The organism is Myroides profundi (genome assembly GCF_000833025.1).
Lineage (GTDB): Bacteria > Bacteroidota > Bacteroidia > Flavobacteriales > Flavobacteriaceae > Flavobacterium > Flavobacterium profundi_A.
The window spans coordinates 2,364,528-2,479,870 of sequence record NZ_CP010817.1 but is presented as its reverse complement, the minus strand read 5'-3'; the positions used below and the strand labels follow the sequence as shown (position 1 = coordinate 2,479,870).

Here is a 115,343-nt window from a genome sequence, read left to right as displayed (position 1 = left end):
AACTGAAAATTGAGAATGCAACTAAAGAACAAGTTGTATGGCTCAGTGAAAACCCAAGTGTTGTTCGCTTAAATGGAAGCATAGGTAAAGCGCTTTCAGAATGAGAAACCAAAATTACAGCCAAAGTAAAGAATACTAACGTTCAGGCGAGTATGAAGATTCGTGTACAAGAACAGATCTTACAATTTAAACAAAAAGAATTATCTTTAGTTACGAATAAGACTTTCAATCTAAGTGATCTACTAGAAATTAAAAATATTGAGTTAGATCAACTAAAATGGACTGTAGAAAATCCCAATATTTTAACTATAAATAAAGGACAGATTACTACTTCTAGCGAAGGGCGATCTAAAGTGACTGTAGAGTTTGGAAAGGCTAAAGCCGTTATCACAGTTATCGTTGAAAAGAATGAACTCCAAGACATTATTTTTGATGGGGATATTATTGAGATTACAGGGATGCAACAGAATAAAATCCCTTACCGCACCCTACCAGAAGGAGCCAGTACAGCTGGAGTCAGATGGGAGATTTCTCCAGGGGCCATTAGTTTATTTGATAACGAAACACTCTACTCTGATAGATTGGCTAGTAGTACACTAACCGTTATATTGCCTAATGGCAAAAGAAAATCAATAGAAGTAAGAGTGGCCTCTAAAGGGATTCTTGAAATTAAAGCACCTTATGGTACCAGTATAAAAATTGTCGAAGAACAAGAAGAACAATTTTATCTAGTTCTACTCCCTTTAGGTGAAACTTTTGAGGATTTTGAAGTGACTATGGATAATCCAATTATCAAAGTAGATCTTGAAGGATATATCAAAACATTTTTTGGACAAACAGGCGTAACAAATGTAACGCTTAGAAGTAGACAGAATCCACATGTATCGATCACGATGAGAGTAGAAGTGGTCAGTTTTATAAATGATGTTTTGGTCAGCTCACACATCTTTGACGAGATTATAACTGATGGAACCCATACAGGCGAATTACAGTATCAGCTGTTTAGCCCTAGGAGAGAAGGTATTTCTATACAAGACTTTGTTCTTTATGACGGATATAATCGAGTGATCTTTAGAGACTCTAAGACCTATGCACTAGAACAGATTTATACTATTAAGTTAAACAAAGTCTATAAACCATACGCCGAGTTTACCTTAATGTATAAAGGCTTAGCTATCAGATGTAGAAAAGAAGTCAACGTAGTAACTGGAATACCAATACCAAAGGCTTTTTAATTAGTTCTTTTTAATAAGCTCTTGATATAAAATACGACGACAATATGGTTAGGCTGTATTGTAGTTTTTTTATTCTATTGTTCCTTACTTTGGTATACATATCAAGGATTTTAGGTTTCATTCCGTGTAATATATAATGCATTTACACAACAGAAGGGCAATCGTATATGGCTACACAATACATTGCGTCTATCACATCAACGGTGTGAAATTTTAACATTTTGTAAGTTTAAACTACAACAGTGAGTTTAATTATTGTTATAAGTTTATAAATGAAATTTAGATCTATTTATTTTATGATATAAAACTTATAATAAGTGATTTAGATTTCTATCTATTGTAATTATTATAATTAGATTAGCCACTCAGATAAGATAAATAAAAATCTATTTAGAGTGAAAATGTTTAATATCCTAAAGGAATAATTATTCTTAATTAATAACCAGGACTAATTATGAGGGGGGTCTTATAGTTAGTTATTAAAATCGATACAGTATGAAAAAAATCTATTTTATGATGGGGCTAATAACTCTTTCAACAATGGTAGTATCTTGTTCAAATGATGATAATTTACAACAAGATATAGAAGTAAAGCAAAGAGAGAAACAAGCAGAGGCACAAGGAGTACTTACAATAAAAAATGAAACAGAAATTGAAACGAAAAGCTTCTCTACCGAAGAGATGAATGATCGTGGTGATTTTGATTTAGATAAAGATAAAACAAAGAGAGAAGAAAAAGAAAAAGGAAAAGGAAAATAATAAGTGTGTACCTTTTTTAAGGTTATAGATTTTGCAGTGTAATAAAGCGATTCAAAATGAATCGCTTTATTGTTTTGATTATAAAGCAATCGTTATGCGTTTTAGTTTATTATTATTTTTATTTTGTTTTTTATCTTGTAATGGGGTAACAGAGAAAAAAACGAAAGAAACAAACTATTTTGAAGGTTATGCTGAGGCTATTGATAAAGAAGTTTATCTAGATAGTATTGCTACTTTGATAATAAAAAGCCCTAATGACTCTTTAACTCGAGAAGCACTTTTAAGATTAGCTAATCGCTATGAGTGGATAAAGCGGGATAAAAAGGTTAAAAAAAATCTAGAAAAACTGTACTCTTACTCAAAACAACAGGGAGATACAGCACATATAGCCAAGACCTATTGGTATTTAGGAGACTATTACGATAGAAGACAGATTTTAGATAGTGCTTATTTTTACTATCTTAAAGCTGAGAAACTTTATGCCTTGCAAAAGGATAGTATTAATTGGGCTAAAATGCTTTCTTATAAAGCTGGTGTTTTACACGATACAGGGGTTTATACAGAGAGTGAGACTACGATAGCCCAAGTTCTACAAGTGTTATCCAAACAAAAAAATACTAGACTTATCTATGAGGCCAACTTCCAAATGGCGTCAGTACTGAAAGAGCTGAAAGAGTATAGAGGTGCTTTAGAGTATTATGTAAAAATACCAGAATTGCTAAATAGATTAGAAGAAGAAGGATATGACAAATTTAATTTACAACGCTCTTGGCTATCCTATTATAATAATATAGGAGGGTATTATCAAGAAGTAGGTAATTTAGAAGAAGCCAAAACTTACTTTCAGACTGCACTTAGAAATCAGTATGTAGATAGTTTTCCCAGATTAAAGGCAATGGTTTTAAATAACTACGGTTATAATCAGATGCTTCTTTGTGATGATCCTCGAGTGATACAATCCACACTTGAATCTGCTTTAGATATTCGGACGCAGATTAACCATAAACAAGGTATTGTCGCTAGTAAAATACGAATAGCAGAATTAAATCTTTTAAAGAAAGATACCTTAACGGCTTTAGTTTTAATGAAGGAAGCTTATACTATGGCTGCAGAAGATAAGAATCTTTATGAATTGACAGAAAGTCTAAAATTTTTATCCGAATATAATGTTCAGGATAAAGAACTCTATACCACTCTTTATCTCAGAACCCAAGATAGCATAAGAACTCTTGAGCGTCAAACCAGAAATAAATTTGCTCGTATCGAATATGAAACAGGAGAAATAGAAAAGAGAAATGATCTTCTAAAGCAAAGAAATGCATATTTAGGAGGAGTTATTTTACTTGTAGTTATACTGTCTATTGTGTTTTTTATTGTGCTTAGTTTGCGAATGAAAAATAAAAAACTTTTGTATCAGCAAAAAGATCAACAAGCTATACACCAGATTCAAGCTTTGCTTTTGCAGCAACAAAGCATAACCTATAAGGCAAAAAATAAACAAAGAAAACAAATAGCCAAAGACCTACATGATTCTATTATTAATAGGGTATTTACTGTGCGTATTAACCTTGGGCAACTGTCAACTGATCAAACGGAAGAGAAAGAAAAGTTAATAGATCAATTAACGCAAATTGAAGCACAGACCAGAGCATTATCTCATGATATGCACAAGACCTTATTTAACCAAGAACAAGATTTTAGTTTAGTACTTGAGAATTTAATATTAAGCCAGAAGAATCAATTCGAAACTGTTTTTGAGTGTTCTATTGATAGACTTATTAATTGGGAAGTGTATACATTGTACCAAAAAGCACAGTTATACCTTATTGTACAAGTATTGCTTCAAAATGTAAATAAACATGCCCAAGCTACTAAGTGTTTAGTGATTATTCTTTTAAGTGAGCACCATATTATTGTTAAAATCCACGATAATGGTATTGGTATCGATACTAAGAAAATAGATAAAGGATTGGGTTTTAAAAATATAAAACATCGATTAGAAGCTCTACAAGGAAAAATGACAATATCTACTATTAGTCAGATGACAACGATTAGTTTAGAAATACCCTACTTTCAAAAGAATATATAAGGATGATTTTGTTGTGTTTTTTATAAATATAATATTGTGTAATTCTTTTTTAATAGTAAATTGCATTGTGTTTTTTATAAAAATAAATATATGACTATATTACTTGCCGATGATCATTTCATGACTTTAGAAGGATATATTTCTATTTTAAACGATGAATCTAATACTTACATTAAAGCCCAAAACTGTGAAGAACTTTATAGTCAGATACTTTGTTTAGATCAGCTTGACGTAGCTATTATAGATTATGATATGCCTATATATAAGGAGCGAAATATATCGTCAGGTTTAGATTGTACCTCCATGATTAAAGAGCGTTTTCCTTATTGTAATATTATTTTAATAACTGCACATGAGGAAGCCTTTATTCTTTATGGTATTTACCGTAATAAAACGATAGATGCACTGATTGTAAAATCAGATTTTTCTGCCAAGACTTTACAGGATTTGATTCTTAACAATAAGGGATCAGAACCTTTCTATAGCCCTATTGCTAAGGAGTCTATAAAAAAAGTAATTGCTAAGAATACACTTCTAGATCCTAAGAACAGAGAGATTTTAATGTATTTATCTCATGGGTATAAAATTACTCAACTAGAGAGTTTTGTCTTTTTAAGTGTAAGCGCTATACAAAAGCGGATAAGTAAAATGCTACATGAGTTTAATGTAACAGATTATCAGGAATTAATTCAAATCATAAAACAGAACCAGTTGCTCTAGTATATTGAAATAAGATCATTTAGTATGTATTACTTGTTATTATGGTTAAATAGTAAGGTTAATTTGTTATTATAGTTATTGTTTTGTTTTAAAAAGTATATTTGTGTATATAGCTGTTGAAAATACTTGTTTTTTTAACACTTGGTGTAGTTTGGCTTCCTATATAGTTAATTATCTTGTTGTCAGTTTTTTATATTGAATTAGTGTTGTTAAATTTATGTTATTATAAACCAAAATAATATTGATAATATGAAATTACACCACAAGATCCTTTTAGGATCATTCATCTCAGTAGCTTTGGTATCATGTAACACAAATGACAATGATACACCAGCAAATGATAGTAGTAAGGGGTTAAAAGAATTAAGAGCAGTGCCTAAAGCAGATATTGTTTCAGGATTTGAAGGTGCGAAAGTCTGTAAGGATGTTTATCCAAAAGGAACTGATCCAAGAGGGGCTGTTGTCAGAAGTACAAAGTGGCCTAATGGAAGTGTTATTACTGTAGGGTTATATGGAGGAACTCCTTATGTTCGCAGTAAGGTTAAGCAATACGCTCAAGAATGGTCTAACTATGCCAATATCACTTTTAATTTTGTAGAAAGCGGCACTCCTCAGATTAGAGTTACTTTTACTCAAGGAGCTGGATCATATTCTTATTTAGGAACACAAGCCCTTAGTATTCCTTCTAATGAAGAAACGATGAACTTTGGTTGGTTTGATGATTCAACTAGCGATGCAGAGTTCAGCAGAACAGTTATCCATGAGTTTGGTCATGCGCTAGGAATGATACACGAGCACCAACATCCTTTAACGAATATTCCATGGGATAAAAATAAAGTGTATGCTTATTACGCTGGTTATCCGAACTATTGGAGTAAAAAAGATGTGGATAACAATCTTTTTGCAACTTATTCAACTACGCAAACTCAGTATAGCGCTTATGATACACAGTCAATTATGCATTATAGCATAAGCAGTGCTCTTACAACAAATGGATTTAGCGTAGGAAATAACTCTGTTTTATCAGCAACAGATAAACAGTTTATTGCAACAGTTTATCCAAGAAACTAAATTATATACATTAGGTTAGTTTTAATAACAGTCTACCTTGCCCTAGTGTGAGGTAGACTTTATCTATAGATGGCTATGCGTAAAAATTATCTTCTATTGTGTCTTATTCTTTTGTCAACCTATTTGTCTGGTCAAGTCAAAAGCCCTCCTTCTTATATTATTCCCTATCTGCACTGGAATCAAGAAAAACTAAATTGGAATATAGCAGGCAATGAGTTTGGACAGTATCCTAATGTACTCTCAGAACTAGAGTGGGAGAATTTATATGGGCCAGAGATTGGGGTAGAAGCAGCCCTAACGTTATGGTCTAAGTTTCAAGTAAAGTTAGACTTAAGTTATAAAACCACCTTAAGTGGAAGAGTTACTGATACAGATTACGCAGGCGACAATAGGCTGATAACAACCTCAGAACTTAATCTTCAAAGTGATAAAGGTCATCATATCAAAACAAGATTAGAATTCTCCTATCTTGCTTGGTCTAATGATCTCTGGTCTATAAGCCCTCATATAGGCTATTGGGCAAGCTATCAGAAGCTGTATATGTTAGATGGAGATACTCCACTTATCCCTCAAAAGAAGCTTAACAGTAAATACAGCCCTCAATTACAGGGGATAACATTAGGTGTAGAGACGTACTTTAGACATCATAAATGGGAAACTTCTTTAGACCTTACAGGGATCTATCTACCTTATTACACTGCTAAAGCAACTTGGAACCTTAGAGAGGAACTAAGACAACCTCTTAGTTTTAAACATAAATCTAAGGGAGTAGGATATAATAGTACACTGCGAATCGGATATCAACTCGCAAGACATATCCAACCTTTTGTATCGGCTAGTTATACGCACATAAAAATAAAGAAAGGAACAGACGAACTTTTTAAAGCCAATGGAACAACTCATACTGCCCAATTAAATGAAGTTCATTCAAGCGGTTTAAGTTTAGGGATAGGAGTGAAGATATTTTTAGGGTCCTTATAAAAAATAATTATTTTCTTAAAATCAAGAACATCAGGTATTTGATAAAAATATAAGACAACAATTTTATTTAGAGTTTTATTACATAAATAATTTAAAGGCTATTAAATATACCACAAAAGAGGATTATATCCTCTTTTTCTATTTTTATCAATCCATAGTAAAACTTTTAAAAGGCTATTTAAAGTCAATTGAAGACTGAGCATACCAAGTTTTATTAATACATAGTTTTCCTGGGACATTTGAGCTAAGATATTAAGCAAACAGCTTAATAAATAACTTATAAATGTCAAATTTTATGAAAACAAAAACATTTCAAAAATTAGTAGTGTTAGGTCTAACACTACTTTTATCAAGCAATCTTTTTGCCCAAGGAAATGGAATAGCAGGTATCACAGAAGCTACCCAGATGGTCACCTCTTATTTTGATCCAGCCACTAAACTTATCTACGCTATTGGAGCTGTGGTTGGTCTTATTGGAGGGGTAAAGGTGTATAACAAATTCTCAAGTGGTGATCCCGATACAAGCAAAACAGCTGCAAGCTGGTTTGGGGCTTGTATCTTCTTAATTGTAGCGGCTACAATTCTAAGATCATTTTTCCTTTAAACAATGCGCTTATGAAAAAGTATAATATTAATAAAGGCATTGGAGCTAGCGTAGAATTTAAGGGACTCAAGGCTCAGTACCTGTTTTATTTTGCAGGTGGACTATTAGGAAATCTAATTTTTATTATGGTTTTGTATATGGCAGGGGTAAACAATCTTATTTGTTTAGCCCTTGGTCTTGGACTATCTGGCTATCTTGTTTACAAAGTATTTTCACTGAATAAGAAATACGGTCAGTACGGTCTTATGAAGCTTCAAGCCAGAAAATACTTTCCAAGATATATCATCTCAAGAAAAGATTTTAGAGGGTATTTAAGTAGTAACTTAAAACTAATACACTATGAGAAATACAGCTAAAACAAATACCTTAGAAAGGATGTTTCCGATTTTGGCGGTTGAGAATAACTGCATTGTCTCAAAGCAAGGGGATATCACGGTTTGCTATAAAGTCATCTTACCTGAGATATTCACCATCTCAGATAAGGAGTATGAGACTATTCACAGCCTGTGGCATAAGGCTATAAAAACATTGCCTGAGTTTATTGTGATTCACAAGCAAGATTGGTTTATAAAAGAAAGCTATAAGGCGGATTTTAAAGATCTAGAACAAAGCTATCTAAGTCGAAGCTTTGAAAGGCACTTTAACATGCGTCCCTATCTGAATCATAGTTGTTATTTGTTTATTACTAAGACTACTAAGGAGCGAATCAAAAGCCAAAGCAATTTCTGTTCACTTACAAGAGGAGAGCTTATTCCTAAAGAAATAAGAGATAAAGACACGGTTCAAAGCTTTTTAGAGGCTACTGCTCAACTTGAGAAAATAGTTAATGATAGTGGACTCATTCAGTTAATTAAACTAACAGAAGAAGATATCATAGGTTCGGACGATAAAAGCGGGCTTTTAAAGCAGTACCTGACTCTAAGTTCTAGTAAAAGAGGAAGCCTTCAGGATATTGCCATAAGTAGCGATAAGGTTAGAGTAGGAGATAACAGCCTTTCTTTACATACCCTTTCAAGTACAGAGGATCTTCCTACTGAGGTATCTTATTTATCACGTTATGAAAAGCTATCAACCGATAAAAGCAGCATGGCTTTATCGTTTGCAGCGCCTGTTGGACTTTTGCTTAATTGTAATCACATCTATAACCAGTATTTGTTTATTGAAGATAGTGACTCTAATTTAAAGCAGTTTGAGAAGTCGGCTAAGAATATGCACTCACTTGCTAGATACAGCAGAGCCAATCAAATTAACAAGCAATGGATAGAGGAATATCTAAATGAAGCTCATAGCAAAGGTCTTACCTCTATTAAAGCTCACTTTAATGTAATGGCTTGGTCTGATAATTTAAGTGAGCTTAAACAGCTTAAAAATGACTGTGGGAGCGCAATTGCTTCTATGGAGTGTGTACCAAGACACAATACGGTTGATGCTGCGACACTTTACTGGGCAGGTATACCAGGGAATAGCGGGGACTTTCCAAGTGAAGAGAGCTTTTATACCTTCATAGAACCTGCCTTATGCTTTTTCTCTGGGGAGACGAATTATCAAAACTCGTTATCTCCCTTTGGAATTAAAATGGCAGATCGGCTTACTGGTAAACTAATTCATTTAGATATTTCAGATCTACCCATGAAAAAGGGAATTATCACTAACCGCAACAAGTTTATCTTGGGACCTTCGGGAAGTGGTAAGAGCTTTTTTACCAATCATATGGTAAGGCAGTATTATGAGCAAGGCGCGCATGTGCTCTTAGTTGATACAGGAAACTCCTACCAAGGCTTATGTGAGCTTATTAAAGCAAAGACAAAGGGGAAAGATGGGCTGTATTTTACATACACCGAAGAAAACCCAATTGCTTTTAATCCGTTTTATACTGATGATGGCGTATTTGATATCGAAAAAAGAGAGAGTATTAAAACGCTCATCTTGACGCTTTGGAAGCGTGATGACCAGCCGCCCTCACGATCGGAGGAAGTAGCGCTTTCAAACGCAGTTAGTGGCTATATTGAGTGTCTCCAAACAAGTAATTTAAAACCAAGTTTCAACAGTTTTTATGAGTATATCAAAACTGATTACAAAGCTGAGTTAGAAGACAAACAAGTTAGAGAAAAGGACTTTGATCTCTATAACTTTTTAAATGTACTAGAGCCTTACTATAAAGGAGGTGAGTATGACTATCTATTAAACTCAGAAAGCGAGCTTGATTTACTTAATAAACGCTTTATTGTCTTTGAAATTGATAGCATAAAAGAGCACAAAATTCTTTTTCCCATTGTGACTATTATCATCATGGAAGTGTTTATAAATAAGATGCGACGCCTTAAAGGACAACGCAAGCTAATCTTAATAGAGGAGGCTTGGAAGGCCATAGCTAAAGAGGGGATGGCAGATTATCTACGCTACCTTTTTAAAACCGTTAGAAAGTTCTTTGGAGAGGCAATCGTAGTAACCCAAGAGGTAGATGATATTATTCAATCCCCGATTGTAAAGGAGAGTATTATCAATAATTCTGATTGTAAAATACTGCTTGATCAGCGTAAATACATGAATAAGTTTGATGATATACAAGCGATGCTTGGACTTACTGACAAAGAGAAAGCTCAGATACTTTCAATAAACCTAAACAACAATCCAAACCGCCTTTACAAAGAAGTATGGATTGGTCTAGGTGGTACTCACTCGGGAGTATATGCAACAGAGGTGAGCTATAGTGAGTATCTGGCTTATACCACAGAAGAAACTGAAAAATTAGAGGTAATGAACCTAGCTAAAGAGCTTGACGATGATGTAGAGATGGCTATAAAGCGGCTTGTACAAGAAAAACAGCATGAATAACAAAATACTCTAACCCAACTTTTCTAAGGATAAAAAATAGTACTTAGTCGAGTCACCAATCAATTAAAACATAAAATATGAAAAAACTATTTCAGGTAGTTGTGGTAGCGATGCTACTAGTTCTACCAATAAAGAATTATGCCCAGTGGACAGTATATGATCCTGGAAACTTAGCCCAAGGTATTATAAATAGCGCTAATGAAATAAGGCAAACTTCTGCTACAGTTAGCAATGTGCTTAAAAACTTCAAGGAAGTAGAAAAGGTCTATAACCAGAGCAAGGAGTATTACGATAAACTTCAATCGGTTAATAACCTAGTTAAAGATGCAAGGAAGGTTCAGCAGACAGTGCTTTTAGTAGGTGACGTTTCGGAGCTATATGTCAAAAACTTTCGCAAGATGCTTAATGATCCAAACTTCTCCGCTCAGGAACTTGTAGCTATAGCTAATGGATATTCCGTGCTTCTTCAAGAAAGTACAGAGCTTGTGAAGGAGCTTAAGCAGATTGTAAGTAGTTCAACTTTATCATTAAATGATAAAGAGCGTATGGATATTATAGATAGGGTTTACAAAGAAGTAAAAGACTATCACAACCTTGTGAGCTATTATACTAGAAAAAATATTGGTATTAGCGTTTTAAGGGCTAAAAAGAAAAACAATACCCAAAGGGTACTTGATTTATACGGTACTTCTAATCAAAAATACTGGTGAGTTATGGGTGAGAGTAATCTTCATGAGGTTTTACAAAACCTCTACTATGATATGATGCCACTTGTAAGTCAGATGGTATCTGTGGCTAAGAGTTTAGCAGGTCTTGGAGCGCTTTTTTATATCGGCATTAAAGTATGGCAAGCCTTAGCAAGAGCAGAGCCTATTGATGTGTATCCAATGCTTAGGCCATTTGCTTTGGGAATTTGTATTATGTTTTTTCCAACCCTTGTTCTAGGAACTTTAAACACGGTTTTAAGTCCTGTTGTAAAGGGAACGCATCAGATATTAGAAACCCAGGTTATAGATCTAACATCTTTACAAAAACAGAAAGACATTTTAGAAAAGGAGGCTATGCTTAGAAATCCTGAGGCTGCTTATTTAATTTCTGATGAGGCCTTTGATAAAAAACTTGATGAGCTTGGCTGGTCACCCTCGGATCTAGCCACTATGACAGGAATGTATTTAGAGAAATGGCAATATGATTTCCAAAAAAATCTAAGAGATGCCTTTAGAGAGATACTCGAGATAATTTTCCAGGCTTCAGCTTTAATTATAGACACGATTCGGACCTTCTTTTTAATTGTGCTGTCCATATTAGGGCCTATTGCGTTTGCCATTTCTATTTGGAGTGGTTTTGAATCTACGCTCTTACAGTGGCTCACGAGGTATATAAGCGTGTATCTCTGGCTTCCTGTAGCGGATTTATTTAGCGCAATGTTAGCTAGAATTCAATCCTTAATTCTTGAAAGGGATATGCTATTGCTTTCAGATCCAAACTTTATCCCTGATACCTCAAATACAATATATGTGATTTTTATGATCATTGGCATTGTGGGATACTTTACAATTCCTACCGTTACAAGTTGGATTATTCAAGCCAGTGGAGGCTCAGGTTTTCTTCGTAATGTAAATCAATCTGCGCTTAAAACAGGTAATATTAGTTCAGCTGCAGTTGGGGCTACCTCAGGAAATATAACTGGTAGACTAATTAAATAATTTAAACACTTTAAATATGGAATTTAAATCACTTCGAAATATAGAAAACAGCTTTAAACAAATTAGACTCTACGCTATTGTATTTGCTGTAGTTTGTCTTATAGTAGTAGGATTCTCTATCTATAAAAGCTATGATTTTGCCAAAGAGCAACGAGAGAAAATCTATGTGCTTGATAAAGGCAAGTCACTCATGCTTGCTCTTTCTCAAGACGCAAGTATAAATAGGCCAGTAGAGGCAAAAGAGCACGTAAGACGCTTTCACGAGCTTTTCTTTACCCTCTCACCTGAAAAATCAGCCATTGAAGGAAATATGCAAAGAGCGTTTAATTTATCTGATAAAACCGCTTTTAATTACTATAAAGACTTACTTGAAAAAGGATATTACAGCAGAGTCATTTCAGGGAATATCCAGCAAAGGATTGAGGTGGATAGTATTAAGATAGATTTTAATAAATATCCCTATAAGACAATGACCTATGCAACGCAGTATATCATACGATCTAGTAATCTAACTAAAAGAAATTTGATTACAAGTAGCCAGCTTGTTTCGGCTGTACGCTCTGATAACAACCCTCAAGGATTTATTATCGAAAAGTTTACAGTTTTAGAGAATAAAGACTTAGAAGTTGTTAAACGCTAAAAAACAAATCCTATGAATAAGTTACAACTTCTAAGACACGGTTATTTAAGTAGACTTAAGGTCTACTTAAATAACCTCTCTATAAAAAGACAACGAGTTTTATTACTTACTGTATTTACCCTTTATGGTCTTGTTTGTCTTTTTATTGTAAAGACAAGCTTTACCTCTAAAATAAAGCAGGCATCAAGTAAAGAGAAGCAAAGTAATATAAAACCTGTTAAGTATTTGCTTAAAAGGCAAAAGATAGAATCACATCCAACTATTAAAACCAAAATATTATGAATCAAGATCAGTTGTCAAATAAAACCCATCAGATAGAGAAAGTACCCAAAGAGAATAAGGCAATTCAAAACCTTATAAAAAAACACAAAAAGCACATTGTCTTTGCTTTAATGGGCATTGTGTTTTTAGGAGTTATATATCTTTTGTTTAAACCTGAAGAGAAGGAGCTTATCACTCATAATGATTCCGTTCCTGAGGCGACAACCCAAGGTATGCCAACAGATAAAGTAAAAGCTTATGAAAAAGAACTATGGGAACAAAAAAAGCAGGAAAATGAAAATCAAATTCACTCCATAGCAGACTATTGGAATGAGCCTCAAGATGAGTCTAATATTACTTCTAATCATAAGGATTATATTGTAGAACCTACTTACACGCCCTACGAGCGGTCTTATCAAAGCTACAAGCAAACCCAAGATGTGCTTGGTAGTTTTTACAGCAGTACTGAAAATTCTGAAACTGACCGCCTTAAAAAGCAAGTAGAAGAGCTAGAGAAACAATTAGAAGAGAAAGATACTCCAACTGCTATTACTATGGATAATCAATTAGAACTTATGGAAAAGTCTTTTCAGATGGCAGCTAAGTATTTACCTAGTGGTCAAACTTCAAATACATCGGTATCTGTAAATCAAACTAACAGTGTCAAAACAATTCCAAGTAAGAAGCAGTTTATAACAGTGATAGATAAAACTAGTAAAGAGATTGTTTCTTCACTTGTAAAACCAATGAGTTTTCAGGATTTAGTATTACCAATTAATTTTGAAAACAATCAAACCTTTTATACAGCAGAAGGAGAGGGTAAAGCGCAAATCCACAAAAACAGTATAAGAGTAAGTATAAAAGAAGATCAGGTTATTATAAACGAAGGTTACATCAAACTAAGACTTTTAGAGAGCATTGTAATAAATGGAGCTTTATTACCTAGTGAAAGCACGCTCATTGCTAAAGTAAAAGTAAACAGTGGCAGGCTAGAGCTTATTGTAAATTCTATTAAGTTAGAAGAGACTATCATAGAAACAGAGCTTATTGGTTATGACAACTATGGGCAAAAAGGCTTAGAGGTATTAAATCTTCAAGAAATAAGCGCTTCAAAAGAAATAATAGCCAATATGGGACAGACAGCAGGCACAAGTATCTCAATGAGTAGATCTGCTTCAGATCAAATAGTAGGAGATTTAACCAAAGGACTAATTCAAGGCGTATCAGGCTACTTTTCAAAGAAAGTAAAAGCCCAAAGAGTAACCCTAAAACAAGGACAAGAGCTGTTTCTTGTACCTAAGGAATAACAATCAGTAATCAAATAAACCCAGTCATTATGAAAACAATTATTAAATATATATTACTGTGCTTACTAGCAGTAAACACAGTAATGGCTCAAGAAAGTAGTCAATCTATTAATCTATCAACTGCTGAGGTAATTCCTTATAAGGTAGAACTTACTCAAAACAAAACAACTCATATTTTATTTCCAAGCAGCATTGAATATGTTGATTTAGGAAGTAGTGAAATTATAGCGAGTAAAGTAGAGGCTACTTCCAACGTTCTTCGCTTAAAAACCATAAAAGAAGATATCTCACCGACAAACTTTACGGTTATTACAAACGATGGTAAATACTACAGTTTTAATGCTAGTTACAATGAAGAACCACTACAACTAAGTTATGATTTAACCAAGTTTGAGAATCAAAATAGTAAACAGCAAAGTGAAGTGTTATTCAAAAACTTAGTTACAACTAGGCCAAGTCTGGCTGATCTTTTTATGGAAGCAATCATCAAAAAGAATAAAAAAGAACTAAACATTAAAAGCAAAAGCTACGGGGTAGAAGCAAGGTTAAAGAGTATTTACACTCAAGATGGTATATTGTATTTTCATGTCTCTATTAATAACAAAAGTAACCTACCCTATGAGGTTGACTATGTAAGCTTTAAAATCAAAGACAGAAGAACCTCAAAGCGAACCACAATTCAAGAAACGAGTTTAAAGCCGATTAGAAGTTATAGAGATGCTCAAATTATCAATAGTCATAATAAACAAGACAATGTATTTATGTTAGATAAGTTTACTCTATCAGATAAACAAATGCTTTTAATTGAAATTAATGAGAAGAATGGCATTCAAAATCAGATTTTTAAAGTAAGAAGCTCAGATATTTTAAAATCAAAAAGAATAGATTATTTAAAACTTTAAACAATAAAGCCCATTGATGGGCTTTATTGTTTTATTCTAATATTTAGTATGTTAAAATTCCTTTTGTTTAAATTAATTATTCTTAACACCTATAGAAAGCCAATAGATTTACTAACTTTTATGAGTAAAAAAACAAAGGAAATTATATATTCATTTGTTTTGAAAAGTAAAACAAAATAATTGGTACAGTTTAACCAAAATCATCAGGCAAGGGAATAGTTCTATAGTGAAACATTCAAAAGAGGTACTGATAAAATAATAGTTGTTCCGTTTTTTTGATCAGATTGTATTTTTAAAGTTGCCTTAATATTATCAGCCCTTTCTTTGATGCTTAGCAGTCCTAATCCAGCATTTTTCTTTGATTGGAAGCCTTGACCATTATCTTGGATGGTAAAAGTTATTATTTCGGAATCTGAGGTAATACTAACAACACACTCATTTGCATAAGAATGTTTGTTAACATTTTGTAATACTTCTTGTACAATAAGATAGCTATCCATTTTTTGCATAGCAGATAGATCATTAAAAGGTATGTCTTTTTGTAATTTTATAGAAAATTTGGTATTAAAAGAATTGACCTGTTTGTGAACTAGTAATTCCAATAAATTCTCAAAACTGTTATTTTTAAAAAGACTACTTTCTGCTAAGGAGTGAGAGATAGTACGAACTGTATTGGCTAAATTATCTAATTCATCTATTAACAATTCTTGCATCTTATTCTCAGGGGTTTTAATTAATTGTAGATTAAACTTAACAACAAAAATGCTATTTATAATTCCATCATGTAAATCTTTGGCTATACGTCTGCGTTCCCTTACAATTGTGTTATGCTCAATTGTATTGTTAGTGTACAGAAGTTTTAATATCTCTTCATTATTTGATTTTTGAATCGCAAAATTATATAAATCTTTGCTTTTGCTTCTTAATCTTAGATAGAACATTATATAGATCAAAGATAATGTTATTATGATTGATAATGTTATAACTGAATGAATTTTCTGTTTTAAAGAGTAGTTCTCTTTACTTAATACTGTACTATCATATTCAATTTTTGTAAATAATTGATGTATTCTATTTTGTTCTACCTCTATGTTATTTGTAAGGGTAATTAGCTCATCAATTAACTTAGGATCTCTATAATGACTATGAGATAAAATAAATTCAACAATTTCTTTTTGTTGTCTAAAAAAATGATCTTTTTTAGCTTCTTTATAAGCCAAATGCGCCCAAGATAATGCTTGCTTCACATTGTTTTGTTCTAGATAAATAGATGAAATCATCATAGCTATATCTATCTTAAAGTAAGTATGATCTAGTTTTTCCAATATGTTATAAGAAACCAGTAAACCAGATACAACATCTTGATTTTTATTTAAACGGTATTTAGATATTTGATACCCAGTATTAATAAAAGAAAAAACAAGGTCATTGTGATTTTTTTCTAGATAGTTAATGCTTTTCAAGGAATAGTATTCAGCCTTATTATAGTTTTCAAGTATAATATATAAACCAGCTATATTAGCATATAAAATAGCTATGGCTGGATAATATTTTTCTTTAGGTAGAATTAGAAACTTACCTTCATCTTTAATTAACCTATCTAAGGTTTGTTTAAAATTAGTTAATGCTTTATCGTAATTTTCGTTATTCACATCATGTAAAGCCCTTAATTGATTTGCCTCGATAAGTACAGGATTATTAGGATAATATTCTTGAAGATACTTTATAGAGCTTGTAAGCTTTATTTCTGATTCGATATATAAACCTAGTTCAAAAAGTAATCTTGATTGATAAAATTTATTTTCAGCAACAGCTAAACTATTTCCCTCTTTTTCATAAATATTTTCAGCCTTTGTATAGTAGTAATAAACACTATCTAGTTGATTAATATCGTGATAGTAAATTGCGATGTTTTGATAGGTATTAGCCAAACGTAGGTTGTTACCTTGTTTTTTTGCATCCTTTATAGCTTTTTTTGATAGTTTAAAAAAAACTTCTTTTTCATTAGTCCAACGCAGTTTGTTTAAAACACTATCAATTAAGCCTGTATTGTTTATTGTAGATTTTAATTCTAAGGCTTTCTTTATTTTTGGGTATATAGCTCTAACAATAGAGTCCTTAGTTATAGAATCTTTTTTAAAAGCATAAAGATTATCTAAATCAGTATTGTAAATAGTTTTATCATTAGTACAGCTAATAGTTAAAAATAGGAATAAAATTGTGATGTAATAAAAGGCGTTTTTAAACATTACAAGAGGTAATAGAATTAATTACAAAAGTAGTATATATTAATTGATTAAGAATTTATTAGCTCTTAAATACATATTTGATTTTATTTTGTATCAAGGTGGTGATTTTTTAATTATTACATGTTAAAGGTGTTATTTGTTTGTTTTTAAAGTAATTATATAAAAAAAACTTAAAAGATATTCCTAGTGAATATCAAATTTTACCTCTAAATTCTTTTATTGATGACTCTATATCTAGATACAAGAAATTAAATGAAAAAAAAAACAGGATCTCTATATTTTTGGGGAATTCATATTGAAACTATGGTTTACAAAAAATTATACTTAAAAATAAATGATACGCAAGAACACTATTATAAAGTATCAATAAAATACAAGCATCAAATCTGGAATTAAAATAACAAAAGCCCCAATTAAAGGGCTTTTGTTTATCTGATTATTTTTTTCTACTAAACTTTGGAAAAGACTAGTTATAGTGATAGATGACATTCTACTTGTATATTCTAAAGTTATCGCTATAGTCTCTAATCCTGTTGGACTTAAATCATCAGTACTTACAACCAATCCATTTTCTAAAATTTGATTTCCTTTTATCTGAATTACTGGTTTTAATGCTTCAAAATCAGTTAACTGAGGATAATCAGTCTTAAGTCTTTTTGTTATAGTATTATAACTATCAATTTTAGTTTTCATAATAATATCTAAACATTTGTAGCATTAAAAAAGTATCTCCCTAAATAAAAGAGCTACTTCACCAACTTCTCATACTCCATTAAAGTTTCTTTATTGATAGCACTATTCTTTTTAAGCAGTGCTACCACTAATCATTCCTTCTCTTCCATTTTAGAAGGATTAAGTAAAGCATCCTGAAACTTATCAGCAAGTAACACTATTGGCTCTTTAGTTGTATTTGCATACTTAACCTCAAAAACGAAACTAGGTGTATTCTTATTTCTTAGTTGGTTCTTTAATCTATTTGCAATACGTTTAGCTTCCAATGGCTCAGTCTTAGCAAATGTATTAATCTCATCAGTCCATTGCTTATCAGTTATCTTTCCTTCTTTCAGATCAGATACTAGTGTATTAAAATTAAGCTTCAACTTTATTCGATTAGTCTGTACCTTCTCAACCGCATCCTTTATCTTTTCCTTATTTCCTATACGGCGATTATACTCACTTCTTTCTTTTACTACACGATTAATAGAAGACTTAGCCATATCCTTAGCAAACTTCTGCATGATAACATCAGTATCTTTATCAGAGAACATCGCATCCATTGCTTCATATATCATACCCATATAAGATGAAGTATTTGGTGTAGTGATAATACTTTCTACAGTTGTCTTCATCCTGGCAGGTGATCATCTAGAAGTTTTCCTATCTTTTTATAGAAATCCTCTACAGCAACTGCTGTCTTTCCTTTATCTGGAGATATATCTTGCTCCCTAACGAATTCATAACCTGTACGTATAGATAGAGCTGCTTTTAATAATGGGGTACGAGCTAAATTATCAGTTACAGCGAACTCTACAGAAGATTTATTATTTTGTGATATCTAGTTAAAATCTTCTATCATTGTTCCGCTTTCTTTATCTCCTACACTTTCTCTTATTACCTTTTGAAGTGTTCCTTCTACTAGAGTAAAAAAAGGAGTTAACTGTTGTGCTTTTGCTATTCTGTAATATTCAAACTCTCCATCCTTATTTCTATTACCTGTACTTTTATACGTCTAAACCTTTTTGTCAAAATAGATCTACAAAATAGTTAGACAATCCGCTAAATGACATAGACAAACTTTCTCTAAAATTGAAGCATGAGGTTCTATTTTAAACTTTATTGAAATATCATCTATAACCTACTAAAGTGGGAGGGATACTTTATGCTATAAATTTATTTAGAACGATATTGTGAGAGAATAAAGTAATCTTTTTTTGTGGTATGGTTTTTGTTTTTACTGTAGTAGTTACTGATAAAGGTAATTTTATTAGAAAGAAACATTTGTAAAAAAGTTTATGGATAACAGTGTTTTCTTGTGCTTTAAATAAACAGTGACAGCAATATTTTGTTGGGTATTTATTCTTATGATTATAAGAGGTCTACTTAATAAGTAATTATAAAAATGATCTTTTTGATAAATTTAAAAAATAGTGCTAAAAAGATGTTTTAAAACAATTATTTAAGTGTTTTTTAGATATACCTTTTTAAGTGGTGTTTGTTTTTTGTTGTTTTTGAATTTCAGTTTTTTATGTGGAAAAATATTGGTTTTAAATCCATTTTTTTTATGTTAAAAATTAATTAATTTTATATGGTGCTATAAATAAAAAAAATATGAAAAAAAGAGTAATTACTATTGGAGTTTTAATGATCAGCGGGTTAGCTTTTTCTCAAGTTGGGATAGGGGTAAGATCACCACATAAATCGGCATTATTAGAATTACATGCAGATGAAAAAGATTATAGAGGTTTATTAATACCTCGTATTCCTTTAAATAGCTTAAAGGATAAATCTAATATAAACAATGGAGATGTTGCTGTAAGCTTATTAATATATAATACAAATACAGGAAAAGACATAACTCCTGGTTTTTACTATTGGAATGGTAATGAATGGGGGAGATTAATTAATACTCAAGATATTATTGATAATTCAGATCAATTTCCTAGAAATAAGGTTATGACTGTGGATGGAGAAGAATTAGTATTAGAAGATACTAAAGGTCATATAGTACGTACTAATAGAAAAGAGTTAAATATAATTACTACTATTACAGCTAAAGAAGGGGGAAAGTATGTTTATACAAACGAGGATGGAGTAGAAACTGTAATTGATGTAACAGGAAGTGTTATTAATAATATTGAACAGATATTAGGAGATAAGCATGTAAAACAAGAGATATACAATCTAGTAGAAGGTAAAGCAAAAGCAATAACTCCTTCAGATCAATCTATTGCTTTAGCTGGAGGTAGTAATAAAGCTGTTTTAAATGAAATGCAAATTGCTGTTGCTCCTAAAGGGATTACAACAGATAAGATTAAACCAGGAGGTAATAAACAGATTTTAATTACCAATGCAGAAGGTAAAGTAGTATGGGTAGATGCAAGTGATCAGGTAATCAAAGAAGCAGTAAAGAATAATGAAACAATTACTTTATTAGTTGATGGAGAAGATGGAACATTTACCTACTACAATGAAAAAGCAATAGATCAGAATGGTAAAGAGATAAAAGGTAAAGGAACTTCTTTTGATGCCAATACATTAAAAATCGTTGAGAAAGCAGATGAAAAAGGTGTCTATGTATTCTATGATGGAAAGACTTCTTTAGCCAATCCATTAATGACCATCAGTACTCGTGCTAAGTCAATTCAAATAGACAATAGCTCAACAATTATAGAAGGAGATAATGTACAACAGGTAATCGAGAACATTATCGAGAAGATAGAGACAGCTCATGGATCAACAGCTTCATTAAAAGGTAATGGAATCTTAATTAATGGAAAACAGGAGTTAGCAGAGTCAGTGTTAAAAGAAATGCTTTTAACTATAGCTGATGGTGCAGTAACACCAGAGAAAATCCAATCAGGAGGTAATAAACAGATTTTAATTACCAATGCAGAAGGTAAAGTAGTATGGGTAGATGCAAGTGATCAGGTAATCAAAGAAGCAGTAAAGAATAATGAAACAGTTACTTTATTAGAAGACAAAGCAGATGGAACTTTTTGGTATTACAATGAAAAAGCAATAGATTCTAATGGAAAATTACTTGCAGATAAAGCAGTAAAGTTTGATGCCAATACTCTGAGAATAGAAGAAAAAAAAGGACAAGAAGGAAAAGGTATCTATGTGTTCTATGATGGCTTAACTTCTTTAGAAAGCCCTTTAATGGAAATAAGTACACGTGCTAACTCAATTCACTTTGATAATAGTGATAATTCTGTAGTACAAGGTGATAATGTACAACAAGTTATCGAAAATATCATTAAGAAGATAGAGATTGCTCAAGGTAAACCTGCAGATATCAAAGGTAATGGAATCTTAATCAATGGAGAGGTTAAGTTAGCTGATGCAGTATTAAAAGAGTTAGAGTTAACAATAGCGGATGGGGCAATTACTGAAAAGAAAATAGCAGACCAAGAAGTTACTACCTATAAACTAAGAGATAAATCGGTAACTCCAGTTAAGATTCAACCAGGGGTAAATAAGTACATCCTTGTTACTAAGGATAATGTGGCTACTTGGGTTCCTGCTTCTGATCAAGTAATTGTAGATGTTGTAAAACAAAACGAGACAGTTACTGTATTAGACACAAGTGCTAACGATGGTACATTTACTTACTATAACGAGAAAGGTATTGATAAGGATGGAAATGTAGTCTCTGGTAAAGGAGTTCATTTTGACGCAAATACATTGATTATCAAAGATGATGGTAAAGGTAAATATGTATTTCGTGATGGAAAGACTAAAACAGGAGCCGCTTTAGCAGAGATTGATATTTTAGGCACAGTAATTAATAATATTAATGAAATCTTAGAAAATCAAAATGTAAAGGAACAAATCTTTGAAGTAGTTGCTAATCAAGGAAAAAAGTTAGAGAAAGGTGATAATTCTATTTTTGTTGATGCAGGTGGAGAGAAGGCAGTATTAGAAAATACAAAAATATCTGTAGCTCCTAAAGGAATTACGGAAGATAAGATAGCACCAGGAAAAGATAAATACATCTTAGTAACTAAAGGTAATCAGGTAAAATGGGTTCAGGCAAATGATCAAGTAATTAAAGAAGCTGTTAAAGCTAATGAGACAGTAACTGTTTTAGATACAAGTGCTAATAACGGAACATTTATTTACTACAATGAAAAAGCTATCGATGAAAATGGAAATATAATTGTAGGAGAAGGAGTTCCTTTTAATGCAAATACCTTAGTAATTACACAGAAAGATTCAGCAAAAGGAATTTATACTTTCTATGATGGAATGACCTCTATAGATGCTCCTTTGATGACTATAGATATTGTGGCAGATGTAATCAATAATATTGGTGCAATTCTAGAGAGTGAAACTGTTATCAATGCTATTTATGATAAAGTTGCAGCAAAAGGTAAGGCTGCAACACCAGCGGACAGCTCTATTGTTATTACTAAAGGTGAGAAAGCAGTTTTAAACGAAATGCAAGTTGCTGTAGCTCCAAAAGGAATTACTACTGATAAAATAGCTCCAGGAGAAAAGAAAGGACAACTTTTAGTAACCAATGGAAATGGAGAAGTTCAGTGGATAGATGCTACAGATGATATCATCAAAGAGATTTTAAATAGTAAACAAACTATTACTTATATAGAAGACTCAGGTAAAGGTACTTTTACTTATTTTAACGAAGCTTGTTTTGATGTAGATGGCAATCGAATTCCTGATGCAAAAGGAGTTACTTTTGATGCAAATACTTTAAGAATAATACAGAAAGATCCAGGAAAAGGAGTTTATACTTTTTATGATGGAAAGACCTCTATAGACACTCCTTTAATGACTATTGATGTTTTGGCAGATGTAATCAATAATATTGATGAGATATTAAATGATGCACATGTACAAAATAGTATTTATACTACAGTAGCTAATAAAGGAAAAGAAATTAAGAGTACTGATACTTCTTTATTTATTGATGGAGGAAGTAAAGCTGTATTAGAAGGGGTTACAATTAATATTGCTAATAAAGGAGTTAAGCAAGACCATATTGCAGCACTTGCAGTAACAACTGATAAAATTGGCTCAGGTGATACAGAGAAAGGAGCAATACTAACATCAGATGGTTTAAAAGGCGCTTCATTTAAAACATCAACAGAGGCTATATCACCAGCAATGCAAGGTGACTTAAAAGGAGAGTCTGGAGTGATTAAGATTGTTGACAAAGATGGAAATGAAGCAGGAGGAAATGTTTTATTTGGCAACAAAGAAGTATTAGTTGCTATTAATGAAGGAGGAGTAAAAGGAAAACATATTGGCTATAAAACAATTGATGGTGAAAATGTAAAAGATCAAACCATTAATGCTGTTAAATTAAGTGCTGATGCTGCAAAATTAGGTACTGTGGCGACCTCAAATGGAGATGGTACAGTTAGTTATTTGCCAATTACAGCTGGTAGTATTAGTGACAAAGGAAATATTTCAACAGACAATATTGTTTCTGTAGATAATGGAACCGCAAAAGTATTAGCTGATGTAAAACTTGGAATTAATGATAAATCAGTTACTGCAGCTAAATTAAGTGCAGAAGGAGCAACTCCGGGAACTGTAGCAACTGCAAATGCAGATGGTACTGTAACTTATCACAATGTAAATACTTCAAATATTGCAGATAAAGCAGCTTTAACGACTGACGGAATAGTTACTGTTGATGGTGGAGTTAATTTAGACGGAGTACTATTAAAAGAAGCTAAATTAGGTATTGCAGCAGCAGGAATAGGAACTACTCAGTTGGCAAATAAGGCTGTAACGGCAGCTAAGATTTCTTCCGAAGGAATAGGAAAAGATTGGGTATTAGTTAGTGGACAAAATAATGAAGCTATTTGGAAAGAACTTGGAGATTTTGAAGAGATTTCATCAGGAGATATTACCACAGATAAAATCATACAGATAAATACAGATGGTAAGAAAACAGTTCTTAAGAATATAGAATTTAGCATTGCTGATAGTAGTATTACTAAAGGTAAATTAAGCTCAGAGAACGAAGGAGAGAATAAAGTATTAGTAACTGATGGATCAGGAGGTTTTACTTATGTAGGAAAAGATGATTTAAGTTATCAAGCACAAGACTTAACATTGGCCAGTGAGTTAGAGTTCTTAGATGGAACAACTGGTAAATCAGCAGTAATATCTGACACAAAAATAGGTGTTAAGGATAAAGCAATAACAACATTTAAAATATCATCTACTGTAATGGGTACTAACGCTGATGTGAATGCAGTACTAACAGCAGATGGTAATGGTAGTGTAGAGTACAAAAAGATAAACGATGCTGCTTTTGAAGGAGCAGCAGAAGATCTTAAATCAGATGGATCATTAAATGTACCTACAGATAATAAAGCAGTTTTAAATGAATTAGAAATTGGTATTGCAGATTTAGGTGTGCAAACTAAACATATTAATACAGGGGCAGTAATCGCAGCTAAAATTGGTTCTGAAACAAATGCAAAGGGTACGGTATTAGCAGCTGATGGACAAGGAAAAGCTGTATTTCAAAGTTTAGAAACAATTGCTACTACACAAGGAAAAGCTATTACTACAGATGGATCTCTTGATATTCCTGCAAATAAATCTGCTTTACAAGATTTAAAATTAGGTGTTGCAAATAAAGGAATTAATAGCAAACATATCAATGATCAAGCAGTAACAGCTGATAAGATTGGATCAAAAGATGTAGGAGCTGGTTTAGTATTAACTTCTAATGCAAAAGGAGGAGCAGACTTTAAATCATTAGGTGATGTGTTAGGTGAAGGTGGTAAAACAATTTCAGGAGCAGCTGCTATTTCTATAGATGGTGGAGATAATGCAGCTTTAAGAGATGTTACAATTGATATTACAGATGGTGGAGTAACTAATGAGAAATTAGGAATTGGAACTGTATCAACTACTAAAATAGCAGATAAGGCTGTATCTACTGGAAAAATAGATCCAGGAAAAAATAATACAATTTTAGCTACAGATAAAGAAGGAATTGTTAAATGGATAGATAGTACTGATGAGACCATCAAAGTTATTTTCAATACTAATGAAAAAGTTACTCTTTTAAAAGACAATAGTAATGGAACATTTACTTACTACAACGAAAAAGAGGTGGATATTAAAGGAAAACCTTTAACAGATGCTAAAGGGATAACATTTGATGCCAATACACTTACTATAACAAGTCCCACTAAAGGAGTTTATGAATTCAACGATAAATCAGAAAGTTCATTGTTAGCTACTATTGATACTCGTGCAAGTAAGATTATTTTTGAAGGCGATACTAATAATGAATATAATAGTGTTGAAGAAGCTATTATTGATTTGATTGCCAAGATAGAAAAAATAGAAAACATTGATATACAGAAATCTGCCTTATCAGGAGAAGGTATTTTAGTTAATGGCAATGCAAGTGTAACAGACGGAGTGCTTAAACCAATGACATTGAGTATTGCTGACGAGGCTGTAACTCCACAAAAAATAAAAGGAGGAGCGGCTAAACAGCTATTGATTACTAATCAAGGAGGCAAAGCGCAGTGGATAGATGGCTCAAGTGATATCATTAAAGAAATTGTACAAGGAAATGAAAAAATAACACTTTTAGAACCTAAAGACAATGGTACATTTATCTATTACAACGAAAGTGATATTGATAAAGATGGGAATAAAATAGGTAATGGAGTATTGTTTAATGCTAATACGTTAACTATTGAGAATCCTGTTGATGGAAAATATATATTCAAGGATAAGATTAATACAGATCCTTTAGCGATTATTGATATAAAAGAAACAGTGATTACCAATATTAAAGAGTTACTGGAAGAGGTTTCTGTTCAAGAGCAAATCTTTAATATTGTAGCAAATCAAGGTAAAAAGGTATCAGGAGATTCTGCAATTGAAGTAATAGGAGGTGAAAAAGCTGCTTTAGAGAAAATGTCTATTTCTTTAAAGAATGAAGGAGTTACATCAAGTAAAGTTGCTCCTGGAGCGATTACAGAAGATAAACTATTTGCGGGTGCTGATAAAGCAGATTATATACCAATTGTACAAGCAGATGGTTCTGTTAAGTACCAACCAATGAATACGGTAGTAACCGGGCAAATGCTTACTGTAGATAATTCATTAGAAGTAACAGGGAAAGGAGATGCTTCAAAAGCTTTGTTACAAGAGCTAGGATTGCAAGTTAAAACAGATGGAATAGGTACATCTCATATCCAAAATCTTGCAATTACAACAGATAAGATTAGTTCTGATGGGGCTAATAAAGGGGCTGTATTAATGGCTGATGGTTCAGGTAATGCTAAGTTCACTGATACAAGTAAAGCTATTAGTTCTGCTATGCAAGGGGATATAGCAAGTGATGATTCACTTATTGTTGATGGAGGAGAGAATGTTCTATTTGGAGATAAAGATAAAAAGGTACTAGTTAAGATTAATGATGGTGGAGTTAAGGGAACACATATTGCAGCAGAAACTATTAAGAATGGCAATATAGCTAATAACACTATTGAAGCAGGGAAATTAACTGCAGGAACAGGGGTGGCTAATCGTGTAGCTTTGGCTGATAATAAAGGAGTTGTAACTTATACAGGACTATCTACACAGTTGTTGGCAAATAAAGGAACAATCTACGTAACTGATGGTATTTCTGTAGACAATGGAGTAGATAAAGTATTAGCTGATGTGACTTTAGGAATAGATAATTTATCTATTACAGCTGCTAAATTACAAGGAGGAAATGCACCAGAAGGAGCAGTTGCTACTGTTGCAGCGAATGGACAAACCGTAACTTATCAACTACCTACTTTTGATCACTTTGCAAATAAAGGAAGCATTGATACAGATGGCGTTGTAACTGTAATTGGAGGTAATGAATCTGTGTTGTCTAATGTTACATTAGGAATCAAGGATAATGGAGTAGATACAAAACATTTAGCTGATAATGCAGTGAAGAATGCGCAGATAGATAAGTTAGCAGTTACAGTTGATAAAATCTCATCTAAAGATGTAGGGGAAAAAAGAGTAATGATTAGCCAAAGAGATGGTACTGTAAAATGGGGTGAGCTTGGTGATATTGTTACAAATACTGTGGGTAATTTAACAACTGATAATATTATAGAGTTAGTACAAGGTACTGGAGAAAATACTTTATTAGCTGATGCACAAATTGGTATTAAAGACAATAGCATCACTAAAGATAAGTTAAGTTCTAAGGATGGAGGTGTAAATGTATTTAGAGATTATGTTTTAGTAACTGATGGAAATGGAGGGTTTGACTATGTGAAAAAAGAAGCTGTACAAGCAGGAGGAGAAGACCTAAGTTTGGGAACATCGCTAACTTTCGCAGAAGGAACAGGATTAAATGCTGTTTTAGTTAAGACTAAAATAGATGTAGCAGATAGTGGTATTAATGCATCTAAGTTAGCAGATGGAGCAGTTAGTAAGATTAAAATTTCAGCAGAAGGAGAAAGTGCCAATACTGTGTTAACTGCTGATGGTAAAGGAAAGGTAGAGTATAAGAAAGTAAATGAAGCGGTATTTGAAGGAAAAGCATCTAATTTATCTGGTGATAACTCTATTAAGGTAGTTTCTGGAGGAGATGGAGCTGTGCTAAAAGCTACAAGTCTTACAATTGCTGATTCTGGTGTAGATAATAAACACATCAAAGCAAATGCGGTTACTAATGATAAGATAAGTTCAAAGGTAGAAGGTAAAGATGCAAGTAATGGAACTTTCCTAACAGCTGATGGCAAAGGAAATACTGCCTTTAAAGGATTATCTGATATTGCTAAAGCTCAAGGAAAAGAAGTGAAATCGGATGGTTCTTTAACTATGACTTCTGGAAATAAGGCAGCATTAGAAGACTTAACTATTTCTGTAAAAGAATTGGGAATTAAAAATAAACATATTGCCGCTAGAGAAGTAACTGCAGATAAAATAGGTACTCCAAATACAGCTGATGGTTTAGTTTTAACTGCTAATGGACAAGGTGGCGCTGAGTTTAAAAGTGTTATTGATGCCTTATCAGGTTCAGGAAAAGACATAGCAGAAGGAGCAGGTATTGCAATTGAAGGAGGAGATAGTGCAGCTTTAAAGGATGTAACTATTAGTGTAGCGGATAAGGGAATTGATAATATAAAAATAGCGGATAAAGCTGTTAATACAAGAACTATTGCAGACAAAGCCGTAGGTACAGGTGAATTAGCAGATAATGCAGTAACGAAAGATAAAATAGGAGCTAATGCTGTAGTTGACGGAAAAATAGCAAATGATGCAGTAGGATATAACCAAATTAAAAATAGTGCTATCCATACTAATGTTATTAAAGCAAAAGCTATTACAAGAGATAAAATTGCAGATGATGCAGTAGGATATAATCAGTTAGATGGAAGTGCTGTTTATGGAGATGTTATTAAAAATAAAGGAGTAGATAGTAGTAAGATAGACTCTAAAGGTGTGAGTACTGGCTATGTATTAACTGCTGATGGAGATGGAGGAGCATCATTCCAACCAGCCAAGGGAGGAGATATTACAAAAGGAAATATTAAAGAAAGTGGTACAATTGAGTCAACAGGAGGCACAGGAGCAGTATTAAAAGATGTAACTCTTGAGGTTAAAGGAGGAAGTATTAAAACAAGACATATTGATGATAAAGCTGTTGGTACAGCAGAATTAGCAGATAATGCAGTAACAAGAGATAAAATAGCGAGTAAAGCAGTTGATACTTCAGAGTTAGCAAGTAAAGCGGTTACTCAGTCTAAAATTGATGATGACGCAGTTGGCTATGATCAATTGCAAAGCGGAGCTGTTTATGGAAGTGTTATTGAAGATCAAGGAGTAAGTGCAAAAAAAATAGATTCAGATGGAGCAAGAGAAGGATATGTCCTAACGGCTGATGGAGATGGAGGAGCAAGTTTTAAAGCTATGTCAGGAGGAACTACTGGAGATATAGATGAAAGTAGTACAATAAAAGCTATAAATGGAAAAGATGCTGTTCTTAAAGATGTTGAATTAGAAATTATAGAAGAATCTATAAAAACAAAACATCTTGCAGATAACTCAGTAGGTTATGATCAGTTAAAATCTAAATCTGTGTACGGAAGTGTAATAGATGATAAAGCAATCACAACATCTAAAATTGATGATGAGGCGATTACAACATCTAAGGTAGATGATGAGGCTATTACAACTTCAAAAATAAAAGATGAGGCAGTAACTGAAGATAAAATTGGTTCTGGGAGAGTTGATAAAGGGTATGTTTTAACAGCTGATGGAAGCGGAGGAGCTTCTTGGGAAAAAGTAGAAGGAGGAGGTAGTAAAGTTGCAATGCCACAAGTATTCTATTTACCAGCAATTTATGTAGAAATAGTATCTGGAGACGATACATCTATAGAGTTGCACGACTTTTACAAAGAGCAGTATGGAAGTCCAATGGCTGTAAATAGTAAGGCAACATCTGAAGGATATTCATTACATGTTTATGATCGTTATGAGTTAAATTATTATGTAACATATTATGATAAAAATGTGTTTTATGATGTAAGTGTAGATAACGATGGAGAGTTACATTATAAAGTTAAAAAAGGAGTGAAACCAACCGCGAGAACTTTCTTTAATGTTGTGTTACAAGTAAGATAATATTGATTAATCACAGAAGGTTGTTAAATGACCTTCTGTGATTTAATAATTAGAGTATGAAGAAATATTATTATTTATTGATAGCTTGTTTTGGTCTGTTGACTATGCAAGCACAAAATACTAAGGGCAATACCTATAATCTTCCTTTGACAGGAACATCAAAACCTCAAGGGATTGTTGAAGAATGGGATAGAGGAGGAAGTGCTCCTACAGGTAGTGAACGTTATACAGAAGAAGGAATTGTATTAAGTCATGATAGGGTAGGATATAGTGGTTTTGCTATTGATGATTTGGAGATTGATCTAAGAGAAGGAGTTGCAGTAGAGTTTGAGTATGCGATGAGTACTATTTCTGGAACAGGATATGGTGCAGGAGGTGGAATGACTTTTTTCTTGTTTGATGCAGATAAAAAGTTTAAGTTAGGATATGGTAGAAGTGCTTTAGGATACGCTTATAATGAATCAAGCTCTACAGCAAGATTAGCAGGGTTAGCAGGAGGATACTTAGGTATTGGTTTTGACCTTAGTGGTGGGTTTAAAGGAACTGGTGCAATGAGAGCATATGAGATGCGCACTGGTATTTCAGATGCAAGATATGCAGCAGCAGGCGTTACTCCAAGTGTTTTTGGAAACTATTATAGTAGTCATATTACTTTAAGAGGTGCTATACAAGGAATGCAAGGGTTTAATGGTAATCCAGTACTTTATTCTCAATATCAAGGATATTATAATCCTTCTAATGATATAGCAACAGCAACGTTAAATTACAATACAGGTGAGTATGATTTTGAACGCAGACGCAATGGAGCTGGTTTTGATATAGCAAATGGAGGATCATCAAAAGCTCCTGTTTTTCAAAAGATTATTGTTGAGTTAATTCCTGATAATGAAGAAGGGATGTACGTAACTGTAAAGGCAAAAGATGGAGGAAATGAAATATTGTTAATTGATGATTTCTATTATAAGCACTCGTTTAATACATATAGAGTAGATGGATATAATGCAGATAGTAGTTTAAAAGAGACATTGTATAACTTTAAAACAACAATACCCAAAAAGGTTAAAATAGGTTTTGTAGGATTGTCTATTGATTTTGCGCAACAAAAAACAATTATTAGAAATGTTAAGGTATATCCTCTTGGACAAGATCAGCCAGAATTGGATGACGTAGTAGCTGATATGTGTGTGAGTGATACAGGAAAGAGTAAAGCAGGAGTGATTGATGTGAAGGTATTACAAAATACGGGGTATGGTATTACATGGGGAAGTTTTATGTTTGTGGATCAGGATGGAAATAAATTAAGTGGTGGAGATAGAGAATATGAAAACTCAACGGGTAAGTGGGAGTTTTCAAGTGCTTATGAAGAGATAACATTTACCGTAAAAGATGGAGGGTTTGAACCAGGTAATCAAGCTGATATTTATTATTCTATTGAGTTGGATGGGGTAAGGTCAAAACCAGCCTTATTTAGAATAAATGGAATAGCCTGTGGAGCTGTAGTAAATCCGCATATTAGATCAAGAGTTGAAGAAAAATAAACAAGAAGAGCAATAAACTCACATGTTTTGTGTCTAAAATTTAAGTTTTAAGTTATCTATAAAAGTGGATTTGATATGTTTTTTTAGCTTATACTGTGACAAGTTTTATTAACTTAAAATTATAAGTTAAGTAAGATTGACCATAAGTGATTTTAAGTAAAAAGAAAAAGATAAATTGTTTGTCTAAGTATACGACAAACAACCAAAGCAATTGATATTAAAAGAGATATGGAGTAAGGCGTCAATAACTCTTTTAATATGCTTGAAAACCGATAGCGCAGGCTATCGGTTTTTTTACGTCTATACTCTTTTGTTTTAGTAACTCAACGCTAACATTTTTTCCAAATGTAAATTTCAAGTATACTACATTATTTATAATCCTATATCACTTCTGGGCAATAGCTTCGAAATTCAAAAAGTCTAAACGGATTGTCGTAACCTGACTAAAAACAACAACGGTATTGGTACATAACTATTTGCCAGATGATGTGAGAGAGGTCGAGGGAGGAAATTTTTTTTAGTCTTCTATTTGATCACTAAAAACAAATAATATAAGTTTATTGAAGTTAGAACTCTTATTTAAACATGTTTTGACTCAGACTATGTTTAATTATTATCAAGAGTTTCGAATTAAAGAGGTAGTTTGTCTACTACAAAAGGAGAGAATTTTTGTGTGAAAAGTTAGGTGTTTTTTAGCTTTTTTCGATCTGAGTCATTTTCAAAAACTTTTGAAAAAAAATGGCTTGAATCTAAATAAATATAGATGATGCAACCTAATAAAATATTATAAGATATTTTATTAGGTTACATCATTTTTTGATTAAAAATTATTATATTAGAATTATATTAATTAAATAGTAAAGAATATGTTGTATCCTTTTATTTCAGTAGGTCTAATAGTTGTTTTTATCATTTATCTTTTATATGTATTATTTGTTAAAAAGGATTTTGAAGGACAAAAGAACAATATTTTACTAGGTTTATTCTTTTTACTAGTATGGGGAGTTATTTACTATTTCTTGATAGTTTAGTTCTTAAAAACATTGTTGTTTACTGTTAAAATAAAGAGATTACCATTATATTTAAATAATTAAAAATGTCGACTTTTTTAAAAATAGGACTGAAGTTAATTCCGAAATATTTAAAAAGGTATAGGTGAATAAGTTATTTGTCCATTATTAGAACAGTATTTACTTGATAATTAATTCTTCATAGATAAAACTGAAGTCAACAAGCTTATTTGTCTTCCGCAACGTGTTGTTTCTAGGAACCAACATCTCATATAACTCTGAATATCTACTAAATGATATTGTTTCTTGATATTGATTTATCAGGTAAATCTAAAAAATAAAGGGTTAAAATAAGAATCTTTAGAATCCTTATTTTAACCCTCATTATATATTAGGACTTTTTCAGTGGTCTGGCATTTTGCCAGGCTTTTTTATTTATTTTAATATCCTAAGATTTACTGCAATAACTGATGTGTCTTAACAAAATTGTGATGTTGTCTTGTACTGAAATAGTTTTACACTTCAATTATATAAGTTATCATTTTATTGAAAAAACACTATCTTTTTTAGTGATTTAACTGTCCGATTTTACTGAATATTTGCAATTTTTTTAGTAAAAAATGATTATATACAAGAGACTTACTGCAAGTTAATTGAGCTCTTATAATTAGAATCAAGTTATAAAAACTCAAAAAAATTGATAGATAAGAGCTTTTAGATAATCAAGATATAATCAGTCTTTTTTAAATAAATCCACGTTAATTACAATGTTAATAATAACATGGAAATATATTTTATTATGCTTTTTGTTGAAATTTATATTTTAAATTATGATTAATTAATTTTAATTTTGTTTAGTTTTATCATAAAATTTATTAATTTTGATTTTTAATGTATGCTTTTAGTCTAAAAGTATACACATGAAAAAAAAGAAGATCTTAAAAACAAGTAGTTTGAAATTCTTTGGATTGTAGTTTATATAAAATAAGAATTAAAGCTTATAAGGTAGATTTTATCATTATAAAGTTATATTATATTAAAAATAAGTGTTATTAATAAAATAAAATTCAATTATGTTAAGAAATGAGATATGTGCAATTTTGCTATTTTTTTTATCTTTTTGTATCTATGCCCAAACAGGTATAGGTGTATATGATGTAAATCCTAATGCGGCTCTTCATATAGAGGCCCCCTTAGGAGATAAAGGGATAATAATTCCGCGGTTAACTACTCAGGATCGAGATAAAATTAAAGTTGATAATACCGATGAGAATGGGTTAACAATCTATAACACTGATGAGGGGTGTTTTAATTATTGGAGTATTATTGAAAAAAAATGGAAGAGTGTTTGTGGCCAATTAGGTAAAGCTAAATTTGAAATACTTGATTGTCAAAGTGATGTTAAAGTATACGGACTTTATAAGAGTAAGGAGTCTGTAAATTTGAATCACTATGTTACAGTGAAAGTAAATGTTACTAAAAAAGGAACATATCATATAGTGGGTATTACTGATGATGGAAAGGATAATGGTTATTATTTTAGTGGTTCAGGTGAATTTTTAAGTTTAGGCACCTATACTTTAAAGATTCCTGCGATGGGACAACCCAGAGTAGCTCAAAAAGATAAATTGACATTATTATTAAATGGAGAGAAAACAAATGGAAATGGACCTGCATGTAGTTTTGAAATTACAGTAGAGGATTCTGATAAGAAACCTGCATTTAGAATGGACTGTAGTAATACTAAGGTTTACGGTGTATATCTTTTAAATCAACAATTAACACAAAGTAACTTTATTTCGGTAAAAATAAAGTATGGTGCTGAAGCTATTGGCTCAACTTATATCATCGAGACAGATGAATTAGATGGTATTAAGTTTAAAGGACAAGGAAAAGTAACAAGTCCTAACCTTGAGCAAGATATTATCTTATATGGTGAGGGGGCTCCATATACAACAGATTTAAAGAGAGTTATTATTCGATCTAATAGTAGTGTAACAACAGGAGTATGTTATGCAAATGTTAGAATAGCTATTCCTAAGAAGAAAATATTAAGTATAGGCAATAGTAAAAATGGTTATGGATACAACTTCTCTGGTACAGCTGCATCAAATAAACTCATTAGAGAGCCTTTAAATTATGGAACAGATCAAAATAGTGTAATTTCTTTTGAGGGATGGAGCGAGATTAAAGATGGAACAAGCAATCCTTCTACATCTGATTTAAGAACATGGCTTTTAGGCAATGCTCCATATGATATTGTTATACTTGGTTATAGTTGGGGACCTAATGTAGAACAAGCAGATATTATGATGGAGTATTTAATAAGAGGCGGAGTTATATTGGCTTTTTCTGAGAATAAAATTGGAATGACAAATCTTCTTCGTTTAGTTACATCTAATAATTCACTAAATATTAAAAATGGTTTTAGTGCAGGGTCATTGTATGTATACTCTGCTGTAGATGATATGGTATTAAACGGACCTTTTGGAGATGTAAGAGGTCAAATGTGGGGCGAGGATGCCTCTGCTACATCAGTTGCTCTAAATATGGATACTAGCGCAGTATATGTTTATAGTGATAGTTTTGATAAAGCAACTGATAAGAGTCCTAGTGTTGGTCATGGTATAACTGCATTTAAACATCGTGTGTATAATCTGATTTGGGTCGGAGATGGAGGGTTTAACTCTAATCATACAGGGACAAGTAATACTATTTGTCCATTTAAATTAAATTCTAATAATTTTCCAATAGAAAAACAGGGATATGGCAATACAACAACCGCAAAAAGAAAAGCTGTTTATAATTCAATATTTACAGCAAATGCAATTGGGTGGGCGTTAAATCAAGCAGAACAAAGTGGTATTAATTCTAATAAAAAATAAAGAAATGAAATATATATATTCTTTACTAGTTTTCTTTTTATTTAGCATATTTTCTTTCGGACAAACAGCTATTAATCGCACTTTACCTAGTGTAAATAGCGCTTTGCATGTGGAGGCTTCTGATAAAGGAAAAGGTATGCTTATACCTCGACTTACTCAAGCTCAGAGAAATGCGATTGTTACCACTCAAGCAGAAGATGGATTAACTATTTATAATATAGATGAAGATTGTTTAAACTATTGGAGTAAAATAGATAATCAATGGAAAAGTGTTTGTGGAAAAACAGGTAAATCAGAGTTTACAATCACGGATTGTAATAAGATAAAAGTATATGGTATTTACAAAGATAAAACTCCATTGTCCAATGAGCATTTTATTACAATGGAGGTAGATGTGAAAAAAATAGGAACATATTCTATAATGGCATCTTCTACTCCTTATAATGGATATTACTATGCTATCTCAGGAGAGTTTTTAAGCACAGGTAAATACACTATAAATGTACCAGCTGCGGGGGAGCCAATGAATTTTGGTACAGACACCTTTAAAGTGTATCTGAATGATCAAGATGCTAATGGATTAGAACCTGCCTGTACGTTTAAAGTAAAAGTAGAAGATATTCGTATTAAGCCTGATTTTAGAATGCGCTGTGGAGATACTAAGGTTTTCGGAGTTTATAAATTAGACCAAACCTTAGACCAATCACACTACATAGAAGTAATAATAGATGCCGAGGCATCTGCTATGGGAGCTACTTTAGTTGTTCAGACAAATGAAGTTGATGGTATTTACTTTAAAGGAAGTGAAGAAATAACTAAAACAAGACAAACAATACGCCTTCAAGGATATGGTGTCTCAAATACAACAAGTGTGAAGAACTTTACAATTAAGACAAATAGTACATTAACTAACGCTGTTTGTTATGTGAATGTTCGGGTCTTAATTCCTAGAAAAAAGATTGTTAGTATTGGAACAAGCCCAAATGGATATGGGTATAATTTTTCAGGTAGAGCCGCATCTAATAAATTAGTTACAGAGATACGTAATTATGGTAATCTACCAACAAGTGTAATAGGTTACGAAGGTAATATGGTTATAGAAGATGGAAGTAATTCACCAAGTATTAATTCTCTTAAAGGCTGGATGGAAGGATCTAATCCTATTGATATTTTAATTATTGGTTATAGTTGGACCATGAATGAGGCCGCGGCAGAAGTAATAGGTAATTATTTATTAAAAGGTGGAGTGGTACTTGCCTATTGTGAGTCAAATGCAGGAATGCAGACTTTGATGGCAAAATTAACAGGTGGAAATACTGTAAAAGCACAAAATGGAGGTACAGCCGGGACTCTATATAGGTTTTCTAATATAGATGATCCTATTTTAAATGGCCCATTTGGAGATATAAGAGGAAAGCTATGGGGAGAGGATGCCTCTACCACAACTACATTAGTGAATGTAGATACAAGTTCTATTATGGTCTATTCAGATGCGTATAATTGGTCCACGGGAACTATGACAAGTAAAGGCGGATTAACTGCTTTTAGGCATAAGGACTTTAATTTGATTTGGACTGGAGATGGTGGTTTTAATTCTAATCATGCAGGAGCAAGTAATACAATTTGTCCTTTTAAACTAGATGATAATAATTATCCTATTCCAAAATCTAGTTTTGGAAATGGTACAAATAAATCACCGGTGTATAATGCCATATTTACAGCAAATGCTTTTGCTTGGGCTTTAATGCAATCAGAAAAAAATGGTATTAATTCCAATAAGTAGATAAAAATTAAAAGTTATAATATGATGAGAAATTTTTATATCGCAATATGTTTATTAATTACTTATATAGTTTTAGGACAAACAGGAATTAATACACACCAAATAAATCCAAATGCAGCTTTGCATATAGAGGCGCCACTAAAAGATAAAGGTATTATTATTCCACGTCTAACTACACTGGAAAGAGATGCATTAAATTTGACAGATCTAGACAATGGACTAGGTATTTATAATATAGATGAGAACTGTCTTAACTACTGGAATAAGCTTGAGAACAAATGGAGTAGTGTGTGTGGTAATCTGGGAAATTCTGAATTTAAACTAGAGAATTGTACAGATATTAAAGTATACGGACAGTATCTATCGGGCATGGCCTTAAATGGTAATACTCATTATCTGATGGTTCCTGTTGTGGTAAGTAAACCTGGAGTTTATTCTATTACGGCTTTGCCTGAGCAGGATAATGGATATTATTATTTTACAAAAGCAGAGTATATAGGAGTCGGAAAAGTGTTAGTTAAAGTACCTGCAATGGGTGTGCCTAATAAATTTCAGACAGACAAATTTACTGTTAAATTAAATGGTTTAGATAATGCCAATGGTTGTACTTTTAATGTAGAAGTGGAAAACTCTAGTGTAAAACCCAATTATAAGATGGTATGTGGAAGTATTATCACAAGCGGTATTTATAAGATGGATAAGGCATTAACAGCAGAGCATAAACTTAGTATTACATTAGATGTTAAACCCGAAGCAATAGGGGCGAGCTATATTATTGAGTCTGAAGAGGTAGATGGGATCAGTTTTTATGGCACAGGAAAGCTAACGGCAACTACACAAACAGTTGAGTTAATAGGTAGGGGAATGCCAAATACAACAGATGTAAAGAAATTGCGTATTCGTTCTAATTCGATTGATACTAGTGTGAGTATTTGCCATGCTGAAGTAAGAGTTACTCTTCCAAAGAAAAAGTTGTTAATAGTAGGAGATACTAAACTTGCTAATGCTTATGATTTTGCTAATGTAAGTGCAGCGGTTAATCAGTTGATAACCAAAGATACTAACTTTGGTTTATTAGCCACAAGTACAGTTTTTTTCGAAGGTTGGCAGAGTATTAAAAAAGTTGGTAATAACGCTGATTTAGCTACAGACCTATTAGGAGCTTCTCCCTTTGATATTGTAGTGGTACAAGAAGAGGCCCTATTAAGTGATACACAAGTAGAACAACTATATACTTATCTAACAAAAAAAGGTGTTGTTTTAATGTTTACAGGCAAGCTTTCTATGGTTAAGATTTTTGAAAAGCTTACCTCGAGTAGTAATTTAGTACCTAGTTTGATTAATAAGGCGGGTTCTAGTTATAAACTTTCAACAGTTAATAATAAAATATTAAACGGACCTTTTGGAGATATAAGAGGGAAATATTGGGGGGCTAATGGACCTGCATTTAGAATAGAAGAGTTAGTCACAAGTGATTTTTTAGTCTATAGTGATGCAACGGATCAGTCTGTACCTGTGGTATCACCATCTGATCCAGAAAATCCTGGAGGAGAAGAACCTACTACAGATCCTAATGAGACTACTAACCAAGGTACACCTGGATATACTGGGTTACATCAAAATGGATATTATTTTGTTTGGGCAGGAGAAGGAGGATTTAATGATAGTTCAACTTTAACAAGTAATTTATCTTCTCCGTTTTTATTAGATGCTAATAAAAAACCAATAGCAAGAGATAATTTTGGGCACAATATAAAAAGGAGTGTTAGTAACTCTATTTTTACAGCAAATGCTATAGCCTGGGCTATATATCAATCTGATGTAGATGGTATTAATTCTAATAAGCAGGCTAAATAGAATAGTTTTTTAAGTTATAAAATAAGGAAAGAGTGTTTATTTTGGAACACTCTTTTTTTGTATAGACAATATTAAAAATATTAATTATTCTATGGAGTTGATTGTTTATTAAGATGTAAATATTTTGTTTTAAAATGAAAAAGACCACTGTAGGCTAAGGCTATATGTAAGTGGTCTTTTTTGGCTTTATTTTTAATTCCTATACTAGTAGTCCTTATCCATATAATCCCCAATCTTATAGCACCACACAAAAGCGATCATCACTAACATGAGTAGTTTTTCAATTCTATCTATTTTTTTCAAGTGTGTATCTTCGATATTAAAGCCACTAGATTTTGAATGCTTTAAATAGTGTTTCAATCTGCCATCTTATTCTGTAAGTCTCTAAAGCTTTCTCTGGTTTATTAAACCCAATGACAATACAATAATCTATCTTATTACCTGTGATCACTTTAGTTCCAGAGATATAACATAGCTGATTATGAATTCTAACAATCTTGTGATACTGTCTTGTTTGACCAGGTTTTAAGTTAATAATTGTGGTATTTATCTCAGCGCTTAGTTTGTTATGCTGTTAAAAGAGCAGTTATAAGAAATAATAGTACTTGTAAATTGTAAAATATATAAAAATATTGATGCGTACAATTTTTATATTAAGTTAATGTTAACTACTTTTGGTTAAAATTAAAGAAAACTATTACTTAGAGTAGAATAACTTTTAAGATATGATTACATATTATTTAGTACCCTTACTTATTGTAACAATTATTGTTTTATGGTGGATTAAAACTCTTAATTCTTTTGTTCACAAAAACAATAGAATTAAACAAGCAGATAGTAGTATATCTGTTATGTTAAAACAAAGAAGTAGTTTGATTCCTAATATAGTGGCTTCGATAGAGAAGTATGTTGATCATGAAAGCAATATTCTATTAGAGGTTACAAAACTCAGAAGTAATGCACTAGATACCAAAGAAACTTCTTCTATAGATCTGCCTTCTATTAAATTACTCTCTGAAGAGTATCCAGACCTTAAAGCGGATAGTCAATTTACTAAGTTAATAGATTCTTTAGAAGAAATGGAGTTGCAAATACAAGCAGCGCGTAGATCTTTTAATGCTGCTGCTGTTGATTATAATAATTATGTTCAAATGTTTCCATCTTCTATTATTGCTTCAACCAAGAATTATAAAGTAGTGGAGCTAATTGCATTTAGCGAAGAAGAAGCTAAAGATATAGATGTAAGATCTTTATTTACTAAATAATGGAAAAAGAAGAAATAGACAAACTAGAATTAGAATTACAAAGTACATTGTTAAAAGTAAAAAAGCATACGCGTATACTGAACCTGTTTAAGGTTTTATCATACGGAGGAAGTATTGTTTACTTCTTAGGAATTTTTATTTCATTTAATATTCTAATTTATACTCATAGTCAATGGTTTGATCAAATAGATAACACTACAATACTTTATATAATCATACCTCTATTTGTTTTAATTATCATAGGAACACTCGGTACGAGTTATTATTACTCTAAATATATTCAAACCGAGCAACAGGCAATCCAAAAAATTATTAAGACAATCCTGCCCAGTGGTCAATATAGTTTTGAAAAAGGAGCTTTTTCCATATCTAAACTAATGCTTAGCGGATTTTTTGGCAATATACAACGAGACAAAATTTCTGCCTATTCATTAGGTGAACTCAAGCTTTCTGAGCAAGGTAGCACAATAACAATTAATGATATAGGACTTAAAAAGAGTACATTGATGTATTGGCTTTCTAAGTCTTCAGTAGGAACATTTATCACAGTTGTTATCTATATGTTTAGAGGGATATTCTCAAAGAGAATGGAAGATATAACCCTAGATTTTAGAGGAATGTTTAGCACAGTGTCTTTAAAGAAAAATATAGGAGGTATTGTAATTATAGTCCCTGATAAATTAGAGAAACATATGGATTACCTAGCAGATAATATTCAAAAACTTAAAAATAGAGATGGAATTGAGTTAATTAAAATGGAAGATGTAGAGTTTGAGCATGCCTTTACTGTTTATAGTAGTGATGATACTTTAGCCCGTTATATATTAACGCCTAGTAGAATGAGAAAAATGGTAGAACTTAAAAAGAGATATGATAAAGACATAATGATTTCATATGCTTTTAATCACTTCTATGCAGCAATTAATATTCCCGAAGGATTATTAGGGCTTGACAATACTAAAATAGCAAAAGGTAACAGCGTGAATAACTTCTATAATAATGTGTGTTTATCGCGTAGTATGATGAATTTAAGTGAAATATAAATAATAAAATTATGAAACAGAAGTATCCAGATCAATTGTTTGAGTTTTTTAAATCTCAACCAGAACATTTTGAAGAAAGAACAAACGTAACAAAGAAAGTAATAGGAGGTATCTTTACCTTAGGTTTTCTTGTTTTAATTATTTTTCCAGGTATTATTATGGAGGGATGGTTAGTACGTGGTGCAGCCATCGTAGGTGTATTATTTGCTGCAGGTTATACCTACTTAGGAGGAACTGAAATTTATAGTAAAAAAAGTGGTGGAAAACTTACCTCTATGGGTGGCATGGTTAAGTTTGCTCATCCTGAGCGTGGAACAGAGCCATTTGGACCTGATGATATGCATATTATAAATATGTTTAATAACAATGATTGGGTAAGTTTAACTGATCAAGAGACTGCAGATGATAGACCAATGCAGTTAGAGATAAATGTAGATCAAGAGGCAAAAGAGATTTATCTATTATTGTGTCGTTATATTACATCAGCTAGATTAGAAGGTGTAGCAGAAGTAAAAGTGATTAAAGAGCCAGAATATTCTCAAGTATATGGATTGTTTAAGAGCATGAAAAAGTACTAGATATTCTTGGATTAAACTTATAAAAGGTCTGTTTTTGTTTTGAAAACAGACCTTTTATCATTTGTAATCAGGCGCTCTGTGTTCTTGTAGTTATTTCGGTTCAAACCGTGTCACTTTGGAAAGTTTAATATCATTATTTTGTTGTTTTCAAAACGATAAGATATAATATATCTATTGATACGTATAGTTTTTGATTAAGATTCAAAGATTTTCTTTTAAATAAAAAAGACCACTGTAGGTTAAGGTTATATGTAAGTGGTCTTTTTTAGTTTTATTTTTAATTCCTATGCTAGTAGTCCTTATCCATATAGTCCTCAAGGGATTTTTTTAATTTATCTAAAAACATTGTCCTTGAGTAATTTCTTGTTTTCATCCGGTGAAAGGTATGATGAATATTATCTGAGATATTAATTTGGAAAACTTGTCCTAAAGCTTTTGATAGTTTTTTTATTTTAACCTTACCATGGTTTACAGATTTTGTTACATACAAGGCATATATTAGTTCTATTAATGCGCTATTTGATTCAGACCAGGTTATAGCGTTTTGCGTGGCTGTACCTATAAGAGAATTGTAAGAGGTTGTTTTATTGTTTAAATACGCACTTAGAAGTTCATAGGTTATAATACGTGCTATTTTATAATCATAAAAGGTCGAGAATTTAGGGTTTATTTCAAAACTAAAACTATTTACCAGATGTGTTTTATTTATGTGCCCTGTTGTAAAGTATTCTATATCTCTATGTGAAGCCTTTGTTTTATAATATTTATAGATCTCACTATATAGGTGATATTTTTTATATTCACTGTGCAGTTGTTTTAGTTTTTCTTGGAAGTATATCTTAGCAGATAATATATCACTTGGAGACTCGCACTTAAAACCGTATAATTTATTGTAAAAGATAAGCTTTCCAAGAATTAAAGGTTTAATGTTTTTAAAAAAATCAATTTCTTGCTCTTGACTGGTAAAACCATAAAGGAGAACTTGTTTTTTGATTTGTTTTAAAACAGCTTTTAAAAACTCGATCATTTCTAATGTACTTGAGATAGAAACAGATTCTAATGCCCCTAGTTCAGCTTCTTTTTTGATAATCTGACTAAGGGCATTTTTTGTTGTTGTTGTTTGATTCATGAGTTGTAATTTTTATTAAGGTTGGTTTTGTTTTTAGATTTATCATAAATGTTGTTTTTTGGATAACTGTGCTAAATAAGTAAAAATATTAATCTTAATCAATACGTATTTATACGTATAATTACGTAAAAATACGTATTGACTTTGTAGTTTAAAGTATTAAACTTTATGGATTAATTATAAATCAGTATTTTTATGAAAATTTCAAATCAAAGTGGTCAAGTGGTCACAAAACAAAAAGCTATTGAGTATATCACTGAGTTTAAAGCTCAGTATCCAGATGCGATAAATAGCTATTATGTAGGGGTAGATAAACTACAAGCGCTTTTGAGTCAAACCAGTTGTATAGGTATGCGTATTTATCCAGGACTCAATAAACAAACCGCTTTAACCAATATGGTTTTAGTAGGAGTAGATCAAAAAGGGCAGGATATTAGCGATGGAATTATCCTAGAGGAATTAATCACTTGTCCTCCTGCTTGTTCGTATGATAATACTTTGGGATAAAAGCAAGCTTTATGTATCAATGGGGGTAATAGTATTAACTTTATTGTTTGGAATTATACCCTTTTGTCTTTACTTGTATAAAAGGCAAAAGGGTATTAATTGTGATAAAGCTTATTTGGGAATTGTTTTATTGTTTTTTATTGCTTCTTTGTACGAGACAATAGCAAGTCTTATTTTAAAGATTAATGTTCTTGCATGGTTCCAAGTTTATTCCCTTTTAGAGTTTATAGCTCTGTTTTACCTTTTTATAAACTTATTAAATAGAAAACCAAAGGCTTACTTTTACCTGTCTTTAGGTCTTTTTGTAATAGTTTATCTGTTTTCATTCCGCTTTTTAACAAACCATCATTTTCTGGTATCAAAAACTATAAATAAGGTTTTTGTAATGATTTTTGTGATTGTTTCTAGTTTTATTGTCATTAATCAGAATTTTATTCAAAAAACAAGCCTAAGACTCTTTAAAAGGGCTGATTTTTATATGGTAATAGGCCTTTTCGTTTATTATAGTGTGACTATACCTTTGTTTGTGTTGTGTAGTTATAGAGTGGATAATAAATTGTATTTTTTAGATTATTGGTTAATTAATATTCTAGGGAGCTTAACCCTTAGAATTGTAATATCTATTGGAATATGGAAAATAAAATAACGATTATCTTTTGGTTGGCCACAATCTCAGCCACTGCTTTGTGTGGCGTGGTTATCGCTATTGTGATATTGTATCAAAAAAATCTTAAAGAGTATCAAATCAAACTTTTAAACAACCGACTTAGTATTATTTTAGAAGCTGAGCACAAGGAAAGAGCTCGCATTTCAAGAGAGCTTCACGATGGGGTGTGTAACGAGTTGGCATGTGTGTTAAGTTTTCTACAGATAATAAAACTCTATCAAGATAAAAAGACAAAAAAAGATGCCTTAAAACAGATAAAGAAAATAACTTTAAACACTTATAGTCAGCTTCAAGAGCTGAGTTATCATTTATCTCCACCTTATATTGAGGATAATCCTTTAGAGAGTATTTTATCTGATTATATAGGCCGAATTAACAAGGCAAGTAGTATTGAGTTTAGTTATCACTATGAGCCAGTTAGTTTTGAGTTAGATCAAAATGTAAAACTAATTTTTTATAGAGTAGTTCAAGAGCTGATACAAAATATCATAAAGCACAGCGGGGCTAGTAAGGTAAGTTTAAGACTTCTTTGGGATAAGGGTAAATTTATCTTATTAATTAGTGATAATGGAATAGGGTATGATTCTGATATAAAAAGTGATAACGCCAAAAAGGGTATAGGTCTTAGTAATATACATGCTAGATTAAAACAAATTAATGCTGATTTTAGGCATATAAGAGAAGAGAATTCAAATGCAATAGGTATTTATTATGCAAAGCAAAATAATAAAAGTAGCAATAGTGGATGATCACACAGTCTTTCGAGATGGTTTTGAATTGATCATATCTAGGATTAGCTCTGTAGAGGTGGTCTTAAAAAGTTCTAATGGGCTAAAATTATTACAAGGCTTAAAGACAGTAGAGGTTGATATTGTATTTTTAGATATTCAGATGCCTAAAATGGATGGCTATCAAACAGTGGCAGAGTTAAATAAAATCTATCCTTCTTTAAAGGTAATTATACTTTCTAGCTTTTATGATCATCATAGTATCGCTAGAATGCTTAAGTTTAATATCTCAGGATACTTAAGTAAAAAAGCAAAATCAAAGGATATTGAAAAAGCTATTTTAACAGTTAACAAATCATTAGAGTATTTTGGTAAAAGGGTTAGAAAGGTTCTAATAAAACTTAGTTTTGATATAGAAAACACCACATGTGTTTTCTCCCAAAGAGAATTAGAAATTATAACTCTTAGCGCTAGACAGCTTAGCTCCTCTGAAATAGCTGATATCTTACATATTAGTTGTAGGACAGTTGAAAAACACAAAGAAGGTTTACTTGAAAAAACAGGATCTTATAATTTTACAGGCGTTGTTTTATATGCAATTTCAATGCATTATATTAAAAAACAGGATTTTATAAACAGTTATAAAACCTCTAAAAAAAATAAACCATAAAAAAAACTAACTAGTCTACGTAAAAAAAGCTGTAATTGATTGCTTTTAAATCACATTATAATAAAAAAACAAACTTGAGGCTGTTGATAATAAAAGAGATGTTCTTTTCTAGTTCTCTTATTTTAAGATCTAAGGGGGGTATAGGTTTTAAAACTATCATATCTTCTTAAAAAAGTTAACTGTTTTTTAAAACTTAGCCTAAGGTAGGTGAGTTTGTTTAAATAGCGTAAAATCTCAATATTTAGTAGTTTTTTGTTTGTTTTAAATATATAAAAAACACAGTTTTATACTTTTTTATATAAGGTTTTGAAATAAACTATTTTGTTTTTAATTGCTTTGTTTTTGATGTTATTTTATTTTTTTATAGATTATAAATATGATGTGTGTATTAAAATGTGTTTTGTTTTTTGTTTTGAAAATAAATATACTTTTGATTAGTTATAATTTTTACAATATTTATTATTAAATTTAAAAATAAATATTTTTTAAATTTAATTGTATTATGAAACAACAAAACACCTTATTTTCAGAATTGAACTTATTAAGAGGGAATGATCAGTATCCTTCACAAGAAATCAAAGAAAGACTAGTGGATTTGTATCTTCCAGGATCTGTATCAGATTTAGCCATTAATTTATCTAATATTACCTCACAGTTCTATGCCTTGCAATTGCAATTAATCGGGCAAAGACATGGGGTAGATCAAATAAGGGTACATTCTGAGGCATTGTTCTATGATCTAGGAAGAGTAAAAGCACAACAAGCCCTAGACAAGGACCCTAATATGATTCGTGATTGTAGATCATTAATCTTAGTGGCTATTTCTGCCATTTATACCTCTAGCCCAGAGTTTAAGTTTCAAGTTAAAGATTATACCCCGGATTATGCAGTTATAGAGCTAAAGGGAGCAGATCGTTATCACAGGGCGGCTAAACTCTATAAAATCGATCAGTATCTAAGCTTCCCTACTTTAATTGCTTTTATGGAAGGAATTAAAGATTATCTTGGATTAAATCATATTGAAATTCACGTACCTCAGTGCTCTTATGATCAGCATTCAAATATAACATGTACCTATATATTTAAACAAAATAGTTTATAGTATGGAGCATATATATGAATCTATAGGAGAGGGGTATCCGTATCTGTTTGAATTAGATAAATTAATTATAAACCAATCTAGTGTAGAATATACTACAACTAGCTCTGAAAATCAGTTTAAGGAGTTTAAAAAGATAGGACAAACTGCCGCAACATTAGCCAGTATATCATTGCTACAGGATATGAGGGTCTGTGAGAAAACCTTTTTTTTAGCTGAAAAAATTCGAATAAGAAAGATTAGTAATACAACAATGGATCAAGAGTTAAGATACTGCGCTAGAACTGTTTGTTTTTCAGAGCGAAAAGGCAAAGTATTATTAGATATTTTTGATAATCAGTCACAATTGGTTTATACCTCTGAGCTGGAATATGTAATTTTTAATCAGAATGCTTTTCAGCAAGTTTTTAGTGGTTTTTATACCCAGAGGATCCCTGTTAAAAATGACCTAGTATATCAAGAAGTGGAAATTGATTTAGGTAAGCCAGCGCATTTTAGTATTGATATTCCAGCATTTACCATAGAGCATTGTAAAGGTCACTTTGATAATTACCCTATAGTACCTGGGATTTTTATAGTAGGTAGATTGTTAGAAGGCATTGAAAAGTTCTTCAAACTTCATGATAAAGAGTTTCAAAATAAAACCTTAGTGGTAGATAACCTGGAAACATTTTTAAAAACAGCTACCCCTATTAATATACCCTTGCAATCTTTGGTTACTTATTATCAAGTATCAAGAGATAGTTACTTGTTTATTTGTCCTGTTGGTGATAAAAACACAGAGTATGGTTATTATATCATTACTCTTAGTACACGACAAAAGTATTAATTAGTTGATTTTAAGAGAAATAAAGGGAGGAGTGATTTGCAAAAAAGGCTGATATTCAGTATATTAAAGTTTTCCTCCTACAGAATGTCTTTAAAAACGAACAACAGCCTAGAGTACAAAAATACAGAACTTCTAACAACTATAAAAGCCAATTTTAAAGGTAAATTAGGGTTAGCTAGGATCCGACTTATTTGTTTGTTTATCGTCTCTCTATGCAAAGTAAAGTCTGTGAATTTTTCTAAAGTATCAACTGGATTTGACAACTGTGCTGAAACTAGTAGTAACTATAGACGTATTCAGCGCTTTATATCCTCAGTTGATTTAAAATTGGAATGGATTTCAAGACTTATCTTTGGGCTTATTCCTACCCAGGAATCCTATGTTCTTGTAATGGATCGCACCAATTGGAAGTTTGGTAAACAAGACATAAACATCTTAATGCTAGGTATTAGTTATAAGAATATGTGTTTTCCAATACTGTTTAAAATGTTAGATAAACGAGGTAATTCAAATACAAATGAGCGAAAAGAACTCATTAATACTTTTATTGATTGGTTTGGTAAAGATTGTATTAATTGTGTATTAGCAGATAGAGAATTTGTTGGAGAGGATTGGATTAGCTATCTAAATGATAAGCAAATTAAATATTACATTCGTATTAGAAATAACTTCAAGGTTTACTTGTATAGTAAACAGAAAGAAATAACAGCTTCTCATCTATTTAATAACTTAAAACCTGGTCAAACAAGACAGTATCACAAGATTGTTAGAATTCATAATCAGCTATGTTATATCTCTGGAACTAAAGTGATAACAGATGGTAAAATAGACTTCTGTATAATCATAGGTTTTAATAAACCAGAGAAAGCTTTAGATACTTACAAAATAAGATGGCAGATAGAAACACTATTTAAAGCCTTCAAGTCTAGTGGCTTTAATATAGAAGATACACACTTGAAAAAAATAGATAGAATTGAAAAACTACTCATGTTAGTGATGATCGCTTTTGTGTGGTGCTATAAGATTGGGGACTATATTGACACTATAAAACCTATCAAAATCAAGAATCATGGCAATAGGCTTATTAGTGTATTTAAACTTGGACTTGACTACTTATCAAGATTATTACTTTCTAAAAATGAATACAACCCTTTAAATATCAATTGCTTTAGTTTTTTGTCGTGTACTTAGATCATTACTATAAAGCTTTATTAAGTAAGCTACAATGTAGCCTTTAAAAAAGAAGATTATTTTAAGGTAAACTCAATGTTGATATTCTAAGGTATTTACCTTTTTAGATTGGATAGGTGGTTTTAGGTATTAATTTTTATTATTATAAGATTGTTATAATTGGTTTTGGAAAAAGTGTTTTTCTAAAACCAATTATTTTTTAAAAACAAAAAACACATCAATTATTACTAATGATGTGTTTAAAAACACTAATATTTGCAAATTTAAAGCGAACTTAGATGTAAAAATTACTTCTAATACTATGCTCTTTTTACATTTACGGCATTGAAACCTTTTTGTCCTTTTTCTACGTTATATGTTACATTATCACCTTGTCTAATGTCATCTTCTAAACCTGTAGCGTGAACAAAAATATCTTCATTTCCATTTGTTATAAATCCGAATCCTTTTGTTTCATTGAAAAATTTTACTGTACCTTCTTGCATAATCTTAATTATTAATTTAATATTTTAATTGTCCCCTAATAAAGTATTTACTAGGGGTTTTATCTTAGATAATTTATTTTATAGCCCTCTTAATTTATAAACTAGAAGGCTTTTTTTTAAATAGTTGAAGGTATAGTTGTAATATCCATCCATTCATACTTTTTGATATAATCATTTCTTCTAAGGTAAGATCATCTCTATGATCTTGGTGTTGTATTTCTATTCTATTCATATATATTGTTATTGGCTTGAAATTCTTTGTGAAATTCATAACCTATTTGTTTTTATAATAAGATAATTTGGCTATTTTGTATAGCTAAATGAATTTTTTTGTGTAAATATTTATTGTATTAGTTGAATTTGTATTACTTACTTTAGTTAGATATAATCTTTTTAAGTGCGTTGTGCAATCTAAACTCAATATTATAAATAAAGTATTAGCTATCTAACTTTTAATATGATTGTTACAAATAATATTAATGGTTAGATTTAAGTATTTTATAAGTTGTAAGACATAAAAACACCTAATAAAAGGTTGTTTTTTATTCCTATTATATAGAAGGAGTATTTTTTAGATACCTTAAAAGATGTTGATTAAATTGAAAAAGAACAACTTATTTAAATCATCAATTACTTTTATTAAATGAGAATTACTATTTAAAATCATACAATGCCTATTTTTTTATTTACTTTAATACAGTAGAGGTATTGTATAAAAGATAACCATGCTTTGAGTACATGAAATTTTACTTTAAAAAATAAAAAAATGATTTTTTTAAAAGTGCTATTAAATAATAGAATTTATTTTATACTGAAGTTTAAAGAGTAATAAATTCTTAATATAGTGTAGAACTACTAAAGTAAATAATCAGCTGTTATTTTGATGAAAATTTCGCCTATTCATATTTACATCTGCAAATGTAAGTATATTATTTTTAATAAAAAAATAAATTTAATTATTTACCTAAATATAGCCTATCTATAAACAATAAGAACGTTATAATTGGTTTTGAAAAAAGTGTTTCTCTAAAACAAATTATTTTTTAAAACCCAAAGCGTTATTTTACTTACGATAATGCATACTTTAGTAGAATCATAGATCATAGAAGACACTTGATGAAAAATAAAATTATAATAGGGCTTATAATAGCGTTGAATCTTTTTGTTATTGGTTATTATACTAATTTGCAACAAGAACAAAAAGTACTAAGCAATTACACTACAGGGGTTAAAGGAGTAGTTGTAGAGAAATTTAATCCTCGTGAAAAACTACCTCATACCTTTTTAAAAATTAGAATTCAAAATGATAAATTAATCAATGTATTTCCCACTACTATCATTGGAAGCTATGCTGTAGTGGGGGATAGTATTATAAAAATGGAGAACTCAAATAAGTGTATCGTCAAGAAAAGCAATGGAGAGATAAAGCATTTTTCTTTTGAAGGTCAGTATATTGAATTTCTAAATGAGTAAGGAGAAAAACAATTAGAAACAACTCAACAAGAATAGTATACAGATAAAAATAACAAAACCACTTGTAAGTAAAAGCTTCAAAAAGATAACACTCTTAGTTTTTACTTTGTTTACTTGTTCAATCTCTGGTAAAGGGAATGAAATGTCAAAACTTTTCAAAATCTAAGTGATAAAGAACAAAATCAAATAAAATCATCTCTACAAGAATATAAATCACTAAATAACAAGATAGAATGCAAATAAATATCAAATACATATTATTCTTATTATTTATATTACAAACTAGTATGTCTCAAATTAAAGATCCAATAATACTACTATACTTAATGTAGACAAGAATGATAATTATGTCAGAATAATTATAGAAGAGGAAAATAGTCTGATTTCAAAAGTAACTTTAAACCATTTTAGTTACAGTACTAGAATACAAAATGATTTTAAAATTGTAGAAGAACTAAGTTCGTTAGATACTGATGTAAAATATCAAAAAATGGATATTCTTCTTTTTATTAGTTATAGTGATTGTAAATATTAAGAACTAATGGAATATCAAAACAACAAGAACCGACCTGCTATATTACAAGGGTCATTTACATTTGATAATGTAATTATTAAGGACAGTAGAGATAAAAACAATATTAAATTGTATAAAACAACAAACCATAATCTTCTAGGCTACTTAAATAAACGTTTTTATTAGTACTTAATACAATTAAGTATTAATAAAACTCCTATTATTGTAAAACATCCACCTGAGTATATAGAACTAATAACAGAACAATTGAATGTCAATAATATGAGAAACCATATTTTATCAATTATCATATGTCTTATTGCTAATATTTCATTAGCCCAAGTTAATATTACTGATACAATTGTTGTAAGCATAACTAAAGACAAAAGCTACAGACTAGTAGAAGAAGAAAATAAAATCTCAAGTATTTTTTTGCCTTCAAATGATGGAGGAGCTCGTTTAGACACTTATGAATTTACATTTCTTGAAGAAGTACCTACTCATGCTTTTACAAAAGAATACTCTATAAATGATTTTGATAAGTTTATGTTAGACTAATACTATAATAATATCTATAATAAAAAATTTTTAGATCTTGGCAGAATGTATTTTGGTAATTATAATTTTACAAATCTTTTTGTTAGAGTAAAATCAGATAACGCAGAGAAACTATACAAGGTTAGATTTAACTACATATCCGTCTCATATTAATATAACCCTAATTTTATAGACTTATCTCTTATAATACAGTTTTGGAATCCTAAACTGCTGTAAATCTTTCACTTGATTTTAAAAAAAAACATTAGAATACAACTTAAAAGAATATAAAAATGCAAAAAACAAAACCACTTGTAAATAAACACTACTTTAAATTTATACTACTGCTATTAATACTAATTGCTTTCAAACCTTTATATGGCCAAAAAATAACAGTAAGAGAGGTTCTTGTTTTAGATACTGATAAAGAGTTACTAAATAGTTCTACCGAGTGGTTTTCTTTCAATAAAAATAAAGAAAAATGGCAATATAAAAATAGTTCAGATAATTTCTATTTTGACTTAATCCAAGAAGTTAACTTAGATGAAATACCGAAAAATCATAAAGTAATATCTTTAAATCAGTTTAATCTTGATATTGAAGAACAATATAGACAAATTCATAAAGAAAATTACCAAGAAGAACTTTGGAAAAATATGTTTTCTTATAAAAGAAATTTCAGATATAGTAACCTATATATAAAATTGAATAAAGAAAACTCAATAAAGTATTACAAAGTAAATTTTGATTATCAGTGGAGTTCTCATTAGAAGTGTGTACTAAGCATAAAAAGGTTGAGTCAGGCTTTTTTTATTTTATCAGTTTAACATTGATTTACTGTAATAAGTAGTGTACTTTCATCAGAATATACATGTAGTATCCAAAAGCAAAATAGCCTCTGTTTAAGGGCTTTTTATTTCACCAACCTTTGATACTCAACCATTATTTTTTATATTAAAAGCTTTAGTTTACTTGTTTTGAGTTAGATATGTGCTTGTAATAAAGTAAAAAACAGAGTGATTGTTGTTTTATTATAGAAAAAGATAAGTTATGTTCAAATTTTTAATATTGTATTTAGCTGTTTATGGCTAAAAAAATATAAAAAATAATCTGTTTTTAATGATTTTTGACTTTATTGCAGAATTTAGTGTTTTTAAAATGTTTTAGTGAAAAATGTTTATTCTAAACAAGCTTAAACTAAAGGTGTAATGCGAATACTTCAATAAAACAAAACCGCTTATATAGACATTCTGTTCCAAAATAGGACACACTACGTAGAAATACGTATTGAATTGAAAAATAGTGATTTGTAGCTTTGTTTCTCCCAAAATGCAATCATTATGAAAACTAGGTTTATTTTATTTGTTCGTTATTTTCTTGTTTTACTTTTTGTCTACGCAGCAATAAGTAAGCTTGTTGTCTTTGATGAGTTTAAAGTACAACTCACTCAGTCCCCACTTCTAAGTGTTTATGCAAACACTATAGCCTACATGGTTATAATTGTTGAGATAAGTATCTCTTTGCTACTTGTCTTAGAAAAGACAAAGGTATCGGCTCTTTATCTAAGCTATGGTTTAATGGTTGCATTTTCCATTTACATCTACTTAATTCTAAACTACAGTGACTTTATTCCCTGCTCATGTGGGGGAGTGCTTGAAAGGTTAAGTTGGAATGAACATTTATGGTTTAATATAATAATAAGTGTTTTAATTCTACTTGCCCTTTTCTTTGAAGAATATAAACCAAAACGATTCTATCTTTTATCTATTGTAACCACACTTGTAAGTAGTAGTGTTATTATACTTGTTTTTTTATCCTCAGAACATATCATAAAAAAAGAAAATCCTTTTATAAGAAGATACCTACCTCATGGAGTGGTAGAAAAGGATACTTTAGATTTAAAGGTAAATACGTTTTATTTCTCAGGCTACTATAAAGACAAACTTTACTTAGGTAATACTAAATCTCCACTTAGATTTATTAGTGTAGATTCCTTAATGCAAAGAGAAGACTACTTAATAAAAATTGATTCAACACATTTTCCTTATAGGTACTTAAGATTAAAAACAGTCTATCCTTATTTTTTCTTAGCAGATGGATCAATTCCAATTGTTTATAAAGGAGAGCTAAACTCTAATGAAAAAATAAAACAAACAAAAATATTTAGTTTTAAAGAAGCTTACTTTAACGATTTTATTGCCATTGATTCCACATCTATTGCAATTAAAAGTCAAAGTAGTCAGGACTACAAAAATGTATTAGGAATTATTAATTCTCAAACTACCCCAAGAGCGTTTATTGATGCTAGTATATTGGAGAGTGATTCCGATGGAGTCTTTGACAGTGATGGGAGTTTTAGCCTAAGTAAACAAAACAAAACTTTAATCTATACTTACTTTTATAAAAACCAGTACGTACTGACAAGTCCTGCTTTAGAATTATTAAAAAGGCAAAACACAATAGATACCACAAAATCACTTCATATAACCGCGGCAAAATTAGCCTCAGGAGAAAACAAGATGACAACTCCTGTTAGCCCCATAAATAAGAAAGTAGTAGTTAAAAACAATCTTCTGTTTATTATATCAAACTCTCTTGGACAAAATGAGTCTAAGGCAATCTGGAGACAAGCTAGTATTGTTGATATCTACGACTTTGTAAAAGACAGTTATATCGCAAGCTTTTATATCTATCACCTAGGGCAAGAGAAGCTTTCTGATTTAATTGTTACAGATCATTACATATATGGTCTATTTGATCAAAAACTTGTGCGTTATAGACTGGCCAAATCCCTGACAGACAAGTTTGATTAAAGTTTAGCTTGGTCTTTAAAAACAAGCTACTAACCAATTTAAATTTTATTAAGATGAAAAAGTTTTTAAAATCAGCAGGATTGCCAATCGGTGTATTTGCTCTTGCTATCGGAAGTGCATTTGCAACAAATGCCATGAAAAACGCCCAAACAATTGTGCCTGGTTATCAGAAAATGGATAATGATGGGCTTGTTTGTAGAGAAAGAACAATGTGTGATACGCAAGGAGATATTGCATGTACTTGGATTGAAGGGAGTACAGAACATCTTTTGTATGGTAAACAAGGGCCACTAGAAAATACTGTTTGTACATTGCCTTTATTTAAAGTAGAAGAGTAATAATTTAATTAAGGTATTAAAATAGTAGAGGACGCTATAACAGCGTCCTCTTTTTTAGTTATTAGTTATTCTTTCTTCTTCAAAGGTTGTGTATTGATAAACCCAATTTGCTTCTTTTGTATCAATATCTTTTAAAAAGTAATCAAACCATTGAATAAGCCTTTTGGTAATATCTATTTGATTTTCTTTCTTTAAAAGACCATGACCTTCATTATTATAAAATAATGCTACATGAGGAATTTTATAACGTAACATGGCAATAAAGAATTCTCTTTGTTGTTCCCAATGAATATTTTCATCTTTTTTTCCTGTGAAAGTAAGTAAGGGAGTTTTAATTTGATCAGTATATAGTATGGGAGAATTTTTTAAATATAAGTCTTTATCTTCTTTAAATGTTTTAGGCATTTTGTATTGTCCATTTTCAAATTGAAAGAAGAATGGTGAAACAAAATTCTCGTTGTATGAAAAATAAGACCTTATGATATCAGAGTTTCCGGATCCGCTTACTGCTGCTTTAAACATATGGTTTTGTGTTATAATAAAGTTGGTTTCGTATCCTCCATGAGAAAAACCATATAAACCTAAATTATTTTTATCTATAGATTTTTCCTGTTTAAGTACTGAATCTATAGCTTGTTCCACACAATGAAGAGCAGATAATCCAGTTCCTTGTTGAGTGTCGAAGATGTCAGGTAAGAAAACAAAATACTTGTTTTCCTGTAAAAGAGTTATATTAAATCCATTACTATTAAGATAGGTAGGGTATGTGAAAATATTAGCTATTTGATTTTGTATTTCATAAATATGAGTAATCATTGGGTATTTTTTGTTCGGATCAAAATCTTTAGGATAAAATAAGACACCTTTTAAGTTATTCCCATACTTGTCTTTATAAGAAATAATCTTTTGTTTCTGCCAAGAGAAATGTTCTTTAGTAATTTTGTTTTCTAAAAGTAGTATAGTTTTATTTTTTTGAAATAGATAGACAGATTTGGGGTTATTAAAATTTTCTAAAGAGTAAGTAATGCTCTTAAGGTCGTCACTATATTTTATATTTGAGATACGATTCTCCGTATCTTTAACTATCCAATTTTGTTTTTCATTATCTAATACTACAAGTGATTGTGTGTTTTTTTTCGAGTCCCATTTTTTAACAAGAAGTAGATTGTTATTATTTGAAAGAGAGTGATAATATAGTTCACTGTTTGCATTATATGTACTATTGTTTGATGAATTAAGGACTGAATAGTGTAAATCTGCACTATTGGAACTTATAATTGTTTTGAAGGTTTTGGTTTTAGTGTCATATCTCATAAGGTTAGAATTTGCCGAAAAATAAAAGAATCTTTCATCTTGAGACCAAGTTCTGAGTCTTACTTTTTTTAACTCATTATTTTTTTTTAGTTTCAAAGTATTTTCAATTATTCTCTCATTAGTATTGTAGAAGTGTAAAGTGTTTTCTTTACTATATATAAAGTAATTTCCTTTTGGAGATAAGCTCGTTGTATTAAAGGGGGAGTTTAGTTGTTTTACAATTACTGTTAGAGTATCTTCTTTGATATTATAAATACTTATATCTCGAGGTCTAGAAGACCATTGATATGTGTAATCAAGATACTGATTGGAATCAAATACAAGAAAAGTGTTCTCATTTAAAGAAATGGACTCATAGTTATTTAATTTTTCAGAAAGAGTAGCTTCATTGTTTGTGTAATTAAAGAAGGTATGCTCATTTGTTGTTGTTGTTTGAGCTCCAGCTTTAGATATAGCATTTCGTAAATAACGATCATTTGTACTCCATAGTTCCACTTTTTTTGTATTATATGGTAGATAGTTGGAATTATAAGTTCGTATAATTTTAAAGCTATTATTACTTGTTGATTCTAAATCATGATAATAACTACTATCATTTAGGACTTGTTTTTTAATAAAATTATTATTGTAGTGATAAAAGGTCACAAAAGGGTATTTATTGTCACCTATTGAATTTGGTAAAAGAAAAACAATAGGATGTTTTTTACTCCATATCGCTTGTTTAATAGTGAATTTAATCTCTTTGTTTACAGTCTTTTTAAAATTTGTTAAATTAATGATTTCGATTCCCTTTTGTTTGTTACTGTATTGAATGATAAGATTTTGTTTGTCATCACTTACATCTGTGAAAGACACTTTGTCTTTTGGACTTGTCCAAATTACTTTATTTCCCTTTTGAAGTATTTGAACAAGATTATAGATTTTGGTACTTGAATTTAAATAAAAAAGAAGACCATAATTTTCTATAATAATAGGCTTGGTTACATTAGGAATAATTTGATTTTTTAATGTATGTCCATTAAGTATTTCTATTTCTTTTTTATTAGTATTGTATGAAATAATTGAATTGTTTTTAAATTGTCTGTAATTAAAGTTAGATTGTTTGCTGTCTATTAATTTTCCTTCATTATATATAAATACACTATCTCTTTTAGAATCAGGTTTATAATATTTGTGTATAACAGCTATTTTCCCATTCTTAGAGAGTAAACTATTTATAAGCTCACTGTATTTCAAACTATCATTAATTGTTTGTGCTGAACTTGTTAGTATACTTAGTAGCAGAAACAAAGTAGCATAAAAGGTTTTTATATTAATATTCATTTTGAGGATTTAGATTAGGATTGATAAGGATTTCTTTCTCAGGATAGGGCAATAATGCGTGTTTGTCCTGCCAATTAGCTTTAGTAGCTTTTAAAAGATATAGCTTATTATTTCTTTTTAAATCAAAGAATCTTCGTGCGTGTTCAAGGAAAAATTCTTTTTTGCTTTCTTCAAGCATCTTATATATAATTTCTTCTTGGTCTATAGTATTTGGAAGATCGGTTAATCCTGCTTTGTGTCTTATAGGGTTTATATAAGAAATGGCCTCTTGTTCTTTGTTTTGATAAATAAGTGCTTCGGCCATTATAAAATAAGCCTCTTCGATTCTGAAAAGAATGGAGCACTCATTTGAGTTGGCAGTATAATTTTTATATTTAAAAGCATAGAATTTATTTGTATTTGGGTATTCATTAGTCCAGTTTGTTTTTCTAAGGTCTTTATTATCAAATGAGTTAAGTAAAGAGGTGCTTAGTTTGTATTTCCAATCACTAACTAACATTATATAATTATTTGCTTCATAAGTAGCCGTTATGTTAGAATTATTGCTAAGTTGCCAAAGTGTACTTTTTGCTGTGTTTTTAAAAGTTTTTGATAAGTCATATTCTAAGCTATATAAGGGGTTGTCAATGATTAACTTAGAATAAAATTCAGCTTTGTCATATTTTTTTTGAAGTAAATAGTTTTTAGCTAAAATAAGTTCAGCAACTGCCTTGTTAGGGTAGTATCTATTTGAAGATCTATAGCTATAAGGAAGGTCTTCAATAGTTTGTAAAAGGTCTTGTTCAATGAGTTTTAGAATCTCAATTACAGGAGTCTTTTTGATAGTAATATTTGTTTTGTAATCAGTAGATGCTGTATAGGGGACATCACCAAATATTTGAGTAATGGCTTGATAATACATAGCTCTTAGAATTTTCGCTTCAGCGATTAATTTAGTTCTATCTTCTTCTAGGAGAGCGTCAGATTTTGAAATTCCATTTATAAAAGCATTAATGGCATAAATATGAGAGTAAGAGGTGTTCCAAAACGTAGAAAGAACATATCTAGTAGGGTCTATCATATTATTATAAAGGAGTGAACTATCTTCTGTAGGAGGTATTGTTATGGGATCAAGTTCATCCGTGTATAAACCTAATTGAGAACCAATGCCTTGACTATTACCGCTATAAATAGAGCTTTCTCTAAGATTTATGTATAAGTTGGCAAGAGCTGATCTAGCTGTTCGTTTATCTTTAAAAATACCTTCAGTGGCTATTTGATCTGTTGGTAAATCTATTTCAATCATTTGTTCACATGATTGAAGCAGTAGTATAAGAGTGAATAATAAGCTAATTTTTTTCATAATAATTTTAATTTAGAAAGTTAATTGTAGACCAAAAGCATATGTCTTTAGAGGAGGTAAATAACCTATTGCTACAAATTCTGGATCAAGTCCATAGTAGTTTGTAATTGTCCCTAGATTTTGACCTTGTAAATACAAGCGTAGTGAATCTATTTTAGCGTTAGGTATCTTAAGGGTATAGGATAGAGATATATTTTTTAATCTAATATAAGAGGCATCACTTATTATTTGATTACTACTTTGATAAGTAGTAAATTGATTTCTTATAGTAGAGTTTGCACCGGTTGTAAAAGCTCCATATTGGCTAGCAAGATTAGTAGGAGACCAACTATCTAATATCTCGATAGGTTGATTACTCATAGAACCAGGAAATAGTTGAATATAATTGTAATTGTAATTAGTTTGTTTTACAAACTGAAATAGAAAATCAAGACTAAAATTCTTATAAATAAAGGTATTTTGAAGGCCTCCGTGATAATCAATCTTTCTTTCTTTAATAATTTGTCTATCATAAGCTGACGTTATTTTACCGTCGTTATTATAATCTGTAAAAATATATTGCCCATTTTCAGGATTAATTCCTTCAAAATTGTATAGACGACGTACATTAGTACCTTTTCCTACGATAAATTGGTTTGCATATGTTGAGCTTTCTAAGTTTGGAAAAGAAAGTAGTGTGTTTTTAGGGAAAGATATATTAAAATTAGTGGTCCAGGTAAAGTCTATTGATTTAATATTTTGAGAGCTTAAACTAAATTCCCAACCTTTGTTTTCGACTGTTGCAGGTAAGTTATCTTGTATAGAAATAAAACCAGTTGTTCCTGGTAAAGGAACACCCACAAGCTGATTAGAGGATCTGTTTCTATAGTAGGCTATATCAAACTGTAATCTATCATTAAATAAGGCTGCTTCAAAGGCTGCTTCTAATTTTTTTGTTTTCTCCCAACTAAAATTAGGATTGTATAACCTAGAGGGAGTTAGACCTGTTAATTCATCATATCTATTGGGATTAAGAGTATAAGTATCTAAATACTGATAATCACCAATATTGTCATTACCCGAAGTTCCATAACTAGCTCTAAGTTTTCCAAAGCTAAACCATGATGAGTTTTTTAAAAAATCTTCTTTAGAAAATATCCAAGAAGCTCCTACAGCAGCAAAATTACCAAACTTATGATTATCTCCAAATCTTGAAGAACCATCACGTCTTGCAGTAAGGTTAATTAGGTACTTACTGTTGTAATTAAGATTTAATCTTCCAAAAAAGGCTATGTACTTATATTGTTGGTTAGCAGATTGCGTTATAGCCGATGTTTTAGCGGCAGAGATATTAGATATAAAATCATCAGTTTGGAAACCACTTCCAGTTAAATGCAGGGCATTTACTTTATTGTCTTGATAGGTTATGCCTATTAGAGAGTTTATAGATAGCTTATCTATATTAAGAATGTAGTTTAGTTGAGGTTCTAGTATATAAGAGATATTATCTCTGAAGGTGTTTTCAGCCTTAGACTGCTCTGAGGTATAACCTTTGGCTGGGTTGTTAATAGTATAAGGTGTTAACTTTTTTTCTTCTATGTTAGACTTGTTGTAACCAGCATTTAGTCTGATGTGTGCATTTTTAAATAACTCATAGTTTAAGTCAATATTTAGAACAAGATTATTATTATCATTTTTATAAGTTTCGTGCATAGATGATATTGGATTTGTATCACCTATAAATCCCCAATGTAAACTTCCATCAGGATTATATAAACTTGGCGCATTTGGAGATAAGGTTAGAGAACTTTTTGTTAAATCAGTAGCTATTAAATTATTCTTTTGTATAGAGTAATTAGTTGATGAGTTTAATTGAAATCTTCCATCTTTACTATTGTGATTCACATTGATTAAAAAGGTATTTCTTTTGTAGCCTTTATCAGTTGGAAACACCGTGGTTTGAGTACCTTGATTTGCAGATACTGAGAAGTGTGTTGTTTCACTTCCTCCACTTACACCTAAATTTATGTTTTGACTAAGAGCAGTACCACCAATAAGTTCTTTTTGCCAATCAGTATATCTGTTTCTATCCCAAGTACCGTTCATATCGAGTGCATCATCAGGATAGACTGTAATGCCATCATTTAAAAATGCTTGATCTCGCATTTTATTAAACTCCTTAGTATTTAAAAGTTTCATTTTACTAGCTACTTTGCTAAAAGAAGTAGAAGAGGACAGGGTAAAAGAAAGTTTGTCTGATTTATTTTTCTTTGTTGTAATAAGAACTACCCCGTTAGCCCCTCGAGAGCCGTAGATGGCCGTTGCATCAGCGTCTTTTAAAATCTCTATGCTCTGTATATCTGAAGGATTGATAGAGTTTAAAATATTAGTATCACTCATAGGAAGGATTTGAGTTGATAGTAAAGAGTTAACTAGGTTACTAGTGGGGATTACAACTCCATCTATTACATATAATGGAGCATTTCCATTTATTGCATTGTTTTGATAAGGACGTAAACTATTTCTACCACGAATTTGTATATCAAAACCTCCACCTGGTACTCCTGAGTTTTGAGTTATGTTTACACCAGCCATTCTTCCTTGAATAGCTTGTAAAGGATTGATAACAGGTTGAAGTTCGATATCCTTTGCAGTAACTCGAGCGATACTTCCTGTACGCTCGCGGTCTTTAACGGTGTAATAACCTGCGTTTATAACTACTTCATCAAGCATGTCTTGATCCTGTAAAAGGGTAATGTTATAAACAGACTCATTTGTTATTGTAATTTCTTTTGATTTGTATCCGATATAAGAAACAAGTAGAGTATCTCCAGCTAAGACCTGTAAAGAGTATCTTCCCTGAAGATCTGTGCTTATAGCTACATCTGTTCCTTTTATCTGTACAATGGCTCCTATAAGCACTGTTGTGTTATCTTTTACTACTCCGTGAATAGTCTTTTTTTGATAATCTACATTAAATAGACTATCTTTAGGTACGGCATAGCCACAGGTAAAGGTAAGGCTAGTTAAAAGCAGTACAATCCCGTAACTGGTATTGGTTAAAAATTGAGTTTTCATAATTGTTATAGTTGAAAATGATACAAGATGACTTTAAATCCTTAAGATTTTTATTGCCGTAGTACTTAAATAAGCCTTTGTATCAAAGGTTAGTTAATTGGTTTTTATATATTGTTTTAATAGAACTATCTCCCTTTGCTCTTTAACATGTCTCCCAAAATGCATAACAAGAGCTCAGGGAGAATAGTCATGGACTTTTAGTATGACTTAAAATCCCTTTAAGCCATACAATGTGTTGTTTGTGTTTTGTGCCTACAGACTTAACTACTTTTAAAACCTTCTTACTAGTTAATTTCAAATAAACCCAACTAATTAAGTAGTAGCCTGTAGACGTTTTTTTTCCATAATGTGATAGTGTTTTATTTGGTTAATAAATAGTACAGCGGATCGTATTGTTTCATAGCATTTTTATCCTTACTAACTAAATTATTTACTGCCTATTAGGTTTAAATAGATTTGATAACTAATAGGTAATAGAGGTCCTGTACGCATTCAGAAACTGTTCTGAACTTAGCGTAAAAAGTAATTTTACTTGGCAAACTATATATGAATCCCTTAGAGTTAGGGCTAAGTTGTTTATGAATTCAAAGTCTAAAAAAAAAACATAACTCTAAGGGTAGTTACACAAGAATCTAATCATAGGCTAAATGTGAATTTGGTTACTACTAATTGTTGTTTGTTGTAATAAATAATTGAAAAAATTTCGAATTGAATCATTCGATAAGTCCATTAAGGATAAGGTATTGTAAGTACTAGTAAAAGAATACTTACAAATCTACCTTGCTTGTTTAAACCTTTATAGCCTAATTGGGAGACGGCTAAACATTAAAGGTTTATGCGGTATGTTGAGGTATAGAACACTTGTTTCTAATACCTTAATTCTCTTGGATAGTCTAACACCTAGATGTTAGACTATCGCATTTTGTCATCTTTTGTTAAAAAAATACTAGTTAGAGTAAGTTTTCTTTTTGGAAAACATTAAGAAAGGGTTTACTTTTAGAGTGCGAATCATTTAAAGAAAAACCAATCTTGCTTAAAACACTAGTGTTTTTAAGTAAAGATGTAGTGTAAATAAATCAAGGAATCACGGCCTTTTTTTATCACACTATTTGTATGAGAACAATTTAGAGTTTAAACCTTGTACTGTGCTTTTCTTTTTTAAGAATCACAACAGTGAGTGGTTAAAACAAAAAATCGCTCACATAGATTATAATTTATAGGTCTTATGATGCAAAAGAAAAGGGAGAGCCCCTAACTGTACTAATCATAACACTTGATAAAACGACCACTGTTACAATTTTCCAGTAAGGAGCCCTCCCTTAAATGAGAAAGCAAATATATTACTTTTTCTTGAAAGGGCTATTCTTACTGTGCTCGAAGTGGTCGTTACTCAAGATTCGAGACTTATAAATATTTTTTATAAGCAGAGTTTACATAGTAGAGCTCTGTTTAAGATTTAAGGTAAAGATATGAATAATATTCCTAATTACAAAAATTATTAAATAAAGAATATTCGGTATGCATAAAATAGGTGATTATATTGATATAAGAATGAATAAGTTAGGCTTTACAGAAGAAATTGTAGCTACGAAGATGAATATGTCTCAAAGCAAGATTAATAAATTGAGAAATGGAAAAGTATCTAAATTAAGTGCTTTTACTTTTTATAAAGCTGTTATTGCTTTAGGTGGTGATTTTAATGAAGCAATAAGAATTGTTTTTCCAAATTTTCAAAAAGTAAAGCTTAAGAGAGTACCAGAGAAGAAAAGGAATCAATTCGGAACTTTTATGTTAAAATTTGAGAATGTAAAAAACACACCTAAAATTATATCGATAAAGACTGGGATTTCTGAAGCAAGAATTTCGGATTTGTTCTTTAGAAAGGGGAGTCTTGACGCTTTAGAATTGCTTTTAATTGAAAAAGCAATAGATAAAGAACCAGGGGAGCTTTTTATGAATTATTTTCAAAACCAATAAATCTAATTATGTATGTACTATCAAAGAACTTTAAAGAGTTCATTCAGAGTCAAAAATCAGAGAATAATTCTGTAAATGAAATTATCTCTATTGTTGTATCAAAAGATGCTACAATTGATAAGCTAAAAAAATATTTAGTGGAACATGATGGTGTTTTAGAACGTATAAGAAATTCAGCTCTAGATTATTTGTTACTGTATACTTATGATACCTTAAAGGATGATTGTATAACAGTAGAGGAGTTGAATGATTTTATCGCTCTAAAGAAAATATTTTCAATTAAACAAGGGGATTTCATAAGGTATAAAGAGTTTGAAATACAAGAGATCTTAAAGCAACAATTCATTAGAATGTATTCTGATAAGTTTATAGATAACAAGGAGGCTATAACTCAAGTAAACCTTCAAATTATGTTTGACCTTAGTTATGATAAGTTTGAAGAGTTTAAAAAAGAAGAGGTGATATCAGCTCTTATTGGTGGAGCAGATCCTAGAAATCTAGACATATCAACCTTGCCTAAAGGTTTTATTTTATAGTGAAATAGATTAATTATAATACTATCTCAAAAGCCATAATAAGCCAAATCATTCCCCTGGCTTCCTATTGGTATATAGTAGCTTATTTAAAGTGTTTTTTGATGTGGTTTATTACAGTAATTAAAGAAAAATAAAATTGACACAACAACACAACATACTAAAGTATTGGAGAGACATTGAGGTATTTAATCTACCTGGTTTTAATAAAGATGCTGTTTTATTAGATTTAAATCAGATCCTACCTTGGATGCTTGACCAAACAAAGACTAAAGATAATTATAAGTGGAGGTACACACTTTATTTTGGTAAAATTGGCAATAGTAATATTATTAGCTATTTAAATACATTACTTAAATCAGAACAGATTCAAGATTGGCAAGAACCTGTAACTGGCTTTAGCTGTTTATCCGCCTTAATACTTAATGAAAACGGATCAATAGAGCAAGATAGCTATATACTGGCTAGTTATATACTAGGAATTAACGCTCTTAAAAGCGGTAAAGATTTATCTACTATATCTGAAGAGCTAGAAAAGGTTAAGCAGGATTTTATAGAAAGACATAATATACTTGATAATTCTAGTGACTCACATCAAAAAGGGAATAAGCCTTTTTGCTTAACACAAATTCAAAACGAGATTGCATATCTGTCTTGGCTAGCTCCTTGGCTTAATTCTGATATTAAAGTGTTTGTTTTAAAAGAACAAGTATATAAAGATAGTGAGGCTGTAATTAGTTTTTTAAATAGTTTCTTCCTTGATGATCTTAACTATTTAACTAATATAAAAATTAGTGAATTCAGCCCAAGTTTAAAACAATATCTTACCCTTAAACCCAGTATTGATAAAAGAAGAGACTTAATAAAAGACAAATGGCATTTATTTAAGGCTCTTAATCCTTGCTATCTTACAATGGGAAGGTGGCCTTCTAAAATTGAATATGGACTTTACTCGGCTCAAAGCGCGGCGGTAAACACAATCTTTAAAGACCTTAAGGACTCTGAAGGGATTCAAGGAGTAAACGGACCTCCTGGTACGGGTAAAACTACGCTATTGTTAGATGTTATTGCTGAGGTAGTTGTAAAAAGAGCTCTTGTTATATCAGATTTAGGTTGTAAGCATATTTTTAATCAAGGACATAATGTTATACCTAAAGAAAACAGCTTTGATTTATATACCTATCCTCTTAATTCAAAACTTCAAAGAGATTTTGGAATTGTTGTGGCAAGTAACAACAATGCAGCGGTTGAGAATATAACTAAAGAGCTACCTTGTAAATCAAAAATAGATAATGAAACATTCTCAAAGGCTAGTTATTTTTCAAACTATTCTCAAAGACTTATACATCAGCCTAGTTGGGGAGTTTTAGCAGCAGCCCTTGGAAATAGTGAAAATAGAACACTTTTTAAACAGGCCTTTTGGGAATCTAATGAAAAAGAAAACCATTTTGGTTTTGAAGCTTTGCTTTATAGTGTTTATAAAAAGACAGATAATACTGATCTTTACGCTAGAGAATTTGAAAAGCAAAACCAAAAATTCAAATCCTTGACAAGCGAGTTTATTCAGTTTCAGAGTCTTTCTAGTAAATTTCATGATTTACTCCCGCAGTGTATTGAAAATCAGAATCAAAAAGATAAACACTTATCTGCGATAGCGTTAATTGATACAAAAATTAAGGATTGTGCAGATAGAGAAAAGGAGCTTTTAAATCAAAAGCAGGAATTAGAAAATGATTTTAGCAAAATAGAATCTACTCTAGGGGTTTTATCACTTAGAAAACCTTCTTTTTTGTTTTTTCATAAACTTTTTAAAACCAGTAATTTTACAAGTTGGGATGCTCAAGCTAGTGAAATACTACAAGAGTTTAATAAAATAAATAAACAAATATCTGATTTAAAAAATCAGATAGACAGCTGTTTAAAAAGCATAAAGGATTATCAATTAGAAAAAAAAGCACTAGGTCTTGAGATTGAAAAACTCGATGAGTTTTTTATCTATTATAATAATATTAAAAGAGAATTAAACCACAAATACGGCATTGATACTAATGATATTTGTGATTTAAAATTTTTAGATAAATCAATCAAGCAGATACATCTTTTAAACCCATATCACTCAAAGAAGATAGCACGTTTAAGAAGTGAGATATTTTTAACTGCTTTAAAATTGCATGAAAATGCGATTTTAGTTAATGCAAAGAAAATTAGAAATAATCTAAATGCATACTTTCAGCTAATACAAAACACGATAAAGACAGATGATAAAATCTATCAGAATCTTTGGGATACATTTTTTCTCTGCGTTCCTGTTGTATCAACCACACTAGCCTCTGTGGGGAGGTTATTCTCTAGTTATAGTAAACAGCAAATAGGTTGGTTGTTACTTGATGAGGCAGGTCAAGCTACAGCTCAATCTGTTGTAGGGTTGATTCAAAGGTCTAAAAGATGCGTAGTGGTAGGAGATCCATTACAGGTAGAACCTGTAGTTACAATGCCTGTAGAGCTTGTAAAAAGACTAAGGCAGGAATACAAGGTTGATATTGACTGGTCTTATTCTAAAACATCAGTACAACAATTAGCCGATAGAATCTCAAAATATGGAACTTACATGGATGTAATTGGAACTGATAAGAAAATATGGACTGGTTTTCCGCTTCGAACACACAGACGTTGTGATGATCCAATGTTTAGAATTGCCAATGATATTGCCTATAACGGGCAAATGGTTAAGGCCACTAATCTAACTCCTGATACGCAATCATTAGTAGTATCACAGTGGTATAATGTCAGTGATCAAGTAATACTTCAAGACAGACATGTTGTTATTGATGAGATAAGGTTATTAAAAGAAAAGATTTTTCAATTAAGGAGCTCTGGGTTTAATAAGCAGATTTATGTAATCTCTGCTTTTAAATCAATAGCTCGTTATTGTCACAATGAATTTTTATATGACAAAAAGATAGAATGTGGAACCATACACAGATTCCAAGGAAAGGAGGCAGATGTTGTGTTTTTAGTTTTAGGTGGTGATCCTAGATCACAAGGAGCAAGAAACTGGGTTAGCCAGAAACCCAATATGCTAAATGTAGCCTTAACAAGAGCAAAGAAAAGGTTTTATGTAATTGGTAATAAAAACCTATGGAGTAATTGTGATTATTTTAATGTAATGGCTAAGGAGTTAAAATAGCTTTAGAGTATCTGTAATAAAAAATAAAAAACACAGTAGTATTTAACTTCTGTGTTTTTGTTTTTTTACTAGCCTAATGCCTTGTAATTGTAAAGCTGTTTAAATACTGGTCTTATCCCTGTTTTTTCTTTTATATGTGTGCTTAACTTTTAAAAATTCTAATGACCTAAAATACAAACAATCGTCAATCTAAGCCTAATTACGCCCATAAATACCATAATGCTTTAACCGTTAGTTTTTATTATTAGTTTGCTTGTATCTAATATTTATAGTCATGGAAAAAAACACTAATAATAAAATAATAGAGAAGAAAAAGACGGTATGGCACAGACATACTTTTTATTTAACTAATCAGCAACAAAAAGAGTTTAGTAGATTGCTTTTAAAATATAATATTAGTAATAAAACTAAATTTATTGCTTCTTGTATTTTAAATGAGTCTACTAAAGTTGTATTAGTGGATCAGGCCTCATTTGAATATCATGCAAGTCTTACAGGTTTAATTAATCATTTTAAAGCTTTTGGTATAAATTATAATACCCTTGTAAATAGACCTGACTTACCTTTAGATTCACAACCAATTTTAAAAGATATTGAAAAGACAACTTTAGAGTTTTCAAAAGTTTGCCAAGAGATTATAAAACTTACTTTAGAATTTGAGAGTAAGGTCTTACAGAAAATTAGGGATTATGGTAGTTAGAATAGTAAAGAGTAAAGATATTATAAAGGCTTTGGTTTATAATCAAAATAAACTAGATAATATGTGTGCTTGTATATTAGGAGTTAATAAAATAGCACTTCCTTTATATGAAATTCAGAATCCTAGCAGGTATTTCTATAGTTATTTTGAACCCTATTTACTCAACAATATTAAAACTGTCACTCCTATTAGACATACATCACTTAATCCCAACCCAGTGGATAAATTAGATGATCTAATGCTTTTAAAGATAGCCAAGGCTTATATGAAAAAAATAGGATATAGCGAGCAGCCCTATATTATCTATAAACACTTTGATCTTAAAAGAATACACCTTCATATTGTATCTATATCGATAAATAGAAATGGATATCTAATTAATTGTGATTTTGATTTTTTAGTTGCTCAAAATGCTTGTAAGGAAATAATTAAAGAGTTTCAATTAACAGATTATGATAAAAGATATAAAAAAAAGAATGATTTAGATCTTAAGGTGGTAGATCATAGAGAGTCAAATCTAACCCAGCAAATAGATAGCGTTGTTAGTAGTTTACCTAAGTACTATAGTTTTGAGGATTTAAAGAGTTATAACGCTATTTTACAACTCTTTAAAGTAAAAGCTTTACGAGGAAAGGTCTTATCTGATGATAAGTCTGAGCCTGTTATGTATTGCGCTTTAGATCATAACAATAAAACAGTTAGTAATATAGTAAGCTCAAGTAAACTTTCTTTAAAAGTAGATATAGGCTTTTTAGAAAAACACTTTAAAAAGTCTATTAAAGCTAAGGACTTAAATATTGATAACAAGGTTAGTGATCAAATAAGATCATATCTTTCTCAAAGTAAAGATTACAAGCACTTTAAAAAACTACTCACTAATCAAGGAATTAATCTAGTTGCTGATAATAAAGATAAAAGCAAGTTCTATTTTGTTAGTCATAAATATAGACGAGTTTTTTCTTTTTCTCATATTGATAGACAGCTGTCTAATAAATTATATAACGATCCTTTTTTTAATACCCTTTTAAACAACTCTAAAAAGGAACAAGATCCTATTGAGAGACTTGTAAAACATAGATTTATTGAGTTAAATAAAGAGTTTGATAGCTTAAAGGTTCATCCTTGTTTTGAGTTTGTGGATAATTATTACAACTCTTATAATAAAGCAGAGTTTGTTAGTTTTTTTAATTTTCTATTTACTGGCCCAGTAGATGATTTAGATCAGAAACAGTTTATGAATCTTAAAAAGAAAAAACGCAAAAAGAAAAGACATACTCTTTAAATGAGTGAAATACTTTATATAGGTATGTATGTAAGAGAAGTATTTAAAAAAAGGGGTGATTATTTAAAATTTAAAGATATGATAAGTAAGTTTTTAGATTTTTATTTTTCAATTAAAAGTTTTGTTTCTTTTCTTTTAAGCGGTAAGTCTAAAGACAATAATACTGTATTAACTACTGATATTATTGGTAAAAGCACAACTAAAATAAATTACAAAAAGCTAAACAAAGCTAAAAAATCTTCAGAGAGTCTAACGGATTTACTAGATAAAAAACAAGATGACTCTTTTAAAGAAATAGCAAAAAGACTTAAATAGTTATGGTTTGGTTTTTATTTAGAAAAGAATAGTAGTATTGTTTTAACATCCAATTATAAAAACAAGTATTTCGTATCTTTTTTATTTCTCGTCTTGTGTGTTTTTTGATTTGAAAAAAAAGATAAATCCAATAATTAGATTAAGTAAACTGATAAATATTTCTTTGTTTAACTCATCAAAGTTATCAGTTCTATTATTATAACAATACACTAGATTAATTAATATAAACAGTGATGCAGTTATAAGTAAATAACTTATAAAACGTAGTTTATTTTTCATTTTTTTCCTTATTTATTTGATTAAGATACACGTCCCCAAAATAGTATTTGCTTGTTAATGTGTTTTTTTTACAGCGTTTTAATAGTGTTTAATTTTTTATTATAAATTATGTAAAAAGTTTTTATTTAAAATAAAAATTAAATAATCTAATGTAGTTGTAAATTTTATAATAAAAAAACATTTTTATAAGTGTTTTTTTGACTTGTTTTTTTCAGCTAAAAATTACTTGAAGATTAATACTTTTTAATTTTTTTTTGCTCTTTTTATAGCTTTACAGGTTATATGCTAGTTTATTTTTAAAAAGTATAGTGATAAATAGTACGCTTTTTAATTATCTGTAAATCAGATGCCAATTGGCTTTATAGTTCAGAAAAAATTCGTATATAAGAATTCGTTATCTATCTTTTTACTTTTATCCTTTAAAGTCTTATTGTATCTAGCCTTGTGGTTAGTTAGTTTTAAAATTCTTATCGGTTTTATAAGAATTTCTGCTTTTTTTCATGCCAATTGGCTTTACACCTTTTTTAAGCTTTTGAATTTTGTATGGTTAGCTAACAAGAATATTAACTATTAAAAATTTAAATCATGAATGTTACTCGTTTAGAATTCATCTCCTGGATGGAACGACTCTCTACAAAACTTGATGCTTTAAGTGAGCATATTGCCAAGGTTCAACTCCAAACTTTAAATATCGATGGAGAAGAACTTTTAGATAATCAAGATGTTTTACAGATTTTAAAGATAAGTTCTCGCTCGCTTCAAAGATATAGATCTGATAAAAAGCTTCCTTATTACAGATTAAAAGGTAAGATATATTATAAGCTTTCTGATGTGCAGCAGTTCATACGAGACAGCTTTGCTGTTCCGGTAAGAGAGTAATAAAACGACTCTAAAGGTCAAATACATACTTTTTTGTGCCAAAAATAAGTACAAGACGGTCTAGGAGATACTTTTAGGTATTAATCAATTAACCTATTAATTATGGAAGTAAAAAAAAGCAGTGAATCAAAGCATGATATCTTACTTGTTAGTGATTCAAAGGATAACAAAATTAAAGCCGTACAGGGCTTAAGTGAAAATGGTAATCTTAAAAGTGCACAAATTAATAAGAATAATTTAAACTCATTTTTAAGATTAGATAAAAACGGGGATTTCTTTTCTAATTTTTTCACCAATTTCTTTTCTCAATTAAAAGACCCCACTAGGTTTAGTTTTTTTAAGGTTCCAGAGAATTTAGCCATTAGTTTGTCCAAACAGATGCAAGGTGAGTTAGACTTGAAAAACACTTTAAATCATCAGCTGTATCTATCCCATCAAGTAGATCCGAAGCAAATGATTCAAAGTATTGAAAATAGTACCAATAAGGATATAACTTCCTGTAAAGAATATAATCCATATAAATACAATATCGATCATATAAACTGGGAATCACTAAGTCAGATAGGACTCTCAAAAGAGAAACTCGAAGAGATGGATCTTTTAGAACCTTTATTAAAAGGATATAAAACAAAAGATTTAGTTCAGGTTAATCTTAATTTGGGATCTGCTGAGTTTTCATTAGATGCGCGTCTTGGACTTAAACATGCCCCTAACGGAGAGGTTGTAATGACTCTTGAGGGAGTAAAAAAGTACCCAAATTTAAATGTACCTTTTCAAGGACATGAGTTTACCAGGCAGGATAAACACAATCTTTTAAAGACAGGTAATATGGGAAGGGTAGTGGAGCTTTTAGATCCTGAGACTAACTCTTATATCCCATCGGTTGTAAGCGTGGATAGATTAACCAATAATATAATGGTTACTAGTGTTGAGAAAATGCAAATCCCAACACATATAAAAGGGGTTGATCTTTCGGATAATCAATTAAGTGAGCTAAGACAAGGAAAAGCAGTTCTGGTTAAGGATATGAGTTCAAGTAAAGGAAATCCTTTTGATGCTCATATTCAGTACAATGCCTCTAAAGAGCATATTGAGTTTTTGTTTGATAATACAAATAAAAATAAGAAAATCTCAAATCCTGAAGACTTAAAGATCTTTAGAGGAAAGACCTTAGATGATAATCAGTATAAAGAGCTCTTAGAGGGCAAGACTGTGGCCATTGATGGACTTATTGATAAAAGAGGTAAGCCTTATAAGGGGTTTATAAACTATGATAAAATAAACAATAGAACTAATTTTTCTTTCACAGATCCTAGTAACCCTAAGACCATAGAGAGTCAAACGCAGAATAATAAAGAGACTCAAAACAGAAAAAAAGGCTTAAAAATTTAATATGGAACTTATTATAACACAATCAGCAAGCGTGGCTAGAATTCTAGCCACGCTTTTTAATGCAAACAATAGGCATTTTGATTATTATAGCTCACAGACTCATTTGGTTGTGTGGATAGATGATTGCATGGTAGATTTAAAGCCTTTAAAATTTAAACTAGATAATGACTCTTTTGGGGCTAAAGACTTTTTAGACTATAAATTAAAACTTGTAAAAAGGACCAATAAAAAAACTCCTTGTGTTGTTCAAAGTAAAAAAGTGCAGTTAATAAAGGAGCTCATCCTTAAATCTGAATCTATTGTTATAGCCACAGAGCCAAGTCAGACCCAAAGAAGAAAGTTTGAGTATTTCAAAGAATTTTTTAATATCACCTTGCCTTGTAAAACCCTATGGCTTTATAGTTTAGAGAAATCCTTTTTAAAAAATCACTTATATTTAGATAATACTACTTCTTGTTTTAAAACTTATTACAACAGGGATCTTGTCTTTAAGATTGTTCAAAATAGGTTAAGTAGGTATTATTACAATCAAACAGGAACAAAAATTAAATTAGGTCTTATTAAAACTGCTCTTATCGCTTTGTTTTCTAAGAAACACCTAAAGAGTGAGGCTAGTAAAACTAAAACTCGTTATAGAGTAAATGTCGAGCTTAGTTTTAAGGAGAAACTATTTTGCTGCTTTTTTGAAAAAAAGTATAAAAAATTAAAACAAGCTGAAGATTTAGCTGGTTTACTTAATAAAGATTCAAGGGTAGAGATAGGTGAAAAAAACATACAAACTCTAAAGCAAAAGCAATTACTTTTATATGATTTTATAAGTCTTATAGTATGCGTTAATAAGTTATATGGGTTTTCTTTTAGCAAAACAAAACAGGCCTTGCTTAGTCTTTACAGACAAAGATTTATTAGTTATCCACTTACTTTAAATAATTATCTGCCTAGTTGGTATAAATCAAGTATACCAAGATTATTAAACGCCTTAAGAGATTATCCCTTGTTTAAAAAAGAGCTGTTAACTTTAAAGCTAGCTAGGCTTAATTATAAGGATGTGATAGTAGATAGCGATTTAAAAACTTACGGAATTATACCTACTTTAAAGATTCCAACTTGTTTAAATACGTGTGAAAAAGTAATCTATCAGCTGATAGTAAAAAGAACAATAGATTGTTTTACCCCTAAAGAAGATATAAAAAAAGTTAGTTTAAATCTCTTTGTAGATGGCGCAAGATTTGATCTACCCTTAGAGATTTACAAGGGAGAGTTCTTAAAGGATAATTTGATAAACCAAGTTGATACTCTAGAGCAGCTTAATGGTATGAAAGTCTTTAAAATAGAATCTGTAAATATTACAACACACACAAAAAAGCAGAATGCTTTGCTTAGTATAGAAGGTTTGTTTAAAAAACTAAAAAAAGATTTTATTAAAACCTTACATGAAAACGCAATTGCGCATATGCATTTTTGTTATTTTACAGATCTTTTTTTGGGTCTTAGTTTAACCCTTGATCATTTAATAAAACAAGAGTATTTGTATATAGACAATAAAAAGCTTGTTTGTACAAACAAGGCTCTTGATCATTATTTTAAAACAAAAGATTTACCTGTTTCTAGCTTTGCTTATTTATTTGATTTTGAGGTTTTATTTTTCAAGGCAAATCAAGCAGAGATAAACAAGCAGATGTTTTATAAAATTAGTTGTGAAAAGCTTAAGGAGTTAAGCCAAAGCATCTCTTATTTAAAAGAGTCAAAAGAGCCTTTAAAAGGATCTTGTCCTATGTGTTTAGGTAGTAAATTTGAGCTCAGCTATCAAAGGCTTGTTTGTTTAAATAAAACTTGTAATTGGACTATACCTAGATTAGTTTTTGGAGTACATCTATCTAAGCAAGAACTTGAAGAATTACTGGAACTTAAAAAAACAAGTAAAGTATTTGTCTTTAAAGCGAGAGATAACATTTGTTTTAAAGCGTATTTGTTTTTAGATAAAAACGCAAGGCTTATGTTTGATACAGTAAAATAGTATTTAAACTAGAAGATAGAGATAGTTTGTTTTAAAACACCTATCTCTATCTTTGTTTAATTTATTTATTGTTATTAAGTAAGTGTACTAAATCTGGATCATTTTCAATGCGTTTAATTTCATTTTTAACCAACAGCTCAACGTCTTTTTTTATTTGATTGTAATTATCTGTAATAGCCCTATCTAGGTGATCATTGCCTTTGTAGTCTGTAAAAGAGGTAAGAGTTGGTATTTTTTTATAATTTATTTCTTGATTTTTTATCCTATCAGAATCTATTAGTATTTGTGCGTGGAAAAACTTCTGCTTTATTTTTTGGAAAAAATCATCAGATACAGCCCCAACAAACATCCCTTGACTTAAAGACGATATTTTAGAAGCAGGGATAAGCATATCGAGCTGAGTGGAAAAAGAGGTAGATCTATCTTGTCTAGTAATAGATATGCTTTGGCGTTTTTGAAGTATTTTTCCAAAACGCTCAGATAAGCTCTTGGCTGTATCTCCAACTACTTGACCAGAGAAGATGTTACCCACCGTGTTTTGAATAACTTTACTCTCTTTATCTCCATAGTCTCTTACTAGTTGAGAGAAATCCTGAAATCCTAAACACACCGCTACTTTATTGCTTCTAGCTGTTGCAATTAAATTATCAAGGCCTCTGAAGTAAATAGTGGGTAGCTCATCTATTATAACGCTACTTTTTAGTTGATCTTTTTTGTTTATCAGCTTTACAATGCGGGAGTTGTAAAGACCAAGTGCGGCGGAGTATATGCTTTGACGATTAGGATCATTACCAACACAGAGAATCTTGGGCTCACTGGGATTGTTAATATCAAGAGAAAAATCATCTCCACTCATAACCCAATATAGGGATGGAGAAATCATACGAGACAGTGGAATTTTTGCCGATGCAATTTGCCCTTGAAGCTGATCTTGAGCTCCTCCTTCCCAGGCGTCCATAAAAGGAGATAAATAGTTCTCTAAGGAGTCGTACGAGGTTAAAATAGTAAAAACATCTTTGTAGGGTTTGTTAAGTAGCTCAATAGCATGAGGAAAGGTGCAGTGTTTACCGTTTTTGTAAATCTTTAAAAACCATATAATAGCCGCTAGAAGGATAATTGGCGATTCTACAAAAAAATCACCTTGTTTTTGTATCCAAGATCGGTTAAGATTAAGCATAATGGTGTAAGCAGATTCATATGCGTCGGAGATATCTGTTATAAACCTAGGGTTTATTGGGTTACATCTGTGGCTTTTTCTTAGATTATCAAAGTTTATAACATAAAACTTAGGCGTTATTTTGTATTTATGGGAATGTAAAAGAAGATGGTTATAGGCAATAGTTGAAAGATCATCGTATTTAAAATCATAGATATACATGGCAAAGCCTTTTTCTATTTGCTGCTTGATAAAACTGTTTATAACCGCATAGGTCTTACCCGAACCTGGAGTCCCTAGAACAATTGTAGCTCTAAAGGGATTAACTACATTAATCCATCCATTATGCCATTTTTTTCGGTAGTAAAATTTAGTTGGAAGATTAACCGAATACGGGTTTTGCAAAAGTCGAGTCTCTTGATAAAAACTTTCATTCTCTAAATTAAAAACATCTTCTAAAAGCTCTTGATTTATAAGTCTACTTAAATATGCTCCACAGACAAGAAGTAGTATATACCCGATTGATAAAGTTGTGATGTATAGGATATTTGCAATAAGTAAGTTTATTTTTAAAAGAAAAAAGTTTAAAAAGAAAAGTCCAGCTCCCATTAGAAATAAAATTATTATTTTCTTAAGGGTGATTTTTTGATTTTTTACCCCTTTGTTTCCCAAAAGACTTAAAGCTAGAAGTAAAATAGAAAATATCTTAGTATAGAGTGGATGTGCAAATAAACTTGCTTTAGCGTTAAATCCTAAAAGGATTTTATCAATCACAGGGTGGGTTAGCCCAACGCGTATAAATAAGGAGTAACAGAACCAATTAAAAATATAGGTTATTGTTTTTCTTATATATTACTGGTTATTATAGGTTTTGTTTGTCCTTAAGAGGCAGGCTTCATTTTTTTAATAAGATGAGCTTTGTTGTTATTTTTGGGAAAAAACTATTTTTATCTTGTAAAAAATAAAAGACTATGTTTTATATTAAACCAACTAAAAATGCTATAGGTTTTCAGCTTTGGGGAAGTCGTGAAGATTTAAGTGAGTTTGTATGACTCTTTTTCTATTTTCTTTAATGATCAAATCTATGATTCGGAATTAGAATTTGATTCTTGTGATAAAATTATAAGTGGGGTTTTATATAAGATTAGAAAAGTATTTAATGATAGTAGATTAAAACGAAACTCGGGGCATTTAAGTGATAGTGAGTCTGTTTAATGTATCTCCGTTTATTGACATAATGCTATTTTTGTAGTCTACTAAGCCATTTTTAAATAGTTTTAAATAAAAAAAATAGATAGAATAGGAGTGTTTTTTGATTGAATATACACCAGGAGAGTTGTAAGAGAAAATGATATAATCATTAAGAGTTAACCCAAAGCTAACTCTTAATGAATTATAAAATAAATCTCAGTCTTTTATATGCTTTATCCTATGGGTTAAACTCGTTTGTTTTTATTGATTTCATCTTGAAGCTGTCTTCTGATTTTTTGTTCTCGCTCTAAGGATGATCTTTTATATTCTTCAAGTTCACTTTCTGCTTCGATTTGTTTTCTACAGGCATCCTTTGTGTTGGTAAAACTTTTCTTGAATTGGTTAAATAAGATACCTAAAACCAATAGGAGTATTAAAATAATAGACCAAACTATTGTTTTAAAAGTACTTTTATGGGTACTGATACCTATAAAGTCAAGATTATTTTCTTTATCAATTGCAATTGTTAGGTTTTCTTGAAGAACTTGTAATTGATTGGATAAAGAATCTATAGATTTTTTTTGTTCTATAAGAGAATTCTTATTCTCTCGTATAGTAGTTTGTAGGTTGTTTATCGAATCCTTTACATTTTGTTGTACTTGTTGTAATTTATTTTTCTCTACTACCTTGTAATTTTGCCAATTATTTGATTGGCTAATTAGTGTATTAAATTGGTGTTCTATTGTATTTGTATCGCTTTGTGAGTAGCTTGATAAGGTAAATGTTAGTAAGGTGGCAGATAAAATAATGGCTTTTTTCATTAATTAAATTTTTGAATAAGATTTGTCTATAGGCATATATAAAGATTGAATGATTTATTTAAATTAAACGTAAAGATATTTAGAAAAGTATATATTGAAGTCATCTTGACTTTTTAGTTTTGTAAAACTTTTTTAGTCCTATAACGATAAAAGCGATGAAATTCCACGCCATCCAGCTAGAAAGTGTGGTGTCGAATCTATTGAGTAAAGAACGAAAACTATCTAACCAAGCATTGGTTCTTTCAATAGCATATCTTTCTTTGTATAGTTGTTCATCAAAATAGCCATCTTCACTATCTTGCCCATTTCGTTTATTAGGATAGATGTTAGCTATTATTTCTTTATCACTCATTGTTTTTCTAAGTTTCTGAGAATCAAAACCAACATCAGCATTAATAAATAATCCTGAGAGAGATATTTCAGCATTAGTTAGTTGACTAGTTATATCTTCAAAATAGATTTCTATATCAAATAAATCATTGTGATTTCCTGCTATCGGTTCTGACATAGCTAATGGTAAACCTTGACGATCTGTAAAATATAAAGAATTAGTCGTTTTACGTTTTTTTCTTCCTTGATAAGCTACTTGTTCTCCTCCTCTTAAAGCTGTAGTATGACTTCCATCAAAATCTGCACTTGACAAATCAATAAGAGACTTATTCTTTTTTAATAATTCAGCCCAACAAGATTGCCATACACCTACTTTACACCAATTACGAAAATGACCAAATACTGTTTTATGACTTAATACTTGGTTACTAAACAAAGCTTGAACTGGTAAATAACTCCACTGAATACCTGTTTTTAGTTTGTATAATATAGCATTAACTATCTCATAAAGCGGGGCTTTTGATTTAAATCCTCTTTTTGGTAGCGGTAAGTGAGGTACTATATCTAATTCTATACTATCTTTGTGGAGTACTTGGTACACGGGGTTGTAGATTTTGTTTGTTTAGCCACACAAAGTTCTATAACCCTTCTTTATTTTACAAAAGTCAAGACGACTTCATTGACCCATTAGTGTCCGTTAAAACTTATTATCAAGGGATTATTTTATAATAATATATTGATAATGAGCTTTATATTGTTTTTATCTCATAGTTAGCCTATAAATAGGCTGTCAAAATAAAGAAAGTTGTTTTATCTCTTGATCTTCAATAATCCAATCTTGCTCAGGATTTTCTAAGAAATGTAATAGTTTAATGTAGTTAAACAGATGAATCTTACAAAAACTCACCAAGTTTGAGAAAGCCCAACTCCTTTTAAGCTTCTTCTTAATCACAGATATGAGTAAATTTACTATCAAAACACAGTATATCTGTATTTTAATAGCATTCTGATTATCTTCTAAAGAGTACTTTAAAGGAAAATTTTGTTTAAGCTGTTTAGAGACAAGTTCTATTTGCCACCTTAGTTTGTATAGGACAGCTATCATATCCGACTTTATTTGGAAAAGATTAGTTATGAACTCGAATTTCCTCTTGTTCTCTCTATCATAAAACTTCACCTTGCGCAGTTTAAGCTTCGTTGTACTGTTGTTTTCTTTAATAAGCTTATTTATATAAGCTCCAGAAACAAGAAGCAGTATGTATCCTATAGATAAACTACTAATGTATAGACTAGCTGCTAGAGATGAGTTTAGAAAGAAAAGTGATGCTCCAATACAAAATAGAATAATTATTTTCTTTTAGGTGATTTTTTGATGTTTAACTCCTTTGTTTCCCAAAAGACTCAGTCCTAGAAGTAAAATAGAAAATAGCTTCGTGTAGATAGGATAGACAAATAAACTTGCTTTAGCGTTAAATCCTAAAAGGATTTTATCAATTACAGGGTGGGTTAGCTTAAGGCATATAAATAAAGAGTAACAGAATCAGTATATGTGCAGAAGTAGTATAATAATACTAACGGCTCTTAAAAAAGATAAAATCTTTGAAAGGGCTCTTAAATCATCTTCGCTTTGCATAATTTTATATCTTTAAAAATATAGGTTGTTGCTTCTTTTTTATCTTCTTGACTCTTAATGGGTTTGTTTGTCCTTAAAAGACTTGGTTTATTTTTAATCTAAAGAATTCCCCGAGGCTTGCCTCGGGGTCAGAAGGAAAAGTTTGAAAAACGGATGGTTTTTCAAAACACTTTGAAAAAGTGTAACTTAGTTCTATGGATGATGAACATATTTATAAGAGTCATAATAAGACGTTACTATTGTATCATATAGTATTTCCTATGAAATATAGGGGTAAGGTACTTACAGATGAGTCAGGTCTTAGTTTAGTGAAAGTTTGTTAGGAAATATCAGAGAGATATGAGATAGCTTTTTTGGAGATAGGTTATGAATCAGACCATGTTCATTTTTTGATACAGAGTGTGCTAAGTTTGTCATTAAGTCAAATAGTACATACTATAAAGAGTATAACAGCTCGTGAAATGTTCTGTATTCACCCAGAAATAAAGCAATTATTATGGAGAGGTAATTTATGGACAAGTGGTTTTTATGCAAATACAGTAGGCTTATATGGGAACAAAGAAGTAATACGAAAGTATGTAGAAAGTCAAGGTAAATCAGATAAAGATTATCAGAAAGTATATTCTGGTCAACTTACTCTGTTCTAACAATACCTCGTGGGCTTGCCCCGAGGTATTTTATTGATAGTAGATTAAAACGAAACTCGGGGCATTTAAGTGGTAGTGAATCTGTTTATTATGAATGTTGTATATCGTGGGTTCAAGGGATATTTTTTATTCAGGCTATAAGATATAAGCAAAACCTTATACCAATTAATAAACTAATACTATCGCATTTGTTAGAGTTTGAATATTGGATGGAAAAAACAATGTATGAATTTGATTCAAAAACAGCTTTTGAATTAAAAGATTTTATAACAGGTAGAATCGACACTTCAAATGATTGCTTGTATATCTATATGAGAAAAATTAACCTAGAATACTTTTTGTTAAATGGTGGTAAAAAGGCTTTTAAAACCTTGCCTGGTCTGTTAGAGAAAGCTTGTTATGGAACCTTAGGTTATAATCTTTACAGAAAAGAATTAGAGCGTGACGCCAAGAGATTAAATACAAACGCAAGAAGATTAGAGCTTAACGATGATGATTTTGACTATGAGAATGTAAAGTGGTAAATGTTTTTTCTTTTAGATAAATATGTAGGAAAAAGAGAAAGTCAACAATTTTGTTTTTTTGAAAGGAATCTTCTTAGTACACGACAAAAGTATTAATTAGTTGATTTTAAGATAAATAAAGGACGGGGTAATTTGTAAAAAAGGCTGATATTCAGTGTATTAAAGAATTATTTCTCACGTAATGCCTTTAAAAACGAACAACAGCCTAGAGTACAAAAATACAGAACTTCTAACAACTATAGAAGCTAATTTTAAAGGAAAATTAGGGTTAGCTAGGATCCGACTTATTTGTTTATTTATCATTGCTCTATGCAAAGTAAAGTCCGTGAATTTTTCTAAAGTATCAACTGGATTTGACAACTGTGCAACAACTAGTAGTAACTATAGACGTATTTTAGCGTTTTATGTCTTGTGTCGATTTGAAGTTGGAATGGGTTTCAAGACTTATTTTTGCACTTATTCCTACTGAGGAATCTTATGTCCTTGTGATGGATCGCACCAATTGGAAGTTTGCAAAACAAGATATAAACATCTTAATGTTAGGTATTAGTTATAAGAATATGTGTTTTCCAATACTATTTAAAATGCTAGATAAACGTGGTAATTCAAATACAAATGAGCGAAAAGAACTCATTAATACTTTTATTTATTGGTTTGGCAAAGATTGTATTGATTGTGTCTTAGCGGATAGAGAATTTGTTGGAGAGGATTGGATTAGCTATCTAAATGATAAGCAGATTAAATATTACATTCGTATTCGAAATAACTTTAAGGTTTACTTGACCAGTAAACAGAAAGAAATAACAGCTTCTCATCTTTTTAATAACTTAAAACCTGGTCAAACAAGACAGTATCACAAGATTGTTAGAATTCATAATCAGCTATGTTATATCTCTAGAACTAAAGTGATCACAGGTAATAAGATAGATTATTGTATTGTCATTGGGTTTAATAAACCAGAGAAAGCTTTAGAGACTTACAAAATAAGGTGGCAGATTGAAACACTATTTAAAGCCTTCAAGTCTAGTGGCTTTAATATAGAAGATACACACTTACAAAAAATAGATAGGCTTGAAAAACTAGTCATGTTAGTGATGATTGCTTTTGTATGGTGCTATAAGATTGGAGACTATATTGACGCTATTAAACCTATCACAATCAAGAATCATGGCAATAGGCTTATTAGTGTATTTAAACTTGGACTTGACTATCTATCAAGATTATTACTTTCTAAAAATGAATACAACCCTTTAAATATCAATTGCTTTGGTTTTTTGTCGTGTACTTAGAGGAATCTTTTAAAGATTATGATAAAAAGGTAGTAGAAACAGAAGCACCTTCAAAAGAAGAAGTGGAAAAGGAAGCAAATTTCCTTGTTATAAGCCAATATGATTAATTAGAAAAATGTATCTCCATTTTTAGTCATAAGCAGTAATATTGGCAATAATAAGCCTATCAAAGAGCTTATCACCAAAGTACCTTCTATTAAGTTTATAAACGAATTCATCTAAGTAGGCTTGAAGATATTTTCGTTTAATTTTATGGTAATTTCTTAGTAGATTTCTTTTGGTATTACTGATAGCTATATGTACCCATTTAAGAGTTTCTTTTGTTGTTTGTTCTGATGATTTTTCAGTGATATGTATCTGAACAAAATCTGAAATATCTACATAAGAAGTACTCTTGCCAGTTAAGACAATACTACTTTCATGAATATTTTTCTTAATCATTTCATTAACACCTTCAGCTTTATGATTTTCTAAAACAACAGCTTTAAAAAAGCGTACATGATTTTGTTTTTCACCTGTTTTTATGTCCTCTAAAACTGTACTTTCTGCCATAATTGCAACATTTTGGACACTTGTAGAGCCACGACCACTTTTTGTTTTAGACTTCTATATTTCAGATACTTCTACTTTAAAATACCCCTGATCCATCTCTAACATTCCTTCTAAAGTATATTTGCTATCTCTATTGCCCATTGCCTTGCGAAGTTTATGAACCATTGCCCATACTGGTTCATATCTTTTTAGTCCTAATTACTTGTAAATTTCTAAAGTAGAAAAGCCTTTTTTAGTTGCTGTCATTAAGAACATTGTTTTATACCATATTAGAAAAGATAGCTTAGAATGTTCCATTATTGTTCCACTTTTTAAAGTCATACGAGAACGACATTTCTTACATTCATAGCTCCATCTACTTTGAATCCAATAGTGGGCGTCATGACCACATCTTTGACAAGTGACTCCTAATTTGTCGCGTTGTTCTTTAAAGTGCAAACGGCATGCTTCTTCACTTGTAAATTCGGCTGAAAAGGTAAATAGATTGGTCATATGATTTCTCTCTTTTAGAATGCAAATATAGCATTATGTCATTAAACGGAGATACATTTAGAAAAAGTCCATAGCCTATGTCCTTCTTATCTCAGAGGATTTAACCTTAAAAAAGTGTTCAAGGGACAGTTTCAATGAGGAGTTAATATCATTTAGAGAAAAATAAGAAATAAGATTTGAAACCAAAGAAATATTTTGATGTTTAAGTCTTACTTAAGTGGAGATGTATTGGTTATAAATATTACAATTTAAAATATATTTTTTGATGTTAAGTGATAATGTGTATTGTGTTTAAAAATAACTTTTAAATTATGTTTAATAACTTTTAAGTGTTATTTGTTTGAATTATATATGTATTTTTATTGTTTTTTGGTGTATTTATAAGAATAGTTTTTGTTGATTAAAAAGTAAACTGATTTGTATATAAATTTGGTATGAAATTTAGATATATTCAAATGAAAACAAAAATCACCTTACTAACTTTTTTTTGTTTTTTATTGTTTAATTGTTCGCCTAATAATGACAGTAAAGAAGAGAAGAAAATCAGTATTGAATTTAAAGAAAATGATAAGCAATTATTCCTAAATGAGAGCTTCAATTTATTAAACGACCTAGTACTCAAAAATGCAGACCCTAATGATATACAGTGGTCTGGGTATAATAATAAGATTATAAAGTTGGTTGCTACTAAGGTAATAGCGATAGCCAAAGGAACTACTGTAATAATAGCTACTTTAAAAAATACAGATTATAAAGCAATACTCAATATCTCTGTTGATGATATCAAAATGTCCTTTATACAAGATGAATTAGAGTTAGGTATAAAGAAAAGTTTTGATCTGAATGATTATTTGGTGAGTAGTAATGTAGATGAAGAAGATATTATTTGGAAGAGTGAGAATACTAAAGTAGCTACTGTAAAGAAAGGAATTGTTACAGCTAAAGAAGAAGGGGAAGCGAATATCATTACTCAAGTAAAAGGTAAAAAGACAAAAGGAGTTATAAAGGTTAAGGTGTCAGCTGAAGGAGATATAGAGAGAACATCTTCACTTATGATTGGAGCATCATTTGCTTCACCTGAGAATAGTTGGTATAAAAATGCCTATAATAGATTAAGAAGTTATCATGTAAACTACGCTGATGGAGGCGGAGTAGGAATGAATAATTATGTAAATAAAATCTATAGAGGAGAATTATACACAAAAGAAACACTAGATAAATTTAATCATTTGGTTATTTATATTTCTCATAATTTGAATGTATATAATCAGAAGGGAGTTAGGGAATCATATTTGGATTATGAGCCTATTAACGGAAATCAATATAATAGCACTCAGAATTGGGATTATTGTCTTAAAAAGTATTCAGCTGATTGCGAGGCACAAAAGAATAATCCCAATAGTAAATATTATGGAACAAAAAGAGGTAAACCTGTTAGTGTAATTGTTTTTACACATTGGCACGATGGTAGGGAAATATATAATGAAAGTATAAGAAAACTTCGTAGTAAATGGGATTTTACACTAATTGAATTAGATAAAAACATTGGTTTTACTAAAAAGAAAATAAATCCAAATACCAAACGCCAAGTATCTTTAGATTATGCTGTTGATACAGAGGTTATAGATGGAGAGACTTTTGGATGGCATCCCAAGCGAACAGGTAAAGAGTTATATGTACAAGATAAAACGGAAGAGATGTTTTATAATACTATTTCTAAGTTATAGAATGTGAAATGAAGTAAAGTAAACGCTATATGCATGATGATGTATATAGCGTTTTTTTGTATGCAATAGTCTCTTGACTTTTCGTTCCTTTTATTCTCTGATATTAAGATTTACAAGATTAAAGAATTAGTAAGATGTTTGTGCGATTTATATTACCTTCAGGCGGTACACAATGGTAGGAAGGACATTATAAATTCTGGGACAGGAGAAGGAGAGGATATATGCCCTCCAAACAATATCCCAAACCGTGTCATCTCGACGACAGGAGAGATCCCACTCGTAACTCCACAATCAACACCCATTAATACCTGAAAAGGCAAACACAAAAAAAACAAAACAACGAAACCACAAAAAAACTTTTTAACTAACAAAAAAACACTTCTACACAAAAAGTGAATATTTTATTGCACCCCAAAAATTTAAAAGTGTACATTTGTAACTTGCTGTTGAAAATAGAGTCGTTTATTGGCATTTTAAAAGGTTTAATAGCATAAAATATCACTGAAAAAGAACTTATTATAAATTAAAAAACATGACTAAAGTACTGATCACAGGTGGAGCAGGATTCATTGGATCTAATTTGACAGAATATTTTTTAAGTAAAGGATATTTTGTACGTTGTTTAGACAATTTCGCAACTGGGCATAAATATAATATTGAGCCTTTTTTGTCAAATGAAAATTATGAATTAATTGAAGGAGATATCCGTGATTTAGAAACTTGTCATCGTTCAGTAAAAGGGATGGACTATGTATTGCATCAAGCAGCATTAGGTTCTGTACCTCGTTCTGTAAAAGATCCTATTACTTCTAATGATGTAAATGTGACAGGATTCTTAAATATGTTAGTAGCTATGAGAGATGGAGGAGTGAAACGCATGGTATATGCTGCTAGTTCATCTACTTATGGAGATTCAGAAAACTTACCTAAAGTAGAAGACATTATTGGAAAGCCACTTTCTCCTTATGCAGTTACAAAGTATGTAAACGAATTATATGCAGATGTTTTTTCTAGAACTTATGGTATCGAGACAATAGGATTACGTTACTTTAATGTATTTGGTCGTCGCCAAGATCCAAACGGAGCTTATGCTGCTGTTATTCCTTTGTTTGTTAAGCAATTGATGAAACACGAGAGTCCTACTATTAATGGTACAGGAGATTATTCTCGTGACTTTACGTATATCGATAATGTGATTCAGATGAATGAACGTGCAATGCTGACTACTAATCCAGAGGCGGTAAATACAGTGTATAATACAGCAGTAGGAGATAGAACTACCTTAAATTCATTGATTGGTTATTTAAAAGACAACTTAGCAAAGTATGATGCTGAAATAGCTAATATAGAGGAGGTACATGGACCTAATCGTGTAGGAGATATTCCTCATTCACTTGCATCTGTTGATAAAGCTAGAAAATTATTAGGATACGAACCAACTCACACTATTGATACAGGCTTAGCTGAAGCAGTGAACTGGTATTGGGAGAATTTGAAATAAGAATATGGGATTTAGATACGATATACAAGGATTAAGAGCTTTAGCTGTTCTTTTAGTTTTTATTTTTCACTTGAACTCTTCTTGGTTAACAGGAGGATTTGTTGGAGTGGATATTTTCTTTGTAATTTCTGGATTCTTAGTAAGTAGTATTATTTTATATAAAAAAGAAAAAGGAACATTTGGTTTTATTGATTTTTACATAGGAAGAATTAAAAGAATTGTTCCTGTTTTTCTATTGCTTTTAGTTTTTGTAGGAATAGTTGGAGCATGGGTTTACTTAAGTGGAGATATACAGAGCCTTCGTAAGAATATGTTCCATGCTGCTATTTTTAATTCTAATAATTATTTAGCGAGTTTAGATAATTATTTTGGAGCGAGTAGTCAAGAGAATCCTTTATTACATACATGGACTTTGTCTATTGAGATGCAGTTTTATTTTTTATTACCTTTGTTTTTGATATTAGTCAATAGGAAGTATATTGTACCTGTTAGTTTATTTATTATTATAACTTTATTTGGTTATTCTTTCTATAATAGTACTTTTTTGAATAATCAAAGTGCAATGTATTTTTCATTAATAGCACGCATTCCAGAGTTTTTAATAGGAACAGTCTTTGCAATAAAAGCAAAAGAGATTAAAATACTTATAGGTAATAGACAGAGTATAGTGTCGATATTGTCATTGATAGGAATTGTGTTATGTGGAGTATTTTATACTGAGTATTTTAACTTTCCTGGATTATGGGTGATTTTACCTTGTGTATTTACAGGAATTATTTTAATCACTACAGAGTCTAAGGTAAATGCTTTCTTTTCGAATAAGCTATTAGTTCATATAGGAGAGTTATCTTATTCTATTTATTTATGGCATTGGGCTATAATGGCTTTTGTGAGATACTACTTCGTACGTATTGATTTTATGTGGTATGAAGTGTTATTTATTATTGTTTTGACTTATACTCTATCTTGGTTATCATATACTTTTGTGGAAAATATATTTAGAACTTATGATAATAAGAAATTCTTTTTACGATTTGGAGGTATTATTGGTGGTCTAGGAATTGTGGTTTTTGGTATGCCTAGATTAAATAATTATTTGTCTCCAATACCAATGATATATTCTAAACCTACTTTTGGTTTAGATTCTCATGGACCAACATTTTTAGAAATTGGCGTGTATGGAGCATTAGAAGGAAAATCATTTCCTTCAATATGCTTAATTGGAGACAGTCATGCTCTTGCTTATAAGGGATTTTTAGATGAAATAGGAAAAATGAATGATTTCTCTTTTAGTAGTATAACAAATGATAGAGTACCGACTTTTAAAGGTATTAGAAAAGAAGAGTTTCAAACAGAAAGGTTATATGATCAATATAAAAGGTTATCTATAGAAACTGATAGTATTTTAAAGCGTAGTAATTTAATTATTATATGCTCCATTTGGGCTTACGATTTTCCAAGTAATGAAAGCGCATTGGAAAATTTAATAAAAGGATTAAGACATAATCAAAGGGTTCTTTTATTAGGGGATTATCCAGTATTTGATATTAATCCGCTGAGAATTAATAGATCTATAGTTCAAAATAATCATTATGGTGGGAATAGAAAATATATTAGTAAGGAGCAAGAGTATATTAATCAGCTATTAAATAAATACCCAGATAAATTATATAAAATAGAATTCGATTTTAATAAAGACAAGGATCTTCCTTTTATAAATGATACTATAGCCTATTATGATGATGGTCACTGGAATATCTATGGTAGTCGTAAGTTAGGAAGAATACATAGTGAAGAATTTATAGATTTCTTAAAGAAAAACAATATTCAATTTTAATATAGTAGAATAATAATTCCGAAAATTTAAAACAAATGAGTACACAACATAAAATTGCAATTATAGGGTTAGGATATGTAGGATTACCTTTAGCGCGATTGTTTGGGACTAAATTCCCTACAGTAGGTTTTGATATTAACAAAGGACGTATTGCAGAATTAAGAGAAGGAAAAGATAGTACATTAGAAGTGTCTGATGAAGTGCTTCAGTCTGCTTTAGTTGATACTAATCCTGTATTACATGGAGGAGTGAAAGGACTGTTCTGTTCTTATGATATTGGAGATATTACAGACTGTAATGTATATGTAGTAACTGTACCTACACCTGTAGACAAACATAATCGTCCTGATCTGACACCTTTATACAAGTCTTCTGAGACAGTAGGGAAAGTGTTAAAAAAAGGAGATATTGTGATTTATGAATCAACAGTATATCCTGGAGTAACTGAGGAAGAATGTGTACCTGTACTAGAAAGAGTATCAGGATTAAAATTTAATGAAGATTTCTTCTGTGGATATTCACCAGAACGAATTAATCCAGGAGATAAAGAACATACGGTAGAGAAGATATTAAAAGTAACTTCAGGTAGCACGCCGGAGATAGGAGTAGTGGTAAATGATATCTATAAAGCTGTGATAACAGCAGGTACTCATCTGGCTCCAACGATTAAGGTAGCTGAAGCGGCTAAAGTAATTGAGAACTCTCAACGTGATATTAATATTGCTTTTGTGAATGAATTAGCAAAGATTTTTAATTTATTAGATATTGATACACATGCTGTATTAGAAGCAGCAGGTACAAAGTGGAACTTTTTACCGTTTAAACCAGGTTTAGTAGGAGGGCACTGTATTGGGGTAGATCCATACTATTTAGCACAAAAAGCAATGGAAAAAGGGTATCACCCTGAGATTATCTTAGCGGGTCGTCGTCTGAATGACTCTATGGGAGAATATGTAGCTTCTCAAGTAGTGAAAACAATGATTAAAAAAGGTATCAATGTAAGCAAGGCAGATGTGTTAATGTTAGGAGTAACATTTAAAGAGAACTGCCCTGATGTGCGTAATACTAAGATTGTGGATGTAATTGCTGCTTTAGAAGACTATGGAGTGAAAGTAACTACTTATGATCCATGGGCTAATCCAGCAGAAGTAATGCATGAATATGGTGTAATGAGTCATAATACTATTGAGGCTATCCAACCTAAGGAGCAACAAACAGAAGATCACCGCTATCCAGCTAATACTAAGCGTTATGATGCTGTGGTATTGGGTGTAGCTCATAAAGAACTATTAGTATTAGATATTGATAGTTTAAAGAAAGAGGTGTCTGTTGTATATGATGTAAAAGGAGTATTGGAAAGAGAAGTGGATAGTAGATTATAGGCTGTGAGTTTAGTAAAAAAAATAAAACAAAAATTTAGTAGTAAAGATGCAAAAGCTCTTCTAGAGAATTTTATATCCTTATCTGCTTTGCAGTTAATAGGGATGATTTTACCTTTGATTACATTACCATATGTTCTTAGAGTACTAGGATTTGAAAATTATGGAATTGTTGTATTTGCAGCCTCTTTAATTACTTATTTTCAGTCTTTGACAGATTTCAGTTTTAAAATAACCGCTGTTCGGGATGTTGCAATTAATAGAGATGATATTGAACAATTGAATTTTATATATAGTAAAGTTTTGATTGTTAAAGGAGTGTTTTTGTTGTTATCATTAGCTGTAATTGGATTGATAGTATTGTTTTATGCACCGTTTTATCAATATAAAGAGATATATTTTTATTCAAGTTTATTATTAGTAGGTTATGCTTTATTTCCAGAATGGTTTTTTCAAGGAATTGAGCAAATGCGTTATATTACATATTTAAATGTTGGTATAAAATTGTTTTTTACAATTTGTATTTTCATCTTTATACATAGTGAAAATGATTACTGGATTTATCCATTATTACAAAGTGGGGGATTTATAGGGGCAGGATTAGTAGGGCAGTTTATATTAATGTATAAGTATAAATTAAAATTTAAAGTATTACATTTCTCAGTGGTTTGGGAAACGGTAAGAAGTAATTTTCCACTTTTTGTCAATCAATTTGTACCAACATTATATAATAATACCAGTACATTCTTATTAGGGTTAATTGGAGCTAAGAGTTTAGTAGGTATGTATCAAGCCATTCTTACAGTTGTAAATCTTGGAATTACTATTATAGAAATTGTTTCAAGGGTGTTCTTTCCTTTTCTAAATAGAAAAGTAGAGGCGTTTAAAATATATCGAAAATTAGTGTTAAGTATTTATTTGTTTATAATTCTTTTGTTTCTTGTAGGACATAAGTATATTTTTATGTTCTTAAATATTCAACATTCTGAAGCTTTGTTCGTTTTACTAATATTATTAATTGGCGTATTTGGTTATGTACTAGATAATATATTTGGGTTAAATTATTTTATTGTAAAACGTATGGATAAGAGAGTAATGTATAATACAATAATATTTTCGTTGTTTGGGATGGCTATTGCTTATCCATTGATAGTTGGTTATGGGGTTTTAGGATGTGCGATTACCTTGAGTGTTACAAGATTATTGATGGGAGGGAGTTTGTATTGCCAATATTTAAAAGTTAAAGTATGAAAATAGGGATTCATAATAGTGATACAGCGTATAGTAAGCGCTGGATAGTGTACTGTCAGATTAATAAAATTAATTATATAGTAGTTAATGCTTATGCAGATACTATAATACATGATTTGAAAGGATGTGAAGTATTCTTATGGCACCACCACCACAGTGATTATAGAGATGTTAATTTTGCTAAGCAGTTGTTGTTTTCTTTAGAACAAGCAGGAGTTAAAGTTTTCCCTGATTTTAAGACAGGGTGGCATTTTGATGATAAATTAGGACAAAAGTATTTATTTGAAGCTAATAATATTCCTGCTGCTAAAGCTTGGGCGTTCTATGAAAAAACATCTGCTTTAAAATGGGTAGATAATATTTCTTACCCTAAGATTTTTAAACTTCGAGGAGGAGCTGGAAGTTCTAATGTAAAAATGATTAGAGATAAAGGAGAGGCAAAACGCTTTATTAATAAGGCCTTTGGAAAAGGGTTTTCTGGATTCGATTATTGGAGTGTATGTAAAGATAAATTTAAACTTTTTTTTAAAAAAAGAGCTTCTTTAAATGAAGTTCTTAAAATGTTTATACTGAGTTTATTTCCTCGTTTAGGTAAGGCTCATCTATTACCAAGACAAAAAGGATATGTATATTTTCAAGAGTTTATTCCAAATGATGGATATGATATCAGGATTCAGATTACTGGTGATAAGGCTTTAGCTATGGTACGTTATACCCGAGAAGGTGACTTTAGAGCGTCTGGAAGTAATAATTTAACACATGAAACCGAGCTGTTGTCAAGTGAAGTAATAAAGTTTGCATTTGATATTGCAGATCGTTTACAGTTACAATCATGTGCATTGGATTTGGTTAGAGATAATCGTGATAATCAACTGTATGTTATTGAAAATTCCTATTGTTATGGTGTAGACCAGGATGAGTTTGATTATGGGTATTGGACTCGAGATGGTGTATATCATAAAGATAAAAAATTCAATGGTTTAGATTGGATTATCCAAGATTTGTTAGAGAAATAATTGTTAAAAAATATATATGAAAGGTATTAATGTATCTTCTAGGATTTATTTAGAGAGTTTAATATTTTGGATACTAACACCATTGTTATCCTTATTAGTTATTCTATTTAATGTATATAGAAAAGATAAGGTTTCTTTGTTATTATTTTCTTTAGTTATTGGAGCATTCAGTTTTGTATATATTCCTTTGGATAATGATGATAGAGTCCGACATTATGAACGTTTTTATGAGATAAGTGGATTGGATTCATTTAGTGGATTTATGGATTATTTGACAAATAATAATTTACCTGATTCTTTTGTTTATGGAATTATGTATTTATTGAGTTTGTTTACAAATGATCCACGTTCGGTGTTTTTCGTAGCAAGTACCTTAACTACTTATATTTTCTTGTTGTTATATGTTAAAATAAATAAAGAGATATTTAGCTTTTCTAAGTGGGTTTTTTTTATGTGTTTTTGCCTTGTTATTTTTTCATTTAATTATACTTATCTATTTTCAGGATTACGTTTTTATGTAGGAGCTGCATTTGCTTTATTAGGCTGGTATTATCTGTGTTATTGTCAAAAGAAATTTTCTGGTTTTTTGTTTTTATTTTTAGCTGTTTATTCGCATTTTGCTACTTCTTTAGTAGTTGTAAGCTTTATTATACTGTTCTTTACTTTAGGAAAAGTTAACTTTAGAAAAGTTTTTTATGTTTCTTTCTTTTTTACTTTGATACCTAGTGAATTATTGTTTCAATGGATTAGTATGTTGCCATTAGCAGGAAGTTATATTAGTAAGGCAAATGACTATTTAATGTATAATGATATTTTAAGTGAAGCTGCTCAAAATGCAGCCATTTTCAAGTTAATTTTGTTATATAAAAGCTTATGGGTCTATTTTATATTAATGTTTGTTTATATATATCGTAAATCGGATTTTAAAGATAAAGTACTATTAAATTCTTTCTTTGTTATTATTTCGTTGAGAAATGTGTTTTCAAGTTCACCGACAATTTCTCAATATTATGATACCATAGCTTTGTTTTTAAGTGTTTTATTTATGATAAAGTTTTATATGTTTTATATTAATAAGTTGTTTCATTTGTTTGTTTTTTATGTTTTTGGTAATTTTATTTTAGATACTTATAAATATCGTTATAATTTTATTGAATCAAATTTTAAAGTAGAAAATTTGACTAGTGCATCTTTGTTTGGTAGTGATGTAGAGGAACCTTTAAAAACGACTTGGAAATAAGGTATGAAATTATTGTTTTTTATTGATGAATTGGGTTCTGGAGGAGCTCAGCGTCAGATGGTAAATCTTGCTTTAGAATTTAAGGATTTAGGGCATAGTATAACTTTTTTGACTTATCGTAGAAGTGATTTTTACGAAAAAGTTTTAATAGAACGAGATATAGAAGTTATTAATATCCCTGAAGAGGGAGGATATTTTAATAGATTACAGAGATGCAGAAAGATAATAAGAACTGGACAATATGACTCTGTTTTGGCTTTTTTAGAAGGACCATGTTTTATTGCTGAAGTAGCTAGTTTCCCATCTAGAAAATGGAAGTTGGTGGTTGGAGAGCGAAGTGCTAATCCTGCTATTATGACTTCTATTAAACAAAAACTTTATCGTATACTTCATTTTAGAGCAGATCATGTTATTGCTAATTCACAATGTAATATTAACATGGTTTTACAAGTTAATCCTTTTTTAAAAAAGAATAAATGTGGAGTAATTTATAATCTATATGATTTATCTAAGTTTGAAGTCAATGAAGACTATGTTTATAAGAAAGATAATAAGATACACATTGTTATACCTGCTAATTTAAGGTATTGGAAAAATTTAGAGGGATTAGTAGAAGGAGTTAATTTATTGTCAGACTCGGAGAAAAAACAATTAAAAATAGCTTGGTATGGACATGAATTTGAGATAGATGATTCAAAAAAAAAGGCGGTTGAAAAGATAAAGAAATATCAATTGGAAGATGTTTTTACATTCTATCCTCCAACAAAAGAGATTCTACCAATTATGTCAAATGCAGATGCAGTAGGGTTGTTTAGTCATTTTGAAGGCTTGTCTAATACAATTTGTGAGGCAATGGCTTTAGGTAAACCAATTATAACGACTAAGGTTTCAGATAATGAAGTTTTTATTAAGGATAAGGAAACTGGTTTTTTATGCGAATCTAAAGATTTTGACTCCATAGCTAGAGCCTTATCAGCTTTGATTAACTCTGAAGCAACTAAATTATCCGAAATGGGAAGAGAAAATCGACAAATATTTGAAAAATTATTTGATCGTGAAAATATATTACAGAGATATTTAAAACTACTAAATAAATAATTTATGAAATTATCTATTATTGTTCCTGCATATAATGTTGAACTTTATTTAAAGAGATGTATTGATTCAGTTTTTAGACAAGGATTAGAAGATTTTGAGGTACTGATCATAAATGATGGATCAAAGGATAATACATTGAAACTTGCAAAGGAGTTAGAAGAGGAATATTTTCCTTTTATAAAAGTCCTAGATCAAGAGAATAAAGGGTTAAGTGCGGTTAGAAATCGTGGTGTAGAAGTAGCAATAGGAAAATACGTTATATTTTTAGATTCAGATGATTTTTACAACAGTAATTGTTTAAGTACTCTTTTGTGTAATTGCCTAGATAGTGATTTGGATGTATTAGAGTTTGGATATGAATTAAATTTTAATGGGGAAATTAAAGAGGTAATTTTACACGAGAATGAACTAAGGATATTTGAAAAAGAAGAATTTATTGAGACTTATTATTTTACACCTTTTGCTGTTAATAAAATTATCAAAAGAAAATTGTTAACAGATATAGGATTGAAATTTGTGGAAGGTAAATTAATGGAAGATGATTATTTTTCTACAGAACTATATTTAAATTGTAATAAAATAGGAGTTGTTAATCTTGTTGTGTATAATTATTTTCATAATCCAGATTCAATTAGGAAAGTACGAAATAAACTACACGAATTAAAAGTAGTTGAAGATTTGATTTTTTCATTGAATCAACATTGTAGACTTTTTGAAAAAGCAAAAAATATTAAGCTTTCTTCTTTAGCATTAAGAAATCTTCGTGAGCGTAGAGAGTCAATTTATTTTTTTATGATAGTAAGAATGTTGAAACTTGGATTGGATTATGAAGATATACAAGTATATTTTGATCGCGTTGATATAAACAGGATAACAATATTTCCTAATTTATATCGTGGTAGTAAGAAACAAAAAATTATGTATAAGGTTTTAGTGAAAATTTTAAATAATAAATTGTTATTTAAACGTTTAGTGAATAGCAAAATTTTTAGTTATTTGTAAGTATATGATAAGTAAAGTAAGAGAAACTCTTTGGCATATTATATCTGCCTATAAGATTTTTGTAATGAATAAAATCTACGGTATGCATGTTGACCCTAGCGCAAAAGTATCATTTAAAGCTAAATTAGATAAAAGTATAAATCCAAAAGGCATATATATAGGTAAATATAGTAGAGTACTCTATCAATCTGTAATTTTAGCACATGATTATAGTAGAGCTTTAAAAGTAGACACTATTATAAAGAACAATTGTATAATAGGAATCCGTGCTATCATCATGCCAGGAATTACTGTTCATGAACATTCTGTAGTGGCTAGTGGTTCTGTTGTAACAAAAGATGTACCTCCACATTGTATAGTAGCAGGAAATCCGGCTAGAGTTGTAAAAGAGGGAATATCTGTTAGTAATGAAGGGCAAATAATAAGATAAAATATGTACAAAATTTTATTCAAAAGAACCTTTGATTTTTTAGCAGTTTTAATAGGATTAACACTATTAAGTCCTATTTTTATGGTTGTAGTTATAGGATTGTATTTTGCGAATGATGGCAAACCATTCTTTTTTCAAGCACGTCCAGGTAAAGGAGGAAAGATCTTTAAGATAGTAAAATTTAAGACGATGAATGATAAGAGGGATAGTGAAGGTAATTTACTATCTGATGCTGAGCGATTGACTTCTATTGGTGCATTTGTACGTAAGACTTCTTTAGATGAAATACCACAATTAATCAATGTGTTAAAAGGAGATATGAGTCTAATAGGACCTCGTCCATTATTGCCTCAGTATTTAGAGCTTTACAATGCTGAGCAAAAGAGAAGACATGAAGTGAAGCCAGGGATTACCGGATGGGCTCAGGTAAATGGGCGTAATGCTATTTCTTGGGAACGAAAGTTTGAATTGGATGTTTATTATGTTGATCATCTAAGTTTAACATTAGATGTGAAGATTTTCTTTTTGACAATTAAAAAGGTTTTTGTGCGAGAAGGAATTTCTCAAGAGGGTGAAGCAACAATGGAAGTATTTAAAGGAAGTAAGTAATGGATAATATATTAATAACATCAGCAGGACAGAGAGTCTCTCTAGTTAAAGCGTTTCAAAAAGAGTTAAAAAAAATATCAGAATCTAGTAAAGTATATACTGTTGATTTAAATCCTATCTTGGCACCAGCATGTCATGTGTCTGATGGATATAAAAGTGTACCAAGGGTCACAGATTCAAATTATATAGATTCACTATTGAGTATCTGTAAAGAATGGGGAATAAAGTTGATTATTCCAACAATAGATACTGAATTAGCTGTATTATCAGAATATCGACATTTGTTTTCAGCAGAGGGTATTATACCTATTGTAAGTAGTGAAGAGTTTATTCAGGCATGTCGTGATAAACGAATAATAAATGAATTTTTTATTGATAAAGGAGTAGAGATACCAACTCCTATGAATAAAAATGCTTTGACTTTTCCTTTATTTATTAAACCATATGATGGAAGTTTAAGCAAAGATATCTTTTTGATAAATAAGGAGGAAGAATTGACTGAGTATCATTTGACTAATCCAAAACTTATGTTTATGGAATACATTGATACTAAGTTGTATGATGAGTATACAGTAGATTGTTATTATAATAAAAATAATGAGTTATGCTGTGCTGTACCTCGTAAACGTATATTTGTTAGAGCAGGTGAAATTAATAAAGGTGTAACACATAAGAATGAGTTAGTAGGTTTTATTAAAGATAAATTGCAACATATCGATGGGGCTATAGGATGTCTTACAATGCAGTTTTTCTTTAATCAAGATAATAAACGTATTGTTGCAATAGAGATTAATTCGCGTTTTGGTGGAGGTTATCCATTAAGTTATTTGGCTGGTGCTAATTACCCAAAATGGTTGATACAAGAGTATATCTTAAATGAGACTGTAGGTTATACAGATGAATGGGAGAGTAATTTACTTATGTTACGATATGATGCTGAAGTTTTAGTTAATGGTTATGAAGGATAAGAAAGTTGTAGTATTTGACTTAGATGATACTCTTATAAAAGAGATTCATTATTTAGAATCAGCATATAAAGAAATAGCTTCAAAGGTTGATCCTAATAATGCGAGTTTGTTTGATAAAATGTTAGTTCTTTATTATAGAGGAGAAAATGTTTTTAAATGGTTGACTGAGGAGTATTCTACAGCTGAAGTTTCTCAACTTTTAGATTGGTATCGTAATCATCTTCCTACATTGAACTTAGTAGAAGGTGCAAAAGAATTGTTGTCTTATTGTAAAGAACAAAAGTGGATTTTGGGACTCATCACAGATGGCCGTTCAATAACTCAACGGAATAAACTAAAAGCGATAGGTCTAGTTGATTATTTTGATTTGGTTATTGTTTCGGAGGAGTTTGGTAGTATGAAACCAAAATTTGCAAATTTTGAAGTTTTTAATCAGTTTGAAGGAGTCAAATATTACATAGGAGATAATGTAAAGAAAGATTTTATTACTCCAAATAAATTAGGGTGGATTAGTATATGTGTTAAGGATGATGGAAATAATATTCATAAACAAGATTTTTTGGTAGAAGAGAAACTTTTGCCCCAATATAAAGTTGATACTCTCTATAATGTTTTAGAGCTCATAAAGTAATAAAAAAAACTACTATTTTATTAAATAGTAGTTTTTTTTTGTTACCATACTTTTTGAGGTTTTAGATCTCTATGATTAAAGTGGATTTTTATTCCTTTGTTTTTACAATAATCTTTAGCAGTATAATCTTTCGTTTTGTATTCTGATCCAAGAATACGAATGTCTATTTTAAATGAACGTAGAATGTCTTCTAGGTCTTGTTCTGTGTGGTAAGGAATAATTTCGTCAACATATTTACATGCTTTTAAAGTAATGTATCTCTCTACAAGAGAGTATTCTTTGGATAGAAGTATTCCTGTTTCATCTTTGCAAACCGTGTTTAACCCAACGATAAGATAATCACATTGTTTTTTAGCTTCTTCTAGCATTTGAATATATCCAGAATGTAAAAATTCAAAAGCTACGAAAGTAATTCCGACTTTCATATTGAGATTTGATGTTTGATTAACAAAAGTAACTGTTTTTATTTGAATATTAATAGAGTTTTAACTTGCCTAAGAATAAAAGCACTTTCAGTCATTTTGTGTATAGAATTAATATTAGATGTTTTTATTTTGTGTCAGTAATCTATATTTGTATGTATATGGTAAGTAGAATTAGAGAAATCTTATGGTCTATAGTATCTGCCTATCAGATCTTTATGATGAATAAAGTATATGGAATGTATGTTGACAGTAGCGCTAAAATATCATTTAAAGCAAAACTTGATAAAAGTATTAATCCTAAAGGAGTTTTTATAGGTAAGTATAGCATGGTTTTATATCAGGCTGTTATATTAGCACATAATCATGTAAGAGCATTGAAGGTAGATACTGTGATAGAAAATAATTGTATAATCGGCATACGTGCTACCATTATACTAGGTGTTATTGTTTATGAGCATTCTGTAGTAGCTAGTGGTTCTGTTGTGACAAAAGACGTTCCTCCACATTGTATAGTAGCTGGAAATCCAGCTAGAGTTATTAAAGAAGGAAAATCTGTTAGTAATAAAGGACAAATTGTTGTATAATGCGCTGTAGTTCTATTGAATTATACTAGATATCAGTATTGCCTAAGAATAAAAATACCTCTACCCATTTTAAGTATGAAAATTTATACTAGTTGATTTGTATTTTAATCTAAAGAATTCCCCCGAGGCTTGCCTCGAGTTCAGAAGGAAAAAATTGAAAAACAGATGTTTTTTCAAAACACTTTGAAAAAGTGTAACTTAGTTCTATGGATGATGAGCATATTTATAAGAGTCATAACAAGACGTTACTATTGTATCATATAGTATTTCCTATGAAATATAGGCGTAAGGTACTTACAGATGAGTCAGGTCTTAGTTTAGTGAAAGTTTGTGAGGAAATATCAGAGAGATATGAAATAGCATTTTTGGAGATAGGCTATGAATCAGACCATGTTCATTTTTTGATACAGAGTGTGCCAATTTTGTCATTAAGTCAAATAGTACGTACGATAATGAGTATAACAGCCCGTGAAATGTTTCGTATTCACCCAGAAATAAAGCAATTATTATGGGGAGGTAATTTATGGACAAGTGGTTTTTATGCAAATACAGTAGGCTTATATGGGAACAAAGAAGTAATACTAAAATATATAGAAAGTCAAGGTAAATCAGATAAAGATTATCATAAAGTATATTCTGGTCAACTTACTCTGTTCTAACAATACCTCGTGGGCTTGCCCCGAGGTATTTTATTAGGACTTTAAGGGGGTTTTTAATATTGAAGAATATGGGTGTAAAATGTGATAAATGCGGTGAATTAATAGATAATAAAATACTTCTTGAAGTATAACAAAATGCTATACAAAAACAAAAAGAAGTTCCTTATGGTGTTCTGAAACATTTCATAGATAGAGAAGAAAGTAACCTGACTAGAGAATGGGCTATCCGTTTTGTAAAATTAGAAAGTTTAGGAATCATAATCTATTATACTTCTATTCAAAATTGGGATTGGAAGTGGGTTTTAGTTCCTTGTGCTGTAGTTTTTACGTTGTTTAATAGTCGTGGTTTTCGTATGATATATATATTCTGCTTATCTCTCGCTTTAGGATATATTGTTCCTTTCTATTTTTTACCTATTGAAAAAAAGCCAGTGGTGGTATGCTGTATTTATTGTTATTATCTCTTTAGTATTTTATATCTCAGCATTTATAAAAGATAAAAAAATATCTGATATAATGAATTAAAACTTCTTACCTTTATTGACTTAAAACAGAATTAAAACATATCAACATAATGAAATCAAAAATATGGTTATCTTCTCCTCATATGGGGGGACAAGAGCTGAAATATATACACGAGGCTTTTGATACGAACTGGGTTGCTCCACTAGGACCTAATGTAAACGGATTTGAAGAAGACTTAGAGTCTTTCTTAGGAGAAGGTGTGCAGGTAGCAGCTTTAAGTGCTGGTACAGCAGCTCTACACATGGGATTAATTAACCTTGGAGTAGAGGCAGGAGACGAAGTAATCTGTCAAACAATGACGTTTTCTGCATCAGCTAATCCAATCGCATACTTAGGTGCAAAACCAGTATTCGTGGATAGTGAGGCAGATACATGGAATATGTGTCCTGTAGCACTAGAAGAAGCGATTAAGGCACGTACAATAGCAACAGGTAAAAAACCAAAAGCAATCGTTCCAGTACATTTATACGGAATGCCTGCTAAAATGGATGAGATTATGGCTGTGGCTAAGAAATACGAAGTTCCTTTATTAGAAGATGCTGCAGAAGGACTAGGAAGTACGTACAAAGGTCGTCAGTGTGGTACTTTTGGTGAGTTAGCTGCATTGAGCTTCAATGGAAATAAGATTATCACAACTTCGGGTGGGGGAGCTTTAGTATCTCAAACTAAAGAACACAAAGAACACACTGTGTTCTTATCTACTCAAGCTCGTGATAATGCACCTCACTACCAACACTCACATATTGGGTATAACTACCGTATGAGTAATGTCGTAGCGGGGATTGGACGTGGACAAATGGAGGTATTAAATGACCGCATCGCAGCTCGTCGTGCAAATAATCAATTCTACCAAGAGTTGTTTAAAGATATCGCAGGAGTAACGGTATTTGTAGAACCTACTGCTGATTTCTTCTCTAACCATTGGTTGAGCTGTATTACGATCGATGAGGCTATAGCAGGCAAGAATAGAGAGCAATTGCGTTTAACGTTATTAGAAGAGAATATCGAGACTCGTCCACTTTGGAAACCTATGCATATGCAACCTATCTTTGAAAATGCGCCATACTATGGAGGGCAAGTAGCAGAGCATTTATTTGACTGTGGATTGTGTTTACCTTCTGGAAGTAATCTTACAGATGAGGAAAGAGAGCGTATCGCTGTAGCGGTGAAAGCGTTTTTTAAATAGGTGATTTTGTGAAGTCACAGTTTTTGTTTTTTTGTAATTTTGATAGTTGCAGAAAAATAAAACTAAAAGTATATATAAAAGCTATTGTCTTTAGACAATAGCTTTTTTTTGTAAAAGGAACCTTTGGCTAGGGAGTTGTTTACTTCGTTTAGTAGGGATTTTATTGAGTGCAGTGATATACTGCCTCGCCCCCTCTATAGAGGAGAATGTATTGTATGCAGAATAAACGTGATATACATACCTAATACTGTAGGTTTGAAATTTTTAACCCTCTATTCTTCTAGGGGTAGGGGCTTCCTGTTCCAGTTTATTAGGGCATATATTCAGTGTAGTTGTTTTACTCAAAAAAACAAGATATTCGCCCAATGTGATAGACATTACAAGGTATAAATGATTATATTTACAAAATCAAAATTACTCCAAAAGAAGGAAACACCTACACTGAGGTGTTTTTGTTGTTATTATATTTTAGAAGATAACATATCAGAATTGGAGGGAATAAAATTTTTATTGTTGTTAAGGAAAAAGATAGATGAGCGAATTATTTAAAACGCAAGAAATTACATATAACAAAGGGGAGGCTATCAAGGTATACGAGGACAAAGATATTGCTTCGGCTTATGTAGCACAGCGCATCGCGAGAATTATAAAAGAAAAACAAAATAAAGGGGATCGCGCAATTATCGGATTGGCAACGGGATCTACTCCAAAAGGGGTGTACAAAGAGTTAATACGCTTACACAAGGATGAGGGACTAAGTTTTAAAAATGTGACTACCTTTAACCTGGATGAGTATTATCCAATCTTGCCGATAGATGATCAGAGCTATGTGTCGTTTATGAAGAGTAATCTGTTTAACCATATCGATATTGACCCAAAGCATGTACATATCCCAGATGGAACTTTATCGCTAGAGGGGATACAGGCATATTGTGACCTATACGAAAAGAAGATTGTTGACTTTGGAGGGCTTGACTTACAGTTGTTAGGTATTGGTCGTACAGGGCATATCGGATTCAATGAGCCTGGTGCTATACTAGAGTCTAGAACACGTCTGGTAACCTTGAATGATATTACGCGTGAAGATGCAAAGGACGACTTTGGAGGCAAGGATAAAGTACCTACACAGGCAATCACAATGGGAGTACAAACCATCACTCAGGCTAAGGAGGTAATCTTAATGGCACTAAGCCAGCGCAAGGCAGAGATTATAAAAAAGGCATTAGAAGGTGAGATATCTGCTGATATACCTGCTACTTTTTTACAGAGATTATCTCATGTAGAGTATATCTTGGATAATGAAGCAGCATCGCTGTTGTCTAGAACCGAGTAGTTGATATTAGAGAATGAAGTCTGTTTTAAGGAGTTTAAAATTTGAAATTGTTACCCTAGCAGTATAGGGTATATTTATCACGGATTATAAATCTGCGATAACAAAGATTATAGAGAAGCTGTTGTCTTAATACAACAGCTTTTTTCATTTTATTAAGCGATAGTGCGTATTTAGAATAATTTAATAGAGAAAAGGCTATATGTAATTTAATGCCAAGGCACACATTGTTAATTCCTAACTCTTAATTGGAAGTTCCCAGTTTTCTCAAAATAGGTGTTGACTCAAAAAAAAGATAGTTTCGACATTTTGATATTGTTAAAAAAGGTAAAAAGACTATCTTTGATGGTTAAAGAAAAAGATAAACTGTAAAAATAAATGAAAATATTAGTTACTGGAGGATTGGGATTTATAGGATCTCATACCGTAGTAGAATTACAGCAAAAAGGATATGAGGTAGTTATCGTAGATGATTTGTCTAATTCTTCTATCGAGGTACTAGATGGTATCGAGGGGATTACTAAAGTACGCCCTTTGTTTGTGGAGTTGGATTTACGAGATGGAGCTGGAGTAAGTAAACTTTTTGCAGATTATAAGGATATTACAGGAGTGATTCACTTTGCAGCTTCAAAGGCTGTGGGGGAGAGTGTAGAAAAGCCTTTAATGTATTATGAGAATAATATCGTTCCTCTACTGAATCTATTAAAAGAATTAGATAAGAAAGAGAAGAGTCATTTTATCTTTAGTTCTTCATGTACAGTCTATGGGCAAGCGGCTGTAATGCCAATTACAGAAAAGGCTCCATTACAAAAGGCCATGTCTCCTTATGGAAATACTAAGCAAATCGGGGAGGATATTATCACAGATGTGACTCGTGTAAGTAATATAAGCGCAGTATTGTTGCGTTATTTTAATCCGATTGGGGCGCATGCTTCAACTTTAATTGGGGAACTTCCTAATGGAGTTCCTCAGAATTTGATTCCGTTTATTACACAAACCGCTATTGGGTTGCGTCAGGAGTTGTCTGTATTTGGAGATGATTATGATACGCCTGATGGTACTTGTATACGAGACTATATCCATGTGGTGGACTTGGCCAAAGCGCACGTGACAGCACTAGATAGATTGATAAAAGAAGAGAATCTAGATAAGGTAGAGGTATTTAATGTAGGGACTGGAAAAGGATCTTCTGTAATGGAAATTATTCAGGCTTTTGAAAAAGTATCAGGAGTTAAGCTTCCCTACAAGATTGTAGCTAGAAGAGATGGTGATATTACTCAGGCTTATGCTTCTACTAGCAAAGCAAATGAAGTGCTAGGATGGAAGACAGAGTTATCATTAGAAGAGGCCCTAGATAGTGCCTGGAAATGGGAACAGAAGGTGAGCAATCGTTAACTAGTTCGTGTGGATGTAATTCATGCACAGTATAGAACCTAACATTAATAAAAATAGAATAATATTAATACAGCAATAGAGAAGTAAAAAACAATTTATAACAATTTGTCCTTTTACTATCGCTTATAAAAACTCTATTGCTTTTTTTATAAGAGCCCGCCTTTGGTGGGTTTTCTTTTTTAATCCCCTTTTGTGTGTCTACTTACTAGTTCGCGTGGAGTTTAGGTGTAAATCCTTGCTAGCGATTTTTTGTAATATATAAATTGTTTTGGTTAAAAATGAGAATAATTTATATGTGTTTTTTGTCACGTACTTAGGACCGTGATAATAAAAAATAAGCTTTTACAGTTTTCCGTAAAGGATGAATGTTTTCTATTGTTACTGTTGTCAACAGTAAGGTATAGAGGAGCTATCCTTATTAATCACTCTTATATTTATTTTTTATAATCAAAAGATTTCCTCGAGGCTCTGCCTCGGGGTAGTTCATTATCATTAAGGAGATATCCCTTTATAAATATTTGAATTCCTTTATTAGTTTAGAATAGGTATAAATAAAAAGTTAGAATCAGCCTCTTAGATAAGAATAAATTGTTAATTTTAGCCCGTATTAGGTATAGAAACTATGAGAAAAATAATAGTAACAGGTTTTGCATTCTTATGTTTAGGGGTTTATGATAATTATGGGCAGACAATCTCTACTCGTAGTGCAGTAAGGTCAACCTATGATTTAGATAAGGCAACTAGAGAAATTAATGCATATACAACAAAAGCAGCTAAAAATAAACAAGAGGCTTTTTTGGAGGCTGAGAAAAGAAATGTACCCATAAGTGGGGTAAATGCCAGAGGGAATTATTTTGAGCTTAGTGGTATAGATAAAAATGGAATTTTGCTTTATAAGTCTACTTTAAACTATGGTTCTAGACTAACAGCGAGAGTGAATGCTATCCAAAAGGAGGTTGGCGTTAATCAATATCTTGAAGGAGAGGGGATGACAGTTGGGATTATCGACGGACTACCTTTATTAGATACTCATCAAGAGTTTTATACAACAACTTCTAATACGACATCGAGAGTAACCTTAGGAGAGTCTGTACCTACTTTAACTACATATAATGCTAAAGGGTATCAAAAGAGTCGTTTTCACGCGACTCATGTTGGAGCAACGATGGTGGGGCTAGGATATAATAACAAAGCTCAAGGAATCGCTCCTAAAGCAAAACTAGTGAGTTATTCGTGGAATAACGATTATCGCAAGATGGGACAAATGGCCTCTGGTGGGATGTTAGTTAGTAATCATTCTTATGGGTATAACTACTTTGATGATTATGGATATTTAAATGAGCCTAGTTTGATAAGGAATTTTGGGGCTTATTCTGAGCACAGTAGAGAATTTGATAGGGTAGCTTATTTATTTGCTTATTATCAGCCTGTGATAGCAGCAGGGAATGATGGGGAGTATCATTATAATGTCTATGGAGGGGGACAGAAGGAGGACTGTAACTGTGATTTGTTAAACGATTCTTCTGTATCTAAGAATGCTGTAGTAGTAGCTGCTGTAGAACAGGTCGCTCAGTATACTGGGCCTTCTGATGTGGTGCTGGCTAGCTTTAGTAGTCAAGGGCCAACAAATGATTTTAGGATAAAGCCTGATATCTCGGCTAAAGGGGTAGATGTATTATCAGCGGCTTATCGCAATCCAAATCCTCTTTATGGAGCGGCTGAGACGAGTCTATATGCTTATAGTGATGGTACATCAATGGCTGCTCCTGCTGTTAGTGGGGTGTTTACCCTTTGGCAAGAATGGGCTATTCACGCCTCTAGTACTAATATGCCTTTTAAATCGGCGACATTACGCGCGTTGATGGCACATACGGCTGATGAGGCAGGACGCGCTGCGGGGCCTGATCATTTGTTTGGTTGGGGAGTGATTAATGCTAAGGCTGGTGTGGAAGTCATGTTAGCGGCAAAAGATAAGCGTAGTACCTATATCCTGGAGAATGAACTTAGAGAGCAACAAAAATATACTCACGAAATCCAAGTAGGTGAGAAAATGAGTAAGATGGTGGTGACGTTGGCCTGGACAGATGCGCCTGGTGTGGTGAGTTACCAAAACTCAGATGAGAACTATAAAAGAAATAATGGTGACCTTGTAAATGATCTAGATGTAGTGGTTAGAAAAGGCAAGAATACCTATTATCCATGGATGCTAAATAAGGATTTTAATGACCTTAGAGCGATCCAAGGAGTCAATGATGTAGATAATATCGAAAAGATAGAATTATATGATGTGGAGCCTGGAACGTATGTTATCGAAGTTACCCATAAAGGAAAGCTAGAAACTGGTAAACAAGAATATTCTCTAATCAGTACTGTAGGGGAGTTTGACGATCTTCAGGAGAGTAAAGTAGAGACTAAACAAGAGATAAGGTTATGGCCTAATCCTGTGGAGGATCATCTATATGTGTCTTTAGACAAGACATACAATGGCAAGGTAATCGATATGAAGGTGTATGATATAAATGGACGTTTAGTATTAAGTAGTTCTGAGACTGTACAACAAGAAAAAGTGAGTATCAATATGGCAAGTCTTAATTCTAATATCTATGTGGTAGAGGTAAAAGGAGATAATCTCTCTAAAACGGTTCGTATCGCAAAAAGATAAGAAGATAGTTATATATAGTAAAAGCATGAAGGCGAACCTTCGTGCTTTTTTGTTTTTATTTCACTTATTGTAAAAACAACTATTAGTAAGTTAAAGAAGTGTTTTTTTTAAACAATGGATGTCTTTCTTTTGGTAAAATGATTAGAAAAATTGTATGGAAACTCAACTAGGTTGAGTGTTATCAAAATTATTAAAGGTATTCATTCCATTTTAATTTAATATTCTAACGCCTTGTAATAGGTAAGGTAAAGAGTATAAGAACAATTATGAATGATTAGAATGTTATTTTATGAAAATTTAGTTTTTTAATGTGTGTTTGTGTTAAAAAAATTGAAATTAAATGTTTTGTGGTTAATAATGTGGTTTTTTGTTTATAGTTTAGCTTAAATTGTGTTTTGAAGGAACTATTCTTTTTAAAGAAATTATTTTTTATAGATAATTTAGTTCTAGAAGTAGTGAAAAAAAGTATAACAGAATAGTTAATATTTAGTGAATAGTTTTTGAAATATTGCGGTATTTAATTTCATTTGTTGTGTACTTTGTAAAAATAGAGGATATAGTTTGAATATTGTCTTGCTATCAAGAGGTATTTTGCCTTACTAACAAAATAATAGTTTGAAAGTAAAACAGTAAGCAATATGAAAAAGAAAGTAATTTTAGGGGCTTTTATACTAATGGCCTCTTTGGGTAGTGCTCAGACTAAAGTCAGTAGTGCTAGTATCGGTATTAATTTGGGGGGATTAGTATCTCTAGTGTATGATGATGTGTCTGCGTTAGGCTTAAAAGATAATCAGTGGATAAAAATCAGAGAGTATCAAAGTGATTATGAAAGAAGATATAGTGACTGGGCTAGTGCTAAGCATTATAGAGAATATGAACTAGATCGCAAAAGAGAAGAATTATACAAAGAAATCAGAATACAGATAGGCGATATCTTAACAGTAGAACAACGTGAGAAATGGAATACAGGTGACTACCACTATAAACATTATCACCCTTATGATCGAAAAAGAGAACATCACTATAGAAAAAGTAATAAGTATAAAAACAAACACAATAAAAAATATAAGCACAAGCATAAATACGATGATTGTGACTAGAAATTAAGGAGTCTGCTCTATATAGGGCAGACTCTTTTTTTATGCGTTAAGTAAGGGAAATTAGATATGTAGATAACCACTAAATCTTACGTATGAGTAAACAAATAGCGTTATCTATATAAAAGAGTATCTCTAATTTATAGAAGAAGTATTAGGCCTACAATTCAATAAAAAAAGCAGTAGTTTATACCACTCAAGTATTAGACTTTTGCTTTTTAAAAACAAGGGGAATTAGAATTATACTAAAAGCTTGTTTAAACTAAATACTGAAGTATTAATAAGATATATTAGATTATTCTTAACAATCAATAAGTAGCATAGACTCAAGTGGAAATAGGTTTATTTTACTTTTTTTTCTCTTTTAGCACCAAGTTATTATGTTATTATTCTTAATATGAGAATGTATGATTATCAAAAAAAACATAATCCAAAACGGCTTTTTTTTTGTGTTAGAAAAAGTATATAATCATGCTAATACGACGAAAAAAAAGATCCTGAGTAGTTTTTGACTGTAAAAACAACAAAAAATCTATTGTCGAAAATGTAAAAATCCTACAAAGTGTAATAAATCACCTTGTGTGATTATAGGGGGTATAACAAAAAGAATATTAGTTTGTGTTTGACAATATGTGATTTTTGTTTTTTTAGAAGACTTACCAAACTGAGTTATTTAGAATTTTTATAAATAGAATTAATTTGTTAATTAATGGATGTTTTTAGGTTTTAATTTTTGCTTTAGTATTTTATTTTGTTTTTTATGTTAAATAATATACTTATTGTTGGTGATAGTGTATTATGTGTAACTTTACAAAAGTTCGTTATGAAGAAGTAATTCATAAAAAAAAGTAAAATTATGATTAAGAAAATTATTCCATTAACAGCACTTTTCTTCAGTGGTTATGTTACTGCTCAAGTTGGGGTTGGAACAAAAAAACCTGCAGATGCAACAATGTTAGATGTAACTGCTACAGATAAAGGGGTTTTATTACCTAGGGTAAATTTATTAAGTCAGACAGATAATACTACTGTAAAAGGAAAACTAATAGAGAGCTTGCTTGTATATAATATAGGGTCAAGTAATTTAAAAGCTGGTTTTTATTATTGGTTTGAAAATAAGTGGACTCCATTAATGTCAGGAGCTACTTTTACAGATACCACTAATAAATCTTTTACAATTAGTGAGGATCAAGAAAGATTAGTTATTACAGATACTGAAAATAATAAAGTTGAATTAGAGATTAAGGATATCGCTAAGAACAGCGTATTTGTTACTAATCTTACAGAAAACAGTGAGTTTGTAACAAAACTTGTAGAGAACAAAGAGTTTATAACAGAGATTACAAACAACCAGGAGTTTATAGAGAATATCATCAATAAATTAGAAGGAGATTTTGGAAATGTAGGTTATGACAAAGACAAGAATCAGTTCTTTTATTTAAAAGATGGGAAGGTAAACTATATCGATTGGTCAGATCTAGATACTGTAAACGTTAAGTTTTCTTTTGACGATGCAAAAGCAAATTTAGTAATTACTGATTCAAAAGGTGGAGTAGTTTCTATCTCAACTGATGAGTTAGGAGAGACAATAGCTAAGAACAGCGTATTTGTTACTAACCTTACAGAAAACAGTGAGTTTATAACAAAACTTGGAGATAACATTGAGTTTATAGAGAATATCATCAATAAACTAGAAGGAGATTTTGGAAATGTAGGTTATGACAAAGACAAGAATCAGTTCTTTTATTTAAAAGATGGGAAGGTAAACTATATCGATTGGTCAGATCTAGATACTGTAAACGTTAAGTTTTCTTTTGATGATGCAAAAGCAAATTTAGTAATCACAGATTCAAAAGGTGGAGTGGTTTCTATTTCAACTGATGAGCTAGGCGAGACCATTGCTAAGAACAGCGTATTTGTTACTAACCTTACCGAAAACAGTGAGTTTGTAACAAAACTTGTAGAGAACAAGGAGTTTATAACAAAACTTGGAGATAACATCGAGTTTGTAGAGAACATCACAAACAATCAGGAGTTTATAGAGAACATCATCAATAAACTAGAAGGAGATTTTGGTAATGTAGGTTATGACAAAGACAAGAATCAATTCTTTTATTTAAAAGATGGGAAGGTAAACTATATCGACTGGTCAGATCTAGATACTGTAAACGTTAAGTTTTCTTTTGATGATGCGAAAACGAATTTAGTAATTACCGATTCAAAAGGTGGTGTAGTTTCTATTTCAACTGATGAGTTAGGAGAGACAATAGCTAAGAACAGCGTATTTGTTACTAACCTTACAGAGAACAGTGAGTTTATAACAAAACTTGTAGAAAACAAAGAGTTTATAACAGAGATTACAAACAACCAGGAGTTTATAGAGAATATCATCAATAAATTAGAAGGTGAGTACGGAAACGTAGTTTATGATGAAACTACTAAAGAGTTTACTTATATAAAACGAGATGGTAGTGCTGGGGTTATTGACTGGTCAGTAGCGGTTAAATCTGTAGAAACAGAAACAACTCTTATAGCAGAGAAGGACGCTAGTGATAAGTTAACAGGAAAGTATACCTATACTAACGAGAAAAACGTAGTTACTCAGATAGATGTAGTACAATCAGTTATTGATAATAGCAAAACTATCTTTGAGGATAATTCGGTTATAAAAGAAATCATCAACCAAATCGAGAAGGAGGCAGCTCCAGGTACGGTAACAGTTGTTGAGAAAGATGGTGATTTTATCTTTACTTGGAAAGATACCTCTGGCACAGAACATAAAAAAGGCCTTGTTGAGCTTATTAAAGAAAACTCTACAGTGGCTAGTTTAGTGTTAAAGGATACTGGAAACGCTAATGATGTTAAAGCTGGGTTTGTTTTTAATAGCGGAGCTAATAATACAGCTGATGTTGTTTTTGCAGAAACTTTAACTGAATTAGAAAAAGGTTATAAAACACATAATGTAAATGGAGAAGATATTGATCTAAAAGAGTATTACTTTATTGATGAGACAAGAAATAGAGATGATGTTATTATTAAAGTATCTGAAACAATCATAGATGAGTTTGATAAGCTTGTTAAGTTTGATAAGGTGAAAAATACGTTAAATGAGTTCATTTCTAATGTCTCAGGTGATGTCTCAGTGGTTAAGGTTGGAGATGATATTGTTATTAAGGATAATAAATCTAAAGTAGAGGTAAACTTAACTAACCAGATTAAAGACAAGGAGACTAAAACTACCCTAGAGGCCGTGAAGTATGATATGTATGTATACATGGTAGAGGTTAATGGAGAGTATCTAGAGGAGCATACTGATGTTAAACGAGAAGGACAAACAGCCTTAAGAGAATACCAAGCCACTAAATATGTTTATACAAATGAGTTAGGGATAGAAAAAGAGATAAAAGGTAGCGAACTTTTTGGAGCAACAGGAAGCGGATCAGGTAGTTTAGAAACTCTTACTTCTTTGTCTTTTGATGCGAAGTATGGAGAAGATTTAAATGCAGGACAAGCCGGACGACCAGCTCTTATTTATAAAGATGAAGAAAAGAATATTTCTCCAATTTTCATAGATCAAATGTTCCAATCATCAGAAACATTAACTTCTTTAGAGGCTAAAGCCGATACAAGAGAATTGATTTATATTGATGAGCAGAAAAATAAACACTTTATATCATATGATGTTTTAGTTCAAGAGCCTTGGTATACAGGTCAGGATCAACAAGCAACTAAAAATGATCAAGATATCTATACTATGGGATGGGTAGGAATTGGTTATAAGGAAAAATCAGGTGCTCCAAATGAGAAGCTACGTGTTAATGGTAGTATTACTGCTACTAATAGTTACTATGCGGATTATGTATTTGAAAGCTACTTTGATGGATATTCTAGTTTAAAATATGATTATAAGTTTAATGACCTAAACACGGTTGATAGTTATATTAAATCTAATAGACACTTACCTGGTATTACACCAATTAGTGATTTAGAAAAAACTGAGACAGGATACTCATTTAATGTTTCTGAGTTATCAATTCAATTGCTTGAAAAAACAGAAGAGTTATTCCTACACGTAATTGATCAACAAAAAGAACTAAATGCAAAAGATAGTGAGATTAAGGACCTTAAAAAGGATGTTAATGATCTAACTAAGCGTTTAGAGGCTTTAGAGGCATTACTTAAATAATTGAATATTAATCAAATATTATATTGATGAATAGTATAAAAATAAATAAAGTATCTATTAATTCATTTATCTTATTGATTGTAGCTATGTTTTTTAGCATAGCTACATCATTTGCTCAAAATGATTTATATACAACAAAGATAAAAGATGGTAGTGTGGCCAATAGCAGTGCTGCCGCTAGTGAGAATACGGTGCTAGAACTTGAGAGTGTTAGTAAAGGTTTTTTATTACCACGTTTAACCACCTCGCAGCGTAATGCAATTTCAATTGCAGATAAAGAAAGAGGAAACGGACTTACAATCTATAATGTTGATACAGATTGTGTTAACTATTGGAGTAAAACAGGAAATAGATGGTTGAGCCTATGTGGATCATTACCTCCTGCAATTATGGATATATCTAATTGTAATGCTATAAAATTAAGCGCTTCTGGAAGTGATATGTTAACTCAAGGTAAATACTTAAGAGAAACAGATGTATTATATATAACTGTTAAGGTAGAAGAGCCTGGATCTTTTAATATCAGCGCGGTAAGTAACAATGGTTATTCTTTTTCTAAATCAGGAACCTTTGATACAACAGGTGTGTATACTATTGCTTTAGATGGTCTAGGAACTCCTTTACAGGCTAATGAACAAAGTGGAGATTTAATATCATTTAGTTTTAATGGTAAACCAGCTCCAACAGATTGTATGTTTAGTATTAAAGTGAAGTCTTCAGCCCTTAGTTTTACACTAGAGCCTCAAGATGTACAAGCTAATTGGGATGCTTATATAGGTGTGCCGTTAAATGCAAATGATAATAGAATAGATCTTACAGTTAATGTAACTGCTTTAGGTTTTTGGAGAATTACAAGTAATAGTGAAAATGGAATGTCCTTTAATGGAACAGGAGAGTTTACCAGTACAGGAAGCCAAACAATCTCTGTTGTAGGACAAGGAATTCCGGTTAAATCAACACCAATAGGTAATCCAAGTATATTTAATTTTACTACAAATTCAAGTTCTAATAACGCACCTACAAATGTTAAGGCTAGAGTTAATGTAAAACCAGTATCTTATAATTATCTATGTGATGACCCAAATAATAAAGTAGAGTTTAGAGGTGAGTACAAACAAGATGTTAAGCTTGGAAGAAATAATGCTATTTTATTGCCTGTTACAGTTTTAGCTCCAGGAACTACCACTATTGAGCTTATTGGAACAATGCAAGCAAGTAGTGGAAATACACAGGTTAAATACACGGCTAAAGATGTATATCTTAGTTTTAATAAATCTCGCAACGATATTCAATACGTAACTTTATACCCAGAAGAAGTATTAGTACCTAGAGGTGTTAGCGCAATAACTTTTGATTCAGCCTTAAATAGTAATATTTGTACTACTTTTCCTGAGATAAAGGTAGAAGAACAAATAGTTCGTTATAGTCTGGAGTGTAGTAGTATTGTTGTTAATGGAAATTATTTAGTAGATACAGATATTAGCAAAAATAGTATTTCAGTAAAAATAAGTGTTGATTATCCAGGGGATTATTCCATTGTAACAAATCAATTAAATGATGTGAGCTTCTCGGCAAGTGGGACTTTTGATAAGCCAGGACAATACATAGTTGAGTTAAAGCCTTCAGGTAATTATAAACAATCAGGGCGTTTAACCTATATGATTACAACAAATAGTCAATCTGGAAGCACGGTATGTTCAACTACTGTTAATGTAGTAAATAGAGATATAGTTATATTAACCTTAGGAAACGTAAACTATGGAGCTAGTCCATCAGCAAACACTTATGCAGGAAGTGCTATTTTAAAGAGTATTAGAAACTTCGGACCAAACGGTATTGTTAAGGTAAATAATATAAGAGTGTTAACCACAGGTCTTCAAGGAGAATCTCTACGTAGTTATATTATCAATAATAAAGTAGATATTATCCATAATGTGATAGGATATAATGCTAATCAAGCTACTTTAAATGTTTTTGATTGGTTTGTGAAAACCGAAAAAGGAGTACTGATTATCAGTGATGAAAACACTGCTCATACCTCTAGTAAACAGTTTATAGAATCTCTAACAGGACAGAGCATTGGTAATGCAAGTGGTAGATTTACAATGATTAATCCTGTTTTAGACTCAGCTCAAGATGAAGCTATTGTAAAAGGACCTTTTGGTAGTTTAAAAGACAAGTACATTGGTAATGATGCGTCTAATGGATGGTATTTTGATGGAGTTAGATCAAATACTGAGCTTACCCCACTTATTGTTAGAAATGATGGATCAGGTGATATATGGGGATTAAAACATAAAACTTTAGGTTTTGCTTTCTTCGGAGATGGAGGATGGGTAGTTGGTACTATGACAAACACTAGTACAAATGTTTGGCCATCTAGATACACAGCAGATGGAACACCTATTGGAAAGCCTTACGATAAAGGCTCAACAGTGTATAACAGTGTTCTTTATGCAAATCTAATGGCATGGGCGATAGAATATGTAAAAGAAAATAAATCAGTGAAGTAATTAAGAATTAGGCTAGGGCATTTGTGCTCTAGTTTATTTTTAAAAAAATGCTTATGAGAAAAAATAGAAAATTTAAAGATATAATCCTGTTTTTTTGTTTAGTTATTTTAAGTGTATTTACATCTATAAATGTACAGGGACAAGGAAAAGGAGCTCAGATTTCAGATAGTTCTGTTTTGCAGAATACTCTAAATCCATTATCATTTAGTATACTGGATTTAAGTTCTGTAGAACGTGGTTTTCTTCTGCCTCGTATGACAATGGAACAGCGTCAGGCTATACCTGTGAAGAATTTACAACCAGGGCTGATGATTTATAATACAACAAGAGATTGTATGGAGTTTTTTAGCGCAACAAGAAAACAGTGGCTAGGACTTTGTGGAGATGGAGAACCAGCCGAGTTTGTAATTACAGATGCAAGTTGTGGTAAGATTCGAATTGAAGGAAACTATAACGAAGGAGTGTTTTTACAATCACGTGCTAACTTGATTGCTATGGAAGTAAATGTTTCTACCCCTGGAACTTATCAAATAGAGGCAGAGGCATATAATGGAACAGAAAAAAATGGTTATGCTTTTTCCTCAAGCGGTATTTTTCCTTCACAAGGAACATACAATGTTTTTTTAAGAGCAACAGGAACTCCTAAAAAAGGTTATCCAAGAGATAATACAGGTAAGCCTACAAGTGTAGGAGATATAATTAAGTTTAAATTCAACGGTAAAGATATAGATTGTCAAACAAATATTTTTGTAGAGAAAGAATCTTTACAATATCAGATAGATAGAGTTGTACCATCTGGGGAGTTTTACACTGGTGTGAGTTTAAAAGACAAGCGTAGTGGTTTTTTAGATGTATATATTAATCAAATCACAATGGGAGGAATCGTAGAGATTCATACTCCAGAGATTAATGGTATTCGTTTTATAGGAAAACGTGCTTTAACAAGTGCAGAGGTAGCTTCTAAACAGGCTATAATTAGGCTCTATGGTGAAGGAATCCCTTTGCTGCCTCGTACAACACCTATGGACTTTATTAGTAATTCTTATGTTAGGTTAGAACTAGGGGAGTCGCCTAAGGTAAAAGCGGCAAATGTAGATATAGAAAGATTAAACTTTGATGTGCTTTGTGATAATACAGGTCAATACACAATTAGTCATCAGGGAGATTTTGAGTATAATGAGCCTTTGACAAATGATCATAAATTGAATGTACCA

The 115,343-nt window shown here is 31.0% G+C and carries 81 protein-coding genes and 4 pseudogenes (2 of these 85 cut by a window edge); 69 read left to right on the top strand and 16 right to left on the bottom strand.

Annotated features, from left to right (window positions below; all coding sequences use genetic code 11):
- The 15 genes from MPR_RS18995 to traN form a co-directional block, all read left to right on the top strand.
- Positions 1-104: the 3' portion of a hypothetical protein gene (locus MPR_RS18995; protein WP_262491923.1), read on the top strand. 28 nt of this gene lie to the left of the window's left edge; the window shows 104 of its 132 coding nt (coding positions 29-132); the start codon falls outside the window, past its left edge; its stop codon occupies positions 102-104.
- A gap of 48 nt (positions 105-152) precedes the next feature.
- Positions 153-1,235, top strand: a complete 1,083-nt coding sequence (locus MPR_RS18815) for a hypothetical protein (protein ID WP_235280438.1) — start codon at positions 153-155, stop codon at positions 1,233-1,235.
- A 495-nt stretch (positions 1,236-1,730) separates the two neighbouring features.
- On the top strand, positions 1,731-1,994 hold the full coding sequence (locus MPR_RS10840; RefSeq protein WP_041892518.1) for a hypothetical protein: 264 nt from the start codon (positions 1,731-1,733) through the stop codon (positions 1,992-1,994).
- A gap of 94 nt (positions 1,995-2,088) precedes the next feature.
- On the top strand, positions 2,089-4,083 hold the full coding sequence (locus MPR_RS10835; protein WP_235280437.1) for a sensor histidine kinase: 1,995 nt from the start codon (positions 2,089-2,091) through the stop codon (positions 4,081-4,083).
- Between the two features lie 90 nt (positions 4,084-4,173).
- The gene (locus tag MPR_RS10830; protein ID WP_041892512.1) at positions 4,174-4,803 is read left to right on the top strand and encodes a response regulator; all 630 of its coding nucleotides are present in this window, start codon (positions 4,174-4,176) and stop codon (positions 4,801-4,803) included.
- A gap of 249 nt (positions 4,804-5,052) precedes the next feature.
- Positions 5,053-5,874, top strand: coding sequence for a M12 family metallopeptidase (locus MPR_RS10825; protein ID WP_041892510.1), 822 nt, complete (start codon positions 5,053-5,055; stop codon positions 5,872-5,874).
- A 75-nt stretch (positions 5,875-5,949) separates the two neighbouring features.
- Positions 5,950-6,855 (top strand): hypothetical protein, encoded by a 906-nt coding sequence (locus MPR_RS10820; RefSeq protein ID WP_235280436.1) that lies wholly within the window; start codon positions 5,950-5,952, stop codon positions 6,853-6,855.
- Positions 6,856-7,150: 295 nt separating this feature from the next.
- Entirely contained in the window at positions 7,151-7,459 is a 309-nt protein-coding gene (locus MPR_RS10815) for a DUF4134 domain-containing protein (RefSeq protein ID WP_025124855.1), read from the top strand.
- 11 nt (positions 7,460-7,470) lie between these two features.
- Entirely contained in the window at positions 7,471-7,815 is a 345-nt protein-coding gene (locus tag MPR_RS10810) for a DUF4133 domain-containing protein (protein ID WP_041892505.1), read from the top strand.
- A complete protein-coding gene (locus MPR_RS10805; protein WP_041892503.1) occupies positions 7,799-10,294 on the top strand; it encodes a TraG family conjugative transposon ATPase in 2,496 nt (831 codons plus the stop codon). The genes MPR_RS10810 and MPR_RS10805 overlap by 17 nt, the downstream gene beginning before the upstream one ends.
- A gap of 77 nt (positions 10,295-10,371) precedes the next feature.
- The gene (locus MPR_RS10800) at positions 10,372-11,004 is read left to right on the top strand and encodes a DUF4141 domain-containing protein (protein WP_041892501.1); all 633 of its coding nucleotides are present in this window, start codon (positions 10,372-10,374) and stop codon (positions 11,002-11,004) included.
- 3 nt (positions 11,005-11,007) lie between these two features.
- On the top strand, positions 11,008-12,000 hold the full coding sequence (gene traJ, locus MPR_RS10795) for a conjugative transposon protein TraJ (protein WP_041892498.1): 993 nt from the start codon (positions 11,008-11,010) through the stop codon (positions 11,998-12,000).
- A 16-nt stretch (positions 12,001-12,016) separates the two neighbouring features.
- Positions 12,017-12,640 (top strand): conjugative transposon protein TraK, encoded by a 624-nt coding sequence (traK, locus tag MPR_RS10790; RefSeq protein ID WP_041892496.1) that lies wholly within the window; start codon positions 12,017-12,019, stop codon positions 12,638-12,640.
- A 278-nt stretch (positions 12,641-12,918) separates the two neighbouring features.
- On the top strand, positions 12,919-14,208 hold the full coding sequence (traM, locus tag MPR_RS10780; protein WP_041892494.1) for a conjugative transposon protein TraM: 1,290 nt from the start codon (positions 12,919-12,921) through the stop codon (positions 14,206-14,208).
- A gap of 29 nt (positions 14,209-14,237) precedes the next feature.
- Complete coding sequence (gene traN / locus MPR_RS10775; RefSeq protein ID WP_041892492.1) at positions 14,238-15,110, top strand: conjugative transposon protein TraN; 873 nt, start codon at positions 14,238-14,240, stop codon at positions 15,108-15,110.
- A 221-nt stretch (positions 15,111-15,331) separates the two neighbouring features.
- On the opposite strand, the gene MPR_RS10770 is transcribed toward traN, so the two are convergent.
- The 3 genes from MPR_RS10770 to MPR_RS10760 form a co-directional block, all read right to left on the bottom strand.
- Positions 15,332-17,359: a sensor histidine kinase gene (locus MPR_RS10770; RefSeq protein WP_041892490.1), complete on the bottom strand. Its 2,028-nt coding sequence runs from the start codon at positions 17,357-17,359 to the stop codon at positions 15,332-15,334.
- Between the two features lie 363 nt (positions 17,360-17,722).
- The gene (locus MPR_RS10765) at positions 17,723-18,052 is read right to left on the bottom strand and encodes a hypothetical protein (RefSeq protein ID WP_073145654.1); all 330 of its coding nucleotides are present in this window, start codon (positions 18,050-18,052) and stop codon (positions 17,723-17,725) included.
- Positions 18,053-18,183: 131 nt separating this feature from the next.
- Positions 18,184-18,708 (bottom strand): hypothetical protein, encoded by a 525-nt coding sequence (locus tag MPR_RS10760; protein WP_041892486.1) that lies wholly within the window; start codon positions 18,706-18,708, stop codon positions 18,184-18,186.
- Between the two features lie 979 nt (positions 18,709-19,687).
- On the opposite strand from MPR_RS10760, the gene MPR_RS10755 reads away from it, so the two are divergent.
- From MPR_RS10755 to MPR_RS10720, 8 genes are all read left to right on the top strand, one after another.
- Entirely contained in the window at positions 19,688-29,707 is a 10,020-nt protein-coding gene (locus tag MPR_RS10755; protein WP_041892484.1) for a phage tail-like protein, read from the top strand.
- A gap of 56 nt (positions 29,708-29,763) precedes the next feature.
- Positions 29,764-31,245, top strand: coding sequence for a hypothetical protein (locus MPR_RS10750; RefSeq protein ID WP_041892481.1), 1,482 nt, complete (start codon positions 29,764-29,766; stop codon positions 31,243-31,245).
- A gap of 2,083 nt (positions 31,246-33,328) precedes the next feature.
- A complete protein-coding gene (locus tag MPR_RS10745; protein ID WP_041892479.1) occupies positions 33,329-35,140 on the top strand; it encodes a phage tail-like protein in 1,812 nt (603 codons plus the stop codon).
- A gap of 4 nt (positions 35,141-35,144) precedes the next feature.
- Positions 35,145-36,923, top strand: a complete 1,779-nt coding sequence (locus MPR_RS10740) for a phage tail-like protein (protein WP_139177159.1) — start codon at positions 35,145-35,147, stop codon at positions 36,921-36,923.
- Between the two features lie 21 nt (positions 36,924-36,944).
- Positions 36,945-38,780, top strand: coding sequence for a phage tail-like protein (locus MPR_RS10735; protein WP_041892474.1), 1,836 nt, complete (start codon positions 36,945-36,947; stop codon positions 38,778-38,780).
- Positions 38,781-39,505: 725 nt separating this feature from the next.
- Entirely contained in the window at positions 39,506-40,045 is a 540-nt protein-coding gene (locus MPR_RS10730) for a LemA family protein (RefSeq protein WP_041892470.1), read from the top strand.
- Entirely contained in the window at positions 40,045-41,088 is a 1,044-nt protein-coding gene (locus MPR_RS10725; RefSeq protein ID WP_041892468.1) for a DUF3137 domain-containing protein, read from the top strand. The genes MPR_RS10730 and MPR_RS10725 overlap by 1 nt, the downstream gene beginning before the upstream one ends.
- Before the next feature lie 11 nt (positions 41,089-41,099).
- Entirely contained in the window at positions 41,100-41,666 is a 567-nt protein-coding gene (locus tag MPR_RS10720) for a hypothetical protein (protein WP_041892465.1), read from the top strand.
- 289 nt (positions 41,667-41,955) lie between these two features.
- Here MPR_RS10720 and MPR_RS10715 read toward each other — a convergent pair whose 3' ends face one another.
- Positions 41,956-42,795, bottom strand: coding sequence for an RteC domain-containing protein (locus MPR_RS10715; protein WP_041892461.1), 840 nt, complete (start codon positions 42,793-42,795; stop codon positions 41,956-41,958).
- Between the two features lie 195 nt (positions 42,796-42,990).
- Between MPR_RS10715 and MPR_RS10710 the strand changes: the two genes are divergently transcribed.
- From MPR_RS10710 to MPR_RS10680, 6 genes are all read left to right on the top strand, one after another.
- The gene (locus MPR_RS10710) at positions 42,991-43,302 is read left to right on the top strand and encodes a hypothetical protein (protein ID WP_041892459.1); all 312 of its coding nucleotides are present in this window, start codon (positions 42,991-42,993) and stop codon (positions 43,300-43,302) included.
- Positions 43,303-43,932: 630 nt separating this feature from the next.
- Positions 43,933-44,718: a sensor histidine kinase gene (locus tag MPR_RS10700; protein WP_041892456.1), complete on the top strand. Its 786-nt coding sequence runs from the start codon at positions 43,933-43,935 to the stop codon at positions 44,716-44,718.
- Positions 44,681-45,367: a response regulator transcription factor gene (locus MPR_RS10695; RefSeq protein ID WP_041892453.1), complete on the top strand. Its 687-nt coding sequence runs from the start codon at positions 44,681-44,683 to the stop codon at positions 45,365-45,367. Before MPR_RS10700 ends, MPR_RS10695 begins: the two co-directional genes overlap by 38 nt.
- Before the next feature lie 502 nt (positions 45,368-45,869).
- The gene (locus MPR_RS10690; RefSeq protein WP_041892449.1) at positions 45,870-46,469 is read left to right on the top strand and encodes a hypothetical protein; all 600 of its coding nucleotides are present in this window, start codon (positions 45,870-45,872) and stop codon (positions 46,467-46,469) included.
- 1 nt (position 46,470) lies between these two features.
- Positions 46,471-47,295: a hypothetical protein gene (locus MPR_RS10685; protein WP_041892447.1), complete on the top strand. Its 825-nt coding sequence runs from the start codon at positions 46,471-46,473 to the stop codon at positions 47,293-47,295.
- Between the two features lie 84 nt (positions 47,296-47,379).
- Positions 47,380-48,486 carry an IS4 family transposase gene (locus tag MPR_RS10680; RefSeq protein WP_041892005.1) on the top strand — a complete coding sequence of 369 codons (1,107 nt, stop codon included), beginning with the start codon at positions 47,380-47,382 and terminating at the stop codon, positions 48,484-48,486.
- Positions 48,487-48,785: 299 nt separating this feature from the next.
- Here MPR_RS10680 and MPR_RS10675 read toward each other — a convergent pair whose 3' ends face one another.
- Positions 48,786-48,971: a cold-shock protein gene (locus MPR_RS10675; protein WP_041892443.1), complete on the bottom strand. Its 186-nt coding sequence runs from the start codon at positions 48,969-48,971 to the stop codon at positions 48,786-48,788.
- A 94-nt stretch (positions 48,972-49,065) separates the two neighbouring features.
- Positions 49,066-49,203, bottom strand: coding sequence for a hypothetical protein (locus tag MPR_RS18700; RefSeq protein WP_162484060.1), 138 nt, complete (start codon positions 49,201-49,203; stop codon positions 49,066-49,068).
- 884 nt (positions 49,204-50,087) lie between these two features.
- Between MPR_RS18700 and MPR_RS10670 the strand changes: the two genes are divergently transcribed.
- The 5 genes from MPR_RS10670 to MPR_RS10650 all read left to right on the top strand — a co-directional run bounded on the left by MPR_RS10670 (position 50,088) and on the right by MPR_RS10650 (position 54,646).
- Positions 50,088-50,444, top strand: a complete 357-nt coding sequence (locus MPR_RS10670; protein WP_041892439.1) for a hypothetical protein — start codon at positions 50,088-50,090, stop codon at positions 50,442-50,444.
- Positions 50,445-51,240: 796 nt separating this feature from the next.
- A complete protein-coding gene (locus MPR_RS18935; RefSeq protein ID WP_235280435.1) occupies positions 51,241-51,516 on the top strand; it encodes a hypothetical protein in 276 nt (91 codons plus the stop codon).
- Between the two features lie 272 nt (positions 51,517-51,788).
- Positions 51,789-52,265: a hypothetical protein gene (locus tag MPR_RS10660; protein ID WP_041892436.1), complete on the top strand. Its 477-nt coding sequence runs from the start codon at positions 51,789-51,791 to the stop codon at positions 52,263-52,265.
- 570 nt (positions 52,266-52,835) lie between these two features.
- Entirely contained in the window at positions 52,836-54,308 is a 1,473-nt protein-coding gene (locus tag MPR_RS10655) for a MauE/DoxX family redox-associated membrane protein (protein ID WP_041892433.1), read from the top strand.
- A 53-nt stretch (positions 54,309-54,361) separates the two neighbouring features.
- Positions 54,362-54,646 carry a DUF6520 family protein gene (locus MPR_RS10650; protein WP_041892431.1) on the top strand — a complete coding sequence of 95 codons (285 nt, stop codon included), beginning with the start codon at positions 54,362-54,364 and terminating at the stop codon, positions 54,644-54,646.
- Between the two features lie 54 nt (positions 54,647-54,700).
- Here the strand turns inward: MPR_RS10650 and MPR_RS10645 are convergent, their stop codons facing one another.
- Genes MPR_RS10645 through MPR_RS10635 form a run of 3 tightly spaced genes read right to left on the bottom strand, consistent with a single transcriptional unit; the run spans position 54,701 to position 61,682 of the window.
- The gene (locus MPR_RS10645; protein ID WP_041892427.1) at positions 54,701-57,283 is read right to left on the bottom strand and encodes an alpha/beta hydrolase family protein; all 2,583 of its coding nucleotides are present in this window, start codon (positions 57,281-57,283) and stop codon (positions 54,701-54,703) included.
- Positions 57,273-58,625 carry a RagB/SusD family nutrient uptake outer membrane protein gene (locus tag MPR_RS10640; RefSeq protein ID WP_041892425.1) on the bottom strand — a complete coding sequence of 451 codons (1,353 nt, stop codon included), beginning with the start codon at positions 58,623-58,625 and terminating at the stop codon, positions 57,273-57,275. The genes MPR_RS10645 and MPR_RS10640 overlap by 11 nt, the downstream gene beginning before the upstream one ends.
- 12 nt (positions 58,626-58,637) lie before the next feature.
- On the bottom strand, positions 58,638-61,682 hold the full coding sequence (locus MPR_RS10635) for a SusC/RagA family TonB-linked outer membrane protein (protein WP_041892421.1): 3,045 nt from the start codon (positions 61,680-61,682) through the stop codon (positions 58,638-58,640).
- A 1,518-nt stretch (positions 61,683-63,200) separates the two neighbouring features.
- Here MPR_RS10635 and MPR_RS10630 point away from each other — a divergent pair.
- From MPR_RS10630 to MPR_RS10590, 9 genes are all read left to right on the top strand, one after another.
- Positions 63,201-63,659, top strand: coding sequence for a helix-turn-helix domain-containing protein (locus MPR_RS10630; RefSeq protein WP_041892417.1), 459 nt, complete (start codon positions 63,201-63,203; stop codon positions 63,657-63,659).
- An 8-nt stretch (positions 63,660-63,667) separates the two neighbouring features.
- Positions 63,668-64,195 (top strand): hypothetical protein, encoded by a 528-nt coding sequence (locus MPR_RS10625; RefSeq protein WP_041892415.1) that lies wholly within the window; start codon positions 63,668-63,670, stop codon positions 64,193-64,195.
- Positions 64,196-64,331: 136 nt separating this feature from the next.
- Positions 64,332-67,379: a DEAD/DEAH box helicase gene (locus MPR_RS10620; RefSeq protein ID WP_041892413.1), complete on the top strand. Its 3,048-nt coding sequence runs from the start codon at positions 64,332-64,334 to the stop codon at positions 67,377-67,379.
- Positions 67,380-67,653: 274 nt separating this feature from the next.
- Positions 67,654-68,079: a plasmid mobilization protein gene (locus MPR_RS10615; RefSeq protein WP_041892411.1), complete on the top strand. Its 426-nt coding sequence runs from the start codon at positions 67,654-67,656 to the stop codon at positions 68,077-68,079.
- On the top strand, positions 68,069-69,361 hold the full coding sequence (locus MPR_RS10610; RefSeq protein WP_041892408.1) for a relaxase/mobilization nuclease domain-containing protein: 1,293 nt from the start codon (positions 68,069-68,071) through the stop codon (positions 69,359-69,361). Before MPR_RS10615 ends, MPR_RS10610 begins: the two co-directional genes overlap by 11 nt.
- Positions 69,362-69,676, top strand: a complete 315-nt coding sequence (locus MPR_RS10605) for a hypothetical protein (RefSeq protein ID WP_235280434.1) — start codon at positions 69,362-69,364, stop codon at positions 69,674-69,676.
- Positions 69,677-70,540: 864 nt separating this feature from the next.
- On the top strand, positions 70,541-70,834 hold the full coding sequence (locus MPR_RS10600) for a helix-turn-helix domain-containing protein (protein ID WP_006258064.1): 294 nt from the start codon (positions 70,541-70,543) through the stop codon (positions 70,832-70,834).
- A 102-nt stretch (positions 70,835-70,936) separates the two neighbouring features.
- A complete protein-coding gene (locus tag MPR_RS10595) occupies positions 70,937-72,226 on the top strand; it encodes a DUF3945 domain-containing protein (RefSeq protein ID WP_041892406.1) in 1,290 nt (429 codons plus the stop codon).
- Between the two features lies 1 nt (position 72,227).
- Positions 72,228-74,243 (top strand): DNA topoisomerase, encoded by a 2,016-nt coding sequence (locus tag MPR_RS10590; RefSeq protein WP_041892402.1) that lies wholly within the window; start codon positions 72,228-72,230, stop codon positions 74,241-74,243.
- A 61-nt stretch (positions 74,244-74,304) separates the two neighbouring features.
- Here the strand turns inward: MPR_RS10590 and mobC are convergent.
- The 5 genes and pseudogenes from mobC to MPR_RS18320 form a co-directional block, all read right to left on the bottom strand.
- Positions 74,305-76,218 (bottom strand): annotated as a pseudogene (gene mobC / locus MPR_RS10585) (conjugal transfer protein MobC); the annotation flags it as partial.
- Positions 76,219-76,835: 617 nt separating this feature from the next.
- Complete coding sequence (locus MPR_RS10575) at positions 76,836-77,411, bottom strand: hypothetical protein (RefSeq protein ID WP_041892399.1); 576 nt, start codon at positions 77,409-77,411, stop codon at positions 76,836-76,838.
- A gap of 100 nt (positions 77,412-77,511) precedes the next feature.
- Entirely contained in the window at positions 77,512-78,342 is an 831-nt protein-coding gene (locus MPR_RS10570) for an IS5 family transposase (RefSeq protein ID WP_041892396.1), read from the bottom strand.
- A 189-nt stretch (positions 78,343-78,531) separates the two neighbouring features.
- Positions 78,532-78,960: a transposase gene (locus MPR_RS10565; protein ID WP_302848118.1), complete on the bottom strand. Its 429-nt coding sequence runs from the start codon at positions 78,958-78,960 to the stop codon at positions 78,532-78,534.
- Positions 78,961-79,098: 138 nt separating this feature from the next.
- A pseudogene (locus MPR_RS18320) lies at positions 79,099-79,374 on the bottom strand (YWFCY domain-containing protein).
- 194 nt (positions 79,375-79,568) lie between these two features.
- Here MPR_RS18320 and tnpA (MPR_RS10560) point away from each other — a divergent pair.
- From tnpA (MPR_RS10560) to MPR_RS10550, 3 genes and pseudogenes are all read left to right on the top strand, one after another.
- Positions 79,569-80,021 (top strand): annotated as a pseudogene (tnpA, locus tag MPR_RS10560) (IS200/IS605 family transposase).
- Positions 79,994-80,545: a DUF6904 family protein gene (locus tag MPR_RS19060; RefSeq protein ID WP_432416614.1), complete on the top strand. Its 552-nt coding sequence runs from the start codon at positions 79,994-79,996 to the stop codon at positions 80,543-80,545. Before tnpA (MPR_RS10560) ends, MPR_RS19060 begins: the two are co-directional and overlap by 28 nt.
- A 404-nt stretch (positions 80,546-80,949) precedes the next feature.
- On the top strand, positions 80,950-81,834 hold the full coding sequence (locus MPR_RS10550; protein WP_235280431.1) for an IS4 family transposase: 885 nt from the start codon (positions 80,950-80,952) through the stop codon (positions 81,832-81,834).
- A 129-nt stretch (positions 81,835-81,963) separates the two neighbouring features.
- On the opposite strand, the pseudogene MPR_RS10545 reads toward MPR_RS10550, so the two are convergent.
- A pseudogene (locus MPR_RS10545) lies at positions 81,964-82,878 on the bottom strand (IS1595 family transposase).
- A 455-nt stretch (positions 82,879-83,333) separates the two neighbouring features.
- Here MPR_RS10545 and MPR_RS18170 point away from each other — a divergent pair.
- The 13 genes from MPR_RS18170 to MPR_RS10475 all read left to right on the top strand — a co-directional run bounded on the left by MPR_RS18170 (position 83,334) and on the right by MPR_RS10475 (position 97,567).
- The gene (locus MPR_RS18170; RefSeq protein ID WP_052472717.1) at positions 83,334-84,605 is read left to right on the top strand and encodes a DUF5040 domain-containing protein; all 1,272 of its coding nucleotides are present in this window, start codon (positions 83,334-83,336) and stop codon (positions 84,603-84,605) included.
- A 532-nt stretch (positions 84,606-85,137) separates the two neighbouring features.
- Positions 85,138-86,106: an SDR family oxidoreductase gene (locus MPR_RS10530; protein WP_041892394.1), complete on the top strand. Its 969-nt coding sequence runs from the start codon at positions 85,138-85,140 to the stop codon at positions 86,104-86,106.
- 4 nt (positions 86,107-86,110) lie between these two features.
- Positions 86,111-87,943 (top strand): acyltransferase family protein, encoded by a 1,833-nt coding sequence (locus tag MPR_RS10525; RefSeq protein WP_041892391.1) that lies wholly within the window; start codon positions 86,111-86,113, stop codon positions 87,941-87,943.
- Positions 87,944-87,978: 35 nt separating this feature from the next.
- The gene (locus tag MPR_RS10520; RefSeq protein WP_041892388.1) at positions 87,979-89,325 is read left to right on the top strand and encodes a nucleotide sugar dehydrogenase; all 1,347 of its coding nucleotides are present in this window, start codon (positions 87,979-87,981) and stop codon (positions 89,323-89,325) included.
- Between the two features lie 3 nt (positions 89,326-89,328).
- Positions 89,329-90,573: an oligosaccharide flippase family protein gene (locus MPR_RS10515; protein WP_052472715.1), complete on the top strand. Its 1,245-nt coding sequence runs from the start codon at positions 89,329-89,331 to the stop codon at positions 90,571-90,573.
- Positions 90,570-91,589, top strand: a complete 1,020-nt coding sequence (locus MPR_RS10510) for an ATP-grasp domain-containing protein (RefSeq protein ID WP_041892386.1) — start codon at positions 90,570-90,572, stop codon at positions 91,587-91,589. Before MPR_RS10515 ends, MPR_RS10510 begins: the two co-directional genes overlap by 4 nt.
- Before the next feature lie 16 nt (positions 91,590-91,605).
- On the top strand, positions 91,606-92,829 hold the full coding sequence (locus tag MPR_RS10505; RefSeq protein WP_041892385.1) for an EpsG family protein: 1,224 nt from the start codon (positions 91,606-91,608) through the stop codon (positions 92,827-92,829).
- Between the two features lie 3 nt (positions 92,830-92,832).
- Positions 92,833-93,927, top strand: a complete 1,095-nt coding sequence (locus MPR_RS10500) for a glycosyltransferase family 4 protein (RefSeq protein ID WP_041892382.1) — start codon at positions 92,833-92,835, stop codon at positions 93,925-93,927.
- Between the two features lie 3 nt (positions 93,928-93,930).
- Positions 93,931-94,929: a glycosyltransferase gene (locus tag MPR_RS10495; protein WP_041892380.1), complete on the top strand. Its 999-nt coding sequence runs from the start codon at positions 93,931-93,933 to the stop codon at positions 94,927-94,929.
- Between the two features lie 4 nt (positions 94,930-94,933).
- Positions 94,934-95,359 (top strand): acyltransferase, encoded by a 426-nt coding sequence (locus tag MPR_RS19020; RefSeq protein WP_041892377.1) that lies wholly within the window; start codon positions 94,934-94,936, stop codon positions 95,357-95,359.
- Positions 95,360-95,362: 3 nt separating this feature from the next.
- Positions 95,363-95,968, top strand: a complete 606-nt coding sequence (locus tag MPR_RS10485; protein ID WP_041892373.1) for a sugar transferase — start codon at positions 95,363-95,365, stop codon at positions 95,966-95,968.
- Positions 95,968-96,936, top strand: coding sequence for an ATP-grasp domain-containing protein (locus tag MPR_RS10480; protein ID WP_041892370.1), 969 nt, complete (start codon positions 95,968-95,970; stop codon positions 96,934-96,936). The genes MPR_RS10485 and MPR_RS10480 overlap by 1 nt, the downstream gene beginning before the upstream one ends.
- A complete protein-coding gene (locus tag MPR_RS10475; protein WP_041895388.1) occupies positions 96,926-97,567 on the top strand; it encodes an HAD family hydrolase in 642 nt (213 codons plus the stop codon). The genes MPR_RS10480 and MPR_RS10475 overlap by 11 nt, the downstream gene beginning before the upstream one ends.
- Positions 97,568-97,608: 41 nt before the next feature.
- On the opposite strand, the gene MPR_RS10470 is transcribed toward MPR_RS10475, so the two are convergent.
- Positions 97,609-97,992, bottom strand: coding sequence for an adenylyltransferase/cytidyltransferase family protein (locus tag MPR_RS10470; protein WP_041892366.1), 384 nt, complete (start codon positions 97,990-97,992; stop codon positions 97,609-97,611).
- A 158-nt stretch (positions 97,993-98,150) separates the two neighbouring features.
- Between MPR_RS10470 and MPR_RS19055 the strand changes: the two genes are divergently transcribed.
- From MPR_RS19055 to MPR_RS10420, 10 genes are all read left to right on the top strand, one after another.
- On the top strand, positions 98,151-98,576 hold the full coding sequence (locus tag MPR_RS19055; protein ID WP_052472780.1) for an acyltransferase: 426 nt from the start codon (positions 98,151-98,153) through the stop codon (positions 98,574-98,576).
- A 206-nt stretch (positions 98,577-98,782) separates the two neighbouring features.
- Positions 98,783-99,235 (top strand): IS200/IS605 family transposase, encoded by a 453-nt coding sequence (gene tnpA, locus MPR_RS10460; protein WP_041892361.1) that lies wholly within the window; start codon positions 98,783-98,785, stop codon positions 99,233-99,235.
- 574 nt (positions 99,236-99,809) lie between these two features.
- Positions 99,810-100,946 (top strand): DegT/DnrJ/EryC1/StrS family aminotransferase, encoded by a 1,137-nt coding sequence (locus tag MPR_RS10455; protein WP_041892359.1) that lies wholly within the window; start codon positions 99,810-99,812, stop codon positions 100,944-100,946.
- Positions 100,947-101,478: 532 nt separating this feature from the next.
- On the top strand, positions 101,479-102,279 hold the full coding sequence (gene nagB / locus MPR_RS10450; RefSeq protein WP_041892355.1) for a glucosamine-6-phosphate deaminase: 801 nt from the start codon (positions 101,479-101,481) through the stop codon (positions 102,277-102,279).
- A gap of 375 nt (positions 102,280-102,654) precedes the next feature.
- Positions 102,655-103,671, top strand: coding sequence for a UDP-glucose 4-epimerase GalE (galE, locus tag MPR_RS10445; RefSeq protein ID WP_041892354.1), 1,017 nt, complete (start codon positions 102,655-102,657; stop codon positions 103,669-103,671).
- Positions 103,672-104,293: 622 nt separating this feature from the next.
- On the top strand, positions 104,294-106,333 hold the full coding sequence (locus MPR_RS10440; RefSeq protein WP_041892351.1) for a S8 family serine peptidase: 2,040 nt from the start codon (positions 104,294-104,296) through the stop codon (positions 106,331-106,333).
- A gap of 638 nt (positions 106,334-106,971) precedes the next feature.
- Positions 106,972-107,433, top strand: coding sequence for a hypothetical protein (locus MPR_RS10435; RefSeq protein WP_041892349.1), 462 nt, complete (start codon positions 106,972-106,974; stop codon positions 107,431-107,433).
- Between the two features lie 853 nt (positions 107,434-108,286).
- The gene (locus MPR_RS18165; RefSeq protein WP_052472709.1) at positions 108,287-111,616 is read left to right on the top strand and encodes a phage tail-like protein; all 3,330 of its coding nucleotides are present in this window, start codon (positions 108,287-108,289) and stop codon (positions 111,614-111,616) included.
- A 26-nt stretch (positions 111,617-111,642) separates the two neighbouring features.
- Positions 111,643-114,129 (top strand): phage tail-like protein, encoded by a 2,487-nt coding sequence (locus MPR_RS10425; RefSeq protein ID WP_041892347.1) that lies wholly within the window; start codon positions 111,643-111,645, stop codon positions 114,127-114,129.
- Positions 114,130-114,182: 53 nt separating this feature from the next.
- A protein-coding gene (locus MPR_RS10420) for a phage tail-like protein (RefSeq protein ID WP_041895382.1) crosses the window boundary here: on the top strand, positions 114,183-115,343 show its beginning. It continues 1,407 nt past the right edge of the window; the window shows 1,161 of its 2,568 coding nt (coding positions 1-1,161); the start codon lies at positions 114,183-114,185; its stop codon lies beyond the right edge, outside the window.

Excerpts from the sequence above, each read along its gene's own strand:
- MPR_RS10735 (WP_041892474.1), top strand. The coding sequence starts at position 36,945 with ATGATGAGAAATTTTTATATCGCAATATGTTTATTAATTACTTATATA.
- traK (WP_041892496.1), top strand. The coding sequence starts at position 12,017 with ATGGAATTTAAATCACTTCGAAATATAGAAAACAGCTTTAAACAAATT.
- MPR_RS10710 (WP_041892459.1), top strand. The coding sequence starts at position 42,991 with ATGAAAATTTCAAATCAAAGTGGTCAAGTGGTCACAAAACAAAAAGCT.
- MPR_RS10715 (WP_041892461.1), bottom strand. The coding sequence starts at position 42,795 with ATGAATCAAACAACAACAACAAAAAATGCCCTTAGTCAGATTATCAAA.
- MPR_RS10730 (WP_041892470.1), top strand. The coding sequence starts at position 39,506 with ATGATTACATATTATTTAGTACCCTTACTTATTGTAACAATTATTGTT.
- MPR_RS10750 (WP_041892481.1), top strand. The coding sequence starts at position 29,764 with ATGAAGAAATATTATTATTTATTGATAGCTTGTTTTGGTCTGTTGACT.
- MPR_RS18170 (WP_052472717.1), top strand. The coding sequence starts at position 83,334 with ATGAAAACAAAAATCACCTTACTAACTTTTTTTTGTTTTTTATTGTTT.
- MPR_RS10595 (WP_041892406.1), top strand. The coding sequence starts at position 70,937 with ATGGAAGTAAAAAAAAGCAGTGAATCAAAGCATGATATCTTACTTGTT.
- MPR_RS10685 (WP_041892447.1), top strand. The coding sequence starts at position 46,471 with ATGGAGCATATATATGAATCTATAGGAGAGGGGTATCCGTATCTGTTT.
- MPR_RS10805 (WP_041892503.1), top strand. The coding sequence starts at position 7,799 with ATGAGAAATACAGCTAAAACAAATACCTTAGAAAGGATGTTTCCGATT.
- MPR_RS10425 (WP_041892347.1), top strand. The coding sequence starts at position 111,643 with ATGAATAGTATAAAAATAAATAAAGTATCTATTAATTCATTTATCTTA.
- MPR_RS18935 (WP_235280435.1), top strand. The coding sequence starts at position 51,241 with ATGAGAAACCATATTTTATCAATTATCATATGTCTTATTGCTAATATT.
- MPR_RS10720 (WP_041892465.1), top strand. The coding sequence starts at position 41,100 with ATGAAACAGAAGTATCCAGATCAATTGTTTGAGTTTTTTAAATCTCAA.
- MPR_RS10690 (WP_041892449.1), top strand. The coding sequence starts at position 45,870 with ATGAAACAACAAAACACCTTATTTTCAGAATTGAACTTATTAAGAGGG.
- MPR_RS19020 (WP_041892377.1), top strand. The coding sequence starts at position 94,934 with ATGATAAGTAAAGTAAGAGAAACTCTTTGGCATATTATATCTGCCTAT.
- MPR_RS10455 (WP_041892359.1), top strand. The coding sequence starts at position 99,810 with ATGAAATCAAAAATATGGTTATCTTCTCCTCATATGGGGGGACAAGAG.
- MPR_RS10835 (WP_235280437.1), top strand. The coding sequence starts at position 2,089 with ATGCGTTTTAGTTTATTATTATTTTTATTTTGTTTTTTATCTTGTAAT.
- traJ (WP_041892498.1), top strand. The coding sequence starts at position 11,008 with ATGGGTGAGAGTAATCTTCATGAGGTTTTACAAAACCTCTACTATGAT.
- tnpA (WP_041892361.1), top strand. The coding sequence starts at position 98,783 with ATGGATGATGAGCATATTTATAAGAGTCATAACAAGACGTTACTATTG.
- MPR_RS10695 (WP_041892453.1), top strand. The coding sequence starts at position 44,681 with ATGCAAAGCAAAATAATAAAAGTAGCAATAGTGGATGATCACACAGTC.
- MPR_RS10680 (WP_041892005.1), top strand. The coding sequence starts at position 47,380 with ATGTCTTTAAAAACGAACAACAGCCTAGAGTACAAAAATACAGAACTT.
- MPR_RS10645 (WP_041892427.1), bottom strand. The coding sequence starts at position 57,283 with ATGAATATTAATATAAAAACCTTTTATGCTACTTTGTTTCTGCTACTA.
- MPR_RS10470 (WP_041892366.1), bottom strand. The coding sequence starts at position 97,992 with ATGAAAGTCGGAATTACTTTCGTAGCTTTTGAATTTTTACATTCTGGA.
- MPR_RS10760 (WP_041892486.1), bottom strand. The coding sequence starts at position 18,708 with ATGAAGACAACTGTAGAAAGTATTATCACTACACCAAATACTTCATCT.
- MPR_RS10755 (WP_041892484.1), top strand. The coding sequence starts at position 19,688 with ATGAAAAAAAGAGTAATTACTATTGGAGTTTTAATGATCAGCGGGTTA.
- MPR_RS10650 (WP_041892431.1), top strand. The coding sequence starts at position 54,362 with ATGAAAAAGTTTTTAAAATCAGCAGGATTGCCAATCGGTGTATTTGCT.
- MPR_RS10745 (WP_041892479.1), top strand. The coding sequence starts at position 33,329 with ATGTTAAGAAATGAGATATGTGCAATTTTGCTATTTTTTTTATCTTTT.
- MPR_RS10530 (WP_041892394.1), top strand. The coding sequence starts at position 85,138 with ATGACTAAAGTACTGATCACAGGTGGAGCAGGATTCATTGGATCTAAT.
- MPR_RS10500 (WP_041892382.1), top strand. The coding sequence starts at position 92,833 with ATGAAATTATTGTTTTTTATTGATGAATTGGGTTCTGGAGGAGCTCAG.
- MPR_RS10675 (WP_041892443.1), bottom strand. The coding sequence starts at position 48,971 with ATGCAAGAAGGTACAGTAAAATTTTTCAATGAAACAAAAGGATTCGGA.
- MPR_RS10725 (WP_041892468.1), top strand. The coding sequence starts at position 40,045 with ATGGAAAAAGAAGAAATAGACAAACTAGAATTAGAATTACAAAGTACA.
- MPR_RS10660 (WP_041892436.1), top strand. The coding sequence starts at position 51,789 with ATGCAAAAAACAAAACCACTTGTAAATAAACACTACTTTAAATTTATA.
- MPR_RS10800 (WP_041892501.1), top strand. The coding sequence starts at position 10,372 with ATGAAAAAACTATTTCAGGTAGTTGTGGTAGCGATGCTACTAGTTCTA.
- MPR_RS10615 (WP_041892411.1), top strand. The coding sequence starts at position 67,654 with ATGGAAAAAAACACTAATAATAAAATAATAGAGAAGAAAAAGACGGTA.
- MPR_RS10630 (WP_041892417.1), top strand. The coding sequence starts at position 63,201 with ATGCATAAAATAGGTGATTATATTGATATAAGAATGAATAAGTTAGGC.
- MPR_RS10655 (WP_041892433.1), top strand. The coding sequence starts at position 52,836 with ATGAAAACTAGGTTTATTTTATTTGTTCGTTATTTTCTTGTTTTACTT.
- MPR_RS10635 (WP_041892421.1), bottom strand. The coding sequence starts at position 61,682 with ATGAAAACTCAATTTTTAACCAATACCAGTTACGGGATTGTACTGCTT.
- MPR_RS10550 (WP_235280431.1), top strand. The coding sequence starts at position 80,950 with ATGTCTTGTGTCGATTTGAAGTTGGAATGGGTTTCAAGACTTATTTTT.
- traM (WP_041892494.1), top strand. The coding sequence starts at position 12,919 with ATGAATCAAGATCAGTTGTCAAATAAAACCCATCAGATAGAGAAAGTA.
- MPR_RS18165 (WP_052472709.1), top strand. The coding sequence starts at position 108,287 with ATGATTAAGAAAATTATTCCATTAACAGCACTTTTCTTCAGTGGTTAT.
- MPR_RS10740 (WP_139177159.1), top strand. The coding sequence starts at position 35,145 with ATGAAATATATATATTCTTTACTAGTTTTCTTTTTATTTAGCATATTT.
- MPR_RS10525 (WP_041892391.1), top strand. The coding sequence starts at position 86,111 with ATGGGATTTAGATACGATATACAAGGATTAAGAGCTTTAGCTGTTCTT.
- MPR_RS19055 (WP_052472780.1), top strand. The coding sequence starts at position 98,151 with ATGGTAAGTAGAATTAGAGAAATCTTATGGTCTATAGTATCTGCCTAT.
- MPR_RS10435 (WP_041892349.1), top strand. The coding sequence starts at position 106,972 with ATGAAAAAGAAAGTAATTTTAGGGGCTTTTATACTAATGGCCTCTTTG.
- galE (WP_041892354.1), top strand. The coding sequence starts at position 102,655 with ATGAAAATATTAGTTACTGGAGGATTGGGATTTATAGGATCTCATACC.
- MPR_RS10840 (WP_041892518.1), top strand. The coding sequence starts at position 1,731 with ATGAAAAAAATCTATTTTATGATGGGGCTAATAACTCTTTCAACAATG.
- MPR_RS10830 (WP_041892512.1), top strand. The coding sequence starts at position 4,174 with ATGACTATATTACTTGCCGATGATCATTTCATGACTTTAGAAGGATAT.
- MPR_RS10440 (WP_041892351.1), top strand. The coding sequence starts at position 104,294 with ATGAGAAAAATAATAGTAACAGGTTTTGCATTCTTATGTTTAGGGGTT.
- traN (WP_041892492.1), top strand. The coding sequence starts at position 14,238 with ATGAAAACAATTATTAAATATATATTACTGTGCTTACTAGCAGTAAAC.
- MPR_RS10825 (WP_041892510.1), top strand. The coding sequence starts at position 5,053 with ATGAAATTACACCACAAGATCCTTTTAGGATCATTCATCTCAGTAGCT.
- MPR_RS10610 (WP_041892408.1), top strand. The coding sequence starts at position 68,069 with ATGGTAGTTAGAATAGTAAAGAGTAAAGATATTATAAAGGCTTTGGTT.
- MPR_RS10670 (WP_041892439.1), top strand. The coding sequence starts at position 50,088 with ATGAAAAATAAAATTATAATAGGGCTTATAATAGCGTTGAATCTTTTT.
- MPR_RS10815 (WP_025124855.1), top strand. The coding sequence starts at position 7,151 with ATGAAAACAAAAACATTTCAAAAATTAGTAGTGTTAGGTCTAACACTA.
- MPR_RS10700 (WP_041892456.1), top strand. The coding sequence starts at position 43,933 with ATGGAAAATAAAATAACGATTATCTTTTGGTTGGCCACAATCTCAGCC.
- MPR_RS18815 (WP_235280438.1), top strand. The coding sequence starts at position 153 with ATGAAGATTCGTGTACAAGAACAGATCTTACAATTTAAACAAAAAGAA.
- MPR_RS10510 (WP_041892386.1), top strand. The coding sequence starts at position 90,570 with ATGAAAATAGGGATTCATAATAGTGATACAGCGTATAGTAAGCGCTGG.
- MPR_RS10575 (WP_041892399.1), bottom strand. The coding sequence starts at position 77,411 with ATGAAAAAAGCCATTATTTTATCTGCCACCTTACTAACATTTACCTTA.
- MPR_RS10770 (WP_041892490.1), bottom strand. The coding sequence starts at position 17,359 with ATGTTTAAAAACGCCTTTTATTACATCACAATTTTATTCCTATTTTTA.
- MPR_RS10810 (WP_041892505.1), top strand. The coding sequence starts at position 7,471 with ATGAAAAAGTATAATATTAATAAAGGCATTGGAGCTAGCGTAGAATTT.
- MPR_RS10625 (WP_041892415.1), top strand. The coding sequence starts at position 63,668 with ATGTATGTACTATCAAAGAACTTTAAAGAGTTCATTCAGAGTCAAAAA.
- MPR_RS10820 (WP_235280436.1), top strand. The coding sequence starts at position 5,950 with ATGCGTAAAAATTATCTTCTATTGTGTCTTATTCTTTTGTCAACCTAT.
- MPR_RS10765 (WP_073145654.1), bottom strand. The coding sequence starts at position 18,052 with ATGAAAACTAAAATTGATAGTTATAATACTATAACAAAAAGACTTAAG.
- MPR_RS10605 (WP_235280434.1), top strand. The coding sequence starts at position 69,362 with ATGAGTGAAATACTTTATATAGGTATGTATGTAAGAGAAGTATTTAAA.
- MPR_RS10505 (WP_041892385.1), top strand. The coding sequence starts at position 91,606 with ATGAAAGGTATTAATGTATCTTCTAGGATTTATTTAGAGAGTTTAATA.
- MPR_RS10485 (WP_041892373.1), top strand. The coding sequence starts at position 95,363 with ATGTACAAAATTTTATTCAAAAGAACCTTTGATTTTTTAGCAGTTTTA.
- MPR_RS10520 (WP_041892388.1), top strand. The coding sequence starts at position 87,979 with ATGAGTACACAACATAAAATTGCAATTATAGGGTTAGGATATGTAGGA.
- nagB (WP_041892355.1), top strand. The coding sequence starts at position 101,479 with ATGAGCGAATTATTTAAAACGCAAGAAATTACATATAACAAAGGGGAG.
- MPR_RS10480 (WP_041892370.1), top strand. The coding sequence starts at position 95,968 with ATGGATAATATATTAATAACATCAGCAGGACAGAGAGTCTCTCTAGTT.
- MPR_RS18700 (WP_162484060.1), bottom strand. The coding sequence starts at position 49,203 with ATGAATAGAATAGAAATACAACACCAAGATCATAGAGATGATCTTACC.
- MPR_RS10640 (WP_041892425.1), bottom strand. The coding sequence starts at position 58,625 with ATGAAAAAAATTAGCTTATTATTCACTCTTATACTACTGCTTCAATCA.
- MPR_RS10590 (WP_041892402.1), top strand. The coding sequence starts at position 72,228 with ATGGAACTTATTATAACACAATCAGCAAGCGTGGCTAGAATTCTAGCC.
- MPR_RS10600 (WP_006258064.1), top strand. The coding sequence starts at position 70,541 with ATGAATGTTACTCGTTTAGAATTCATCTCCTGGATGGAACGACTCTCT.
- MPR_RS10475 (WP_041895388.1), top strand. The coding sequence starts at position 96,926 with ATGAAGGATAAGAAAGTTGTAGTATTTGACTTAGATGATACTCTTATA.
- MPR_RS10495 (WP_041892380.1), top strand. The coding sequence starts at position 93,931 with ATGAAATTATCTATTATTGTTCCTGCATATAATGTTGAACTTTATTTA.